Source organism: Mesorhizobium sp. M8A.F.Ca.ET.208.01.1.1, from assembly GCF_004791315.1.
Taxonomy (GTDB): domain Bacteria; phylum Pseudomonadota; class Alphaproteobacteria; order Rhizobiales; family Rhizobiaceae; genus Mesorhizobium.
Map to the genome: position 1 here is coordinate 1 of NZ_SRUT01000008.1, position 113,931 is coordinate 113,931.

Consider the following 113,931-nt stretch of genomic DNA (forward strand, 5'->3'; position numbering starts at 1 on the left):
GCTCATGCTCGAGTTCGACCAGCGGGTTGGACGTGCCGGAAATGTTGCGGGTGCCGCCGGCGCCAGAGCCCATCTTGCCGGCCGCGCTCTGGAACGCGGCGATGACGTCGGCGTGCTGGCCCATGCCAAGATAGTCGTTGGAGCACCAGACGGTGATTTCCTCGGCGCGGCCGTTGGAACGCCAGATGGCGCGCGGAAACTTGCCCGCGATGCGCTCTAGATCGGCGAAGACGCGGTAGCGACGCTCGGCATGGAGCTGGTCGATCGCGTCCTCGAAGAACCGCTGGTAATTCATGTAGGCTTCCCAATTTTGCGCGGGATCATAATCATTGGTGTTTTGGTCGTCCACCGGGCCGATTTGGTCAAAATGCCACGCCCCGGACCTGTTCCTAACGATGGCGGATCGTGGCCTATTCCCAATCCGTGGCACGCTCTTTGGTTCACTTTTGTTTCCGCACGATGCCACATCAAGTGAACGCTGGTTACCTTAGGTTTTAATGGGCAGACGGCGGACTTTCCAGTAAGGCGGTTGTTGAGACAGTTTCCGATAAATCTGGGTAAGCGAGGATTTGGATGGCGGTTTTGGTGACAGGTGGCGCCGGCTATATCGGCAGCCATATGGTCTGGGAATTGCTGGATGCGGGCGAAAGCGTGGTCGTTCTCGACCGCCTTTCCACCGGCTTCGAATGGGCCGTGGCGCCGGAGGCAAAGCTGGTCGTCGGCGATGTCGCCGACAAGGAATTGGTCGGCTCGGTCATCAGGGAGAACAAGGTCGACGCGATCATCCATTTCGCCGGCTCCATCGTGGTGCCGGAATCGGTCGCCGACCCGCTCGCCTACTATGAGAACAACACCTCGAAGACCCGCACGCTGATTGAAACTGCAGTGCGCGAAGGCGTGCCGAACTTCATCTTTTCCTCGACAGCTGCCGTCTATGGCGGCGCCGGCCTGGAACCGGTGCGCGAGGATGCCCGCCTGGCGCCCGAATCGCCTTATGGCCTGTCCAAGCTGATGAGCGAGTGGATGCTGCGCGACGCGGGCCTTGCGCACGACATTCGCTACACGGCGCTGCGCTATTTCAACGTCGCCGGCGCCGACCCGAAGGGCCGCACCGGCCAGTCCACCCCGGGCGCCACCCATCTGATCAAGGTCGCCTGCGAGACCGCGCTCGGCAAGCGTCCCTTCATGCAGGTCTTCGGCACCGATTATCCGACGCCCGACGGCACCTGCATGCGCGACTATATCCATGTCAGCGATCTGGCCGCCGCGCATCGCCTTGCCTTGCAGCGGCTGCGCGCCGGCGGCGCCAGCCTCGTCGCCAATTGCGGCTACAGCCATGGCTATTCGGTGCTCGAAGTGATCGACAGCGTGCGGCGCGCCTACGGGCATGATTTCGAGGTCAGGATGGGCGACCGGCGTCCCGGCGATGCCGCGGCGGTGGTCGCCAATTCCGATCTCGCGCGGTCCGAACTCGGCTGGACCCCGCAGCGCGACGATCTCGACCAGATCGTCAACGACGCGCTGGCCTGGGAGCGCATCCTGACCAGCAAGAATTCCGCACGGGGCTGAGCTCGCTTTCTCCAAGGGCTCGCAAGGCGCGTGGCGACGCGCTATGGAAGCATTCGCGACACGGCGTGGAGGCGCCGTGCCGGGAAGAGCTTTGGGGGATGGCATGAAGATAACGGTGCTTGGAGCCGGCGTCGTCGGTACGGCGGCCGCCTATTACCTGGCCGCCGACGGCCATGAGGTCACCGTGATCGAGCGCCATCCGGCGCCGGCGCGGGGCACCAGCCAGTCGAATGCCGGGCTGGTGTCTCCGGGCGATGCCACCGCCTGGGCCTCGCCGGCGGCACTTAAGACCTTCCTGCGCGGGCTCTACAATCATGATCTCGGCATCAAGGTGCGGTTGCGCTTCGATCCCTATTTCCTCGCCTGGAGTCTGCGCTTCCTGCGCCAGTGCACGGTGGCCCGCCTGCGCGCCAACAGCCGGGTCAAGCTGCGGCTCGCGCTCTATTCGCGCGACTGCATCAACGCCATCTCCAGTGACACCGGCATCCATTATGACGAGCGCAAGAAGGGCATCCTGTATTTCTTCCGCTCGCAGCACAGCCTCGACACTGGCACCGACAATTATCGCTATCTGGCCGAGCATGGCCTGCCGATCGAGATCGTCGGCCGCGATCGGCTGGTCGAACTGGAACCGGGCCTTGCAGGCGTCAAGGAAAAGATCGCCGGCGGCGTCTATTCGCCGATCGACCAGACGGGCGATTCTCGGCAGTTCGTGGAAAATCTGGCCGCCTATGCCGCCGAAAAGCTCGGCGTGAGGTTTCGCTACGGCACCACGGTCGAGGGCTTCGACATCGAGGGCGACCGGGTGCGCGCCGTGATGACCTCGGCCGGACCGGTCACCGGTGACGCCGTCGTCCTATCGATGGGTCCGGAAAGTGGGCTGCTCGGCCGTCGCTACGGCATCGACCTGCCGGTCTATCCCGTGAAAGGTTATACGGCGACGATTCCCCTGGATGACGAGAGCAAGGGCCCGACCATGGGCGGCGCCGACGAGGACCAGCTGATGGCTTATTCGCGGCTTGGCAATCGATTGCGGTTGGCTTCGACCGCAGAATTCACCGGCTTCGACCGCACCCACAAGCCCAGCGACTTTGCCACCATGTTCAGGACCGGCAAGGACCTGTTCCCCGGCGCCTTCGACGAGAAGAAGGCGGAGCTGTGGGCCGGTTTGCGGCCAATGATGCCGAACTCGGTGCCGGTCATCGGCCAGGCGAAATACCGCAACCTTTATCTCGACACAGGCCACGGCCATGTCGGCTGGACCATGGCCTGCGGTTCGGGAAAATTCCTCGCCGACCTCGTTGCCGGCCGCAAGCCGGAGATCGATCCGCAGGGACTGGTCTACAGGGGATAAAATGTCGGGCCCGCAAGTCGCCATCGACCTTGGCCGCACTGAGTGCAACGCGCGCACCATCGTCGAGCGCTGCGCGCTGTCTCATATCAAGGTGTTCGGCGTCACCAAGGGTATGTGCGGCATGCCGCAAGTGGCGCGCGCCATGCCGCGGCGGTGTCGCCGAATCGACGCGGTCAATTTCGTCATGTCGGCCTTCGGCAAGCGGATCCTCTGATCAGCCAACTGCCTCGACCGCCGCCTGCCACGCGCGCGCATACTCCGCCCAGGCCGGATCGGCCGGCGGCTCTTGTGTTTGGCCCTTACCATGCGCGGCTCCCTGATCCGATGCCAGCAGGGCGGCCCCGATGCTGGTGCCCGTCGCGGCTTCCGATGCGATGACCGCACGGCCAGTGCTCGCGGCAAGCATCCGCCTGAACAATTGGTTGCGCGCAAAGGGTCCCTCGACCGTCGTCGGGCCACCGCCGCCGATCAGGTCGAGGCAAGTGGCGGTCATCAGCGCCAGGTAGAAGGAAATGGCGGCAAAGCGCTGGCCGGGAGGGATGGCCTCGCCCTTGCGCCATGCGGCCGCATGGTGCGGAAACGGCCCTGAGCCCTGCTGGGTCGAAGGCAAAAGTAGGGTCTTGCGCGCCAGCACGGCGGCGACGTCGTTGTCGCTCCAGTCCTGCGCCGCGCCTTCGGTCAGCAGCGAGAATTCCCGGCCGCCCATGAAACGCGCCGAGGGCACGGGATCGCCGAGCGCGTTGACGTTGACCAGCGTATCCCTTGCCGGGTCGAGCGCCACTGTCCTGCCGGCGACCGCCATCGATACCACCCAGGTGCCGGTCGAGACCACCGAGAAGGGCGGGGCGTCGGACAGGAGATGCGGCAACAGGGAGGCGTTGGAATCGTGCAGGCCGCAAAAGACAGGCGTTTGAGGATCGAGCCCGGTGCGCTGCGCAAGCACGGGCAGGATCGGGCCAAGGCGGTCCCTGGCCGGCCGCACGGGCGCCATCAGGTCGCGCCAGCCCAGGCGGTCGACCAGCGCTGAAAAATCCGCTGTCCAGGGGTTCCACAGATCGGTGTGGCAGCCGAGCGACGTGACCTCGTTGGCGGCGACGCCGGTCAGACGCAGCGCCCAGTATTGCGGGTACATCAGCATCGCGGCGGCCCTGGCGAACTCCGTCGGGAAACTTTGTTGCTGCCAGAAGAATTGCGCACCGAGATTGAGGCCGAGCGGCAGGCGCGGCGTGCCGGTCTCGGCGAAAGGCGGGCGGATCGCGTCATAGTCCGCCGCGAGTTCATCGGGGCCGTCGAATTCATAGTCGAGAACCGGCAGCACGAGTTCGCCGGGAGCATCGACCAGCACGCCGGTCGCGCCATGGGTGGTGATTGAAATGGCGTCGATGCGCTGTTCGCGGTTGAGGTCGGCAAGGCTGTCGAGGGTGAACGCCCACAGCGCTTCGACATCGTGGTGCGGGTAGGGCGCTTGCCGCAACGGCGCGTTCGCCACGCGGCGCAGCGCCACCTCGCTCAATGTGGCGAGATCGACCAGCGCCACCTTGGCGTTGGTCTTGCCGATATCGATGACGGCGACGTGGCGGATCGCGCTCATTCCATATGGAACATTATTTCCAGCGCAACGGCCACTGGTTCGTTGTCCGGTTTCGTCTCCATGGTGTCGGCCATATGGGCCCACCAGCGCTGCATCACAGGATGCTTCGGCAGATCGGCCATGCCGTGACCATCGCGCCGCCACAGCACGCCGAACAGGATGTTCGTCTCGTCGTCGAGATGGATCGAGTAGTCGGAGATGCCGGCCTGCTTCAGCAACGCGACAAGCGACGGCCAGATTTCATCGTGGCGCTTTTTGTACTCGGCCTTCATGCCGGGTTTGAGCATCATCTTGAATGCGCATTTCTCGGACATCAGGCTAGGCGTCCCCCGCGCAGCCGTCGCCAGACGATCGGCAGGGCGATAACGATGATCAGCAGCAGGCCAATGAAGATCGACATGACGATGCCGGGCACGTTGAGCAGGCCGAGGCCGAAGGTCACCAGCCCCATGATGAAGGCGGCGAGCACGACGCCCAGAATGCTGCCGGCGCCGCCAAGGATGCTGACGCCGCCAAGCACCACCATGGTGATCACCTCGAGTTCATAGCCCTGTGCGATCGACGGTCGCGTCGAGCCGAGCCGCGAGGTGATCAGCACCGAAGCGATGCCCGACATCAGCCCGGTCAGGCAGAACAGGATGAATTTTATGCGGCCGACGCGCACGCCTGAAAACTGTGCCGCGACCGGGTTGTTGCCGATGGCGAAGACACGGCGGCCGAAACTCGTCCGGTGCAACAGGAACCAGTAGACGACGGCAGCGATGAGGAAGAGCACCAGTTCGAACGACACCACCCACCAGACGTAGCCCTGGCCGAAGAAGGCGAAGCTTTCGGGATAGCCCTTGTAGGCCTGGTCGCCGAGGATGATGAAGGCAATGCCGCGAAACAGGCTCATCGTGCCGATGGTGACGACGATGGAAGGCAGACCGAGCCGCGTCACCAGCAGCCCGTTGAAGGCGCCACAGCCGAGGCCGACGACGATGCCGATCAAAACAAGCACTGGCGTGCCGGCGCCGGCCTGCACCGCCATGCCCATCATGGTCGAGGCGAGCGCGATGATGGCGGCCACCGACAGGTCGATCTCGCCAGAGATGATGAGCAATGCCATGGCAAAGGCGATCAGGCCCTTCTCGGTAAAGTTGAAGGTCAGATCGGACAGCGAATAGGGGTCGAGGAAATAGGGCGAGGCGAAACTGTTGATGGCGAATATGGCGATGGCCACCACGACCAGCAGCGCTTCCCAGGAAAAGATCGCCGAAGAGAGCGGCTTGTCGAGCCGGTCGGGAATGTGGCGCGGGGCGGGGGTATCGGTCATGCGGCATGCTCCAGACGCTGGCGCTGCCCGTCGCAAAGAGCGTCCCTTCTCCCCGTCACTATACGGGGAGAAGGTGCCCGAAGGGCGGATGAGGGGCGGCGCCAATGTTCGGAGGTGCTCAACGTATGCGGCGAGTTCCGGCCGAGGCAAATCGGACCGTTGCTATTCGCAACGATCCTGTTTGCACCGTAAGCGCCGCCCCTCATCCGCCTGCCGGCACCTTCTCCCCGTATAGTGACGGGGAGAAGGGAGCACTTCAACGTCCCGCTCATGCCTCCGCCTTCCTCAGAATAATCCGCCCCTTTTGGCGTTCGCCGCGGGCGTTGAGCACCACGGCCAGGATGATGGCGCTGCCCGAAATCGCCATCTGCCAGAAGGGCGAGATGTTGATGACCGGCAGCGCATTGGAGATGATGCCGAGGAACAATGCGCCGAGCACCGCACCCCCGACCGAGCCGATGCCGCCCGCGATCGAGATGCCGCCGATGACGCAGGCGGCGATGATGTTGAGCTCATAGCCGTTGGCGACCTCGACCGACGCGATGACATACCGCGAAATCCAGAGATAGCCGGCGAGGCCACCGATCATGCCGGAGATGCAGAAGACGATGAATTTCGTGCGCCCGACATCGATGCCGGTATAGACCGATGCCGTCGGATTGACGCCGATGGCATAGATCGAGCGGCCGAGCGCGGTACGCGTCATCAAGACGAAGAACAGCGCGATGACCAGGATGGCGATCCAGGACAGCACCGGAATGCCAAGCAAGGCCGCGCGCTGAAAGCCGATGAAATCCGGGCTCATCTTGTCGGCGTTGACCCAGGCGCCGCCCGAAATGACGAAAGTGGCGCCGCGATAGATGGTCAGCGTGCCCAATGTCACCACGATCGAGGGGATGTTCAGCCGCCAAACCAAGAGGCCGTTGATGGCGCCGAGCACCAGCCCGACGGCAAGCGCGATCACGACCAGCAGCGGGATCGGGATCGCCGGATGGGCCGCGTTCAGCATCGCTACCACCATGCCGGTGAAGCACAGGTTGGAGGCCATCGACAGGTCGATCGACCGTGTCAGGATAACGACCATCTGGCCGAGCGCCAGGATCATCAGGATCGAGGTGTCGTTGAACACCTGGCGCAGGTTGCCGGGGTCGGCAAAGCCCGGAAAGCGCATCGAGATCAGTCCGATCAGCACGGCGATGGCCGCCAGCAGCCAGATTTCGCGGTATTTCAGGAAAGCCTTCATGCCGCGATTCCCGCTGCCGTCCGGACCAGCGTCTCGGCGTCCAGTCCCTTATTGTCGTAGACCGCCGCGACCAGGCCCTCGCGCATGACCACGACGCGATCGGACATGCCGAGAATCTCCGGCAGTTCCGACGACACCATGATCACCGAGAGGCCCTGTGCGACGAGCTCGGCCATGAAGCCGTGCACGGCGGCCTTGGAGCCGATGTCGATGCCCTTGGTCGGCTCGTCGAGGATGATGACCTTGGGCGTCGTCGCCAGCCATTTGGCGATGACCACCTTCTGCTGGTTACCGCCCGAGAGGGTACCGACATCCTGGCTGAGCGAAGAGGCGCGCAGGTCCAGCCGCTCGGTGTAGGAGCGGGCAAGCGAAAACTCTTCCGCGAGCCGCAGCATACCGGATTTGGAGGTGCGGGCGAGCGATGGGAGCGAAACATTCTGGAAGATCGGCAGGCCGATCACCACGCCTTGCTTGCCGCGCTCCTCCGGCACGTAGACGATGCCGGCCCCGATCGAATCCGCGGCCGATTTCGGCGCGATTGCCTTGCCTTCCAGCGTGATCGTGCCGCCGGATATGCGGGTGATGCCGGATATCGCCTGCATCACCTCGCTGCGCCCGGCGCCGACAAGGCCATAGAAACCGAGGATTTCGCCCTTGTGCAGCTCGAAGCCGATATTGTTGAACTCAGTTGGATGCGAGAGGCCGGAAACGGAAAGCACCGGCGCGCCGATTTCAGCCTTGCGCTGCGGAAAGATGTGGTCGACCGAACGGCCCACCATCATGCGTACGATCTGGCTCTGGCCGGCATCCTTGATCAGCCCTTCGCCGACCATCTCGCCGTCGCGGAAGACCGTGTAGCGGTCGGCGATGCGGTAGATCTCGTCGAACTTGTGGCTGATGAACAGGATCGCCTTGCCCTGCTCCTTGAGGAACGCGATGAGCAGGAACAGCTCCTCGATCTCCTTCATCGAAAGGGCGGCCGTCGGCTCGTCCATGATGACGATCCCAGAGTCGATCGACATGGCGCGCGCGACGGCGACGAGATGCTTGTTGGCGATGCCGAGATCCCTGAGCCGCGCATCGGCGTCGATATGGCCGGCATGCATGGTGTCGAGCACTTCGCGCGCATTCTTGCGCATCATGCGCCAGTCGATGGTGCCAAAGCGCGTGCGCGGCGCATGGCCGAGAAAAATGTTTTCGGCGACACTGAGATCGTCGAACAGCACGGTTTCTTGATGGATGGCGGTGACGCCAATTCCGAAGGCGGCGTGCGCGCTTGGCAGCGTGACGGCCTGTCCGTCAATGCTGATGGTGCCTGCATCGGGCTGGTAGATGCCGGTCATGATCTTGACCAGCGTCGACTTGCCGGCGCCGTTCTCGCCGATCAGCGCGGTCACCTGACCCGGATAGAGCGACAGGCTGACATTGTGCAGGGCCCGCACGCCGGGAAAGCTTTTTGAAATGCCGGACAGCGTCAGGCGTGGAGCCGAGGCCGGAGGCCGCTCCTTTGTCTCGTTGTGTCGGGCCGTCGTGTCCATATCCGTATCAAGCCCTGAAACTAGGTCCGTTTGAAGTCGCGGCGGGATGTGACTCCCGCCGCGTCAGCTTGAAAAACTCAGTGATCAATAGATCTTGGAGAACTTCTCGATGTTGGACTTGTCGAACTGGAAGGGCGGAGCCATGGCGGCCGAGTTGGTGTCGTCGAGCGTGACCTTGCCGACACGGCCGATCGACAGCGTCGCACCCGGCTTGGCTTCTTCCTTCTTCACCGCCAGGTCATGGGCGAGGTAGACGGCGGAATAGCCGAGGTCGATCGGGTTCCACAGCGCAACCGCCTGGCTGGCGCCGTTGTCGATGAACTTCTTGAACTCCGACGGCAGCGCCAGGCCGGTGACGTTGACCTTGCCGATCAGGTTCTCGTCTGTGACGACCTGGGCGGCGGCAACGACGCCTACTGTGGTCGGCGCGATGATCGCCTTGAGGTTCGGGTAGGACTTCAAGAGGCCCTTGGCCTCGTCGGTGCTCTTGGCCGAGTCGTCATCGCCATAGACGGTGGCGACCAGCTTGATCTTGGGGAACTTCTCCGGCAGCACCTTCTTGGCCGCTTCGATCCAGGAGTTCTGGTTGGTCGCGGTCGAGGAGGCCGACAGGATGGCGACGTCGCCGCCTTCCGGCAGATAGTCGGCGGCGAGCTTGATGATGGTCTCGCCTATCAGGCCGGTGTCGGACGGGTTGAGGTGAAGCTGGCGGCCTTCCTTGGCGACGCCCGAATCCCAGGAGATGACGGTGATGCCGCGCTCCATGGCCTTCTTCAGCACCGGCACCAGGGCGTCGGCGTCATTGGCGGAAATCGCGATGGCGTTGACCTTCTGCGCGATCAGCGAATTGACAACTTCGATCTGCGCCTCGGCGGTCGCCTTGGTCGGGCCGGTGTAGATGATGTCGACGTCGCCGAGTTCCTTGGCGGCCTCTTCGGCGCCCTTGTTGGCGGCATCGAAGAAGCCGTTGCCGAGCGACTTGACCACCAGCGCGATCTTGACGTTTTCCGCGTAGGCGGCATTCACGAACATGGCGGCCGAGAAGGCCGCCGTCACCATCAATTTCTTCAAGATGCTCATCTGATATCCTCCCTTGAGCGTTGCATTCCATCGCCGCTGCGGGCGTGAGTTGGTCTCAGGCCTGCAGTGAAGATTCTTCCTTTGTCGACTTGCGGGCGACGATCAGCGTCACCCCCGCGGTTTCCAGCATCTTGGCTTCGCGGTCCTCGATGCCGTCGTCGGTGATGACGGTGGCGATGCGCGAAAGACCGCACAGGATCAGGCTGGAGCGTTTGCGGAATTTCGAGGAATCGACCAGCACCACCAGTTCGTCGGCCTGGTCGATCAGCTTCTGCTCCGCCTGGATCAGCAGCGGATCGCCTTCCATCAGGCCGAGAGGCCCCAACCCTTGAGCACCCATGAACATGCGGCGCGCGTAGAAATTGCGCGTCACGTCATTGTCGAAGGGCGACAGGATGATGTTCTGCTCGCGGTAGATCGTGCCGCCCGACAGCATCACCGTGTTCTTGGAGTGCTTGAGCAAGTGCTCGGCGATCGGGAACGAATTGGTGAAGATCGGCATGCGGCGGCCGGTCAGGAAATGCACCATCTGGAAGGTGGTGGTGCCGCCATTGATGATGATCGGCTCGCCGTCCTTGCACAGTTCCACGGCCTCGCGGGCGATGGCCCGCTTCTGCGCGGCGTTGAGCGTTTCGTTGACCGAGAAGGGCCGGCCGGCCAGCCCGATGAACTGCGGCGGCGATATCGCCTCGGCGCCGCCGCGCACACGGCGCAGGCGTTTCTGCACATGGAGAGCCGCGATATCGCGCCGGATCGTCGCCTCGGACGACTCCGTCAGGTCGACCATTTCCTGCACCGTCACCACAGGTTTTTCCTGGACGGCGGACAGAATGATCCTGTGGCGCTCTTTTTCGTGCATGGTTCCTCCCTGCCTGGCCATCTAGGCACCCAAAACGAGCAGTGTCAATCATTTCCGATCATATAATTTCATTGTGCAGTGCAATATGATCGATCTTGATCGTTTGTGATTGACAAGTTTGTGTCTTGCGTAGACATTCCCGACAAAATGGACCGCGTTTTTTTGCGTCCCCAGGGAGGATTACCTATGCTCGACAAGCGCTCCGGCTCGCGCCTCGCCAATCTGTGGGATGATGCGAAGGCCAAGGGGATGAGCGATCCCGAGCTTCTGGTCTATCGCTCGAACACGCTCGGCTCCGACAAGCGCGTCACCAACTATGGCGGCGGCAACACCTCTTCGAAGATATGGCAGAAGGATCCGCTCACCGGCCAGGATGTGGAAGTGCTGTGGGTCAAGGGATCGGGCGGCGACAGCGCTTCGATCAAGCTTGATGGCTTCGCCACCCTCTACATGGACAAGCTGCAGGCGCTGAAGGGGCTTTATCGCGGCGTCGAGCACGAGGACGAGATGGTGGGTTATCTTCCCCACTGCACCTTCAACCTCAATCCGCGCGCGGCCTCTATCGACACGCCGCTGCACGCCTACGTACCGAAGCCCTTTGTCGACCACATGCATCCCGATGCCATCATCGCGATTGCCGCAGCGAAGGATTCCAGGGCGCTGACCAAGGAAATCTTCGGCGACGCCATCGGCTGGCTGCCATGGAAGCGTCCCGGCTTCGAACTTGGCCTGTGGCTGGAAAAATTCTGTGTCGAGAACCCTGAAGCCAAGGGCGTCATCCTCGAAAGCCACGGCCTGTTCACCTGGGGCGATACGCCCAAGGCGTGCTACGAGACGACGATATCGGTAATCAACCAGGCGATCGAATGGTTCGAGCGCCGCTCCGAGGGTGTGGCGATCTTCGGCGGCGAAGTGGTCAAGTCGCTCGACGCTTCGGCTCGTCGCGACATCGCTGCGAAACTGATGCCGAAAATCCGTGGCCTGATCTCGGAAAAGAGCCACAAGATTGGCCATTTCGACGATTCGGCCGCCGTGCTCGAATTCGTCAACTCGAAGAATTTGCGCCCGCTGGCTGCACTCGGCACCTCATGCCCGGATCATTTCCTGCGCACCAAGATCCGCCCGCTGGTGATCGAATTCGATCCGGCAAAGCCTGATGTCGATGCCGTCATCGCGCGCCTCGCCGACGACATTGCCGAATATCGCGTCGGCTACCAGGCTTATTACGACAGTTGCAAGCATCCGGATTCACCCGCCATTCGCGATCCCAACGCCGTGGTCTACCTGATGCCCGGCGTAGGCATGTTCACCTTCGCCGGCGACAAGGCGACGGCGCGCATCTCGGGCGAGTTCTACGTCAACGCCATCAACGTCATGCGCGGCGCCTCCACCGTCTCTTCCTATGTCGGCCTGCCCGCGCAGGAGGCTTTCGACATCGAGTACTGGCTGCTGGAGGACCTGAAGCTGCAGCGCATGCCGAAGCCGAAGTCGCTCGCCGGCCAGATCGCGCTGGTCACCGGCGGCGCCGGCGGCATCGGCCGCGCGACGGCCAACCGGCTGCTGCGCGAAGGCGCCTGCGTGGTGCTGGCAGATATCGACGAGGCGGCGCTCGCGGGCGCCAATGAGGAACTGGCCAAGACCTATGGCAAGGATTTCGTCCGCCCGGTGCTGATCAACGTCACTTCGGAAGACCAGGTCGTCGCCGGCTTTGCCGAGACGGCGGTCGAGTTCGGCGGCATCGACATCCTGGTGTCCAACGCAGGGCTAGCCTCCTCGGCGCCGATCGAGGAGACGACGCTGGCGCTGTGGAACAAGAACATGGACATATTGTCGACCGGCTATTTCCTGGTCTCGCGGGAAGCATTCCGGCTGTTCCGGGTACAGAAGATCGGCGGCAATATCGTCTTCGTCGCTTCCAAGAACGGCCTTGCCGCATCGCCCAACGCCTCTGCCTATTGCACCGCCAAGGCCGCCGAGATCCATCTCGCCCGCTGCCTGGCGCTGGAAGGCGCGGAAGCCCAGATCAGGGTCAATGTCGTCAACCCGGACGCCGTGCTGCGCGGCTCGAAGATCTGGACAGGCGAGTGGAAGGAACAGCGCGCCGCCGCCTACAAGATGTCGACCGACGATCTGGAAGAGCACTACCGCTCGCGTTCGATGCTGAAGCGCTCCGTCTTCCCGGAAGACATCGCCGAGGCGATCTATTTCCTGGCCTCCGACATGTCGGCCAAATCGACGGGTAACATCATCAACGTCGACGCCGGCAACGCGCAGAGCTTTACGCGCTGAGCTTCCTTCTCCCCGTTCTACGGGGAGAAGGTGCCCGAAGGGCGGATGAGGGGCGGCGCCAGCCGTGCGAGTACTGGGAGGAACAGCAGTGTCCGAATTGATCATCTCGGCCGACGTCGTCGAAAAAAATAATGCCGCGCGCAAGGCCGACCTCGAGCGTGACTACGCCTCGCTCCGCGAGCGCCTCGACCGCCGCGGCATCGCCATCGATGCCATCAGGGACAAGGTCGAGAAATTCGCGGTCGCGATCCCCTCCTGGGGTGTCGGCACTGGCGGCACCCGCTTTGCCCGCTTTCCCGGTGCCGGCGAGCCGCGCGACATCTTCGACAAGATCGAGGACTGCGCCGTCATCAGCCAACTGACGCAGGCGACCCCGACCGTCTCACTGCACATTCCGTGGGACAAGGCCGATCCGAACCGGCTGAAGCAGGCGGCCTCCCGCTTCGGTCTCGGTTTCGATGCCATGAATTCCAACACCTTCTCGGACGCGAAGGACCAGAAATTCTCCTACAAATTTGGCTCGCTGTCGCATGCCGATGCCGGCGCTCGCCGGCAAGCCGTCGAGCACAATCTCGAATGCATCGAGATCGGCGAGACGCTTGGGTCCAAGGCGCTGACGGTGTGGATCGGCGACGGCTCCAACTTCCCCGGCCAGGTCAATTTCGCCAAGGCCTTCGAGCGCTATCTCGATGCCATGCGGGAGGTCTATGCCGGCCTGCCGGCCGACTGGAAGCTGTTCACCGAACACAAGATGTACGAGCCGGCCTTCTATTCCACGGTCGTCCAGGACTGGGGCACCAACTACATCATCGCCAAGGAGTTGGGCGACAAGGCGTTCTGCCTCGTCGACCTCGGCCATCATGCGCCCAACGTCAACATCGAGATGATCGTGTCGCGGCTGATCCAGTTCAAGAAACTCGGTGGCTTCCACTTCAACGATTCGAAATATGGCGACGATGACCTCGATGCCGGTTCGATCGACCCCTACCGGCTTTTTCTCGTCTTCAACGAACTGGTCGATGCCGAACTATCCGGCGCCGATGGATTCGACCCGGCCCATATGCTCGACCAGAGCCACAACGTCACTGACCCCATCGAAAGCCTGATGCTGTCGGCGGTCGAGGTCCAGCGCGCCTATGCGCAGGCGCTGCTGGTCGACCGCAAGGCGCTCGAAGGCTTCCAGGAGGCCAACGACGCGCTGATGGCGACGCAGACGCTGAAGGCTGCTTATCGCACCGATGTCGAGCCGGTCCTGGCCATGGCGCGGCTGAAGACCGGTGGCGCCATCGATCCGGTCGCCGCCTATCGGGCGGCGGGCTACCGCGCCAAGGTCGCGGCCGAACGGCCTGCAGTCGCAGGTGGTTCCGGCGGTATCGTCTGAGGTCGAGCCACTCCCCCTCATCCGGCCGCTTCGCGGCCAACTTCTCCCCGAGGGGAGAAGAGGTCAGCGCCGGTGCAAGCTCCTCTCCCCTTGGGGAGAGGTCGGATTGCCCGAATTGCCCTTGCAATTCGACTTGGCAATCCGGGTGAGGGGGTCTCTCACGCGCTTATTCAATTGTTATTGGACTAACGCCCCCCGAAGGTCTTTCCTAGGCGTCCCGCTTAGGAGTCCCGCCATGCACCTCACCCGCCGGACGCTCATTGCCGTCAGCCTTTCGATCACCTTCGCCTTCATACCATCCGCCGCCGTCTTCGCCGCCTCGCCGGCACCCGCCAAGGGCGAGAACGGCATGGTCGTCACCGCCCAGCATCTGGCTTCCGAAGTCGGCGTGGAGGTTCTGAAAAAGGGTGGCAATGCCGTCGATGCGGCTGTCGCCGTCGGCTATGCCTTGGCCGTCGTCTATCCCAATGCCGGCAATATCGGCGGCGGCGGCTTCATGACCATCCGCTTCAAGGACGGCAAATCGACCTTCCTCGATTTCCGCGAGCGGGCGCCGCTTGCCGCGACCAAGACCATGTATCTCGACAAGGACGGCAAGCCGGTGAAGGGCGCCAGCCTCGACGGCTATCTCGCGGTCGGCGTGCCGGGTTCCGTGGCCGGTTTCGAGATGGCGCGCGAGAAATACGGCACCTTGTCCAGGCAGGACCTGATGGCGCCGGCGATCGCCTATGCCAAGGACGGGTTCATCCTCAATCAGGGCGATGCGGCTTCATTCGCCGGCAGCGCCGACAGGCTGGCGAAGGACCCGGCGGCCGCCGCCATCTTCCTCAAACCCGAGGGCAAGCCCTATGGCATCGGCGAGAAGCTGGTTCAGCCCGACCTTGCCGCCTCGCTCTCGGCCATTTCCGAGAGAGGTCCCGATGCCTTCTACAAAGGCGCCATCGCCGACGCCATCGTCAAGGCGAGCGGTGCCAAGGGCGGTATCCTGGCCAAGGGTGATTTCGAGCAATATGCGGTGCGCGAGCTGAAGCCCGTCACCTGCTCCTATCGCGGCTATGAGATCATCTCTTCGCCGCCGCCGAGCTCGGGCGGCGTCATCATCTGCGAAATCCTCAACGTGCTGGAGGGCTATCCGCTGTCCTATCTCGGCGCCGGTTCGGCCGAAACGGTGCATGTCATGGTCGAGGCGATGCGCCACGCCTATGTCGACCGCAACTCGGCGCTCGGCGACCCGGATTTCGTCGACAATCCGGTCTCGAAGCTGCTCGACAAGACCTATGCCAAGGACATCCGCGACAAGATCGATCCGTTCCGGGCCGGCGTGTCGCAGGATTTGATGCCGAAGGGCTTCGGCGAATCGAAGGAGACCACGCATTATTCGATCATCGACAAGGACGGCAACGCGGTCGCCGTCACCTACACGCTGAACGGCTCCTTCGGCGCCGGCGTCGTCGCCGACGGCACCGGCATCCTGCTCAACAACGAGATGGACGACTTCACCCAGAAACCCGGCGTGCCCAATCTCTATGGCCTGGTCCAGGGCGAGGCCAACGCTATCCAGCCGAAGAAGACGCCGCTCTCCTCGATGAGCCCGACCGTGGTGGCCAAGGACGGCAAGCCGTTCATGGTCATCGGCAGCCCGGGCGGCTCGCGCATCATCACCATCACGCTGGAGGCGATCGTCAATGTGATCGACCACGGCATGAACATCCAGGAGGCGATCGACGCGCCGCGCATCCATCACCAATGGCTGCCCGACACGGTCTATGTCGAGCCGTTCGGGCTTTCGCCCGATACCGAAAGGCTGCTCGCCGGTATGGGCTATCACCTCGATCTCGCTCACCAGAGCTGGGGCCAGGCGGCGGGCATTCTCGTCGGCGGCAAGAGCCTGGCGGAAATCGAGAAGGGCGGCGGCGCGCGCTACAATGGCGCCATCGACAGCCGCGCGGCGTCGGGCGAAGCGCTTGGATATTGACAGGCCGCAAGCCTGTTCCTTGCCGGACGAGGCCGGATTCCACCCTTCGGGAGCGGCCTCCGCGTCATGGCCCGGCAGGAGCCGTCAGGTCACCAGCGTGATGGTCGATGCAATCAGCATCAAGGCGGCAATGCCGACGAACAGCGCATAGATGCGTGGCCGGTCGAGCAAAAGCGCATTTCCCGATATCCAGGCCGACGTGGCGCCGCCCAGAGCGAAGAGGAAGCCGTTGCGATGGCCGAAAGTCATCGACGCGGCCATCAGCCCGCCGATAATCAGGGCGCCGAACACGATGATCACGGCGACCGCGTATTTCTCGAAGTCGTTGTTGCCGATCCCTGGTCCGATCGCGTTCAAATTCGGCAGGTCGTCCGGATCGAAGGGGTTCGCCGACCCGTATTCGTCTTGACCCATGGATTCTCGCATCACTTGATCTCCGCTGACCGGCAACAAACCATCAACGCCTGCCGAGCGCAACCCGATCGCGCTGTGGCGGATGCGCCCGGCACCGCTCTGGGCCCCTCTCGGGGATGGTTTTGCGGAGCTGTTGCCCGATCGCGTCACCTACCTTCTCGGGTTTGTCGCCTCCGATCCTGCCGGTGACGGTCAACCGCTCGGTACAGGCGGCTTTCGCGCTGCGGCAACCGAATACCGCCCTGGCTGAACACCTGTCTCGGTAAGAACCACCTCGCGCCATCATTGCTGTAAAGGAGGGGCGCTCAGTCGACGATAGGGGATGCCATCGAATCTTGCCGTCACAAAATCGGCGACGGACATCTTGCGCTTGCGTCCGTCGCTGCAGGCGTAAACCGGCCAACCGGCATCGCTGCATTCGCTGGCTGCGCAAATACGCGCCAGGCAGTTACCGATAGTCAACCGGAAGCCGCCCTTGCCGGCGAAGCCTTGCAACAAGCTGCCGTCCGCCGAGCGCCATGTCCGCGCCCGGAATTCCGCCCGCAAAAGCAATGGTTCGAGAGGGATCGCAAGGCTGGTTTCGCCGGCGCGCCCTGCGAACTGCAGACGGAAGCGCGCCATTGCAGTCGCGTACGCGGTCACAAGATCCGATTCGCGAAAATAGGCGATCGGCAGGTTGGAGCGATCAAACAGATGAGACATGCGTTCGCTTGCCTCTACCGGCATCAGCAAGGCAACAAAGACAAGAAAGGCGACGCAAGCTCGCGACATTTTACAGCAGCCATATTGGTCTCGGCCTGCCGGTTTGGCCCCGGTTGCCCCCCAGCAACATCCCGCCAATCGTCGTCCTGCGCAAGCCGCTTGCCGAGGCAGTCCATGAGGCGGCCGAGTGTGCAATTCGCAAAGGCCGCCGCGTTAAAGCGATTGGAAGCGAAGACGGTGACCCGCATCGACGAATTTGCGCGGGCGATGGCGATGTACAGTCGGCGTTCGCGGCAAAGAAGAACAGCTACCGCAGCCAGGGTTCCTTAGCCGAGGCGAGCCGGTGGCAGTTCGAACAGATTGGCGCCGTTCTCCTGGCCCCGCTCGACATAGCCGATGATGCCGAACCATCTGGCGACGTCAGGCCCCTGCAGCCAGCTGCGCGAATGGATCGGAAGGTTGCCGGCCAGCGCCTGGATATGCCTGATATGCCGCTTGCAGAAGCGCACCGTCGAGGCGCGGAAGAAATCCTCCTGCGCGGCAAACAGCGTATCGGCGGCATCGCTGTTTTCGTGCCAGGCAATGATCGCCACGGCCTTGTCGCCCTCAACGAGCGCATGCGCCCGGCCTTCCTTCAAATTCATCATCAGATTGTCGTAGGCGATCTTGCTGTCCTTGCCGGCCGCCACGTACTCGTCCGACATCCGCTTGGACAGGCTATGGAAGACATCCTCGAGATCCCCGAGCGTAGCCGCGCGTGCTCTCATCTCACCTCCTGCAGCCCCGGCAGGGAGTTTGCCCTAGGGATGGTGGGGCGCCAAGCAAATTGAATCCCCCAGGAGCCCGGTGAGAGCAAAGTCGTTCCGTCCATCGATATCCGTGAGTACCCCCCGCCACGCCGAGAAGTGAGCCTGGCCCGATCAATTCCGAGATCCGAGGTTAGAAAACGCTCGGATCAGCAGATTCGCCGCGGCTTTCGCGTGGTGCCGGCGAGTTTCCCGAGCTCACGCCCACAAGTGGCGTCAACTTGGCGGGATGCGTTGGCCCGGCTGCTTCGGCGGCCGGGCCTGTTGTTCCGCGGACCGTGCTGTCACCTATTATGGGACTGCTGGAAGCCGGCCACGTCGTACTGAGATACGCTCTTGGGATTCTTCGAGTTTTGCGGCTGGGTGCCGGCGTAATGTGTTCCGGCATTTCCATCCGGGTTGAAAGCTGAGCCCGGGGCAGAGCTGGCGTGGCCGGGGGTCGCACTTCCTGTTTGAGCAGTTCCGATTTCTTGGCTGGGCTGACCTGTCGTGCCCGTCACCGTGTGAACATTGGTGGCCAAAGCCATGCTGGTGGAACCTATGAACAAGCCTGCCACCATCGGAATGAGGAGATGTCTCATGATCGTTCTCCCAAAAGCATTTGATTTTGGGCGCTCGGGGTCTTGAGAGCGCCCGGCGAACTAAAGTTAGAACGCTCTTCGGACCATCATTCATCCCGACTGTCGCAAACTGTGATCTGTTTGTTTCACCGTGACACGCTTTTGGCGGCTTCGGTCTCCAGGTCCTTTAAGGCATCAGGGAACAAGAGCCTGTGGATCCCAGTTAACTGGATATGCCAGCCAAGATCAAAGAACCACAGCCGAAGCCCGGCCCGCAGCCACCCGTCGATCGGCCAGACAAAGCTCCGTCGGAGCTTGAGCATGTCGATCCGCCACCGCGAGACGTGCGGGAGGCGCCGGCACCAAATCCCAATGGCGACAAGAAAGCCTAAGCGCCGACCCGCGAACGCGCCTGCAACAGGCGCATGCCACACGAGAACGATCAGGTGGTCGCTCTATATAAGAACGTGATTTTCTTTTAAAAAGATGGTGCCCAGAGGCGGATTCGAACCACCGACACGCGGATTTTCAGTCAACGGCTAAGCAGCCAAAATCAAATACTTACAGCGAAAGTTGCGTCAAACCGCACGTCGGAAATCAATCACTTAGCGTCGATTTGTCAAACTTGCCGGTCGGCGGAACGACAGGCCTCTGCCATCAGTCGAACGCCGCGATAGACATTGCTGCCGCATGGTATCGCGCCAACCTGACCAGCATTGAACACCCCATCATTCCTACCCTGCGCCGCCGGTTCGGTCTGACGCCGTTGCAGGCGGTCGCCGTGATCCGCGAGGCAAAGGTCGCGCTTTGATGGCGAAAGTGCAGTCAACGTCGTGGAGCTGGCGCCACGCGATTATTTCGTCTGGCCTTGAGCCAACGACGCGCCATGTGCTGCTGACGATATCCTGCTTCATGAACGATTTGGGCGGCGGCTGCTATCCGACAACCAAGCAGCTCGAACAGGCGACCGGCCTTTCTGAGCGGTCGGTCTGCACACACATAGCGAAGGCCGAAAGCGCCGGCTGGCTGACCGTCACCAAGCACGGCCTCGCCGGTCGGAAATGGAAAAATCACGAGTATGAGGCGAGGTGGCCAGACGCCGAAGGCACTGAAGCACGTTCAGTGCCTCAGCCGAACGAGGCACTGAAGGACGTTCAGTGCCTTACGCCACGAGGCACTGAACGTCGTTCCAACGAGGCACTGAAGGACGTTCAGTCTAACAGTCCATACACCACTCCAATTGAGAGAGAGCGCGCGCGAGACGGATTTGATCAGGCGCTCAAGCGTTGGCCTGTCGTCGACAGTCCCAAGACCGCGCTGAAGGTGTGGAACAGCCTGTCGCTTTCAGACCGCATCGAGGGCGCCAACGAGATCGAGAGGTTCGTGGCTGTCAACCGATCGGCTGGCCGCAAGCTGATCTGCAGCTTTGCCAAGTATCTCGGCGAGCGAATGTGGAAAGCTCTACCCGAGCGGACACAGCCAAGGGCACCAGTGCCCGACAAGCCGGCAGGACCATCGCCCTTCGAGCGGAAGAATCCGAAGTGGAACCACAAGCCCGGAGTGACGCCATGACGGCCAAGCTGACCGACATGGAGATCGCCAGGGCGTTCGAACGCATCGTCATCGACGTGCGGGAAATCCTGCGCCTCGAGCGATGGCTTGCCGCCCAGTGCGGCGAGCAAGCGACCGGAGAGGACATAGCCGACACGATCCTCAACGTGATGGAGGACGTGAAAGCGGTGACTGATGAAGCGCTCGCGAGGGCGACGCCGTGACTTTTGGCGGGTCCTCCCCAGGCCAAAAACGTATGCGGGGCGGCGTAGCGCGATCCTCCTCCAGTCTGACGTGTTTAGGCGAGCCTAAACATTGCTGCCCTAAACAACACGGCAAGGTTGTCGAGGTCCGGATCGGCGTGACGCGCGGGCCAAAGCCGCAGCCTTGGCGCCACCCATGAACACGCTCGCCACCGCGACCGTCGGCCTGGTCCTCGCCGATCTCGACGAGGCCGAACGCATGGCACTCGCCGGGGTCGACGCCGGATCCTTGCTGGCCTTCGCGAAGGCCCTGTCACCGATGCACAAGCAGCGCGCGGCGCTCGTGGTCCGCGACGGCGCCATCCTGCAGCTCGCCGCTCTGGGTCTTTCTGCCGCCGACATCGAGCGAGAGATGGACCGCTACGCCGGCAACGGATGGCGCCGCGACCGGATCCTCGATGTCTGCCCGCCACGATATGCCGGTCGGCCGCAAGCCTGGCTATGGATGGCGATGAACGCGCATCCGCATCCGCTTTCCCGGCGTCGCATCGCGGAAGTGCTTGAAAAGGTTGAAACCGTGTGGCGGCCAGCCCCCCCTTCGGATCGCCAGCGCTCACGCGCATAGTTCAAATCACAGGCCCAACAACGGAGAAAATTTCATGTCCAAAGACCTGCTCGCCGCCGCCTCGCGCGGAATGAGGGCCGATGCTCACGCCTCCTCGCATGGGTCGATCGTCGCCGACACCGTGCCGATCGCCCGGACACCTGGGAACACCATCGCCGACATGGCGCCGGAGCCGTCGCTTAATGCCGCAATCGGAATGCGCCAGATCGGAACCCCGGCAGATGTCGCCGACCTGCTGCCGCCGCCCGCCAGGGCGAAACTCGTCGCCCTGCGTGAGCAGCTCGATGACCTGCGCCAGGCCGTCTGGGCGCAAGCCGAAGCATGGGAGGAGGCGCGCAAAAACAAAAGTGACGCAAAGTTGCGCGTCCTGATTCTGACCGATCACAATGTCGCGCAGCGGTACGGCAAGGGTCACCGCAGTTACGCCCTCGATCATCCTTCTGTTGTCCAGGCTGAGGCCACGTTTGCCAGCGCAAGCGAACGCTTCGCGCGCATCACTGAAAAACGGGATTCCCGCGCTTTCCGATCGCACGAACTGGCCAGGCTGATCGATGCCGTCGAGGGTTACATCGCCCGCGCGGTGCATTCTCACTCGAGGCTCGAGCTGTTCACCGGCGGCGGCAAGTTCGAACGGAAGCCGGCGGCCAGCATAGACGCAAGCCGCAAGGCGATCGCCACTTTGCGGGCCGACAGGCAGGAGGTGCGGACTGCGCCGCTGCCTTCTTCCAAGGTCAAAGAGCGAATCCGGGCCGAGGTCGAGGAGCTGGCAGAGAAGGGCCGCCCGAACGTGTTCAACGCGATCGAGTACGGCGAGGCAATCGGCTGGCCGGCCCTGACAATGCCCGTCTCGACCGCCGGATTGCTCGTGACGTCAGACGACGCCGCCGCGCGGCGTCTCATCGGTGCTGCCAATGCCGCCGGCCCGGATGCGCTGTCGCTGCTTGCCTGGCTTCATCGCGACGCCCTGCTGGCCGCGCTCGACAAGGAGGTCGACAGCCTCGCCGACGACAGCGTAGCGCTCGATGACGACACCAGGGCCAAGAAGCTGGCACAGATCGCCGCCGCGCTGCTCGACGAGGAGCGCACCGAAGTCATGATGGTCGAGAAGACCAGAGGCGATGTTGCCTTCAGGCCCGATACCGATCCGCGCGCGCTGCTCGGCATTGTCGGGCCGGATCCGGAATAAAGATTTCGGGCGAAACATGGGCGCCCGGCTCAAACACACCAGCAAGACGGAGTTTGAAATGACGGTCCCCGCAACTTTTCCGCCGCATTGGCGCGCCGCGATCGAGAGCGGCGAGGCCCGATTTGCCGACCGCGCCGATATTTTCGCGTTCTTCAAAGCGGTCGACGACCCCGCCACTTGGTCCGCATTCACCGCCGAGGAGCGGCAGAGCACGTTTTCCATCAATGGCCAATATGAGGATGATCGCATGGTCTATCTACACAACGCCGCCGCACTCAAGGCCGGCCGCCGCCTCATCGGCAATTCGATCGCAAGGACCGCGCCGACACTCGCCGAGTTGCGTCCCGAGATCGAGGCCATCAACGCCGAAATCGAGGAAGGACGCCGCCGCAGACATGAAGGCCCCAAGGCCTCGTCATCGTGGGCAGGCGTGATCGAGCACATCAACGCCGCGTTCGACCGCGCGACGGGCAATGCACGCCGCAACGGAGAGGCTGGCGGCGGCTGATCTTTCCGAATTTGCGAGGGATTCTGATGGTCAAGCGGCAGATCAAAAAACGGAAGGCGGGATGCGGCCTCGCGAAACCTTTCTTCATCCGCACAATCCCGCCATTGTCGTGCATCGGGGCACTCAGCCCTGATCCCCTCCAACCGCGCCGAGGCATCTCCTGTCGATCGGCCGGTGGAGGGCAACTTCCTTTGCTCGCCTTTGCCCTGGCCTGCGGCGTCGTCATCGCGGTGACGTTGCTGTGATGCCGCACCTCATCCAGCACCACGCTTTTTCCTAGAAACGATATGGAAAGGCTAAGAATCGAGGTCTGAAAAGATGGCGACGACAATCAAACAACGGATCGAACTCGACGGCGGCAAGGAGCTCAAGCGCGAGCTCGAGGAATTCGGCGCCGCCGGCCGCAAGGCGTTCAAGGACCTGCAGGCTGCAGCCGCCGCGACCAAGGGGCTGTCGCCGGGGTTCTTCAATTCGTTGAAGCAGGCCGAGGTCCAGATCAAATCGCTCGGCGGGTCCTTCGTCGACACCGGAAAGCAGATCCAAGCCGTCGGCAAGACGATGGCGACGGCACTGACGCTGCCGATCGTTGGCGCTGGCGTCGGCATCCTCAAGCAGGCCGGCGATTTCCAGAAGGCGATGAACAGCTTCGCCGTCAACGCCGGCGTGGCTGGACAGGCTCTTGGCGATGCTGAGAAGAAGGCACAGGAACTCGGACAGGCATCGGTCTTCTCGTCGACTGAAGCTGCGCAGGGCATGACTGAGTTGGCGAAGGTTGGCCTCGACTACAAAACCATCATGGAAGGTGCCGCCAAGGCGACAGTCGACCTCGCCGCCGCCAACGACACCAGCCTTGCTCCGGCCGCAGGCGTCATCGGCGACGTCATCAACCAGTTTAAGCTGAGCGCCGCGCAGCTCCCAGGCATTGTCGATTCCATCACCGGCGCGACGATCGAGTCCAAATTGAGCTTTGATGACTACGCCGCCGCCATCGGCCAGGCCGGCGGCGCGGCCGGAGCGCTGGGCGTCAGTTTCCAGGATTTCAACGCGGTGCTGGCGGCGACGGCTTCGTCGTTCTCTTCCGGTTCGGATGCCGGCACATCGTTCAAGACCTTCCTGACCCGGCTTGTGCCTCAGTCCAAGCAGGCTGCGGCTGCCATGGAGAAGCTAGGGCTGAAGTTCTTCGATGCGAATGGCAAAGCCCTGACCATGTCGCAGACCGCCCAGGTGTTGCAGGACAAGCTCGGCAAGCTGTCACAGGAAAATCTGACCGATAACGTACAGACGATATTTGGCACCGACGCCATGCGCACCGCCATCGCGCTGATGAAGCTGGGCGGCAAGGGCATCGATGAGATGCTGGCCAAGTTGAAGAACACCGATTCGGCCGAGATTGCCGCGACGCGCGTGAAAGGCTTGGTCGGTGAACTCGACCAGTTCAATAGCGCGGTAGAGAACCTTTCGATCGCTATCGGCAAGTCTGGCTTCCTTGATTTCGTGACCAACGTTGTCATTAAGCTGACCGACTGGACGCAGGCGCTGGCGACGCTGAGCCCTGACGTCTTGCAGTTCGGCACCGTCATCACCGGCGTCGGGGCGTCGATCGGCCCACTGCTGTTCGGTCTCGGGCTGATGACGCGTGCATTCGGCGTGACCCTTCAGGGCGTCGCCTCACTGGTTGCGGGCTTTCGGCTGCTCAGTGGCGCGCTGCTCTTTCTCGGCGCGAACCCCATCATCGCCGCGCTTGCGCTGGTTGGCGCCACGATCGCCATCTGGGCGACGCGGACCGGCGAGGCCACCATTGCGCTTCGCGTCCATGAAGACCTTATCGGCAAGGTAGGCAGCGCCTATGAACAGGCCGGCCGCAAGGTCGCCGAAATGTCGCAACAGGTCAAAGACGCCGCGCTTATCCAGGCGCGCCTATCGCAGGACGCCGCCAACAAGGGGTTGAGCAGCGCAATCGACGATGCGATCAATTCGATCGAGCAGTTCGACGGGCTCTTGCCGCACGCCGCCGATCAGCTTTTCGAAGTCTTCAAGCAGTTCCAGGGGACGAAGGATGTCGAGGCCTTTCGCGCGGAAGTCGCGAAGATCGGCGCGGCAAATCCGGAACTTGGCAAGCTCGCACAGCAATTCCTCGATATCAGCGAGAACGCGCACAAGCTGACGCAGGACAGCCAGGAGAGCGCGAATTTCATCGGGCTTCTGACCGGCAAGCTCACCGACTCCGAGTTCGCGGCCAAACAGGCTGCACTTGGAATTGCCGGCTACAGCGCCGACAGCAAAGCGGCCGCCGCGGGCGTCAAGGAATTCGGCGCCGCGACCGACGAAGCGAAGACCAAGGTCGAAGGCCTGTCGCATACGATCACCGTGTTTCGCGGCGGCGGTGCCGGCGGCCAGCTTTCGAAAGAAGTCTTCAACGTGGTGAACGGTGTCGCCACCAGCGCCGAGCAGTCGAAAAAGGCGCTCGACGACGTCGGCGCCAGCGCCAAAACGGCCGGCGACAAGGTCAAGGCCGTCGCCGACGATATAGCCAGTCACATCCGAACCGTTCCCGATTCGCTGACCACCAACTCCGTCACGCCGGCCGTCGATGGTATCGTCGCCGACATCCAGCGCATCAAGCCTGCGGCCGATGAAGCGGCGCTTGGCCTCAATACAGCATTCAATCCGGCCGACGACACTGGCGGCGGTCTCAATTCGGCGGTTGCGACAGCTGTCGATGGCGTCATTTCGGAAGTGCAGAAACTACCCGGCGCTGCGTCAGAGGCCGTCGGTGGCCTCAACAGTGCGCTTGCCGAGATCGACACCAGCGGCGCGCAGCAGGCCGCCGCGGCGGTTGCCGACCCATTCAAGGCGCTGCCGTCGATCTTCTCCGGCATCTTCTCCGGCCTTGGCGCACTCATCCAGGGAGGCTTCGGCAACCTGACCTCGGTCATCCGCAGCCTTGCCGGCCAGATCCGCTCGGAGATCAGCTCGATCATCGCGGCCCTGCAGCAGGCCGTCGCCGAGGCCCAAAGGCTGCGGTCGCAGGCGTCGTCGAGTTCATCGTCGTCCGGCGGCGGTTCGCGCGGCGGCTTTGCCACCGGCGGCTACATCGCCAGCGGTCCCGGTACGCCGACCAGCGACAGCATCCCGATCATGGCTTCCGTCAGGGAATTCATCATGCAGGCCAAGGCCACTGCCTATTATGGCCCTGGCTTCATGCACGCGCTTAACCAGATGAAGATCCCGCGCGATTTCTTCAGGGCGATCCGGGGCTTCCGTTTCGGCGGTGCCGTCGACGGTTTCAACAGGTCGATGTCTGTGCAGCGGTTCGCCGGCGGTGGGCTTGTTTCACCCTTACTGGCGTCATCCGGTGCCAGCGGCAACCACCGCACGCCTATCATCCTGCAGCTGCCGGGCGGGGAGCAGATCGATGATCTGACGATCGGGGATATCGCGCTCAACCGACTGCAGCGGTTCTTGCAACGCGAGGCGACTGCGAGCAACGGCCGGAGGCCCCGCTGATGACCTTTCCCCATCCCGAGCTCGGCGCGTTCGAAGGCGAAAACGGCAAGTGGTGCAACCACTACACCCAGCAGTTCTTGAACAGGGTGACGATGCCCGAGATGGCAGCGCAAGGATGCGATGCGCACAAGGTCTTCGCGCATCTCACGGGCGCGCTCGTCTGCGCCATCGGCGACGCCGGCGGCCGGCACGAGCACCAAATTTCAGACCAGATGATCGACCTGTTCCGCGATGCGCTGCGACGTGCCGAACGCGGCGAGTTCAACCTTTCGTTCCCATCAAGCCGGCCGCCGCCGCGTCTGACGCCGTTGACCGGTGGCAGGAAAGACGACCCAGAGCCGGCTTAAAGATCATGACCACGATGTCGAAGGCCGCCTTTGCACGACATATCAACGTCACGCGTGGTCGCGTCAGCCAATACCTTGCGGAAGGCACGATCGGGCGTGACGCGCTCCAAGGCGAGGGCCGCAACGCCAAGGTCATCGTCGCCAAGGCGATCGAGCAGATCCGGCAGCGCCGCGACATCGGCCAGGCGCTCGGCAATGGCCTCTCGACGCGGCTGGACCTGGTCGAGCAGGAAGAGGCGGCGGACGATGTCGGCCGGCCGCCGAAGCCGACGACGGTCGACGACGAGATCAAGCAGGAACGCCTGCAGTCGGAACGCCGTCGCAACCGCGTCGCCGCGCTGGAAGAGGAGGCGCAGCTCGGCCGCCTGGTCGACGCGGCAACGGTTCGGGCCGAGATGACGAAGCTGGCGCAGGCCGTCGACGACGAGAACGCAGGCATGCTTGCCGACTTCGCCACGTCGATCGCCGCGCAGTTCGGTTTGCCGCAGCGCGACGTGCTGCACCTCCTGCGCCGGATCCGCGCCGACAAGAAAGCCGCCGCGGCCGACCGCGCCCGGCGCCGCGCAGAGAGTCTGCCGGAACGCGTCTCGACGATCGTCGAATCGAAAGGAGAAGCCTGATGTTGCTACCAGATATGCTTTCAGGAGGTTCGGTTCGCGGCCGGGCCGTAGTGGTTGGCGGGAATGCTGGCGTCACCGATGGCGGCTTCGTCGACGAGCCTGTCGCCAGTACCACGGCATCGGGCAACACCACGCTCAAGGGCAAGACCAGGACAGGCGCATTCGGCAAGGTGGTCTATCCCCTGGCCAACATCGCCGCCGGCCGGCAATACACGTTTCGTTATGTCACGCATTTCTCGCAGCTGGCCCAGCAGGGCAAGCTCGCCATGGTCGGCCTCGGGCTGAAGACCAACAACGACTTCCACATCGTCGGCCTGCGCGGCGACGGCTCGACCGGGCTGCACAAATACCAGGTCAACGGCACGCCGCCGAACGGCTGGAACGCGCAGACCGGCCACACCACATCGGATGGCGGTGCATCGGCCAACGGCACGCAGGCCGGGCCGAACTACATCAGGCTCGTCGTCTCGGCCGACGGCGCGACATACAAGTTCCAGACCAGCCCGGACGGCGTTACCTATACCGACGAATACACCGGCCAGACGCCGACGCCCTTCTCCAACGTCTCCGGCGTCACCACCTTCGGCCTGGCGCTGTGGTTCAACAATGCCGATGCCGGGCCGTTCTCGATCGACATCGACCAGTTTGCCGATGCGGCGGCGCCAAGCGGAATAGCCAAAACATGGCTTGGATTCACCGGGCAATCAGGTACGGCGAGCAGCTTCACCTTCAATTCGGTAGACATCGGAGCAGCGGACTCAAACCGTGTGCTGGCAATATGCTGTTGTGGGGGCGATTTTGCCAGTGGCGCGGCCAGCGTCACTGGAGTGACAGTAAACGGAATAGCGCAGACTTCCCTCTTTTCGATCGGAAGCCGAGGCGCAACCGGAATCGCGTTGGTTGAAGTGCCTGCCGGGACGAGCGCCACGATCATTGTAACCTTTGGCGGCAGTCAGGCGCGGTGCGACATCGGCGTGTATAGACTGGTCGGCTATTCCGCTACCCTCTTCGGCACCGCCGATGCGGTTGCTGCGAATAGTAGCGCGACGCTCTCGATGTCAATTAACGTTGTGGCAAACGGAGCCCTCATTGGATTTGTAAACCAGGCAAACAGTCCCACGATAGATTGGACCGGCATCACTGAGGATGACCAAGTGCTATCTGGGTTCTATCATTCTGTTGCTTCACAAGATGGTTTAGCGGCCGAAACCGGGCGAACGATAACAGAGGCTGCGGGAGGCTCTCGTCTCGCGCACCCACACGTCATTTCGTTGCAACCACGATGATGAAGGGGATTCACAGCGGAATCAGCCCGCGCTATGGTGGCGCCCATGGAAACCGCCCTGGACGAACTTGTGCGCCTCCTGAAAGCCCCGCAGCCCAGCCTGCGAGACCGCTACGGCCTTTTCGTCCTGAAGTTCGCCGGCAACCTCGCCACCGGCGTGGCTATCGGCCTCGGCATCGGTGTCGGCCTGGCGCTCGCCGGCTGAAAACTATTCCAGACGGGAAGACTTTTCCGCAACTCCTGTTTCAGTGCCGGTCACGGAAGCAAGTTTCCGGTCTGGAATTTTGCTCGAAACATTCCATGCGAGAATGTTTTTCCCCCGGGAGGGGAATTGATTATTGGGGCGAATAAGCGGAACGTGTCCGTGGGCGTAGAATCCCGGACCGTGATATCTCCGAAATGACCCTTGGCGGGGTCGCGCTTCCCTTGGCGGGGAAGCTCGGATGAAAAATGTTCCGCATTGGAACATTTATTGGACGTGCTTGGCGGCACGGCTCCAGACCCGACCTATATGGCCGGGGGGCGCCGTTCTGTCCAGAGGGGAAACCCTTAAAAGCGTCGCGCCAGTCTCACGGCTGGTTTCTACCCCCCGGCTTTCGGTCCGCTACCGATGTGGAAAACCGTTCCGAACGGGAACGCTTTCCGCCGGCCGTAGAAAGCCGGTCCCAACCGTGAGAGAGACTCCATGTCGAATATCAAGGCAGCGGCGGCCGAAGGCCAGCCCAAGCACAGTTTCGTGACATTGATCTCGGAGTGGCTGAAGGCTCCGCCTCATCTTCAGCAGCGCGTCCTCGACCAGGCGCGGCGATTTGCCGAGGAAAACCAGCTCAAAGTTGAGAAAGTAGAAACCACGTCGGCCAGCGCCGGAGGATGTCCCCAAAAAGCAGGGCGGCATGGTCTCGTCGCTGGAACGCGATGCCATATGATCTCATCGGCGGAAGGAGGCAAACTCATGGAGAGCGTTATGAATCAGCACGTCAACCGCCGTTCCATCATCGGTGCCTCGGCAGGTCTTGCGGCGATCGCTATGCCTACTGCCGTCGCGGTCGCGGCCGATGGCGGGCCTTCAAATATGCAGACCCGCCAAGCTGGCGGCGTGGCTGTCGAGCTGCAGGCATTGCAGAAAGCGTTCAACGTCGAACTTCGTACGTTCAACAAGCACCGGAAGGTTTTCAACGCTGCCGAGCAGCGGTTTTTTGCGATGTGTCCGGCTCAACCGAAACGGAAATCGTTGGGAGATCTCGACCGCGTTGCCAAGGACGAGGCTTGGGACGCTGCCTATGAGGTGGCGCGACACAAGAGCGGTTTTGCTGCTGTCGACAAAGCGTACGGGGATCAGTTCAGGCGAACTGATCGGGCGGCCGGCAGAATCCTGCGCTTCAAAGCAGTGTCGTTGGAAGACATCCAGATCAAGCTCGACGTGCATCGCAAGTGGGTATTCGATGAAGGCGACAAGATCATGCAGGTCTTGGGCCGCGATATCCGCCGGGTCACCAAGGCGCAGCGCTCAAATGTTTCACGGGGAACTGCTGCTGTAACAGCCTGATTTAACGGTGGCTAAGCTCGCCACCTTTGGCAATGTCACACGGTGGTGCGGTCCGCCTCGGGCGACAGTCGGGTCTGCAAATTTGCTGACCCGGCTTCCACGGCGGAATTTTTGGTAAAAACTGCCATTGACGACTCGCGATAATGTCGGATATTTTGGCAGAGTTTACCAAAAGGGGTGATTTGATGCGCTCTCGCGAACTCCAGCAATTCCTCGCGTCCATCACAGGCCGGCCGTTAAGCGAAATTGATCAGCGCTGTCGTCCCCTCAGGGAAGCGCTGAAAATATCATCCGGCCCACGCGGGCAATCCGCGCCGCACATGACCATTGCCGAGGGCATGTTTCATATTCTCACGCTCGTTTCCCGCCGGCCTGCTGATGCGTTCGTGGTCGCCGACCTTCTGTTTTCGAAATGCTTGCTAGTCAGACACCCAGAGCACCCCGGATTGTCGGAAGCATTTCTCGGCAGGTCCAGGTCGCTTGCTACTTTTATGGTCGTTGCGATGAACAAGGGCTTTGAAACGGCTGGATTTGCGATCAAGAGGTTCGAGCTTCAGGAGGACGGCACCGCCGCCTGGATGACTTTCGACCGGCGATGCCTTTGCGACGTGCGTTTCTTTTTTACCAGCTCTGAACAACTCCAGAATCTGCCCGACGATGAAGCCGAACGCGTCTTTCGCTCGGTTGATTCGTTGGCTTCCGGAAATCGTTTTGTTATCGGCGCCGACCACCTCAAAGCCATTGGCAAGCGAATTTTGATGGACAGTCCAATGACGCCTGAAGGCGACCATCAGCTTGGAGATCTGGTCGTGGCCACATCCGACGACAAAAAATACGATGGCGGCTTAGCGTAAATGTCCAGCGCAACCCTCAATATCAAGGTTTCGCCGCGGCGCATGCTCGACGCGCGCGAGGCGGCCGACTATTGCGGGATCGTGCCGAAGCGCTTTCCGGCAGAATGCAACGTCACGCCGGTTTCGATGCCGAACGGGCAGCGGCGTTACGATATGCGCGATCTCGACACTTGGCTCGATAGCCTGAAATCCGGCGATGCGTCGAGCGATGACGACCTGGTCGGAAAGCTCGGCTGATGGCGATCGTCCGCGTCAAGGGCTTCAAGATCTGGCGCGACCGCAAACCGCCGTTCAAATGGCGCTGCCAGCATCGCAAGACCGGCGCCATGGTCGACGTGGCCAAGTTTCCGCTCGGCGGCATCACCTTCTTTGCCGAATGTGCACGCATCGTCGCCCTGGTCGACAAGGCCGATAGCCCGAAGCCGGGCACGCTCGGGCAGCTCATCGCGCGCTATCGTGGCAGCCCGTACTTCACCGATCTTGCTGCGCGCACCCGCGACGATTATCAGAAATGCTTCGATTACCTTCAGCCGATCGCCGACACGATGCTCGACCGCTTCACGCCGCCGCTCGTCGTGAGGATCCGCGACAAGGCGGCGGTCCAGCACGGCCGGCGATTCGGCAACTATGTCCGGACCGTCATGGCGCTCTTGTTCGCCTGGGGCGTCGAGCGCGGCTATCTCAAGATCAATCCAGCGGCCAAGATCAAGGGCATTCGCCGGCCGCGCGGCGTGCCGGAAGCAAACCGGCCGTGGGCCGATGCCGAGCGCGATGCCGTCGAGGCCGCGCTGCCGGCGCACATGGCCCTGGCGGTGTCGCTGATGATGTATTGCGGGCTGGACCCGCAGGACGCGCTGAAAATCCCTCCCACGGCAATTTCAGGCGGCATGATCGATGCCCGTCGCGGCAAGACCGGCGAGCCGGTGTGGTATCCGCTGCCGGCGCCCGTCCTGGCGGTGCTTGCGGCGGCACCGAAGCATGACGCCATCACGCTCTGCGCCAACAGCTTCGGCCGGCCCTGGACTGTCTCCGGCTTCCGCGCCTCGTGGCGGCCGATTCGGAAGGGACTGGAAAAGGCCGGCACCATTCAGCCAGGCCTGACGCTCAAGGGCCTTCGTCATACCGTCGCAACCATTCTCGCAGAGATGGGCTACGACGAACGCACCATAGCCGACATGCTCGGACAGAAGACGATCGAGATGGCGCGGCACTATTCTAAGCGCGCCAACAAGGCCCGGAAAATGACTGCGGTGGTCTCGAGTTTCGACGCCGAAGTGAACAGGCGGCGAACGAAAACTGTCAAACCCGCCTGAGAAAAACGTCAAACTCAGAAGGCCAACGCGATGAGACGCGCCGAAAAGCTGAACGGAAACAATCGGGTAGAATGGTGCCCAGAGGCGGATTCGAACCACCGACACGCGGATTTTCAGTCCGCTGCTCTACCAACTGAGCTATCTGGGCCTGCTCCGGCTAACGAAAAGTCGTGTTCCGGATTTCATGAAGGCACCGTGGGCGCCCCTTGAAAGCGCGTGGGTTATAGCACGGGAATTCGGCCTGTCCAGCGCCCAGGTGTGGATTTCCCGCAGGAAAAGAAATGCCGCCCGATGGGCCGGTTTGCATGCCGTGCGCCCGCCTATCTGGCGCCTGCCAGGCCTTTGCGGAAGTCGGATGGGGTCATGCCGGCCAGCTTGCGGAAGGATTTGTTGAAGGCGCTGAGCGAGCCGAAGCCGGAGTCCATGGCGACGCGCAGCACGTTGGCGTCCTGGTGCATCAACAGTGCCTGCGCATAGCTCAGCCGCAACAGGTTGACATATTCGTTGAGCGTCATGCCGGTCGATTTCTTGAACAGGCTCATGGCGTATTTGGGGTGGATGTCGGCGGCCGCCGCTATGTTCACGCAATCGATGTCGTAGAGGAAATTCTCGGCGATGAAATCGCACATGCGCCCGACATTGCGCGACGATTGCTGGTCGAAGGGGTTGCCCGCTTCCTGTCCGGCGGTGTTTACCGGCACCAGCCGGTAGGGCTCGAACCTTACCCGTTCCAGCCGCAGCAGAAGTTCGTTGACGGCATGCTCGGCCTTGGCCGGATCGCCCGAGCGGGCATAGCGGTTCCAGCGGGCGAAATTGTCGTTGTCGGATTGATCGGTGGCGCTGGTCACCAGCGTCGCACCCGTCATCAGCCGGTGGCGTATGTCCGCGGGCAGGTGCAGCCGAAAGAAATGCACCAGCGGCAGATGCGCGCCGGCATAGACGGCGTCGTCGCTCAAATCGTCCATCTGGTGCGGCAGGCCACCCCAGAACAGGCACATCTCGCCGGCCGAAAGCGATATTTCGTGCTCGTTCATGCGGTAGTGGACGGAGCCGCGGACGATGAAATTCACCTCGACCTGGGCATGCCAATGCGGCTTCAGCATCACCAGGGGGCTGGTGTGGAACATCTGCAGCAGCAACGGCAGGCCTTCCACGCTGCTGGCACCAGGCTGGTAAAACGGCCGTTCGGGCATCTTACTTTCCGCCAATTTCGTATTCCCTTTGTCGGGGACAGGCCCTTGCCGGTGCCTAGTCTAGCCAGGCTCGCAGAGAGAGCAAATGAAATGGGAGGATTTCAATGCGCATCACACTGTCCTGCGCCGTGCTCGCGCTTGCCTTGGGCTCAGCCCCGGCCTTCGCGCAATCCGGCGAAATCACGATCTGGAGCTGGAATGTCGCCGCCTCGTCGCTGAAGGCAACGGTTGCCGGTTTCAACAAGCTGCATCCCGACATCAAGGTCACCGTCCAGGATCTCGGCAACCAGCCGACCTATGACAAGTCGATCGCCGGATGCGCGGCCGGCGGCGTTGGCCTGCCCGACGTCGTCACCATCGAGAACGGCGAGGCCGAGAATTACTGGAGCCAGTTCCCCGACTGTTTCGTCGACCTGCACACGCTGGGCTACACAGCCGAGGACCAGAAGAAATTCCCCGATTTCAAGCGCACCGAACTCGAAGTCGGCGACAAGGCCTATGCCATGCCGTGGGATTCCGGTCCGGTCGCCGCCTTCTATCGTCGCGACTTCTACGAGAAGGCCGGCGTCGATCCGGCATCGATCAAGACCTGGGACGATTTCATCGCCGCCGGCAAGAAGATCCAGGCCGCCAATCCGGGCGTCTCGATGACCAATGCCGATTTCAACGGCGACAGTGAATTCTTCCGCATGATCGCCAACGAACAGGGCTGCGCCTATTTCGCCGAGGACGGCCAGTCGATCACGGTCAACCAGCCCAAATGCGTCGACGCCATGACCAAGCTCAAGGAGATGAAGGACGCCGGCATCGTCTCGTCTGCCGACTGGGGCACCAAGATCACCAACAACACCGCCGGAACCGTCGCCACCCAGGTCTATGGCGGCTGGTACGAGGGCACCATCCGCACCGAATCGGCGGGCGAAAACGGCAAATGGGGCGTCTATCTGATGCCGAGCCTGACCGCGGACGGCCCGCGCGCCGCCAATCTCGGTGGCTCCTCGCTCGCCATCACCTCGGCGTCGAAGAACAAGGAAGCTGCCTACGAGTATTTGAAATACACCCTCGGCACCAATGAAGGCCAGATCACCATGCTGAAGGAGTTCGGCCTCGTCCCCTCGCTGGTCTCGGCGCTGAACGACCCCTATGTCGGCCAGGGCCTGCCCTACTGGGGTGGCCAGGCGGTGTGGAAGGATATTCTCGGCACCTTGCCCAAGGTTGTTCCGAGCCGCGGCACCCAGTTCCAGAGCGATGCGGAGATCATCGTGCGCGCGGTACAGACCAAATATCTCGCCGGCGGCTATCCCGACGCCAAGGCGGCACTCGACGATGCCGCCAGCCAGATCGCCTCGGCGACCGGGCTGCCGGTCAAGTCCTGAGGTGCTGACAGCTTTCAAGTCCTGAGGTGCTGACAGCTTCCTTCTCCCCGTCACTATACGGGGAGAAGGTGCCGGCAGGCGGATGAGGGGCGGCGCCTACTTCGGCAATTGCTGCCTCACAAACCGGAAAAACAGAAAGGAGGAGGAGAAAAGATGCGCAACCGCAATGCGACGGCCTATCGCTTTCTCACGCCCTATCTCCTGATCTTCGCCATCTTCTGGGTGTGGCCGATCATCTCCTCTTTCCTGATCTCGTTCCAGGCGACGCGCACCGTGCCCTGGCGCTTCGCGCCCGGCTTCAACTGGGGCCGGCTGATCGGCGACCCCGCCTTCTTCAACGCGCTGAAGAATACGCTGCTCATCCTGGTCATCCAGGTTCCGGTGATGATCGCGCTGGCCATGGTGATGGCGGTGCTTCTGAATTCGCCGCTGCTCAAGGCGCGCGGCCTCTACCGCTTCGCCTTCTTCGCCCCGGTGGTGGTCGGCGAGGTCGCCTATTCCGCTGTGTTCCGGCTGATGTTCAGCCTCGATTTCGGCATCGTCAACAAGCTCCTGAACAGCATCGGCCTGCCCAAGGTCGACTGGTTCTCCAACGTCACGCCGGCCATGGCGCTGATCATGATCGCGGTCACCTGGCGCTGGGCCGGCTACAACGCCATCATCCTGCTGGCCGGCATGCAATCCATTCCCGAGGATGTCTATGAGGCGGCGACGCTCGACCGGGTGAGCAAGCTCAAGCAATTCTTCCACATCACCCTGCCGCTGTTGAAGCCGGTCATCGTCTTCTGCGCCGTGCTGTCGATCATCGGCACCATGCAATTGTTCACCGAGCCGTTCCTGATCACCGAGCGCGGCGGGCCGGGCGGCGGCACCGAGACGCTCGGCCTGCTGCTTTACCGCCAGGGCTTCCGCTCGCTCAATTTCGGCTATGCCTCGGCCGTCGCCTACACCATGGCGGGGCTGGCGATCGCCATCACGCTGGTGCAGCTGTGGCTGACGAGGGAACCGAAATGAGCTCGCTCTCATCGGCAAGACTGAAACGAAGCATCGCGCTGCACCTCTTCCTGACGCCGCTGGCGCTGATCTGGCTGTTTCCGCTGTGGATGATGGTGGTGTTCTCGACCATGCCCGACAATGGCATCTTCAGCCCCGGCATCGAACTGTTGCCGCACGGCAATTTCATCGACAATTTCAACAATCTGCAGCATGACACCGACTTCGTCGGCGCCATCATCATCTCCGTTTGCGTGGCGGTGACCTATACCGTCCTGTCGGTGCTTTTGACCTCGATGGCCGGCTGGGCGCTGGCCCGCTACCAGTTCTTCGGCAAAAGCGTGGTCGTCGCCATCATCCTGGGCACCATCACGCTGCCCTATGCGGTGGTGCTGATCCCGCAATTCATCATGGTGGCGCGCGACTTCAAGCTCGCCAACACGTGGGTGGCGCTGATCGTGCCGCCGCTGTTCAATTCGCTTGGCGTGCTGTTCATGCGCCAGAGTTTTTCCATGATGCCCGATGACCTGTTCGATGCCGCCCGCGTCGAGGGCGTCAAGGAGTGGCGCATCTTCGTCTTCATCGCTTTGCCGTTGGCGCGGCCGATGCTGGCCGCGCTCTGCATCATCCTGTTCCTCGCCTCCTGGAACAATTATCTGTGGCCGCTGCTCATCAACAGCCAGCCGGGTTCGATGACAGCACCCGTGGCGCTCGGCACGCTGATCGGCCTGACCAAAGTCTCGTGGGGCGGCATCATGGCGGGCGCGGTGATGCTGACCGTGCCGATGCTCGTCGTCTTCGTGCTCCTGCAGCGTCATTTCATCGCCGGCATTGCCGCCGGCGCGGTCAAATAGGGAGCAGAATGGCAACCGTCACGCTCACAAACGTCGCCAAGCGCTTCGGCGCCTTCGAGGTCGTCCACGGCGCCAACATCGACATCGCCGATGGCGAGTTCGTCGTCTTCGTCGGCCCGTCAGGCTGCGGCAAGTCCACGCTGCTCAGGATGATCGCCGGGCTCGAGGACATCAGCGGCGGCGAGATCGCCATCGGCGGCAAGGTGGTCAACGATGTCGAGCCGGCCGATCGCGGCATCGCCATGGTCTTCCAGTCCTACGCGCTCTATCCGCATATGAGCGTCGAACAGAACCTCTCCTTCGGGCTGCGCATGACCGGCAACCCCAAGGCCGACACCGAGCGGCGGGTGAAGCGCGCGGCCGAGATCCTGCGCATCAGCGAATTGATGGACCGCCGCCCAAAGAAACTCTCCGGCGGCCAGCGCCAGCGCGTCGCCATCGGCCGCGCCATCGTGCGCGAGCCGCAAGTGTTCCTGTTCGACGAGCCGCTCTCCAATCTCGACGCCGAACTGCGCGTCCAGATGCGGGTCGAGATCTCAAGGCTGCACAAGGAACTCGGCGCCACCATGGTCTATGTCACCCACGACCAGACCGAAGCGATGACGCTCGCCGACCGGATCGTCGTGCTGCGCGGCGGGCATGTCGAGCAGATCGGCCGGCCGCTCGATCTCTATGACAATCCTGACAATATTTTCGTGGCCGGCTTTGTCGGTTCGCCGAAGATGAACTTCATCAAGGCCCACATTGTCGGGCGTGATGCAAAAGGCGTCGTGGTCGAGCTGGCGGGCGAGGAGAAAACCCGCATCACGCAGCCCCTGAAGGTTGCCGCGCCTGAACCTGGGAGCAAGGTCATCGTCGGCGTGCGGCCCGAACATTTTGGCAGCGCCGGTGAAGGCGATGCCGACCTCACCGCCGCCATCGACGTGGTCGAGCACCTCGGCGGCACGAGCTTCCTTTACGCCAGGACGACCCATGGCGAGGACGTGGTGATCCAGCGCGACGCGGCAAGGGTCCCCGAGACATCGGAGGTCACCGTTTCCATCCGCAAATCCTACCTGTTCGATGAAAAGGGGCTGCGGCTGCGCTGACTGGCCGCCCCTTTCCAAGCCCGCAAGGAGAATGACATGACTGAATCAACGCCCATTCGCTGGGGCATCCTCGGGCCGGGGGGCATTGCCAAGGCCTTTGCCGGCGGCGTCGCCGGGTCGCGCACAGGGACACTGGTCGCCATCGGCGCCCGCAACCCCGGCAAGCCGGGCCTGGCCGAGAGCTTCCCTGGCGCCCGCATCCTCGAAGGCTATGAAGCGCTGCTTGCCGATCCGGAAATCGACGCCATCTACATCGCGGTACCGCATCCCGGACACGCGCAATGGGCGATCAGGGCCGCGGAAGCCGGAAAGCACGTGCTGTGCGAAAAGCCGCTCGCGCTGACCGCCTTCGAGGCCGACGCCATGATGCATGCGGCGCGTAAAGCCGGCACCTTCCTCGGCGAGGCCTTCATGTACCGGCTGCACCCGCAGACGCTGCAACTGGTGGACCTGGTCAAGTCGGGCGCCATCGGCGAGATCCGGATGATCAAGTCGAGCTTCGGCTTTGCCATGCCTGATTTCATGCCGGGGCATCGGCTCTATGCCAACGATCTTGCCGGCGGCGGCATCCTCGATGTCGGCGGCTATCCCGTCTCGATGGTGCGCCTCATTGCCGGCGCCGCCGCGGGAGAGCCATTCGCCGAACCCGACAAGGTCGCCGGCACCGCCCATCTTGGTCAATCCGGCGTCGACGAATGGGCCTCCGCTGTCCTGCATTTTCCAGGCGGTATCGTCGCGGAAGTTTCCTGCAGCATCTCGCTCAACCAGGACAATGTGCTGCGTATCTTCGGCACAAAGGGGCGTATTGAGGTTCCCGACTTCTGGTTCGCCGGCGGCGACCGCGATGTCGGCCTCGGCCGGATCGACGTGATCGGCGCCGACGGTACGCGCGAGACCATCAGCGTCAACGAGAAGCGCCACGTCTATTCCTTCGAGGTCGATGCCGCCGGCGAGGCGATCCGCGCCGGGCGGCAGGAATTCGCCTGGCCGGGCATGGGCTGGGCCGACAGCCTCGGCACCTTGCGCGTGCTCGACAGATGGCGTGCGGCCGTGGGACTGGAATATGAGATCGAGAAGGCCTCGCTGCGCACCAACACCATCTCAGGCCGGCCCTTGCGTTCGGGCGGCACGGCGATCGGCAAGCGCACCATTCCGGGCGTGGCGAAGCCGGCTTCGGTGGTGGCGCTCGGCTTTGAGGATTTCCGCAGCTTCTCCTCCGGGTCGATCCTGCTCGACGCCTTCTTCGAGGCCGGCGGCAATCTGTTCGACACCGGCTATGTCTATGGCGGCGGCTACACCGAGACGTTGCTCGGCCAATGGCTGAGAAGCCGTGGCGTGCGCGAGCAATCGGTCGTTATCGCCAAGGGCGCGCATTCGCCGCTCTGCTATCCCGACGTGATCGGCAAGCAGCTAGCCCAGTCGCTCGACCGTCTGCAGACCGACCATGTCGATATCTATTTCATGCATCGCGACAATCCGGACGTGCCGGTCGGCGAGTTCGTCGACGCGATGGATCGCGAGGTCAAGGCCGGCCGCATCCGGGGACCGTTCGGCGGCTCGAACTGGACGATGCAGCGCATGGACGAGGCGATTGCCTATGCCGAGCGCACCGGCAAGCAGAAGCCCGGCGCGCTTTCCAACAATTTCTCGCTGGCCGAAATGCTGGAGCCGATCTGGGCCGGCTGCATCACCTCCTCTACCGATGACTGGAAGGCCTGGCTGACATCCAGGCAGATGCCGAACTTCGCCTGGTCGAGCCAGGGGCGCGGCTTCTTCACCGACCGCGCCGGGCGCGACAGGCTGGAGAGCGAGGAACTGGTACGGGTCTGGTACTCCGAGCGAAATTTCGGTCGTCGCGACCGCGCGATCGAACTCGCCGCCCGGCTGCGCAAGAGCCCAATCCACATTGCGCTGGCCTATGTGCTCAATCAGCCTTTCCCGTCGGTTCCGTTGATCGGGCCGCGCACGCTGGGCGAACTGGACGACAGCCTGCGGGCGCTGGACATCGCGCTTTCGCCCGCCCAACGCGAGTGGCTGGACGGCGGCAGCCTGCACGCGGCCTGATGGAACAAGGCTCGAAGCGGCGTCAGATCTCGTCGTCCGACAGCCTGGCGCCGCGCCTGGCCGGGGTTTGCAGGCTGGCATACATGCCGGTGGTGCGGAACTGGCTGGGCGTCGTCCCGTAGAGCCGGCGGAAGACCTTCGAAAAATAGTTCGCATCCTCGAAACCGCACAGGATGGCCACTTCCTTCACGGGCAGGAAGTCCGCTTTCGTCAAAAGCTTCGCCGCCCGTTGCAGCCGCTGCTGCAGCACGAACTCGGCGGGTGGCAGGCCTTCGCTCTCGGCGAAGCAGCGCGAGAAATGAGCCCGGCTGAGCCCGCTGATCTGGACGAGGTCCGCCACCGGCAGGGCTTTGTCGAGATTGGCATTGATGTGATCGATGACCGGCTGCATGGCGCTCTGTTTTTCGGCAAAGGCGTGCGAGCCGAACACATCGTCATAGAGCGCCATCGCCGCCTCGTAGGCGATGGCCGAAGCAGCACCTGGGGAAGCGGCCCCCTTGATGAGGCGAAGGCTGCAATCGGCAAGATGGTCGATCGTCGCCGGCTGCAGCCGAAAGACCGGTCCCGACACGTCGAGGATCGATTTGTGGACGCGCAACGCCTCCTCGCCGTTCATCGAGATCCAGAAATATTCCCAGCGCTCGTCCTTGGCCAGCCAGTAGCGGTGGTTGTGCGGCACCAGCACCAGCAGCGTGTCGTTCGTCTGCAGGCGGTAGTCGCGGTTCTCGTAGCGCAGCCGGCCGGTGCCGCTGATCGTGTGCTGCAGCACGGTGAACGGTGTCTGGCCGCGCTTGCGCCCATCCCAGTCATAGGTCACGTCCTCGCGTAACTCATAGCCTGTGCTCGTCGGCATGGCATGCAGGCGCTGGCGGCCGCGCGGCAGCGAGACCGTCCGCATCGATTGTCCGTTGGCGATCAAATCACGCAGCACAAAATTACCCCTGAAAGCATAATCCTTCTCTGGCCGTGACCGCGAATAAGCGCATAATCCCGCCTCGAAGAACGCGAACAACCCGCGATCGAGGAGCGGGCGGGAGGAAAGAAAGCCGGATTCCGGCTTGAATGGCATGCACACCAAGGCGTGTGGCCATTTTCCTCCCTTGCTGCTCCTTGCCTAGCATTCGATTGGATCGAGGTGAAGGTGATGAGTTTCAAAATCGCTATTATCGGCGCCGGCAGCGTCGGTTTCACCAAGAAGCTGTTCACCGACATTCTGTGCGTGCCGGAATTCAAGGACATTGAATTCGCCCTGACCGACGTCAGCGAGCACAATCTGGGGATGATCAAGGCGATCCTCGACAGGATCGTCGAGGCGAACGGATTGCCGACCAGGGTGACCGCGACAACAGACCGCCGCAAGGCAATCGAGGGCGCGCGCTATATCATCAGCTGCGTGCGGGTCGGCGGCCTCGAAGCTTATGCCGATGACATCCGCATTCCCCTGAAATACGGCATCGACCAGTGCGTCGGCGACACGATCTGCGCCGGCGGCATCCTCTACGGCCAGCGCAACATTCCGGTGATCCTGGATTTCTGCCGGGATATTCGCGAGGTTGCCGAGACGAACGCGAAATTCCTCAACTACGCCAACCCGATGGCGATGAACACCTGGGCGGCGATCGAATACGGCAAGGTCGACACGGTTGGGCTCTGCCACGGCGTCCAGCACGGCGCCGAACAGATCGCCGAGGTGCTGGGCGCGAAATCGCCTGGGGAACTCGACTATGTCTGTTCCGGCATCAACCACCAGACCTGGTTCATCGAGCTCAGGCTAAACGGGCGTGAAATCGGCAAGGACGAACTGGTCGCCGCCTTCGAGGCGCACCCGGTCTATTCCCGGCAGGAAAAGCTGCGCATCGATGTGCTGAAGCGCTTCGGCGTCTATTCCACCGAAAGCAACGGACATCTCTCCGAATATCTGCCCTGGTACCGCAAGCGTCCCGACGAGATCACCCGCTGGATCGACATGTCGGACTGGATCCACGGCGAGACCGGCGGCTACCTCCGTTATTCCACGGAAACCCGCAACTGGTTCGAGACCGAATATCCGCAGTTCCTCGAAGCGGCGTCGAAGCCGATCGATCCGCAAAAGCGCTCCAACGAGCATGCCAGCCACATATTGGAGGCGCTGGAGACCAACCGCGTCTATCGTGGCCACTTCAACGTCAAGAACGACGGCGTGATCACCAATCTGCCACGCGACGCCATCATCGAGTCGCCCGGCTTCGTCGACCGCTTCGGCATCAACATGGCCGCCGGCATCACGCTGCCGGAAGCCTGTGCCGCCACTTGCATGGCCTCGATCAACGTCCAGCGCATGTCGGTCCATGCCGCCATATCTGGCGACATCGATCTTCTGAAGCTTGCCGTGCTGCACGATCCGCTGGTCGGCGCCGTGTCGACGCCCGAGGAGGTTTGGCAGATGGTCGACGAAATGGTCGTCGCCCAGGCGCAATGGCTGCCGCAATATGCCCATGCGGTTCCGGCGGCCAAGGAGCGACTGTCGAAATCCGCGGTCAAGACCCGCGAATGGGCGGGTGCCGCGCGACGAAGCGTGCGCTCGATCGAGGAATTGCGCGCCGAAAAGGCCGCGCTGAAACAGGCCGGCTGAAAACCGGGCGCGCCAGTGGATCCAGGGAGGCAGGTCCACCGCAGTCAGGCGTGCCGGAGCAATTCCAGGAGAAGGGTGAATCTCCGTCCGGAATTGCGTCGAGGCCTAACAGGACGAGCAGCAGCAGACGTCTGAACACGAGGGAGGAGACCATGAGGAACCTACGCAGCATTGGCATTGCCGCTGGACTGGCGCTGAGCGTCTCCGTTCCGGCGCTCAGCGCTTTCGCTTCCGAACCGACCGTGCCGCCGGTCCCGGCGACGTTTCCGGCCGAGGGCAAGATCAAATACGTGGCGCGCGACTCCGTCCTGGAGTTCAAGGCGCTGCCCGAGTATCACGAGCCCGGCTGGGTCACGGAAAAATACGTCAAGATCGGCAAGCTGCCGCCGGTGAAAGACCGGCTGCCGAAAGAGCCGCTGGTCTTCAAGACCGCCAACATGCCGGACGGTATCGGCGTCTACGGCGATACGATGCGCCATGTCATCGGCGGCCGGCCGGAAGGCTGGAACTACGGCGCCGGCCAGACCCAGGGCTGGGGCGGCATCGACATCGGCCTTTCCGAGTGCCTGACGCGCACCGCGCCGCTGTTCCAGGTCGAGGCGAAGGACACCGAGCCGCTGCCCAACCTCGCCAAAAGCTGGGACTGGTCGGCCGATGGTCACAAGCTGACCATGCATCTCGTCGAAGGCGCCAAATGGTCCGACGGCGTGCCATTCAACGCCGACGACGTCATGTTCTACTGGGACGACGAGGTCATGGATCCCAACGTCTCGCCGCTCAATGGCGCCACCCAGGAAACCTTCGGCGTCGGCACGACGCTCAAGAAGATCGACGACTACACCGTCGAGTGGACCTTCAAGGACGCCTTCCCGAAGCAGCACCTCTACGCAATGGCCTATGGCACGTTCTGCCCCGGTCCCGCGCACATCTTGAAGCCGCAGCACCCGAAATATTCGAAGAACACCTACGACCAGTTCAAGAACGCCTTCCCGCCGGAATATATGAACATGCCTGTCATGGGCGCCTGGGTGCCGGTCGAATATCGGGCCGACGACATCATCGTCATGCGGCGCAATCCCTACTATTGGAAGGTGGACGAGAAGGGCAACCAGCTGCCCTATCTCAACGAGCTGCATTATAAACTGTCGACCTGGGCCGACCGCGACGTTCAGGCGGTCGCCGGCGCAGGCGATTTCTCCAATCTCGAGCAGCCGGAAAATTTCGTTGCCTCCCTGAAGCGCGCGGCCGAGCCGAATGCGCCGGCGCGTCTGGCCTTCGGCCCACGGCTGATCGGCTACAATCTGCGCCTGAACTTTTCCGCCAATGGCTGGGGCAACCCCGATGAGCGCGGCCAAGCGATCCGCGAACTGAACCGCAACGAGGATTTCCGCAAGGCCGTCACCATGGCGCTTGACCGCAAGGCGCTGGGCGATTCCCTCGTCAAGGGGCCGTTCACCGCGATCTATCCAGGCGGCCTCTCCTCCGGCACCAGCTTCTACGACCGCAAATCCACCGTCTACTATCCTTTCGACCTCGAGGGCGCCAAGGCCGAACTCGCCAAGGCCGGTCTGAAGGACACAGACGGCGACGGCTTCGTCAACTTTCCAGCCGGCACCGCCGGCGGCAAGAACGTCGAAATCGTGATGCTGGTCAACAACGACTACACGACCGACAAGAGCCTCGCCGAAGGCGTGGTGGCGCAGATGGAGAAGCTTGGCCTCCGGATCGTGCTCAACGGGCTTAACGGCACGCAGCGCGATGCCACCCAATATTCAGGCCGCTTCGACTGGCTGATCCGGCGCAATGAGCAGGAGCTGACCTCCGTGGTGCAGAACACCGTGCAGCTCGCTCCAGTCGGCCCCAAGACCAGCTGGGATCATCGCGCGCCGGAAAGCGGCGAGGTCGATCTGATGCCTTTCGAGAAGGACCTCGTCGACATCGTCAACAAATTCGTCTCGTCGGCGGATAACAACCAGCGCGCCAGTCTGATGCGGGACTTCCAGAAGATCTCGACCGAGCACGTCTACAATATCGGCCTGACGGAATATCCCGGCGCCTTGATCGTCAACAAGCGCTTCTCGAACATTCCGCAGGGCACGCCGATCTTCATGTTCAACTGGGCCGAGGATTCGATCATCCGCGAACGGGTCTTCGTCGCGGCCGACAAGCAGGCGAAATATGAATTGTTCCCGGAAGAGCTTCCCGGCAAGCCTGGAGACAAGGGTCCGATGTAAGATTAAAGGCCCGATGTAAGTTTACCTCCCTGACTGAGAGAAACTCGGCCGCGCCGCTGGCGCGGCCGGGACAAACCAACCCTCCGAGCGCCCCTCCAGGGGAGCGTCCGGCGAGATGAGGAAGCGGACCGTCGATGTTGCGATTCCTGCTCACGCGCATAGCGTCGGCAATACCGGTTCTCGCTATTCTGAGCCTCGTCACCTTTGCCATCATCCAGGCGCCGCCTGGCGACTACGCCGATTACATTCGCTCGCAGCTGATCAACCAGGGCGGGGCCCCCTTCGCCGAGGCCGACGCTCAAGCCCAGGCCTATCGCGTCGAACACGGCCTCGATAAGCCGCTGCCCGTCCAGTATCTCAACTGGATCGGCGGCATCGTCACCCGCGGCGATTTCGGCTACAGCCTCTATTACAACAAGCCGGTGGCCGAGGTCGTCGGCGAGCGCCTGCCGCGCACGCTGCTGCTGGCGCTGGTCTGCCATCTGCTCGCCTCGGTGCTGGGCATCACCTTCGGCATATGGGCGGCGACCCGGCAATACACCTGGATCGACTCGACGCTTTCGGCCATCTCTTTCCTCGGTATGACGGTGCCGCGCTTCCTGATGGCGCTGATCATCGTCTATCTCCTCGTCTTCCAGTTCAACGTCTCGGAGATCGGCTCATTCTTCTCGCCGCAATATGGCGGCGCGCCATGGTCGTGGGCCAAGTTCGTCGACCTGGTCAAGCATGTCTGGCCGGTGGTGGCGATCGCCACCTTCGGCGGCCTCGCCTACAATATGCGCGTCATGCGCGGCAATCTGCTCGACACGCTCAACGCGCAATATGTCGAGACAGCCAAGGCCAAGGGCCTGACCGGCAGCGCCGTCGTCATGCGCCACGCCGTGCCCAACGCACTGCACCCGCTGGTCATGTATCAGGGCGTGGTGCTGCCCTATATGCTGACCGGCGAGATCGAGACGGCGATCATCTTCGCGCTGCCGACCGTCGGTCCGGCGATCGTCGGCTCGATGGCGGTCGGCGATGTCTATGTCACCGCCACCTTCATGATGGTGCTGTCGGCGACGCTGATCGTCGGCAACATCATCGCCGACATGCTGCTGGTCCTGCTTGATCCGCGCGTGCGCCAGTTCGGGGAGGGCTAGATGCTGGCGCGCGACCCTTCACCACCACCCTTGCCGGCCGAGCGAGCCACAGTGGCACCCGCGCGCGGCAATGAGAGCTACATGGCGCTTGTCTGGCGCCGGCTGAAGCGCTCCTGGACCGGTATGGCCGGACTTTGGCTGGTCGTGCTGCTCCTGGTCATGGCCGTTTTCGCCGAATTCCTGGCGCCGATGGATCCGAAGGCGACCGATGTCGGCTTCGCCCCGCCGCAGCTGCCTTCCTTCCACGACAAGGACGGCAATTTCGTCGCGCGGCCGAGGGTCTATGCGCTGGCCGATTCGGCCGATCTCGATCCGGTCACCTTTCAGCCCATCGTCGGTCCCGACTACGACCACCCAAGGCTGCTTGGCTTCTTCGTAGAGGGCGCGCCTTACAGGCTCTTCGGGCTGATCCCGGCGAACCGGCATTTCTTTGCCTCGACGGACGGCCAGCCGGTGCATTTCCTCGGCACCGATAAATTCGGCCGCGATGTGCTGTCGCGCGCCATCCACGGCTCGCGCGTTTCGCTGATGATCGCGCTGACGGTCGTCTTCATCATCACCGTCATCGGCACCACAGTCGGCATGGTGTCAGGCTATTTCGGTGGCCGGTTCGATGTCTGGATGCAGCGCTTCGTCGAGCTGGTGCTGGCCTTCCCGCAACTGCCGCTCTATCTCGCGTTGACGACGCTGATCCCCGTTACCGCGCCGACCAATGTGTTCCTCGCCTTCGTCATCATCGTCATGTCGGCGCTGGGCTGGGCACAGATGTCGCGTGAGGTGCGCGGCAAGACACTGGCGCTGGCGCGCATCGAATATGTGCGCGCCGCCATGGCGGTCGGGGCCACCGACCAGCGCATCATCCTGCAGCACATCTTCCCCAATGTGATGAGCCATGTGATCGTCGCCGTGACGCTGGCGATCCCGACGGTGGTGCTGCTGGAATCCTTCCTCGGTTTCCTCGGCTTCGCCGTCAAGCCGCCGCTGATCTCCTGGGGCCTGATGCTGCAGGACACCGCGACCTATTCGGTCATCGGCACCTATCCCTGGATCCTGTCACCGGTCGGTTTCGTGCTCGTCACCGTGTTCGCCTTCAACGCGCTGGGCGACGGCCTGCGCGACGCCGTCGATCCGTATTGAGGGGACCGGGATGACCATCGTACTCGCCGAGCCCTTCGCACCAGCCTTCCGCCTCGACCATGATGGGCGCCAGGGAGAGCCCGTCATCGACGCCCGCAACATCGAGGTCGCCTTCAAGGTCGAACACGGCGTGGTCGAAGCGGTCAAGGACATCTCGTTCCAGCTCTATCGCGGCGAGACGATCGCGATCGTCGGCGAATCCGGTTCCGGCAAGTCGGTGACGGCGCGCACCGTCATGGGCCTGCTGTCGCGGCGGGCCACCGTGTCGCCGAAATCGAGCATCTGTTACGACGGACAGGACATCCTGAAATTCCCCGAGAGCGCCCGGCGCAAGCTGCGCGGCAACCGCATCTCGATGATCTTCCAGGAGCCGATGAGCTCGCTCAACCCGATCTATACGGTCGGCAGCCAGATCGTCGAGGCGATCAGGGTGCATCGCAAGGTGAGCCGCAAGCAAGCCTGGGCGCGGGCGCTCGAACTTTTGCGGCATGTGCAGATCCCCGAACCCGAAGCGCGGCTCAAGCAATATCCCCACCAGCTCTCGGGCGGGCAGCGCCAGCGCGTGATGATCGCCATGGCGCTCGCCAACAATCCCGACGTGCTGATCGCCGACGAGCCGACGACCGCGCTCGACGTCACGGTGCAGGCCCAAATCCTCAACCTGATCCGCAATCTGCAGAAAGAGCTGCGGATGGCGGTGATCCTGATCACCCATGATCTCACCGTGGTGCGCAAGTTTTCCGACTATGTCTATGTGATGCAGCATGGCGAAATGTGCGAGCACAACGTCACCGAACGGCTGTTCGCCGATCCGCGGCATCCCTACACCCAGCGGCTGCTTGCCTCCGAGCCAAGGGGACGCCCGCAACCGTTGCCGGAGGGCTCAGGCACCATCCTCGAGGCGGATGGCGTGCGCGTCTGCTTCATGCTGCGCCATGGCACGTTTCTCAAACCGGACTGGCGTGAACTGGTCGCGGTCGACGATCTCGATCTCAAGCTTTGCCGCCACGAGACGCTGGGACTGGTCGGCGAATCCGGTTCCGGCAAGACCACCTTCGGCCAGGCGTTGCTGCGGCTGACCGACGCCAAACGCGGCGAGATCCGTTTCGACGGCCAGCCGATCCATGGCCTGTCGCGGACGCAGATGCGGCCGCTGCGCTCGCGCATGCAGATCGTCTTCCAGGACCCGTTCTCCTCGCTCAACCCGCGCATGACGATCGGCCAGATCATCGAGGAAGGGCTGATCGTCAACAGCATCGGCGCGACGCGGCGCGAGCGGGTCGAGCGGGTGCGCGAGGCGCTGGTCAGCGCCGGCATGCCGGGCGATATCCTGTCGCGGTTTCCGCATGAATTCTCCGGTGGCCAGCGCCAGCGTATCGCGATTGCGCGGGCCATCGCGCTCGAACCCGAATTCATCCTGCTCGACGAGCCGACATCGGCGCTCGACCTGTCCGTCCAGGCGCAGATCATCGATCTCTTGCGCAAGTTGCAGGACGAGCGCGGCTTGAGCTACCTGTTCATCTCGCACGACCTGAAGGTGGTGCGCGCGCTGTGCCACCGCGTCATCGTCATGCAGCACGGCAAGATCGTCGAGCAGGGACCCGTCGACGAGGTCCTCACCAATCCCAAGACCGCCTACACCGAACGGCTCGTCAGGGCCGCTTTCGACGTGGCCTGAACACATGCCGGAGGTTAACGTGGCAAGACATCCCAGGATCACTTTCATCGGCGCCGGTTCGACGGTGTTCATGAAGAACATCGTCGGCGACGTGCTGCAGCGGCCGGCGCTTTCGGGCGCCACGATCGCGCTGATGGACATCAACCCGCAGCGGCTGGAAGAAAGCGCGGTCGTCGTCAACAAGCTGATCGCCACGCTTGGCGTCAAGGCGAAGGCCGAGACCTGCACGGACCAGCGCAAGGCGCTGGCGGGCGCCGATTTCGTCGTCGTCGCCTTCCAGATCGGCGGCTATGAGCCCTGCACCGTCACCGATTTCGAGGTGCCGAAGACGTACGGCCTGCGCCAGACCATCGCTGATACGCTCGGCGTTGGCGGCATCATGCGCGGCCTCAGGACCGTGCCGCATCTGTGGAAGATCTGCGAGGACATGCTCGCCGTCTGCCCGCGGGCGATCATGCTGCAATATGTCAACCCGATGGCGATCAACACCTGGGCGATATCGGAGAAATATCCCGAGATCCGGCAGGTCGGATTGTGCCACTCGGTGCAAGGCACGGCGATGGAGCTGGCGCACGACCTCGACCTTCCCTACAACGAGATTCGTTACCGCTCGGCCGGTATCAACCACATGGCCTTCTATCTGAAGTTCGAGCATCGCCAGCCGGACGGATCCTACCGCGATCTTTATCCCGACCTGGTGCGCGCCTATCGCGAGGGCCGCGCGCCGAAGCCCGGCTGGAACCCGCGCTGCCCCAACAAGGTACGCTACGAGATGCTGACCCGGCTCGGCTATTTCGTCACCGAAAGCTCGGAGCATTTCGCCGAATACACGCCCTATTTCATCAAGGACGGCCGCCCCGATCTGATCGAGAAATACGGCATTCCGCTCGATGAATATCCCAAGCGCTGCGTCGAGCAGATCGAGCGCTGGAAGGACCAGGCGCAGGCCTACCGCTCGGCCCAGCGCATCGAGGTCGAGGAGTCCAGGGAGTATGCCTCCTCGATCATGAATTCAGTCTGGACCGGCGAGCCGTCGGTGATCTACGGCAATGTCCGCAACAATGGCTGCATCACCTCGCTGCCCCGCGATTGCGCCGCCGAAGTGCCGTGCCTGGTCGACGCGTCCGGCATTCAGCCGACCTATATAGGCGACCTGCCGCCACAACTGACGGCGCTGATCCGTACCAACATCAATGTCCAGGAACTGACGGTGCGGGCGCTGATGACGGAAAACCGCGAACACATCTACCACGCGGCGATGATGGATCCGCACACGGCGGCCGAACTCGACCTCGACCAGATCTGGTCGCTGGTCGATGATCTCTTGGCCGCCCACGGCGACTGGCTGCCGGCCTGGGCGCGGACAAGCCGCAAGACCCACGCGGCCTGAGCAGGGCAACTCCGGGAAGACCTCACCGGCGGCGCTTGTACAGACGTTCCCTGCGCATGTGATCAACCGCCACTGCGCAGATAAGGATCGCGCCGATGATGATGCTGTTGTATTGGGGCGGCACGCTGGCAACGATGAGGGCGTTATCGATCGCCGATAGCAAGAGGGCCCCGACCGCAACGCCGGTGATTGTGCCCAAGCCTCCGAGCAAGCTTATACCCCCTATGAGCACGGCCGTGACGACCGAGAGTGTGACCGAGGGTCCGCCGGCGGCAACTTGGCCACTTCCAACGCGCGCAGCGTAGATGACACCGGCAAGGCCGGCGGTGGCGCCGGCGGTGACGTAGAGGATCGTATCGAGCCTGTTGACCTTGAGGCCGTTGGCGATCGCGGCCTTGCGATTGCCACCCAGCGCGCGTGTCTCGACACCGAACGGCGTCTGCTCGAGCAGGAACCAGAAAAGCAGTCCCAGCGCGATGGCATAGAGAACGATGTAGGGGACGCCGAGCACGGCTCCCTGACCCAGGGCCTGAAACGTTTCGGGCAGCGGGACAATGTCTTCTCCGCCAGTGAATTGGACACATAGCCCGCCGACGATGAAGAATGTGCCGAGCGTCGCTATGATCGGAGGCACGTGCAGCCGCTCGATGATCACGCTGTTGACGTATCCGACGGCGGCACCAGCCGCCACGCCCGCCAGGACGGCGAGCGGCCAGGGCGCTCCCCACACCAACAACCACGCGCAGATGATGCCGCCAAGCGTAAAGACGGCGCCCACGGAGAAATCGAGCCCGCCTCCGATCATGAGCAGTGAAGCGCCGCAGCCCATGACGAAATAGATCACCGCCGCGCGGGCGATGTCGGTGAGATTTGCCGGGTTGAGGAATGCGGGGTTGCGAAGCGTGGCAACGATCCCAACCGCCAGGATGACCGCCAGCAATGTCGTTTCCTGACGCAACATCAATTCCGAAAGGACCCCTTGAGAGGCTGTCGAAGATTGGTGTTCTGCCTGTTCGCTGGCCACGGTCTGGTTCCCTCGTTCAGGCAAAAGTTGGATCGGAACTGGCAGTGTCGCCCTGGATCGCACCTGTAATCAGTCCGATGATTTCATCACGGCTGGTATCCTTGGTGCGTCGCGTCGCGACCGAGCGCCCCAGCCGCATGACAGTGATGCTGTCGCTGTTGCGGAACACGAAATCCATGTCGTGGCTGATGCAGATGACGGCTTTCCCCTGCTGCCGGAGTTCGCCGAGGATTTCTCCCACATGGGCCGTCTCCCGGACTCCCAGTGCCGCAGTCGGCTCGTCGAGAAGCATGATCGGAAGATCCATCCGAACCGCACGGGCTATGGCGACGATTTGACGTTCGCCACCAGAAAGGAGCCCGATCTGCGTGCGGACCGAGCCGACCCTTATCTTCAGGTCGTCCAGCACCTTGGCGGCTTCCGTCTCCATGCGGCGACGGTCCAGCCGGAAGCGCCCCCTGCGCGGAATGGCTCCCAAAGCCATGTTCGTGGCGATGTCCAGGCATTCGACAAGGGCGAGGTCCTGATGAACAACCGAGATGCCGAGGTGATGGGCCGCCGACGCGTCCCGTATCTCAACCGACTTTCCGCCCAGTCGCAGTTGCCCCTGATCCGGACGGAAAATCCCGCACATGATCTTGAGCGTGGTCGACTTGCCCGCGCCATTGTCGCCGACAATGGCATGGATTTCGGCCACCCCGGCGGTGATATCGACATTCGACAACGCCTTGACGTTGCCGAACGACTTGCCCACCCCGCGCATCTCCAGCGCGGGTGCCGGAATGTCCGGCTGGGCGATTGCCATCACTGCCATCCCTTGGCGAGATACGCCTTGTAGTCGCTCGCGTCGAACATGCGCACGCCAACATCGATCTGCGGCTGAACCGCCTCGCCGCGAGCGATGGCCGCGACGGAATCGACCATTTTGGAACCCGCCGTGCAGAGATCCTGCAGCATCAACTTGTAGACGGTGCCGTCGGCAAGTCCTTGCTCGCCCCCACCTGCCGTCCCGTTGGCGACGAATACGACCTTGCCGGTCAGGCCTTTTGACTTGATGGCAGCGGTCCCGCCCTGCGTGGCGGTTCCCATATGCGAGGCGATGACGTTGACCTCGGGATGCGCCGTCAAAAGGGCATTGGCCTGGTCAAGCGCCTTGCTGGCATCGTCGTTGGTGTAGACCACAGCGGACACGGTGACGTTCTGGGTCTTCGCGGCCGCCGCGGTGAACCCGTCGACGAAGGCTTTGGCCGCGCCGCTTGGTCCCTGCGCCATCAGCCCGACATGCTGCGGCCCCTCGCGCTTTGCTATCGCTTCGACAAAGATTTCGCCGACCCGTGTGAAGTTCGCACCGATGTTCACGTTCGAACCGGATTCCGTTCCGGAAGCACCATAGAACGTGCCGACCATGATGCCGGCCTTCCCCGCCTGCTGGAGCACGGGAACAAATCCCGCCGTCGCCGGAAAAGTCAGTATCGCTCCCGCCTTGTTGGCGATGCCCTGCTGAATTTGCTGGATCATGACGGTGGCATCGAGATTGCCGGTGGTCGGACCGGATTCGGTCGTGGGAATGTTCAGCTCCTTCGCCCGATTGGCGACGCAGTCGCCGATCAGCCGCCACGCCGGATATTTGGGCAGCGGGTTGACGAAAAGGATCGAGGAAAGGTCCGCCGCTCCAGCAGCCGCTGGTCCGAAGGCGGTGAAGGCACTCAATGTGCATGCCAGCGCTATGCGCGACAACCGCAGACTATTGGTTCGCATGAAATCCTCCCATTGACGCTTGCAGTCACGGCTCGCCAGCGTTCGAGGACGTTATGCAACAAACAATGACGGGTGTCAATAATAAGTCATAATGACTTACTAATTGTTCGCCTATTCGAACAGGGCCATGTCGATGGCTTGCGCCATGGCCCTGTAGCCTGCGTCGCTCGGGTGGATGTGATCGCCGCAATCATAGGCTGGGAGAAGCTTGGTTGGCCGGCCGGGATCGCGAACGGCGGCATCAAAGTCGACAAAGCCGTAAACGCCCTCGGCCTTTCGGATCCATGCATTGACGGCGCCGCGAACCTTCTCTTTCTCGGGCGTGTAGAAATCGCCGACCGGCGATTCCGATGTTGTTCCTTCGAATGGGGTCAGGGTCCCCAGTATGACGCGAATGCCGGCAGTCTCGGCGCGCACGGCAAGCTGCCGGATCGCCGATATGATTTGTTTTGCCGTTACGGCCTCATCGGCGCCCGCAAGCGCGGTGTTGGGCCAGCCTATGTCGTTGACGCCCTCCAGAATGATGAGATGCGACACCCTGGGCAGGCTGAGCACATCGCGGTCGAACCGCTCCAAAGCCTTCGTGCCGCGGCGATTGCTCAGAAGCCGGTTGCCGCCGATACCAAGATTGAGCACGGCCAGGTCCTGCGTCGCGGTGCCGGCGCTGAGCCGCTCGCTCAGAATGTCCGGCCACCGCCTGTCGCCGTCTATCTGCGAGCCGTAGCCGTCGGTGATGGAGTCGCCGAAGCAGGCAATCGCGCGCGATCCTTCCTTTGCGTCGACATAGATGGCTGAAGCGAAGTAGCGGCTGGTGGTGGTTTGCTGAAGCGGCAGGAGTTCGGAGGCGGCGAAATTCCCCGGTATGGATATGAATGCCGTCTGCTGCGCCTCGTAATGATGGGTTTCCACCGGAAGATGGCCGCTCACATAGAAACTCAAGGCAAGCCGGGACAGCGCGGGCGTTGCCAGTTCCACGGGATCGCTGAACAGTGGAGCGCCCGGCGCAATCGAGGCGGTCGCCTCGCCGCCAAAGGTGAGGGGGCGGCTTGTCAGGGGCTGGATGGCTCCGTCCTCGCCCGCAAGTGCGACGTGCGCCGCGTTGATGACGATCGGTGCGCTGCCGAACTCGTTCGACACCCGTATCCTTAACCGCCGGCCTCCGACGCTGATGCGGGCAATCTCGCGAACCGTCTGGTTGTAGAACCCTGGGATCACCATGTCGGCGGCCCAGACATTCATAGGGCTGGCAGTCCATGTTGCGATCCAGTCGCCGCGTATCATCTTCGCTTTCCTCGTCTTTGGTCCATGTCAGCTACTTTCAGGTCGCAGACCAAGTCAATAGGTAATTTCGATTGACTTATTTACCCTCCTCCTGCAAATCCTTGCCAAGGGTCGTATCTGCGTCCGCCAACACCAAGGTCGGCGGGCGCGTCCTTATTGGGGTATCACTGTGACCGGACGTATAGGTGGCGCAAGCTCTGCCCGAACGAGCCCGAACGGTATTTATTCAGGTTACAGGGGCGCGAACCAGGTCGGCCTCCGCGCGTCGAATGAACGTCTTGCCCTGTCGCTGATCAGGATACACGGTCAACTGTCCAAAGCTCAGATCGCCGAGATCACCGGGCTCACCAAGCAGACCGCGTCCGTCATCGTCCGCTCCCTCGAGGCGGAAGGACTGTTGGTGGCGGGAAGGCCCATCAAAGGCAAGGTCGGACAGCCATCGGTCCCGATGTCGATCAATCCCGAGGGAGCGCTGTTTCTAGGCCTGCGGCTGGGGCTGCGCCATGCGGACATCGCACTGGTCGATTTTGTCGGCGGGGTCCTGGAGCAGCGAAGGCTGTCGTACGGCGCGGGCGAAATGGGTGAAATAGCACGCATCGCATATACAGCGATTGCCGAGATGCGCTCGCGCCTGACCTCAGCCCAGCACGCGAGGCTGGAGGACATCGGCATAGCGGTAGCTTCGGATATTCTTGCGGCGGTTGCCAACGGCAAGGGCACGGACGGTCCGGAGAGCGCGTGGGCCGAGTTTGAGGACCTGGCCCTGCAGATGGGCAAGGAAACACATCTATCGATCTATCTCGACCGGGATGCGGTGGCGGCATGCAGCGCGGAACTGGCCTATGGGCTGGCCGGAGGCGCGCCCGACTTCCTCTATATCTTCATAGGGCATTCGCTTGACGGAGGCATTGTCCAACATGGTCGGCTCGGCTTCTCGCGCCGCGATGCAAGGCCTGGGATCGGACGTATCCTGGTGCCATCTGCGACCGGCGGCGTGGCACCGCTCGGCACATCGGTTTCGGTTGACGATGTCGGCCTGGCGCCAGGGTCTCGCGCCCCTGACCCGCAACTCAGGAAATGGATTGAGGCAACCTCGTCCAGCATATCGCTGGCGGTCCATTCGGCGTCGGCGCTTGCCACATTCAGGGGCATCGTTCTGGACGGCCTCATGCCGCAATGGGTGAGAGCCGAGCTGGTGAGGGAGATCAGGGAAAAGCTCACGGCCATCGGCGCCAGCGATCTTGCGTCTCTCTTCGTCAGGGAGGGCACGTCGGACCGGCAGGCAGCCGGCCTTGGGGCGGCCTGCATTCCCCTCCTCGACAGATTCTTTTTGCAGTCGGACTCCAATGGCCCTGCGGGCTCGCCAGAAGCCTGATCGAAAGTCTGGCCCGCGCTGATGGCCTGGCCTTATTTTGGCTCGTCGGCGTCGGGTTCTTCCTCGTCGTCGCGGGCCGAGATGACATAGGCACCCTTCAGCCAGCGGTTGAGGTCGATGTCCTTGCAACGCTTCGAGCAGAACGGATAGGTCTCGCGCGCCGACGGCTTGCCGCATTCGGGGCACGGGCGCTTGGGCCGCAGCGGCGTGACTTTGTCGTCCAGGCTCATGGTCGCGCGGAGGACCAGTTTTGATGGGTCTTGAAACCTTCGCCCGACAGCAGCGCCGCCGTCTCATAGAGCGGCAGGCCGACGATGTTGGTGTAGGAGCCGACGAGCTTGACGACGAAGGAGCCGGCGAGGCCCTGCACGGCATAGCCGCCGGCCTTGCCGCGCCATTCGCCCGAGGCGACATAGGCGTCGATCTCCTCGCGCGGCAGCCGCTTGAAACGCACCCGCGTCTCGACCAGCCGCTGGCGCAATTTGCCGCCCGGCGTGATCAGGCAGATGCCTGAATAGACCCGGTGAGAACGACCGGACAAGAGCCCGAGGCAGTTGGCGGCATCGTCCAGCGTTTCGGCCTTGGGCAGGATGCGCCGCCCGACGGCAACAACCGTGTCGGCGGCCAGCACGAAGCTCGGCGCATAGTCGGTCTCGGTCTTCAGCGACGCGAACGCCTTCTCGGCCTTTTCCTTCGACAAGCGCTTGGCCAGCGAGCGCGGATGCTCGGCACGCAGCGGCGTTTCGTCGATATCGGCTGGCAGGATACGGTCAGGCTCGATGCCGGCCTGCTGCAAGAGTTCGATGCGGCGCGGCGAACCCGAGGCAAGCACCAGCTTCTGCAAAATGCTCATCGCGCTCGGGTCTTGATCTTACTTGAAACGGTAGGTGATGCGGCCCTTGGTCAGGTCGTAGGGTGTCATTTCGACCAGAACCTTGTCGCCGGTCAGCACGCGGATGCGGTTCTTGCGCATGCGGCCGGCCGTATGGGCGATGATCTCGTGTTCGTTTTCGAGCTTCACCCTGAACATCGCGTTGGGCAACAATTCCGTGACGATACCCGGAAACTCGAGGACTTCTTCCTTCGGCATTCGATACCTTTGCTTGGATGGCAGTTTCGGCGCTAGAGCATGATGCCGAGAAGTGTGAAGCGGTTTTCGGATCATGCTCTACTTCCGACTCTGGCCGGAATTTCGGCGGAACGTATATGATAATCGTTCGCTTGTGAACACGCTTAATCCGTCGCGTTTTTTGCTCCTGGAAGCAAAAAACGTCGGCCTATGCGCAACTTCAGCCGCTCGCGGACGTCGCGATAGCTAGCCATGATGTGTTCGCGCGTGCCGCCGGCGTCGGTGGGGTCCGGCGTCGGCCAGTATTCCACCTCGACGGCAAGCGAGCGGGTGAGTTCGAGCGCGGCATGGTGCGCCTCCGGCGCCAGTGTGACGATCAGGTCGAAATAGTCATCCTCCAGATCCTCCAGCGTCCGTGGATGACGTTCGCCAAGCGTCAGGCCGTCCTCGGCAAGCACGGCATCGACGAACGGGTCTCGCTCGCCGGCGCGCACACCGGCCGAGGCGACGAAAATGGTGGGGGGCAGCATCCGGCGCGCCAGCTGCTCGGCCATCGGCGAGCGCACGGCATTCATGCCGCACAGGAACAGGACCGAGCGGGGCAGGGCGCCGGGGGCCAGGGTCAGCCCCGCCAGTGCAGCACGCAGACCAGCGTGAACAGCCGTCGCGCCGTGTCGAAGTCGATGTCGATCTTGCCGGAGAGCCGATCCATCAGCGTCTGCGAGCCCTCATTGTGCAGGCCACGGCGGCCCATGTCGATCGCCTCGATATGGCTCGGCGTCGAGGAGCGGATGGCGTCGTAATAGCTCTCGCAGATCATGTAGTAGTCCTTGACGATGCGCCTGAGCGGCGTCAGCGACAGGATGTGGGTGACGACGGCGGCGCCGTCCTCGCGCGCCACGGCAAAGACCAGGCGGGACTCGGCCAGCGACAGCTTCAGCCGGTAAGGACCCGTGCCGCTGTCGTTGACGGGCTGAAAACGGTTCTCCTCGATCAGGTCGAAGATCGCCACCGCCCGCTCATGCTCGACATCGGGCGTCGAACGGCCGATCGATTCATCGAGTTCGACATCGATCAGTTTTGCGCGGGTTTGACCGGAGCCCGTCATGCCGGCCTACATGTTCAGCCGGATAGTGACGGAGCGGCCATGCGCGTCGAGCCCCTCCGCCCGCGCGAGTGCGATCGCCGCCGGTGCCAGCATGCGCAACTGTTCCGGCCCGAGTTTCAGGACCGAGGTGCGCTTGACGAAGTCGAGGACCGACAGGCCCGACGAGAAGCGCGCCGAGCGCGCCGTCGGCAGCACATGGTTGGAGCCGCCGACATAGTCGCCGATGGCTTCCGGCGTGTGGCGGCCGAGGAAGACGGCACCGGCATTGCGCATCTTCGCGAGGAAGCCTTCGGCATCGTCGATGGCCAGTTCGACATGCTCGGCCGCGATGCGGTCGACCAGCGGCAGCGACGCTTCGATCGTCGGAACCAGGATGACGGCGCCGAAATCGCGCCAGCTCTGCGCCGCCGTATCGCCGCGCGAGAGGCTTTGCAACTGACGCTCGACCGCCCGTTCGACCGCCTCGCCGAACGCCGGATCGTCGGTGATCAGGATCGACTGCGCCGACACATCATGTTCGGCCTGGGCAAGCAGGTCCGCCGCGATCCACTCCGGATCATTGCCGCCGTCGGCCACGACAAGCACTTCCGACGGCCCCGCGATCATGTCGATGCCGACGGTGCCAAACACCCGCCGCTTGGCCGCGGCGACATAGGCATTGCCGGGGCCGACGATCTTGGCCACCGGCTTGATCGTCTGCGTGCCATAGGCAAGTGCGGCGATCGCCTGCGCGCCGCCGACGCGGTAGATTTCGGAGACGCCTGATATATCCGCCGCCACCAGCACCAGCGGGTTGACGACACCGTGCGGTGCCGGCACGACCATGACGATGCGCTCGACGCCTGCTACCTTGGCCGGCACGGCGTTCATCAGCACCGAACTCGGATAGCTTGCCGTGCCGCCCGGCACATAGAGTCCGACCGCCTCGATCGCGGTCCAGCGCGAGCCGAGCTCGACGCCGGCGGCATCCGTGTAGCGTTCGTCCTGCGGCTTTTGCCGCTGGTGATGGGACCGGATGCGGTCACGTGCGAATTTCAGCGCCTCGACCGTGGCCGGATCGGCCTCGGCATAGGCGCCGGCGATGTCTTCCGCCGAGACGGCAATGCCTAGCGCGGCGAGGTCGCCTCCGCCGAATTTCTGCGTGTAGTCGATCAGTGCCGTGTCGCCCTCGGCGCGCACGCGCGCGATGATGTCGCGCACTACGGCGTCGACATCGGCCGATACCTCGCGCTTGGTCATGAGGAAGGCGGCGAAACGCTGCTCGAAATCGGCGTCGGACTGGCGAAGCGTGATGGCCATTGTATGCTCAAGCCCTGTGGATGGGGCGCGACGTGGCTTCCCACGCACCGCCGATATCGGCAAGGCGGGCCTCGATGCATTCGACGTCGAGCATGATGGTACCGCCACCCGAGAAGATCAGTTCGACGATGCCGGCCGGCTTGCTGATCTCGATGAAGCTGATCGCCAGCAGGGAGAGGATTTCGGCCGGCTTGTCGCGGGCAATGCCGTTGGTCTTGGCGCCCAGCACCCGGTCGAAATGCAGCACCGCCTGCCGCCGCTCATTGTGCTGGCGAAACAGGCCGGATTTGGCCTCCCACACGAAACGGTTCATGGTCAGCACGAACCGTTTGGCCTTGGGCAAGAATTCGAGGTCCGAGACCTTCATCACGGCGTCCTGGAGATGGGCCGAGACGATGCCCAGATCCTGATCGTCGAGCGCAATGAGTTTTAAGGCCATGCGGATTTCACACCCAGAGGTTGGCAATCAGCCTTTCTGTTAGGCGGTCTTTCCGATCGGTGCAACCGCGACAGGAATACCGCCAGAGGCATTTGCCGCAGGTTTTGCGCACCCCTCATCGTCCCTGCCGGGCACTTCTTCCCGTATGGTGACGGGAGAAGGAACGCTTTGCAGATGATTTCGCCAAGCGACCGCGGATCGTCAGGCAGAAATCCGCTCGATCACCGCGCCGCAATTGGAAAGCTTTTCCTCCAGCCGCTCGAAGCCGCGATCGAGATGGTAGACGCGGTTGACCGTGGTCTCGCCTTCGGCGGCCAGACCGGCGATGACCAGCGAGACCGAAGCGCGAAGATCGGTCGCCATGACCGGCGCGCCCTTCAGCTTCGCCACGCCGTCGACGATCGCCGTCTGGCCCGAAAGCGTGATGTGGGCGCCGAGCCGCGCCAGTTCCTGGACGTGCATGAAGCGGTTTTCGAAGATCGTCTCGGTGATGCGCGACTTGCCCTTGGCCATGGTCATCAGGCCCATGAACTGTGCCTGCAGATCGGTCGGGAAGGCCGGGAAGGGCGCCGTCGTCACGTCGACCGGCGAAATCCCGGCGCCATTGCGCTTCACGCGGATGCCGGAATTGGTCTGCGTGATCTCCGCGCCCGTCTGCGAAATCACGTCGAGCGCGGTCTGCAGCAGCTCCGGCCGTGCGCCTTCCAGCACGACGTCGCCGCCGGTCATCGCCACGGCCATGGCATAGGTGCCGGTCTCGATGCGGTCGGGGATGACGCGCACGCGCGCCCCCGACAGCGCTTCGACGCCGTCGATGGTGATGGTCGGCGTGCCGGCGCCGGAAATCCTGGCGCCCATGGCGTTGAGGCATTCGGCGAGATTGACGATCTCGGGCTCGCAGGCGGCGTTTTCCAGCACCGTCTCGCCCTTGGCGAGCGATGCCGCCATCATCAGCACGTGGGTGGCGCCGACCGAGACCTTGGGGAAGACGTAACGGTTGCCGACGAGGCGGCCATTGCGGGTCTTGGCGATGACATAGCCGGTGTCGACATCGATATCGGCGCCCAGCGCCTGCAGGCCTTCGAGGAACAGGTCGACCGGGCGCGTGCCGATGGCGCAGCCGCCGGGCAGCGACACCTTGGCCTCGCCCATCCGGGCCAGCAGCGGCCCGATCACCCAGAACGAGGCGCGCATCTTGGACACCAGCTCGTAAGGAGCTGTCGTGTCGACGATGTTGCGGGCGGAAAAGTTGATGGTGCGCGAATAGCCCTCATTCTGCTTCTCGCGGCGGCCATTGACCGAATAGTCGACGCCATGATTGCCGAGGATGCGGATCAGTTGCTCGACATCGGCCAGATGCGGCACGTTTTCGAGTGTCAGCGTGTCGTCGGTCAGAAGCGAGGCGATCATCAGCGGCAGGGCGGCGTTTTTCGCGCCCGAGATCGGAATGCTTCCGGCAAGCTTGTTGCCGCCGACGATTCTGATGCGATCCATTGGAGAATGTCCCTCTCGGCCAGAAAAGGCCGGTTCAATCGTTTGAGTGTCGGCCCGTCTAGACCATTGGCCGGTATGGTTCAAGAAATAGGATTTCGCCCACCCCGGTCCAAGAGTGGCCGATTTGAGTTAATCTTTCTGCATTTCCTTTGCCGCGCCAAGCCCGTCGGGCCGCTGGTCGGCCTCCCCGGCGCGCCGCTTGTCGGCGTCGCCACTCCGGCGCGAGCGCGACTGCACCTTGCGCTTCTGCAGATTGGCGCGCAACTGCTCGGCGAGCCGGTCCTTGCGGGTCGTTCCGCTGCTTTTCGGTGGATTTGTCGTGTCGTTCATCGTCCTGCCCCGGCTGGCAGCCAGCCAACCCCCATTCAGGGTAGCCAACATTGTGGCACCGCCATGTCATAGAAAGCTATCCGGCAAAGGCTTTCACAGAAGCGTTGTTCTTGGCCTTGCGCTTGCCGGTTCGATATGGCAGAAGCCCCGCCATCAGCGGCTGCGGTAGCTCAGTGGTAGAGCACTCCCTTGGTAAGGGAGAGGTCGAGAGTTCAATCCTCTCTCGCAGCACCAGCCTATCCCGTTGATTGGGAACACCTATAAGCTTGACATTGTCAGCACCGCGAAGGCGATCAAAACCAGCGTCGCCACGAGCTTTAAATCAGGCTCGATCCTTCTTGAACTCGAATAGCTCGATAACGTTGCCAGAGGGATCTTCGAGCAAGATGGCGCGGCCGGCACCGCCGTCGCTGATCTTGCCGCGGAATCTTGCGTCAGTGCGGCGCAACCGCTCGATGAGGACATCGATCTCGGTCGTAATGATCATAAATCGGTTCCACCCGCCCGGCTTTGGATCGCCGCCCGCCTGACCACCGCTCCCCGCACCTGGAGCGCTGAGATACAGCGTCAAGTCGTCGCGCAACAGCGCGGCGAACTTGCCCGGATTGTGCGTGTCGATCTTGAAATCGAGATTGTCTCGATAGAACGCGACCGCCTTGTCGACGTTCGAAACGATGTACCGGACGGATGCCATTCAACTTCTCCTCTCTTCCAGCTACAACGGCCAACTTGCATGAAAGGTTTCCTGTCGGTCGGCCTGCCTGTGTTGGCGCGTTCAGCCGGAAGACAACGTGGCTTTCCCCAAAGGCGGGGGGCGGCAACCTCCAGTCGAAAAGCCGCATGACACGATTCGTTAACCAAGATGCTGTTCTTCGACATGACGTGTTGTGGAATGGCTGGCCTGTCCGCCTGGTCAAGTCTGGCCTGTCCGCCTGGTCAGCAGCGTCGGGAAGGGTGCTGGAAAGAAGGCTCCGCCTCCGGCGAGGACGTCAAATCGCCCGAAACAGGAACGATGTGCAAGGCATGAACGTGATTGAAAGCCAACAGAACGCGCCCGGCGGTTTCCGCTTCTGGACCCGGTTGCAGGCTTTCATGGCCGCTTTCTTTTGCATGTGCATCACCGATGCGTTCGCCGAAACGCGCGCCCTGCGAATTCAGCATCTCCATACGGGCGAGAAGGCCGAGATCGTCTTCAAGCGCGACGGGCGTTACGATCAGGCGGGCCTGAAGAAGATCAACTTCATGCTGCGCGACTGGCGCCGCAACGAGCCGACCAGGATGGATCCGCGTCTGCTCGACCTGGTCTGGCAGGCTTATCGCGCCAGCGGCTCGACCAGCTATATCCATGTGGTCAGCGCCTATCGCTCGCCGGCGACCAACGCCATGCTGCGCGGCCGTTCGAAAGGGGTGGCCCGCGAAAGCCAGCACATGGTTGGCCGCGCCATGGATTTCTTCCTGCCGGATGTGCCGCTGAAGAAGCTGCGCGACATCGGCCTGAAGATGCAGGGCGGCGGCGTCGGCTATTATCCGACTTCCGGTTCGCCCTTCATCCACATGGACGTCGGCAATGTGCGGCATTGGCCGGGCATCAGCCGCCAGGAACTGGCCAGGGTCTTCCCCAACGGCAATACGCTCCATGTGCCGAGCGACGGCAAGCCGCTGCCCGGCTACGATCAAGCGTTTGCCGCCTACAAATCGCGCAAGGCCGCCGGCACGCCCAACATCGAACTGGCAAGCGCCGACGGCGGCCAACGCAGGCCGGCGCGTGGCCTGCTGGCGTCGCTGTTAGGTGGGCGCGGCACGGACGATGCCGACGATGCCGCGGAAGTGGCGCCTGCGCCACGCAAGCCGGCGAAGCCGGTTGAGCCCAAGACGGCCGGTGACCCCAAGACGGCCGATGAACCGAAGATGGCCGGACAGGGCATCGCTATCGTGGCGCCGGAGGCAGCCCAGCGGGCGGACATTCAGATGGTTTCCCCGGAAGAAACGCCCGCGAAGACGCCCGAAGCGATCGTCATGGCGATGGCGCCCGGCACGGTGCCGGTACCCGCTTTCGCACCGCGCACCGGGCTCGCTGCCAGCATTCCAACCCCGCAAACCGTGCCGCTCGGCGTAGCCAGCGCATCTCCGGCGCGGGCTGAACCGGCGGCCGGCGCCGAAACTGCCTCGGGCAAGGCTGGCGCCGCTCTCGCGATTGCCGGTCCGAACATGGTGGCGCTCAACATCCCTGTCCCGACATGGCGGCCCGAAGGCCGGACGGGGCCTGCGCGACAGCCGGAGGCGGCCAAACCCGCCGATGCAATCGGCGCCTTGCTCGCCACGCATCACGCCGATGACAATCTCGATCCGCTGGCTGGCCAGCCGATTGCGGTCCCGGCGTCGAAACCCGAAGATCGTGCCAGGACAAGCCCCAAGGCCGACCGTGTCCAGCCACGTCTCGACCCCAAGGGCACCGCCGTCATTGTACCCGCGGCATTGACCGGCCGTCCGCGTGAAAGCGGTCGCGGCAGCGCAGGAGCCGGCTCGATGGCGGCGCCCGTCATTGCCGCCAATTTCATCCGCACGGCGCCGGAGCAGGTTTATCTCGATGGATTCCAGCCACGAGGAAAGACGTCCGATCACCGCCGCTTCACCGGCTCCGCGGTGAAATTCCTGCCCATCGCCAGCTTCAGATAGGTCGACTCTGCAAGCCTGTAAGATATTATCCAAATTTGACAATCAGGCATGAAATTGTAAGATAATCGTCTTTCCCCGGCGAGAGGCGATGACCATGTCGATCCGCGAAGAACTGGCCAACGCCACCTTGGCGTTCACGTCGGCGGAAGAAAAGATCGTTCAGGTCCTGCTTGCCGATTATCCGATGTCGGGGTTGGGAACAGCGACCCGGCTGGCGCGTCGCGCCGGCGTCAGCGACCCGAGCGTGACGCGGCTGATGACCAAGCTCGGCTATGTCGGCTTTGCCGATTTCCAGGCCCGGTTGCTCACGGAAGTGGAATCCCGGCTGCATTCGCCGCTGCTGATGATGGAGGCCAAGCGTCCGGGCGGCTCCAGCGAAGGCACGGCACTGGCCTATTTCCATTCGGTTTCCGACAGTCTGGAGCGTACGCGCACGGCGGTGCCCCTGCAGGCCTATACGCGCGCCGTCAACCTGCTGCTCGAGACCAAGGGCCAGGTCGTGCTGCTGGGCGGCCGTTTCAGCCGCCATATCGCCTCCATGCTTGCCGGTTACCTTCTGCAGTTCCGCTCCGGCGTGCGCGACATCGGTTCGTTGAGCCCCGCCGATTTCGACCTGTTGATCGACCTTGGCAAGCGCGACCTTCTCGTCGTGTTCGACTACCGGCGCTACCAGTCGGACGTGGTGAGTTTTGCACAGCAGGCGAAAGAACGCGGCGTCTCCGTCCTGCTGTTCACCGATGTGTGGCTGTCGCCGATCGCTGACGTAGCCGACCTGACCATGGTCGCGGCGATCGACGCCAACTCGCCCTTCGACACGCTGGCGACCGCCGTCGCGCAGATGGAAACCGTTTTTGCCCATGCGTTGGAAGGCCATGGCGCCGGGGTACGCAAGCGCATCGAGGACATCGAGAAGATCCGCAGCGCCAATGCCGTTACCCTCGATGCCTGCCTGTCGCCCTTCGACACCGAAACCACCAAACCAAGAACCCCGAGGAAATAGCGTCGAAGCGCCCGGCGCGGCGATGCGAGGAAGGAACAATCATGGCCGATATCCAGACCATCATCGATGCCGCGCAGGCTGAAATCGAGGCCGACCGCGACTGGCTGATCGGTCTGGTCCGCGACATGGTCCGCATCCCTTCGGTCAATCCCAAATTCGAAGCCAATCGGGCGATCAATCGCGAGGCGGACGTCCAGGCGCTCTTGGAGCCGATCTTGAAGCACGATGGCTTCAAGACCGAACAATGGGACGCCTTGCCCGGCCGGCCAAATCTGGTCGGCGAATGGGCTGGAAGCGAAGACCGCAGCCTGATCCTGTGCGGGCACATCGATGTCGTGCCGGTCGGCGAGATGAAGGACTGGTCGGTCGATCCGTTCGGCGGTGAGATCACTGACGGCCGGCTCTATGGCCGGGGCGCGGTCGACATGAAGGGCGGCGTCGCGGCTTGCGTCGCCGCCGCGCACGCGATCCGCAAGGCAGGCATCACGCTGCAGGGGCGGCTGGCGATCCACTCCGTCGTCGACGAGGAGGCCGGCGGCTTCGGCGCCATGGATGCGGTGAAGAAGGGCAAGCTCGCCAAGGCGGTGCTGGTCGCCGAGCCGACCTGGGGCGATGTCCTGCCGGTCGAGGGCGGGCTTGAGTGGGCGCGGGTGACGATCCGTGGCCGCAACGCGCATTCGGCGCTGCGCTACAACGAAATCTATCCGCAGAGGCACGACAAGGGCCGGCTGAAGCCGGGCGTCAACGCGATCGAGATCGCGGCGCGGTTCATCGCCGCCGTCCGCCAATATGAGTTGGACCGGACACGGGCGAAATCTCATCCGCTGCTGCCGGTCGGCATGAACACGATCAACATCGGTGTCATGCATGGCGGAACGGGCCTTGGCGAACATGGCCTGCCGACGGTGATGACCAATCCGGCCATCATTCCCGATGTCGCGGTGCTCGACCTCGACATGAAATTCCTGCCGGACGAAAACTCGTCGGAATACCGCCGCGACTTCGAGGAGTTCGTCCATCATTTCGCCGAGGCCGACGCCTGGCTGCGCGACAACCCGCCGACCATCCAATGGGAGCTCGGCGGGCTGCATTTCCCGCCCATGAACACCCCGGTCGACCATCCGCTGGTGACGTCGCTGATGAAACGCAAGGCCGCTATCGGCAAGACGCCGAAGGCAAGCGGCTTTGTCGCCGTGTGCGATGCCGCGCATTATGCCGGCGCCGGCGTCGACGGCGTCATCTTCGGCCCGTCGGGCGACGGCTTCCATGGCGCCAACGAATATGTCGAGGTGGAATCGGTTGTCGAGACCGCCAAGGTTATCGCCGCTTCGGTGATCGACTGGTGCGGCGTGCGCTGAGCGGAGCTAACTTTTCGGGCGGTCAGGCCGGGCGCTTGACCCGCCCGGCGACCGCACCCCATGCCGACCTGATCATGCCGGCCAGTCCGCTGGGATAGGCCAGCATGACGCCGATGATCAGCACCGCCGTGATGATCGGGCGCCATGCCCCGAAATCGGCCATCCACTCGGCGAAGATCGTCAGCACGAAGGAGGCGACGACGGCACCATAGATGGTGCTGGTGCCGCCCAGCAGCACCATCGACAGGATGATGGTCGCCAGGCTCATGCCGAACACGTCGATCGAGGCATTGCGTTGGTAGGCGGCGTAGAAGGCGCCGGCAATGCCGGTGAAGAAGGCGCTTGCCGCCAGCGTCAGCATGCGCTGGCGAACGATCGAGACGCCTCGGCTGATGGCATATTCCTCATTGTCGCGCAACGCCACGATGCTGGCGCCGGCGCGCGAGCGCACGAACACGCGCAGAAACAGCGTGCTCGCCACCAGCAGCGCCAGCGCGATGTAGAAATAGGCGAATTTGGCGTCGCGGACCATGTTGTGGTCGAACCAGTAGAGGCCGGGGATACGCACGATCCCTTGCGTGCCACCGGTGATGTCGGACTGGCTGAGGATCACCTGCATGACCAATTGCGCGAAGCCGAAGGTGACCAGGATGATATAGATGCCCTTCAGGCGCAGGATCGGGATTGTCACCACGATCGCGGCAAGCGTGGCGATGATGCCGCTGGCAAGAAGCGCGATCCACGGGTCGAACCCGGCCAGCTTGGTGAGCAGGCTGTAGGCGTAGACGCCAATGCCGAACAGCGCCAGATGGCCGAAATTGAAGACGCCGCCATAGCCGAGGCTGAGGTCCCAGTTCGACGCCACGATGGCGTAGATGAAGGCCATGATCAGGATGTGGCGGGCATAGGTGTCGCCGAAGACCAGCGGCAACAGTGCCAGCAGTGCGAAGCCTAGTACGAAGCCGACGGCTTCGTGCTTCCACGGCGTGCGGCCGGGTGCGATCGGGGTTGCCGCAGCTGTACGGATCTGGGTGATCGGCGAAGTCGTGTCGGTCATGCGAGGCCTCGCGAGCGGCTGGCGAAAATGCCTTCGGGGCGCACCATCAGGGTCAGGATCAGCACGCCGAACAGCATCGCCGGCGTCCAGTAGAGGCCGAAATAATAGCTGCAGGCGGCCTCGAAGAAGCCGATCAGATAGGCGGCGAAGATCGGTCCCGATATGCTCGATATGCCGCCGAACACGACGACGATCAGCGCCTTGAGCAGCGGGTCCGAGCCCATCACCGGCGACATGAAACGATAACCGCCCATGAAGATGCCGGCGAGCCCCGCCAGCGATGCGGCGATGGCGAAGGCGAGCCCATAGAGCGCGGTGACGTTCAGCCCGACCAGATGGCTGGCATCCTCGTTCTGCGCCACCGCACGCAACGCCAATCCGAGCCGCGTGCGGTTGAGGAACATCCACAGTGCCGCCAGGATCAGCGGCGTGATGACGATGATGGCGATCTGGTGGAGCGAAACGCCGACGCCGCCGATGGTGGCGTTGCCGTCGATCAGCGCCGGGATCTGCTTGGAGCGCGGCCCCCAGATGGTGAGCGCTCCGTTCTCGATCAGCGATCCGGCGGCAAGCGTGGTGATGACGACGACCAGCACGATGTTGGGCCGGCCGATCAGCGGCCGCACGACGCTCGCCTGCAGGATCCAGCCGACACCGGCCATGACGACGACAGCGATTGGAAAGGCCACTGCCGCCGGCAGCCCGAACTCGACCAGCTGCCAGGCGATATAGGCGCCCAGCATCATGAACACGCCATGGCTGAAGTTGAACACGCCGATCGTCGTCCAGACCAAAGCCAGCCCGACCGCCATCATGGCGTAGAGCGAGCCCTGGAACAGGCCGCCGAACAGGATTTCCGCCAATGCGCTCATTCGACGTTCCTAGTGTCCGAAATACATCGACATGATCTCGCCGTGGTCGAGGCTTTCGCCCGGCTTGATCTTGGTCGCCACCGCGCCATGGTTGACGAGGTAGAGTTGCTGCGTCAGCTCCAGCAGGAATTCGATGTCCTGCTCGACGACGATGAGCGGCACGCCGCCGCGCGAAATGTCCATGACGGAGGCGCAGAGCTCGTCCTTGATCTTGGGCGCCAGCCCAAGCGTCGGCTCGTCGAGGATCAGCAGGCGTGGATGGCTCATCAGCGCCGTGCCGATCGACACCATCTGGCGCTCGCCGCCGGACAGCGTGCGCACGCGCTGGCGCCAGCGTTCCGCCAGTTTCGGGAACAGCCTGATCACCTTCTCGCGGTTCTCCGCTCATGTGGGCGGGCACGCGGCGAATAGGCGCCCAGCTTCATGCAGTCGGCGATGGAGAGGTCGGGAAACAGCCGGTTGCCTTGCGGCACGTGGATCAGGCCGGTGCCGACGATGGCGCGGGCGCTGAGGCCTGATATGTCTTGCCCGTCGAACAGGATGCGGCCGCTCTTCGGCCGCAGGAGACCGGAGATGGCGCGCAGCAGCGTCGTCTTGCCATGGCCGTTCGGGCCGAACAGGCCGACATTGCCGAAGCGGCCGGCCTCCATCGAAATGTCGTGCAGCACGGTGACGCGGCCATAGCCGGCGGTGACGCCTTCGACGGTGAGGATGGGATTCACGCCACCGCCCTCCGGGTTCCGAGATAGGCTTCGATGACGCGCTGGTCCGCAATCACGCTCTCCGGTTCACCGGCGGCGAGCACGCGACCATTGTTGAGCACCAGAAGGTGCCGCGACAGGCTCATCAGGAAGGTCAGCACGTGCTCGATCAGGAGAATGGTGATGCCGCGCTCGGCGGTGCGGCGGATCAGCCCGATCGACGTCTCGATCTCGGGCTTGGTCAGGCTCGACGCCGGCTCGTCGAGCAGAAGCATGCGGGGCTTCATGGCGATGGCGGTGGCAAGCATCAGGCATTTGCGTTCGAAGACGGAAAGCTCGCCGGCCAGCCGCCCGAAGGACGCAGGCCCCAGCCCAACGAATTCCAATGCCTCGGCCGCCGCGTCTCGGGCGGCGGCCGCCGCTTTCTCCTGCCGGCCGTAGCTGGCGCCGATCAACGCGTTCTCGAATACGGTCAGCCCGTCGAAGCTGGTCTCGCGCTGAAAGGTGCGGGCAAGGCCAAGGCGCGCGATGGCATGTCCAGGCTTGCCATTGATCGCGGTCCCGTCAAAACGGATGTGGCCCCTGTCCGGCCCGAACGGGATGCCGGTGATGATGTTGAACAGCGTGCTCTTGCCGCTGCCGTTCGGACCGGCGATGCCAAAAATTTCGCCGGCCTCGACCTTGAACGACACGCCGTCGACGGCCTTCAGCGAACCGAAGGCCTTCGACACGTCGTCCAGTTCAAGCAGAGCCATGCCTCACTGCATCCAGGGCTGCGGCTTGAAGGCGCCGGTGGCGTATTTTTCCGGCGAGATCAGCGTGCGTTGGCCGTCCCAGATCTGGAAGAAGGTGATCGGGATATAGTCGTCGCCCTGCGTCGCGAGATGCGTGGCGGGATCAAATTTCAGCCGGCCTTCAGCGACTTGCTTGTCGGTCTCCGACAGCGCCTTCATGATCGCCGCATGGTCGGATGCGCCGCCGACCTTCTTGACCGCGTCGAAATAGACATTGGTCATTTCATAGAGGCCGACACCATAGGTGCCGCTTTCGACGCCGTATTTGGCCTTGAATTTGGCCGCTACCTCGTCGGCGCGCGGGTTCTTCGGCGTCGTCAGGGCACCGCCCAGAAGATTGTAGATGACACCGTTCGACTTCTTGCCCGTGAGTTCGACGAACTCCGGAACGCTCGGCGCATATTGCAGGAAGACCAGGCTCTTGGTCGGCTGCTCGAGGAACTGGTTCAGGAAGGACGCCGAATTGCCCGGCAGATAGTCGGTGTTGATGACGACGTCGGGAACGTTCTCGCGCACCTTGGCCAGGATCGGGCGCCAGTCGGTCACTTCGCCGAACGGCACGATCTCGTCGACCGTGATGGTCCAGCCCTTCTCCTTGAAGGTCTTCTTCATGCCTTCGGAGATGGTCTTCGAATAGGCATTGTCGGAGGAGATGATGGCGACCTTCTTGGTCGGCAAGGTGATCTTGCCGTCGGCCGCGAGCTTCTCGACGAACAGGGTGACGTCGGTATTGTAGGCGTCGAAGGATGGCGTCAGGGACCAGCAGCACATGTATTTGTCGGGGCTCGGCGCGATGATGTCCCTGGTCTGCTGAGAGTTGGCCGCCAGCATGTAGGGCATCTCCGCCTCCGCCATGTTGTCGATCTCGAAATTCGTCAGGCTGGCGTAGCCGGTGAGCATGAATTGCACGCCGGGATCGCCAAGCAGGCGTTCGACCGCGCTGGTGACGTTGCCGGCGGACTGATCCTTGACGTCGCCGACCACCAGTTCGAACGTGTTGCCGGCAACGCCGCCGGCGGCATTCGCCTCATCGATCGCCATCTGCACGCCGCGTTGGAATTCCTGGCCGTCCGCCGCGGCAGGGCCGGTGATCGGCGCCAGCAGGCCGATCTTGACGACATCGGCGAAGGCCGGTGCGCTCGCCGTGGCAAACGCTGCGATTAGCGCTGTGCTCATCAGCATATGGCGGATTCTGTTGCCTGCGGATTTGGATTTCATCGTGCCGTTCCCTGTTTTCCTCCCGTTCATCGGGAGTTGGATAATTGACAATCTACGCATAATTGTTCTTATTTGAAAAGGATTTTTCAACGGCATGAGACCGGGAAAATGTTATGGCAGGGCTAGGGGAGGTGGCGGCGCTTTGTTGTGCAACTGCCTCGAAACAGGGCAATTTCAGACGGAGCCAAAGATGACGATCTCGCAGAACACCCTTGAAACCAGCCACGGCAGGATCGCCGTTCGCGAGACCGACGGCAAAGGCACCGCCGTGCTGCTGATCCACGGCAATTCGTCTTCCGGCGCGGTCTTCCGCAACCAGCTCGAGAGCCCGCTCGGCGAACGCTACCACCTCATCGCTCCCGATCTGCCTGGGCACGGCGCGTCCGGCGATGCCATCGATCCGGACCGCTCCTACAGCATGGAGGGCTACGCCGACGCGATGACCGAAGTGCTCGGCCTGCTCGGTGTCGGCAAGGCCATCGTCTTCGGCTGGTCGCTCGGCGGCCATATCGGGCTGGAGATGATCGACCGGTATCCTGGCCTGCTCGGCCTGATGATAACGGGCACCCCGCCGGTGTCGCCCGAGGAAGTCGGCAACGGCTTCAAGCCGAGCCCGCATATGCACCTTGCCGGACAGGAGGTCTTCACCGCCGCCGACGTCGAGGCTTACGCGCGCAGCACCTGCGGCGAACCGTTCGAGCCGTTCCTCATCGACACGGTCGCGCGCACCGACGGGCGGGCGCGACGCCTGATGTTCGAGAAATTCGCCGCCGGCACCGGCCGCAACCAGCGCGAGATCGTCGCCGGCAAGACACCGCCGATCGCCGTTCTGAACGGCATCGACGAGCCTTTCGTCAACACCGATTTCGTCGCGGCGGTCAAGTTTTCCAACCTGTGGGAAGGCAAGGCGCATTTGCTCGACAAATCGGGCCATGCGCCGTTCTGGGATTCGCCCGACCGCTTCAACCCTGTCTTCGCCCGTTTCCTGGCGAGCGTCGATCAGGCATAAGTCGTCGGGATCCTGGGGAGGCAATGACTCGGCCCTGGTGTCAGAGGGCACGAAACCGACTTCGGTTTCGAAGTGATGGCGCAAGCAATGCCAATGTGCAATGTGTCGACGTTTGCGCCGGTGGCTCGCCTGTGATCCAAGGCGCACTGGATGCGGGGCACCCTGCAGTTGGAGCGCTGAATGACCCTAATCACACGCCGCAGGCTTTTGAAAACCGCCGCCATCGCTGGCGCGAGCGGTGTCGGGCTTGCCGCGGTCGGCAGGATTGGCGGCTGGGCCGCGGCCACGCCCGAGCCGGTGGTGCTGCGGACGGCAAAAATCCAGGCGAAGCTTATGGATGTCGGCCCGACCAGGGATGTGCTGACCTATGGCAACGCCGAAATGCCGCCGGTGCTGAGGATGAAGAAGGGCGAGCCCTTCGCCGCGCGTCTGATAAACGCCATCGACGATCCGACGACCATCCACTGGCACGGCATTCGCCTGCCGAACAAGATGGATGGCGTGCCCTTCCTGGTGCAGCCTTACGTCTACACCGGCGATCATTTCGACTACGCCTTTACCCCGCCCGATGCCGGCACCTTCTGGTATCACCCGCATTGCAATACGCTGGAGCAGATGGGGCGCGGCCTGACTGGCGTGATCGTGGTCGAAAACCCGAACGATCCGAAATTCGACGCCGAATTTGTCCTCAATCTGCGCGATTGGCGCCTTGGCGACGACGGCCAGTTCATCGACCAGTTCCGGCCGCGCGATGCGGCGAGAACCGGCACCTACGGCACGGTGCGCACCGCCAACTGGCTCGACCAGCCGCAATATGACGCGCCGGCCGGCGGGTTGGTGCGGCTGCGCGTTGCAATCACCGATGTCACCCGAATCTACGCCTTTCGCGTCGACGGCGCCGACGCTGATGTCATCGCGCTGGACGGCAACCCGGTGCCGCGGCGTTTTGCACCCGATGCCCTGCTGATCGGACCCGGTCAGCGTCTGGAACTCGCTGTCCGCATGCCCGACGACGAGGGCGCGCTCGTGACCTTGCGGGACGTCAGGGGCACCAAGCCGAAAGCCCTGGCAACGCTGCGCGCGGTTGGAACCTCCCTCAAACGTGACAGCCGCGATCTCGCACCGCTGGGGGTCAATCCGGTGGCCGAGGTCGATCTCACCGCTGCCCGGCATATTTCGCTGACGCTCAGCGCCACGGCGGAGAACGTCCCGAGCGACGGCATATGCGGCTCGCTCGGCTACAGCTTCTGGGCGATCAACAAAGTGCCGTGGCCGGGCGATACATCCGATCCAACCGCGCCTTTGGCCGAATTGAAGCTCGGCGGGAGCTACGTCATCGACATGGAGAACCTTACGCCGCAATCGCATCCGATGCATCTGCACGGTATGAGCTTCAAGGTGCTGTCGTCGTCGACGCGCCCGGTTCAGCCGCTGATTTCCGACACCTACCTCATCCAGCCCAATGAGAAGGTGAGCCTTGGCTTCGTCGCCGACAATCCCGGGGACTGGCTGCTGCATTGCCACATCATCGAGCACCAGAAATCAGGCATGACCAGCTACCTCAGAGTGGTCTGAGGCTATATCGACAAGGCCGCGCCGTCCGCGACCTACTTGCGCAGTTGCGCCTCGATCTCGTCGAGCACCTTGTCCTTGCCGATGCCGGTGAGGAAGGCGAGGCCCTTGATGACCGGCTTGGTCACCGAAGCCGATATCGGCGTGGTGGCGACGATGAAGTCGACGCTGTCGGCCAGCCCCGGGACTTCGGTCGCCTTGGCCTGCTGCGCGTTGAAGGTAAGCCCGCGCTTCTTCATCGCCTCGGTCACGGCGACGTTGACCGCCGTCGAGGTGGCGATGCCGGTGCCGCAGGCAAAGAGAATGGTTTTCTGTTTGGACATTTGCTGCTCCTCCTTGGTTATCAGCCGAGCACGGCACGCACGTCGTCGAGGTTGCTGGCCGACCTCAAGCCGTCCAATGCCTGCGGGTTCTGGATGGTCTCCATGACGGATTGCAGCGCTTCAATCTGCTTATCCCTGTCATTGATGGCAAGCAGGAAGACGAAGCCGACCGGCAAGTTCTCGTCGGGATCTTCCATGTTGGCGAAGGTCACCGGTTTTCTCAGCGTGCCCATTGCGATGCCGGGCTTCAGCACATGCTCGGGATCGGTGTGCGGCACCGCGACATTGTCGGCGCGCTCCAGCGGCAGCCCTGTCGGGATGGTCATTTCGCGGCGCACGACCGCGTCGGCATAGGAGCTTTTGACATAGCCAAGCGCCTCGAGCCGCCCGGCGAGGATGCGGATGATCTCCTCATTGGTCGAGGCATCGGATCCGAGCACGATCGCCTCGGGATCCAGAAGCTGCATGAGGCCGTCGGACATGTCTTGCTCCGTCGATGAATCGTGCGCCCGGGGAGGGCGCACGATCGTTTCAGATTGAAGCCGCCAAGGCTCAGGCGGTGTGTTCGGCCGGCTCGTCCTCGGCGCCTGCCGCCCGCTCCCAGCCGAGCGTATTGCGCCGGTAGAGCACGAACAGCGCTGCGATGGTCACCGCGATGATGATGATGCCGATAAGGCCAAGCCCCTGGATCGCCTCGATGATCACGTAGGGCACCCACAGGAAGCCGTCGACCACCGAGGTGATCTGCAGCGCATCCGCCGGCAGCTTGAAGCCCGATGCGACGGCCGCACTGGTGAACAGCGGCGCCAGCGCGTTGGCGACATAGAAGCCGATCGCCAGGGTCACCGTGCCGATCACCACCATGCGGAACACATTGCCTTTGACCAGCGGCGCGGTCATGGCGACGATGAACGGGATGACCGCCAGGTCGGCGAACAGGATGACGCGGTTGCCCGGCAGGATCACCGACAGGATGATCGCGATCGGCACCAGGATCAGCGACGACGAGATCGCCGCGGGATGGCCGATCAGGATCGCCGAATCGAGGCCGACCAGAAGCTCGCGGTCGCCGGTGCGCTTGCGCACGAATTCCTGCGCCGCGTCGGAAACCGGAAGCAGGCCTTCCATCAGGATCTTCACCATGCGCGGCAGAAGCAGCATCACCGCGGCCAGCGTCATGCCGGTGCCCAGCACCTTGGCCAGGACCACACTGAGATCGCCCGCATTGTAGAAGGCGATGGCGCCGAGCACGAGGCCGATGATGAGGCCGAGCACGACCGGTTCGCCGAACACGCCGAAGCGGCGCTCGATGGTTTCGGTGTTGATGTTGATGCGGTTGATGCCGGGAATACGGTCCATGATCCAGTTCAGGATGATGGCGATCGGCAGGATCTGCGCCGAGGCGAGATGCGGCACCGAAATGCCGGGAACGCCGTAGAACTGCTGCACCGCGCGCGCCGACCAGTCGGCGAAAAGCAGCGAAAGCGCCGCGACGAGCGCCGCGATCGCAATGCCGTAGGCCAGATTGTCGGTGGCGGCCACGACAAGCGAGCCGACGAAGGCAAAGTGCCAGAAATTCCAGACGTCGACATTGAGCGTGCGCGTCATGCGCGTCAGCAACAGCACGATGTTGACCAGGATGCCGACCGGGATGACCCAAAGCCCGACCGATGAGCCGAAGGCGATCGCAGCCGCCGAGGGCCAGCCGACATCGATAATGTCGCGATGGATGCCGGTGTTGGTGACGATGGCCTTGGCCACGTCGCCGATCGACGTGAACATCAGGCCAAGCACGAGGTTGATACCGATGAAGGCGACGCCGATGGTGACGGCGGCGCGAAAGGCCTTGCTGACCTTGGCGCCCAAAACCACGGCGATGATGAAAATGACGATCGGCAGCAGGATTGTCGCGCCGAGCGTGTCGATGGCCCCCTTGAGGCCAGCGAGTAGAGTATCCATTCTTCCTCCCCTGGAGCCACGGGCTCTGCCCGAGGATGCTCCGTTGTCTCGTCCACGCCTTTGCCGCCTTGGCGCAAAGGCCTCCCCAAATCTAACGAGAGGCGAAATGCTCGTCCGAGCGGTGTTTCGGAGTGAACATTTGCCTTTGTTAGCAAACGAATGTTTTATTGTGGCTGTTCACGACAATGTCAATTGGCAACCCTTTGGGCCAATAATTCGCGGCGAATGCGCCGTTTCCCGGCGATTCCATTGGAAATCGCCGGCCGCGAGCGGTTTTATTGGCACAGCGGACCCGTCCCTGCTAATCCGGCCTCGAATCAAGAAGCTGTGGACATCCCTGCATGACCAATGTCGCCTTGACGGGACTTGCCAGCGATCTCGCCAGACGCGCCGCCGAGGGCCGCCCCGTGCGCATCGGCGTCATCGGCTCCGGCGAAATGGGCACGGACCTGGTCACGCAAGGCATGCTGATGCCGGCATTGCGGTCTGCGCCGTCTCGACCCGGCGCCCGCACACCGCGCGCGATGCCATCCGCATCGCCTATGGCGACGAGGCGGCCCGACGACTATCGCGACGAAGCGATCCGCCGCAACATGAACCCGCGCATGCTGGTCGAGTTCGTCGACGGCTCCAAGACCATGGTCGAGATGTGCGCCATCGCCAACGCCACCGGGCTGGTGCGATGGCGGTTGAAGCCGACACCGCATCGAAAGTCACTGCTGCGATCGAGGCGGGAAAAATAGCCATCACCTCGAACGAGATGCTGGTCACCAATCCACTGATCGACGTCGCCATCGACGCGACCGGCAAGCCGGGCGTGCCCGACGTGCCCGGCATGCATGGTCCCAAGGCCGACCGCGACGACCTCGTCAAGGTGCTGATCCCGCGCGAGGACGGTGGCCTCCTGCTGAAGAAGGGCGTCGTCGACTACACCATCGGCAAGGGTGTGGCGCCCGGCGTCTTCGTCATCGTCGAGGCGACGCATCCGCGCATCATCGAACGCATGGACGACCTGCATATCGGCCACGGCCCTTATTACAGCCTGTTCCGGCCTTACCATTTGACGTCGCTCGAAGTGCCGCTCACCGCCGCCCGCATCGTGCTGTTCGGCAAACCGGACATGGTGCCGCTGCCGCGGCCGGTTGCCGAGGTCTGCGCCGTTGCCAAGCGCGATCTCGCCGTCGGCGAGACCTTCGATGCGATCGGCGAAACTTGCTATCGCTCCTGGACGATGACCGTTCGCGAAGCCCGCGCTCAGCGCGCCGTCCCGGTCGGCCTGCTCGAGGGCGGCAAGGTGCTGAAACCAGTCAGGAAAGGTGATCTGCTGACGGCCGACAATGCCGCGCCCGACCAGACGACCAGGCTGTTTGCGCTGCGCCGTCTGCAGGACGAAATGCTGTACGGAAGCTAGCCTCGCATTGCCGGGAAAGCGGTAACCGCAACTTCGTCATCCTGGGGCGAAGCAAGGAGCGTAGCGACGCGGCGCAGACCCCAGGATCCATGCCGTGAATTAGAGGCGTTGCAGCGGTGGCAGAATTTTGCTCCGCTGCGCCCTTCCATTGAGCTCCCGGCATGGATCCTAGGGTCTCCGCGACGGAGCTTCGCTCCTGCTTCGCCCTAGGATGACGACGTTAGGAACTACCGCTCAGGCTTCTATTCTGTCAAAATCATAGCGTCGAGGACCCAGATGAAACTCTACATCAGAAATCCGCGCGCACGCGAATTGGCGAGACGGCTTGCAGACTTGCGCAATACGTCGATGGCCAAGGCGGTCTTCAAAGCGCTTGAATCCGAACTGCAGCGAAAGCAACTCTCGCTCGCCAAAAGGCTTGCCATCATAGCTCACGATCTTAGAGCCAAGGCAGGAGCGGGTGGCCGAACTATGGATAAGGACGAGATCAGCGACATGTGGGGATATTCCTGACACACCCCGAGCTGTCCCCACTTATTTCCCCAGTTCGATCGACCTTAGCCGCGCCGCTTCCACCGCGTCGGTGAGCAACTTGGTCAGCCGGTCCTCGCCCATCAGCACGCCAAGCGCGGCCGCCGTCGTGCCGTTGGGGCTGGTCGCCTGCTGGCGCAGCACACCCGGGTCCTCACTGCTTTCCGCTGCAAGCGACGCGGCGCCGTAGACGGTCTGCATGGCAAGCAGCCTGGCGGTCGCCGCCGGCAAGCCGGCCTTCTCGGCGGCCACGGTCAGCGCTTCTATGAAATGGAAGATGTAGGCCGGACCCGATCCGGACACGGCGGTCACCGCATCCATCAGGCTCTCGTCATCGATGGTAGCCACTTCGCCGCTGGCCGAAAGCAGGTCGGCGACGAAACGCCTGGCGTCGTCGGAAACCAGGGGATTGGAAAACACCACCATCATGCCCTTGCCGATGGCAGCCGGCGTGTTGGGCATGCAGCGCACGATCGGCGCGCGGTTGCCGAGGATTTGCTCGAAGGTGGCCGACGGCGTTCCGGCGGCAATGCTGACGAAAGTGGTGCGGCCGTCGCCGAAGCGCTTGTAGGCGGCGGTGACGTCACGGATCACCTGCGGCTTCACCGCGATGATGACGAGTTCAGGCACGGCATTCGTCGGAATGGCTTCGGCTTCCGCCGCGGTGCCGCAGCCGAGTGCGGCGGCCCGATTGCGCAGGTCCGCGTTGGGCTCGACCACGAAAACCGCTGAGGGTGCGAGCTTGCCGGACTTCAGCCAGCCCGAGAGCATGGCGTAACCCATATTGCCGCAGCCGGCGAGAACAAGCCTGATCGTCATCGAGAGCCCTCCGAGGAAAGGCCATGACATAGACGCTCGCGGATCGGTGGGGAAGCCCTCTCAGGACCGCTGGACGGGCGTGCGCACCGCGATCGGCCGCAGCGACACTTGCCTGAGACCCAGCACGCCGAGCACGAAGAACAGCCAGACCGGATCGCCGCGATGAAAGAAGAAGCTCTCGAGGAAGGCGTTGAGCGCGGTGAACAGCACCACCATCATGAAGAAGTCGCCGAGAAAGATGTTTTCCTTGCGCTGCGGAATGCGCATGTAGTCGCGCAGCGGTGCGATGAGGAAAGTGTAGACCGCCACGCAAAGGGCAGGGATGCCCATCAGCACGGCAATGTCGAGATAGCCGTCATGGCCGTGCACGATGGTCCTGATGTCCCAGGGGCGATCGAAGGGCTGGTCCTGGTTGAACAGCAGCGGCGTGCCCCAGAAGCTCTCATAGCCGTAGCCGGTCCACGGCTTCTTCGCCAGCATCGAGCCGGCGAACTCCCACAATGTGGTGCGGCCGGTGTAGGTCATGTCGGGAAAATAGATCGCCGCCAGATGTTTGATCGGCGGCAGGAAGACGATGCCCAGCGTGCCGACCGCCGTGGCGATTATCGCCAGCGCAAACAGGATCGGCGTGCCGAGCCGCATGCCTATCAGGCTCGGAAACATCACGATCAGGATCGAGAACGGCACCAGCCCGGCGGTGGTCTTGGAGCCGGTGTGCAGCATGAAGATCATCGCCGCGCAGAAGATGCCAGCGCCCCACCAGCGCTGACCGCGCCGATAGAGATAAAGGCCGGCGAAACTGAAGCAGGCCATGATCGGTCCGGCGATGTTCTTGTGGGTGAACACGCCGCGCCACAGGCCGGCATGTTCGGGCTCTTGCGAGTCGGCCGTGTGCATCGCCTCGTGTGGAAAGACGATGAGGCCGAGATAGGATAGGCCCATCACCGCGACGGCGGTGAAGATGATGACCCTGGAGAAAGACTCGGCGTCACGGGGCAGCGCCAGGATCGTTGCCATCGTCAGGATGCCGATCATGGTGAAGGACGCCGCGCGCATCGCCGAGGGCGGATCGGTTGCCAGCACCACCGACAGGAAGAAGAAGCCCAGCATCAGAATCCAGGATGGGCTGAGCAGCGAGCGCACGACGCGCGGGTCGGCGAAGGCCATCAAGGCAAAGACCGAAACCGCGCCGAGTGAGCCGAAGCCGAGCTGATTGACGATGTCGCCGCCTTCGCCGGTGAGTTCGGCGCCGGCCGGCTGGAACGGGCGGAAGGACACCATGATGACGGTGAACAGCAGCGCCGCGATCGCGGTCGCCACGCCCTCGCGCGTGAACGCGGCGCCGAGCGGCGCGCGCTCAGTTTTTCTCAGGCTGGCGGTATTGCTCATTGGCATATCCGAATTCGGCCAGCACGCGGCCGAGCGCCACATGGACGGGGTAGATGGCGATCGCCGGCGATCCGGTGCGCGCCAGCCGCATCATGCCGCGAAGCGGCGAGACGGCAAGGAGCGCCAGGCTCTTGGCGAACACTTTGGCACCTGCGAAGGGCGTGCCGGCGCGCTTCTTCTTTTCCACCAGCGTCGAGATGACACCGTTGCGCAGGCTGCGGGCACGGATCCAGTCGGTCTGGACGCGCCGGGCCGGAACGGTCTCCCGCACCTTGGCCTCGGCGCACCAGCCCAGCACGAAGCCCCTTTGCGCCGACCGGCTGAGAAAGTCGGAGTCGCCGCCGCCCATGAAATTGAATCTGAGATCGAGGAAAGGCGGCCCCATCGCTGTCAGCACGTTACGCCCGATCAGAAGATTGCCGGACGAATAGAGTGCGGGCACCCGTCCCGTCTCCCGGTAGGGAGGCGCGAAGACAGGATGCTCGGCCCATGTCGCGTGGGCAGGATCGGCAAAGACGGGCACCTGCGGCCCGCCAACGATATCGGCCCCGAGCGTTTCGGCCGCGCGGCACATCCGCTCCAGCCATTGCGGATCGGCAATCTCGTCATCGTCGATGACCAGCAGATGCCTGAAGTTCGGGAAATGCAGGATCGCCGTCTGCCAGCCGGCATTATAGGCGCTGCAATTGCCGCGTTCATGCGCGATGATGACCATGCCCGGTATCTCGCCGCACTCGAACAGCGGCAGCGCGGCCTTGGCACCGTCACGCGCCTCGGCCTCGTTCTCCATAACGATGACCGCAAAGCGCCTGCCGGTTTGCTGCTGGCGCAGCGACGCCAGCGTCTCCAGCAGCTGTTCGGGCCGCTTGAAAGTCGGCAAGGTGACGATCGCTTCGACGGCCTCCGCGTCGAGCCGGGGAGACCGTCCCGCGATCGATACCGAACCGTCCGATGGCAAAGGGATCATCCGTATCCAGCCGCGTCTTGAGTCGCGTTCTGGTAGCACCACGATGATAAGGTTTCGTTAATCACCTTGCACGGAGAGGCCCGCCAGGCATGGGCTTTGGGGCGTTGACCGTGCTCGTTTAATCAAGGGTTCACCGCGCTTTGCTACCGGCTACACCACAGGATAGTGAGATGCATCTGCTGTTCGCCACATCGATCGTGCCCGACGGTGCTCTCGCCTCGGGCTACGAGATCGCCAACGCCGCGATCATCGCCGCCTTGCGGCGCGCCGGCGCGCGCGTGACGGTCATCGGCTTCACCTGGCCCGGGAAAGCCGCGATAGATCCCGAAAACACGGTGGTGCTTGGTGCGATCGACGTGCGCACCGAAAGTGCTTCGCCGCTGCAAAAACTCTCCTGGGTCGGCAAGGCAATATTTTCGGGCCTCACCTTCGCGTCGGTCAAGTTGCGTGCGGTGTCCGACCACGACGTTCAGGCCGCGATCGAACGCGCCGGTCCATTCGATGGTTATGTGCTGAATTCCGTGCAGTTCGCCGGTGCTTTCGAAAAGCTCTTCGAAGGCCGGCCTTCGATCTTCGTCGCCCACAATGTCGAGCATCTCTCGGCCCGCGAGAATGCCGCTGCCGCCGGCGGCATTTTCCAGCGTCTGCTGTTCCGGCGCGAGGCAAGGCTGCTCAAGCTCGTCGAAGAGCGTCTCTGCCGCCGCGCGCGCTTCGTCTTCACGCTGGCCGAGGAGGATCGCGTGGCGCTCGGTGTCGCCTCGGATGACCGTTCGGCGGTGCTGCCGCTGGTAACCGGCGACACGGCGCCGGTCCGGAAAGGCCGGCGCCCGATCGAGTACGACGCGGCCCTGATCGGCACCTGGACCTGGCAGCCAAACCGCATCGGCCTCGACTGGTTCCTGGGCAAGGTGGTGCCGCACCTGCGGCCTGGTTTCCGCATCCGCATCGCGGGCCACATGCCTTCCGGCGTCACCTCGACGCATCCGGGCGTCCAATTCGTCGGCCGCGTTCCGGATGCCCGGGCTTTCGTCTGTGGCGCGGCCGTCATCCCGCTGATCAGCACCGCGGGCAGCGGCGTACAGTTGAAGACCATCGAGACCTTCGAGCTTGGCCTGCCCTCGGTCGCCACCAGCCGTTCGCTGCGCGGCATCGACCACCGCCCGGCCAATTGCGTGGTCACCGACGATCCGGCCGGCTTCGCCCAGGCCCTGGAGGCTGCCGCGGCCGATATCGACGATGTCGATGGCACCACCTTCCATCGCCGGCAGGTCAAGGCGCTCGACGCCGCGGTTCGTGTCGGTCTCGAAAAAATCGGCGCCGTCCGGCGGGAGGTGCTTGCATGAACATGCACGCCACCCGCGCCGCGTTCGGGCTCGACAGTCTGAAAATGATCCTCGGCATCCCGGTGCTCGCCATCCGCTGGAACGATGCGATCGCCCTGCTCAATCGCCTGCTTGCCGAGAAGCGCTTCACCAAGGTCAGCTTCCTCAATGCTCACAATGCCAACATCGCCTATACCGACCCGGTCTTCGCCGAGGCGCTCGACGATTTCCTCATCCTGCCGGATGGCATCGGCGTCGATCTCGCCGCGAAGCTTCTCTACGGCGCGGCATTTCCCGACAATCTCAACGGCACCGATTTCGTGCCCGCATTCCTGCAGGCTTCCAAGCGGCCGCTGACCGTGGGGCTGCTCGGTGCGACGCGTGTCAACGCCGAGGCGGCGTCGCTGAAGCTGGCGGCGCTTGCCGTGCAGCACAGCTTCGTGGTCGTTCACGATGGCTATTTCTCCGCCGCGCAGGAGCCGGAGATCATCGGTCGGATCGCAAAATTGCGACCTGACATGCTGCTCGTCGCGATGGGCGTGCCGCGCCAGGAGCTGTGGATTGAACGCCACATCGACGAACGTCATTGCACGCTGCCCGTCGCGGTCGGCGCGCTGCTCGATTTCCTGAGCGGCTCGGTGCCGCGCGCCCCGCTATGGATGCGCCGCCTGAGGCTGGAATGGCTGTTCCGGCTGGCGGTCGAGCCCGGCCGGCTCTGGCGCCGCTACGTGGTCGGCAACCCCCTGTTCCTCTGGCGGGTCGTCAAGCAGAAATGGTCGCGCGGCGCCGAGGCCGCCGCAGATGCTCCCGGAGAGTTTCGTTGAACAAGCGCTTCGTCCCAGACCCGCTGGTCGGCCCGGGCCTGTTGCCGAAGACGCCGACGGCGGCGCTGGTGACGGCAAGCTACGCCCCGGATTTCGAGCGCTGCCGCCTGCTGTGCGAAACGCTTGACCGCCATGTCTCGGGTGCCGCGCACCACTATATTCTGGTCGAACATCGCGACCTCGCGCTTTTCCGTCAGTTGGCGACCAGCCGCCGCTCGATCGTCGATGAGCGGGATCTCCTGCCGCGCTGGCTGCGCGCCTTCGACGATCCGTTCAGCCTGTTTCGCCGGCGTGTCTGGCTCAGCATGAAGACCCAGCCGCTGCGCGGCTGGCACGTGCAGCAACTGCGCCGTATCGCCATATCGGCGCACGCCAGGGAAGACGTGCTGATCTTCTGCGATTCCGACGTCGCTTTCCTGAAGGCGTTCGATTGCGGTGTCTTCTGGCGCGATGGCAGCGCGCGCCTGTTCCGCCGCGATGGCGTGCTCGCCGATGACGGCCATGACGAGCATCGCGTGTGGTCGCGCAATGCCGGCGCCGCACTCGGCATCGACCGGTCCCAGGCGTCGGTCCATGATTATATCTCGACGTTGATCGCTTGGCGCCGTGACACGGTGCTGGCCATGTGCGGCCGGATCGAAAAGGTCCATGGTCGCGACTGGGTCGAGGTCATCGGCTCGGCGCGCAAATTCTCCGAATGCATGATCTACGGCCGCTATGTCGATGATCTGCTGGACGGAGCCGGCCATTTCCACGGTTCGGAGGAATTCTGCCGTGTCCACTGGACGGGCGAGGCGTTGTCGGACGATGAGTTTCGCCGCTTCGTCGCCAGCATGGCGCCGGAGCAGGTAGCGATCGGCATGCAGTCCTTTATCGGCACGGATATCGGCCGCATCCGCCGCCTGATCGGGCTTGATCGCTGACTTGTCCTAGATTGCCTTCGCCGGTCGGCGCAGCGCCGAATAGGTCAGCAGCATCGACGCGAGATAGAGCAGCAGGAAGACGATGTTGAGCGACAGCACCAGATCAGATGTCTCGGTAATGGTGGTCAGCACATAGGTCAGCAGCAGCGCCTTGAGGGCGGCGAGCAGGCCCAGATTGAGCGCCCGCACCAGCGTCTGGCCGCGCGCGAACAGAAGCTCGGCCTGGTATTCGACCAGATTGCGCAGTCCCGGCACGCAGATCGCCAGCGCCACCAGGGGCGCGGCCTCGGAGACATTCCTGCCGAGCGCGTTGGGGAAGAAATGCAGCACGATGCCGAGCGCCGCCAGCGCCAGCGTCGAGACCGCGAACACACCGCCCTCGATGCCGCTCTTGACCGCCAGCCGTGAGAGGAGTTCGGGCGCGCGCATCATGCGCTGCACGAGCATCATCGAGAAGGTGCGGATGGGAATGGCCGTCAGGTCGACCAGGCGCATGATGATGGCATAGATGCCGGCCAGATGCGGTCCGCCGATCGCCAGCACCAGCAGCTTGTCGAACTCCATCTGCAGGTAGAACAGCACCTCCGCGCCGGCCACATAGATGGAATCGGCGAGCCGCCGCAGATAGAGCTCGACGCGCAGCCGCAGCCTCTGGCGCGGATAAAACCACCCAAACGCGAGCAGCAGCGAGGCGGCGTTGGCGCCGATGTAGAACCACGACCACACCCAGATGCCGTGCTGTGCCGAGACCATGAATAACACCGCACCAAGCGCCCGCAGTGCCGTGGCCAGGATCGCCAGTATGGCGGCGCGGCCGAATTTGCCCAGCCCGTTGTTGACGATCAGCGCCACTTCCACCGGTCGCCACAGCAGCGCCTCGGCGAAGACGATCGCCGTGAACACCGACAGCGGCACGGTGCCGGCGAAGAAGGTCAGGTAGACGCCGAACGAGGCGGCGGCCAAAAGCGGCAGCGAGGCGGCGCCGAGCACCAGGAAGCCGGCGGTGAAGGTGCCGATCAGATTGGGCCGGATGGTAGCGGTGCGATAGAGCGCCGAAATGAACCCGAAGGCGAGGATTCGCGACAGCATGACGCCGGCCGCCGAGGCAGTGGCGAACATGCCGAATTCGGCGATCGAGAGCGTATTGGCGAGTGCGATGAAATAAGCGAGTGAAAACACCAGTCGCCCGCCGGCACCGCTGATCGCCGAGAAATAGTCGCGCACCAGCCCGCGTCGTTCGGCCATGAAGGTGCCGATCCGCGCGAAGGTCCGCCTTTGCGGTATGTCGCTCGCCTCAGTCATAGGTCAAGGAAATGCATAGGCCGGAAAGTTTAACGTGCCGTTCTGAAGCTTTCGGTTGTGTTAAAAGTTCTTGCAATCATGACGTGAATTCCTGCCACCGTCTTCCGGAAATTAACCTTTTGTTTCCTATGCCTGTTTAGCGTGGCTTAACGAATGGCCGACCGCCGCTCCCAAGCGGCCAAGAGTAAAGCTCCACGATAATGGTCGACAGCGAAAACCGTGAGGACTGGAAGCGCGAGCGCTCCTTGCTGGCGCTTGGCGAGGCCGTGCGTGGCGAGGACGACGCTTCGCTGGTGTCGATAGGAGATCGCGCGAATCCTTCATGGCGCGAGGATGCCGCCACGCGCCATCGCCTGGCCCGTTCCCGGCGCGAGACCAAGGCGAGCCCGCCGCCGCTTGCCGTCGGTGACGCCGCGCCGTTCTCTCTTGACGGGGAGCAGCCGTTTGAAGCCGACGACGCCTGGCGTTCCCGGGCGGAGACCGGCGCCGGCGATCTGCCACCCGACATGCCGCGCGTACGGCCGGCGCCGGAAGAACCTTCAGGGACGGCTCGCACTCGTGATGCAATCGGATCCCGCGCCACGGACGGAGCCGATACGTCCTCCGACGGCGGTGCGGACGGTCAGCAATGGAAGCCACTGATCGATCCGATGCTGGTCGTTCGCGGCGTCGCCAGGTCGAAGCTGCTGATCGTTGCGACCACGATACTGGGCGCCGGCCTCGGCATTGCCATCGCTCTGTCGATGCCGAAGAAATACGAAGCCACGACCGAACTGATCATCGAGCCGGGCGACCTGAAGCTCTCCGACCGCGATCTCACGCAACCGGTAGGCCAGCCCGATGCCGCGTTGGCCGTCGTCGAAACCCGGATCAAGATGCTCACCTCGGGCACCGTTCTCGATCAGGTCGTCAAGAATCTCAATCTCGTCAACGATCCGGAGTTCAACGGCCAGGGTGCCGGCGGCCTTGGCGTGATGTCGCTTATCCGCTCGGTTGTGTCACGCCACGATGGGCCCGGCGGTGTCGACGAGGTTCGCCGCCAGGCGCTGGCCGTTGGCAATCTGGCCAAGAGCCTGTCGGTCGAACGCACTGGCAAGACTTTTGTCATCTCCGTCAGCGCTGTAACCCAGAACGGCGAGAAGTCGGCGCTCATCGCCAATACGACGAGGACCGTTTTTCAGCAGGAGGCCGCCAAATACCAGTCCGACATGGCCGGACGCGCGACGAACGAATTGACGTCCAAGCTCGACGATCTGCGCAAGGGGGTCGAGGCGGCCGAGCGCAAGGTCGAGGATTTCAGGGCCACGCATGGTCTCGTCGACGCGCAAGGCCATCTGATCAGCGACGATCAGATGCTGAAGCTCAACGAGCAGCTCTCCGTCGCCCGCGCCCGCACGCTGGAACTCAATGCCCGGGCGGCGTCGGCGCGTTCGCTGGACGTCAATTCCGTTCTGACCGGCACTTTGCCGGAAGAAATCAACTCCAACACCATGAGCGATCTGCGCTCGCAATATGCGACGCTGAAGCAGGAGGCCGATCGCGCCGCGGTTCGGCTGGGGCCGCGCCATCCCGAGCTCCAGGCTCTCGACGCCCAGGTTGCCGGCGCGCGCGAGCGCATTGCCAATGAACTGCGCCGCATCGCCTCTTCGCTGCAGGTCGATCTGAAGCGCGCGGTCCAGCTCGAACAGGACCTCGCGTCTCGGCTGGCTCAGGCCAAGGTCCAAAGCGGCGACGTCAACAGCGACTTGGTTGCCCTGCGGGAATTGGAGCGTGAGGCCACCGCCAAGCGTTCCGTCTACGAGCAATATCTTCTGCGCGCCAAGGAGACCGGTGAACAGACGGGCATCAACACGACCAACATCAACGTGATCACCTCCGCACAAGCCCCACTTGAGCCAAATGGACCCTCGCGGGCCTTGGTGGCATTGGCCGGGCTGCTGCTTGGCTTTGCCGCGGGTGTCGGTTTGGGCGCCTTGCGCGGGACCTATGACAGCCTGCGCGAGACGGCAAGCTCGCGCTCACGCCGCGAGCGCAAGCCGAACGAGCGCAAGCTGGACGAACGCAAGCTGGATGAACAGAGGGCACCTCTTGAGGCGCAGGCATTCCGGGCGGAGCCTCCGCCCGCTCCGCCAATGCCGACAGCGCCTGTACCGCCGCCTCCCGCGGCACCGCAGCCCGCCACGAGGACCGAAGCCGCTCCCGCCGAAGGCTCCGGGAGGATCGGCGCACTCATGTCGAGACTGCGCAAGGCCATGTCCCGCAAACCCTCGGCCGAAGCTGACGACAACATCTCCAGCGAGTTCGCCCTACCCGCCTTTGCCGACAACGGACGGCCGGCCAACGCTTCGACATTCCCTGGCTATCCGGAGCCCGGTTTCGGGCCTCGGCAGGCGGCCGGCCTGGATTATTCGCAGTCACCTTTCCAGCCAGGCGCCGAGGCCGGGTATGGGCGGCAAATGGCGTCGCCCTCGCGCTCGCCCCTGATGTCGCAACAGGCAATTTATCCGGCTCCGCCCTTGCCGTCCTCTCCCTATGCGCAGCCGATGGGCTATCCCCTGGCGCAGCCCCGGTCACAAGCGGGTTATCCCTATACGCAACCCACCGCGGGACCCTATGCGGCGCAAATGTCGTACCCGCCGCCCGCTCCCGCGCAACCACCGGCCCATCCAGCCGCCCCGCATGCGAGGCCGATCCCGGTCGAGGAAAGTGGCGAACAATCATCGGTGGAAGAGATTCGCGCCAGCCTGCGCGAATTCCGCGAGGCGGTCCGCGAACTCACGGAAAACCGCACCCGGCGCCGCTACTTCTGAGCCACCGGATAGGTTGTGGAGGCCGAACAAAACCGTGCCGGTTTCACGTAAACGGCATGGAACGGCGCTTTGACGGGATTGCGAACTTGAATTTTCGTGACAATGCCGCGCTGCAGATTGCCTGCGCCGTTGCCTTGTGTTTTCCGAAGGCAGCGTTGAGCGGAACGATATTGAGGGTGGTCCATGGCCGAAGTGATTGACGGAAAGAGCGTTGCCGAAGACGTGGTGCGATCGGTCAAGGCGCTGACCGCCGAGTTGGTCGCCAAGGGCAAGGCCAAGCCGGGTCTCGCCGTGGTCATCGTCGGCGAGGATCCGGCCAGCCAGGTCTATGTCGCTTCCAAATCCCGCACCGCCAAGGAATGCGGCTTTCATTCGCTCCAGCACACGCTGCCGGCCGAGACGTCCGAGGCGGCACTGCTCGAGCTCATCGCCGAACTCAACGCCGACCCGGCCATCAACGGCATCCTGGTCCAGCTGCCGCTTCCCGCCCATGTCGATGCCGGCAAGATCATCCAGGCCATTGCGCCGCAAAAGGATGTCGACGGGTTCCATTTCATCAATGTCGGCAAGCTCGGCACCGGCGAACTGGACACCGCCTTCGTTCCCTGCACGCCCGCCGGCTCGATGCTCCTGATCGAGCGCGTGCGCGGCAAGGACCTGTCCGGCCTCACCGCCGTCGTCGTCGGCCGCTCCAACATCGTCGGCAAGCCGATGGCCAATCTGCTGCTTGCCGCCAACTGCACCGTCACCATCGCTCACAGCCGCACCAAGGACCTGCCGGCGCTTGCCCGCACGGCCGACATCCTTGTCGCTGCGGTCGGCCGGCCGGAAATGATCAGGGGTGATTGGGTCAAGCCCGGCGCCACCGTCATCGATGTCGGCATCAACCGCATTCCCGCCCCCGAGAAAGGCGAGGGCAAGTCGCGTCTCGTCGGCGATGTCGCCTATGCCGAAGCGGCCAAGGCGGCGGGCGCGATTACCCCGGTCCCCGGCGGTGTCGGTCCGATGACCATTGCCATGCTGATGGCCAATACGTTAGCTTCGGCCTACCTTGCGGCCGGATTGAAGCGGCCTTCCTTCTGAGCCCGGGTTGACCCTGAAAGCCGCAGCTTTGCCGAATCCCACTATTTCCCCGGAACGGCCGGTCACGAGCGATCCCGTTCAAGGTGGCCGGCAGTTCGCCTTCCTGCTGGTCGACAAGTTTTCCATGTTCTCGCTGGCGGCCGCGATCGACACGTTCCGGTCGGCGAACCGCCTGCTTGGACGCGATTTCTACGGCTGGACGACGGTCTCCGCCGATGGCGATCCGGTGATGGCCTCCAACGGTCTGCCGCTCAAGATCGACTACGCCGTCGCCGACCTGCCGCCGGTTGATATTCTTTTCGTTTCGGTCGGCCTGACGACGGAATTTCCGGGCAAGAGCAAGGTTCTGGCGGCCTTGCGCAGCTGGGGCCGGCGCGGCAACGCGCTTGGCGCCTTGTCGGTCGGGTCCTACCTGCTGGCCGAGGCCGGCCAGCTCGAAGGCTATCGCTGCACCATCCATTGGGAAAACCGCGCCGGCTTTGTCGAGCGCTTTCCCGATATCAACTGCACGGGCAATGTCTTCGAGATCGACCGCAAGCGCTACACCTGCGCCGGCGGCACCACCTCTATCGACCTGATGCTGGAGATCGTGCGTGGCGATTTCGGCTCCAACCTCGCCAATGGCGTCGCCAACCAGTTCCAGCACGAGCGCATCCGCTCCGCCGGAGACCGCCAGCGCGTCGGGCCGGAGCGTGACCTGACGGGCAAGTCGGAGAAGCTCAGGCGCATCGTCGAACTGATGGCCGACCATCTCGACGAACCGCTGTCGGCGGTACAGCTCGCCAAGTCGGCGGGCCTTTCGGTGCGCCAGGTGGAACGGCTGTTCCTGCGCCATCTCAACGTCACGCCCGGGCGCTACTATATGCGGCTGCGGCTGGAGCGGGCGCGTGAATTGCTGCGTCAGACCAACATGCCGATCCTCGACGTGGCGATCGCGACCGGCTTCACCTCGCATTCCTATTTTGCCCAGAGCTATCGGCTGCAATTTGGCCGCCCGCCCTCGGAAGAGCGCCGCACGACATACTGAGTGATTTGCTTGGTCGGGCATGCCGGCGCCATGCCTGCGGGCTTGTGTCCCGACGCCCCGTCAAATAGCTTTCACGTGCCGACGAGGGGGCTAACTCAGGAGATTTCGATGGCGGGACTTGCACGGAGCGTCGCTGCGGCGATCCTCCTTTTGTCGATGACGACATTCGGCTTTGCCGCCAACAAGGTCATCATCATCCTCGACGCGTCGGGATCGATGTGGGCGCAGATCGATGGCAAGCCCAAGCTGGAAATCGCCCGTGAATCACTGAGGACCGTGCTTCAATCGGTTCCCGCAGACGACGAGATCGGCTTTATGGCCTATGGCCATCGCGAGAAGGGCAGCTGCGACGACATCCAGCTCATCGTGCCGCCTCAGGCTGGCTCGGCAAGCGCCATCTCGGCAGCCGCCGACAGTATGAAATTCCTCGGCAAGACGCCGCTGACGGCAGCCGTCAAGCAGGCGGCCGAAGCGCTGAAATACACCGAGGACAAGGCGACGGTCGTCCTCATCACCGATGGGCTCGAAACCTGCGGCGGCGACCCCTGTGCGCTTGGCAAGGAACTCGAAGCCTCCGGCGTCGATTTCACCGCCGACGTCGTCGGCTTCGGCCTGACCGCCGATGAAGGCAAGCAGATTGCCTGCCTCGCCGACAACACCGGCGGCAAATACATCCAGGCTTCCGACGAGAAGGCGCTGCAGGAAGCGCTGGTCGAGACCGTCGCGGCGCCGGCACCGGCGCCCGAGCCGGCACCGGCCCCCGCTCCGGCACCAGCGCCGGAGCCGGCCAAGCCCGATTTCAATTTCATGCCGACCGTGGTGTTGGCCGAGGGCGGCGATCCCGTCACCGACGGCAATGCCTGGGAAGTTTACAAGGCCAAATCGGACGGTACGCGCGGCGACAACATCACCACCGAATACGGCGAGTACAAAGCCAATCTGGAACCCGGCGACTACGTCATCGTCGCGCGCGACGGCGAGGCCAAGGCGGAGCAGAAGATCAAGATCGAGGCGGGCCAGGTCTACAAGCCGCTGTTCACCTTGAATGCCGGCACGCTCATCCTGCATCCGCGTCCCAGCCAAGGTGCCGATGTGGCCAGTGGGGCGGCTGTCGTGATCGCCTATCCGGGGGCCGACAACCCCCCGACCTATTATGGAGACACGAAAGCAGTGTTGCCGGCCGGCGACCAGAAAGTGACCGCCACGATCGGACAGGGCGCGGTCACCGAAACGATTCCGCTCGCTGCCGGCCGGGTGATAGACAAGGACATTATCGTCGGCGTCGGCCATGTCGTTGCCAACGCCTATTATGCGGCCGGTGGCGACAAGGCCGATGGTTCAGGCGTCGGCTTCAAGGTGCTCAAGGCCAAGAAGAAGATCGATGGCACCCGCGACGAGGTCACGTATGCCTATGGCCCCGACAGCAAGTTCGATTTGCCGCCCGACGACTATGTGTTGATCGCGACGGTCGACCTCGCCGTCGTGGAACAGCCTTTCAGCGTCAAGGTCGGCGAGTTCCAGGATCTCAAGGTCGCCATGAATGCCGGCGTGCTGGCAATCACGGCTCCCGGCACCTCCAAGATCGAGATTTTCGAGACGAAGAAGGACATCAATGGCAATCGCAAGTCGATCGGCTACGCCTATGACGAGAAGTATCAGGCGGCGATAGCGGCGGGCGATTACGCGGTGGTCTCGGAGAAGCCGGACAACAGCAAGAAGGAAGGCACCGTGACCGTGAAGGCTGGAGAGCGGGTTGAACTGACGGTGCAATAAGGATTGCGATTTCGACCGGCAAAAAGGGCGGCCGCGAGCCGCCCTTTTTCATGCCGCACAGATTGCCTCAGGCGGTTCCGAAGGCGCTGGCGCCGTGGTCGGCGCGGCCCACCAATTGGCGGAAACCAGCGAAAAGCTCGCGGCCGAAACCGAATTCATTGCCGATCAGGTCGGCCTCGGCCGTGCGGCGCAGCGCGAATTCGGTCCCTGGCACCAGCACTTCCAGCGTGCCGGCATCGGCGTCGAGGCGGATGATGTCGCCGTCATGGATCCGCGCGATCGGCCCGTCCTCGACCGCTTCCGGCGTCACATGGATCGCCGCCGGCACCTTGCCGGAAGCGCCCGACATGCGCCCGTCGGTGACCAGCGCGACACGCTGGCCGCGATCCTGCAGGATGCCGAGCACGGTGGTCAGCTTGTGCAGTTCCGGCATGCCGTTGGCCTTCGGTCCCTGGAAGCGGATGACGGCGATGAAATCACCGGTGAGCGTGCCGGCCTTGAAGGCGTCGTTCAGCCCCTGCTGGCTGTCGAACACCTTGGCCGGCGCCTCGATGAGACGTCGCTCCGGCTTGACGGCCGAAGTCTTGATGACTGCGTGGCCGAGATTGCCCGACAGCACTTTCAAGCCGCCGGTCGGCTGGAACGCCTTGTTGAACGGCGCCAGCACCTTCTCGTCGCCGCTGGCACGCGGTGACGCCTCGCGCACCACGCTGCCGTCGGCGCCGAGCTTTGCCTCGACCGCATATGGCCGCAGGCCTTCGCCCCACACCGTCTGCACATCCTCGTGCAGAACGCCTTCGTCGAGCAGCTCGCGGATCAGGAAGCCGAGCCCGCCCGCGGCATGGAAATGGTTCACGTCGGCCAGCCCGTTCGGATAGACCCGTGCCAGCAGCGGCACTGCCTCCGAAAGATCGGAAATATCCTGCCAGGTCAGCGCGATGCCGGCGGCCGCCGCCATGGCGATCAGGTGGATGGTGTGGTTGGTGGACCCGCCGGTGGCGTGCAGGCCGACGACGCCGTTGACGAACGAGCGTTCGTCGATCATCCGCCCGACAGGCGTATAGGCATTGCCAAGCGCGGTGATCGCCAGCGCCCGCTTCGTCGCCTCGCGGGTCAAGGCATCGCGCAACGGCGTGCCTGGATTGACGAAGGACGCACCCGGCGTGTGCAGGCCCATGATCTCCATCAGCATCTGGTTGGAATTGGCCGTGCCGTAGAAGGTGCAGGTGCCCGGCCCATGGTACGATTTGGACTCGGCTTCCAGCAGTTCGGCCCGTCCTGCCTTGCCCTCGGCATAGAGCTGGCGGACCTTGGCCTTCTCATCGTTGGGCAGGCCTGTCGTCATCGGGCCGGCCGGAATGAAAACCGCCGGCAGATGGCCGAAGGTGAGCGCGGCGATCACCAGTCCCGGCACGATCTTGTCACACACGCCGAGATAGACGGCGGCGTCGAACATGTTGTGCGACAAGCCGATCGCGGCCGCCATGGCGATCACGTCGCGCGAGAACAGCGACAGCTCCATGCCCGGCTGGCCTTGTGTCACGCCATCGCACATCGCCGGCACGCCGCCGGCGACCTGGGCGATGCCACCGGCTTCGCGCGCGGCCTCCTTGATCAGGGCGGGGAAGCTCTCGAAGGGCTGATGCGCCGACAGCATGTCGTTGTAGGAGGTGATGATGCCGAGATTGGGCACCTTGTCGGTGCCCAGCGCCAGCTTTTCCGAGGGGCTGCACACCGCAAAGCCGTGGGCGAGGTTGCCGCAGGACAGCACCGACCGGTTGGCGGTCTGGTTCGACGCTTCGGCGATTCGGCTGAGGTAGCGTTCGCGGCTCGGTTTGGAGCGCTGGCGAATCCGCTCGGTGATGGCTTCGATGTCGCGTCTTGCGGTCATGGCATCAGGTCCTTTCAGGCGAGGTCCCGGAAACATCCTCCCGCCGTTGCCGGGACCACTTGTAAACTTGAAGTCAGGGCGCCCAGAAAACCTCCACGGGCCTGGGCGATGCGTCGAGCACGGCGCGGATCGGCTTGCGCGGTCCGGGCGCGACAGCGTTGTCGAAGGCGATGCGCTTCTCCTCGCCCTCTATGTGCAAGGCGAGGAAACCCGCATCGATGATGCGGGCGAGCGTCAGGGTCAGCCGCGGCTCACCAGCGCTTTTGGCATGGACCGGCAGGATCATCCTGTCGGACGCCGGGTCGAGCAGCTTCGGCAGATCGTCGGCGTCGGGAAAGAACGAGGCGGTGTGGCCGTCCGGTCCCATGCCGAGCACCACGACATCGAGCGGCCAGGGCAGGGATCGCAATGCCGCATCATCGGAAGCCGCGGCATCCTCGATGCCGGCCGCCTCGTGGTAGAGCGGAACGAAACGGGCCGCCCTGGCCGCGTTCTGCAGCAGGTTTGCGGCAACCAGTCCGGCATTGGATCGCGGCGAGGAGGCCGGCACGAAGCGTTCGTCGACCAGCGTCACGATCACCTTGTCCCAGGCGATCGGCGCCGTGGAGAGCGCGGCAAAGAACTTTGCCGGCGTCGTGCCGCCGGAGACAGCGAGCACCGCCGTGCCGCGCCCGGCGATCGCCTTGGTGAGGCGATCGGCCACCTTCGCAGCCAGCGCCGAGGCCAGTTGCGGACGGTCGGGAAAGGCATTCCAGTTGTAGCTGGCGCTGTTCAATTGCTCTCGTGCCATGTCCGCCCGTCACGTTCGATCAGCGCTATCGAGGCCGACGGCCCCCATGTGCCTGCCGTATAGCCCTGTGCTTCCTGCTTGGCGCCTTCCCAGGCATTCTGGATCGGGTCGATCCACTTCCAGGCGGCTTCCACCTCGTCGCGACGCATGAACAGCGTCTGGTTGCCGCGGATGACATCCATGATCAGTCGTTCATAGGCGTCGGGCGCGCGGCCGTCGAAAGACTGCGCGAAGCTCATGTCGAGCGAGATCTGGCGCAGCCGCATGCCGCCCGGGCCAGGATCCTTGATCATGATGAACTGCTTGACGCCTTCGTCCGGCTGCAGCCGGATGACCAACTGGTTGGCGAAGATCGGTCCTGCGCCGCTGTCGCCGAAGATCGAATGCGGGATCGGCTTGAACTCGATGACGATTTCCGAAACCCGGGTCGCCAGCCGCTTTCCGGTCCTGAGATAGAAGGGAACGCCGGCCCAGCGCCAGGTCCCGATCTCGGCCTTGATGGCGACGAAGGTCTCGGTGTTGCTGTCCTTGCCGAGTTCCTCGACATAACCTTTCACCGGTCCGCCGGCCGACGCACCGGCACGATACTGACCACGCACGGTGTGCTTGGGCGCCTCGTTGCCGTTGATGCGCTTCAGCGCCCGCAACACCTTCAGCTTCTCGTCGCGCACGGCGTCGGCGTCCATCGACGACGGCGCCTCCATGGCGACGAGGCAAAGCAGCTGCAGCATGTGGTTCTGCACCATGTCGCGCAGCGCACCGGCCTTGTCGTAATAGGTGACGCGATCTTCCAGGCCGACGGTCTCGGCGACGGTGATCTGCACGTGGTCGATATGGGCGGAATTCCACAGCGGCTCGTAGAGCGCATTGGCAAAGCGCAGCGCCATCAGGTTCTGCACCGTCTCCTTGCCGAGATAGTGGTCGATGCGGAAGATCTGGCTTTCGTGGAAGTCGTCGCCGACGAGATCGTTGAGCGCCTGCGCCGAGGTCAGGTCGCGGCCGATCGGCTTCTCCAGCACGATGCGTGAGTTCGGCGTGATCAGATTGTGCTCTTTGAGCTTGTGCGAGATATCGCCGAACAGCGCCGGCGCCACGGCCAGGTAGAAGGCGCGGATGTGGTCGCTTTCGCCGATCGCCTTTTTCAGCTTGTCGAAGCCGGCGCCGCTCGTCGCATCGGCCGGGACGTAGGAAAGCCGTGCCAGGAAGGTCTTCAACTCCTTGGCATCGATATCGGCCGGCTTGACGTGGTCCGAAATGGCCTGCTTGGCGAAGGCCCGGAACTCCTCGTCGCTCATCTTCGAGCGCGACGTGCCGATGATGCGCGTCGGCTCCGAGAATTGATGGTCGCGCTGGCGGTAGTAGAGCGATGGCAGCAGCTTGCGCTCCGACAGGTCGCCGGTACCACCGAAGATGATGAAGTCGAAAGGGTCGACGGGGATGATCTGGCTGGTCATGGTCTGTCCGCTTTGACGCCGGTCGCGAGTACGTGGCTGATATATTCTAATCGATTTAAATTTTCCAGTGCCATGGTGTCACATCGAGGACCAATCGCTGGATATTGATTGGATCCACCTGTGCGCTTGACACTGGCGCCGCCGCGAGGCTTGTCGTGAACGAAGACTCCGGAAGCTTTCGCAGTTGCAGCATAGAACGTGAATGTGACGAAAGCTAAGGGAGAAATCGGCGCTGTATCCTGTCGCGGAACCGGCCGGGCTGTCAGCCCTTTCGTGCAAGCCGCGCGATGAACCCAAGGAGCGGTAGACGCATGCGTCTGGAAAACAAGGTCGCCATTATAACCGGTGCGGCATCGGGCTTCGGCGAAGGCATGGCCAAGCGCTTTGCGCAAGAGGGCGCCAGGGTCGTCGTTGCCGATCTCAACGCCAAGGGCGCGGAACGCGTCGCCGGCGAGATCGGCGACGCGGCGATCTGGACGCAGACCGATGTTTCGTTGCGCTCCGAGTTTGACGAGATGATCTATGCGGCCAAAAGCGCCTTCGGCCGCATCGACATCATGGTCAACAATGCCGGGTTCACCCACCGCAATGGCGACATGCTCAAGGTCGACGAGGAGACGTTCGATCTGATCACATCAGTCAACATGAAGGCGATCTATCACGCCGCCCTTGCCGTCGTGCCGATCATGGAGCGGCAGGGCGGCGGCGTCATCCTGACCACGGCGTCCACCGCGGGCCTGCGGCCACGGCCCGGCCTCACATGGTACAATGCCTCGAAGGGCTGGGCGATCACCGCCACAAAATCGATGGCAGTGGAACTCGCGCCCAAAAACATCCGCGTCAACTGCCTCTGCCCGGTCGCCGGAGAAACCGGCATGCTGGAGAAATTCATGGGCGCCGATACGCCCGAAATCCGCGAGACATTCCGCGCCTCGATCCCGCTCGGCCGGCTCTCGACCCCACTCGATATCGCCAATGCGGCGCTATGGCTGGCCTCGGACGAGGCCGCCTTCATCACCGGCGTGGCGCTGGAGGTCGATGGCGGGCGCTGCATCTGAATGCGGCGATCGTCGGATATTACGCGTCGGGCTTGACGTAGCTCTTGTACACCCAGCCGTGCTTGCCGTTGTAGACGATCTCGCACCACTGCTTGCAGCCCATCAGTTGCACTGAAGTCCGGGCAGGCACCGTGCCCATGGAGGCTGCGCCCTTCTTCGGAGCACTGCGCATGGTGACAGTCCTGAGAATACGGCCGCTGCCCGCCGCAGCCACCTTGCGCGGCTTCGCCTTGGCTGCGTCATCTTCGCCTTGTGCATTTGCAGGTTTTTGTTCCGGTACTTGCGGCTGCGTCTGCGGAATGCCGGCGGTCTGCGCGCCATCGGGATTGCTGCTTGTCGCAGGCGGGCTCGGCGCTGCGACCTTGGCAAGCTCGTCGGTGGCATCGGTATCGGTAGACGATTGGGCGAATGCCGCTGTTTTGTCAGGCAACGGCTCGGGCTGCTTGGCTATCTGGCTGGGGGCAGCCGCTTGATCGGGATCAGCTGCCGCGGCGGCAGCCTTTGGCTGTGCCCCGGTCCAGCGGGGATCATTGGCCGCAAGCGCTTGTATGTTGCCCGCCGCCGCTGCCATGATCGGTGACACCTGGCTGGACTTGCGCTCCGCCTGCGGTGTCACGGCAGCTGCGGTGACCGTAGTCCCCGAAGGGGAAACTTTCGTCGTCTTCACTGGAATGGCCGGAATGCTCTGCTCGGGGCTGGCGGCCGCTTGCCTCTCGCTGGTCGGCAATGCCAGCCAGAGTGCAACCGCGGCAACGCCAAGCAGTGCGGCGGTACCGACCGCGGCAATGACCAGGTGCGAGTTCGAACGGACACCCTGCCAGAATGACGGGCGCATGTCATAGCCGAACTGCATGGCAAAGCGCCGACGTTCCGGAGCACCGAAACTGAAGGGCTCTCTCACTCTTGCCACCTCCATAAGCGGGCCGGTGTTCTTTCGATCAAATCTCGCAAATCGTGCGTTCGATCAGCATCGGTCCCAAAACGCGGGCAGGCCCGCAACAATCCCCGAACAATCGCCCAGATGCGGACCTTTCGTCCGCGATTGTGGCATCAGTACGCCATTACCGAGGATTCTGCGCCTTCGCCGGCAATTCCGCAATGTGTCGCCCGGGCAACAAATGTTACATGGATATTACAATATTACATGAGATCGTGATCGCATCAGATGACGGCGATCCGATCCCTGCCTGAAGCACGTCGCCTCGAACCGGACTTATAACAACGCACTTTAGATCTGTTTTGATGCTCGTCGTTCGTCCTGGGCGAGGGCACTTTTGCGCGACGCATTAAATCCTGTCGCGCAGCGCGAACCAGTTGAGCGCCAGGAAAAGCAGCGGCGCTCGGAACCGGCGGCCGCCAGGAAAGGGCGGAATTTTCAAGTCCTCGATCAGCTTCAGCCGGTCGCGGTTACCTGTGACGGTTTCGGCATAGAGTTTGCCGAAGAAGTTGGACAGCATCACGCCGTGACCCGAATAGCCGCCGGCCGAGATCACATTAGGCATCACTTCGCGCACGAACGGCTTTCTCGGCACCGTGATGCCGACATAACCGCCCCAGCCATGGGTGATCTCGACATCGCTCAGCGCCGGATAGAGCTCTGCGATCTGACGGCGAATATGGATGTGGATATCCTTTGGATCGTTGACGCCATAGACCTCGCGTCCGCCGAACAGCAGCCGGCCATCCCGGGATTTGCGGAAATAGCGCACGACGAAACGGGAATCGTCGACCGATTCGCCCCCTGGCAGCACTTTCGAATCCGACCCCAGCGGCACGGTCGCGCCGATGAAGGATCCTATCGGCATGATGTGCGCGGCACTCACCGGCTCGAGCGTTCCGCCATAGGCATTGACCGCGATCAGGCATTTCTCCGCCGAGATCGTCCCTCTCGGTGTGGAGACTCTGACCTTGCCGCCGGCGGAGATGATGCCGGTTGATGGCGTCCCTTCGAACAGGTGCGCGCCGGCTTGTGCCGCTACCCGCGCCGTGCCGATCACCAGTTTCATCGGATGGATATGGCCGGTGCCGGTGTCGCGCGTGCCGCCGAAATAGGCGCTCGAACCCAGCCGCTCCGCGGTCTCCTTCGCATCCATGAATGAGATGTGCGGGTAGGAGAAACGGCCGGCCATGATTTCGGCATGCGCCTTGTAGTCGTCGACATAGCGCGGCCTGTGCGCAACCGAAAGCTGACCCGGTATGTAGTCGATATCGATCTGGTTGATGGCGGCGAATTCGAGCAGGTGGGCTTTGGCCTCTTCGGCAAGATCGAACAGCGCCTTGGCGCGGGAAAGGCCATATTCGGCCTCGAGATCCTCCGCCCAGGCGCGTTGGCCGGTGCCGAGCTGGCCGCCATTGCGCCCGGAAGCGCCGTCGCCGAAGCGATGCGCCTCGATCAGCACCACGTCCGCTCCGGCCTTGGCCAAATGAATCGCTGCCGACAGGCCGGTAAAGCCGCCACCGATGATGACGACATCGCAGGTCCGGTCGCCATCGAGCACCGGATATTCAGGCCGTGGGCCGGCCGTGTCCTCATACCAGGAGCGGCCAGGAGAAATTGGGGATTGATAGTTCATGACTGGTCAGACGTTGAGCAACAAATACTCCCTCTCCCACGGACTGATCACTTCCATGAACGTTTCGAATTCCGCACGTTTGATCGCCGCATAGGTGGCGGCGAAGGACTTGCCCAGCAACGCGCAGAGTTCCTCGTCGCCTTCGAACAGGTCGACCGCTTCGAGCAGGCTGCGCGGCAGGTCGATCTCGTCGGCGTTGGCGGTCGTCAGCACCGGCGGCTCGGCCTTGATCTTCCTAGTGATGCCGATCAGCCCGCAGGCGAGCGAGGCTGCAAGTGCCAGGTAGGGATTGGCGTCGGAGGACGGAATACGGTTCTCGACGCGCCGCGCCGCGGGGTCCGAACGCGGCACGCGGAACGCCGTGGTGCGGTTGTCGTAGCCCCATTTGTTGTTTACGGGAGCCGATGCCGCCTGCGTCAGCCGCCGGTAGGAATTGACGTAGGGCGCGAACATCACCAACGCGTTCGGCACGTGCTTCTGCATGCCGCCGATGAAATGGAAAAAATCCTCGGTTTCGGAACCATCCTCGGCCGAAAAGATGTTCCTGCCCGTCTTCTTGTCGATGATCGATTGGTGGATATGCATGGCCGAGCCCGGTTGGCCCTGGATCGGCTTGGCCATGAAGGTCGCGTAGATCTCGTGCTTGAGAGCCGCCTCACGGATGGTGCGCTTGAACATGAACACCTGGTCGGCAAGTTCGACCGGGTCGCCATGGCGCAGATTGATCTCGAGCTGGCCGGCGCCCTCTTCGTGGATGAGCGTGTCGATCTCCAGCCCCTGGCTTTCGGAGAAATGGTAGATGTCGTCGATCAGTTCGTCGAACTCGTTGACGCCGGCGATCGAATAGCCGGCGCCGCCGCCGATCGCGCGCCCGGAGCGGCCGACGGGCGGGGTCAACGGATAGTCCGGGTCTGGATTCTTGCGCACGAGGTAGAACTCGATCTCGGGCGCGACGACCGGCTTCAACCCAAGTCTGTCGTAGGCGGCAATGACGCGCTTCAGCACATTGCGCGGCGTGAACTCGACCGAGCGACCATCCTGGTGGACGAGGTCGCAGATGACGGCCGCCGTGGGGTCTTCTTCCCATGGCACCACTGTCAGCGTCGACAGGTCCGGCATCAGCTTGAGGTCGCCGTCGTCTTCCGGATAGTGGAAGCCGTTGCCGTCCTCTGGATAGCCGCCGGAAATCGTCGTCATGAAGACGGCCGAGGGCAGCGCCAGTGAGGTGTTGGAGGTGAATTTCTTCGACGGCATCATCTTGCCGCGCGCCACGCCGGCCTGATCAGGCGTGATGCATTCGATATCCTCGATGCCGCGCCATTCCAGCCAATCGCTGACTTCCTTCCAGTTCTTCACACCACGCAGGTTTTTCACAAAGGCAGGCGTGCGCGCCCGTCCTCCGCGGCTCGACGGACGGACTTCCTTTTTTGCAGGCGGCATCATTCACCAGATTGGGTTGCGGATTTCGGAGTATAGCCGTGCCGCGTGATGGAAGGGAAGGGGAGCCGCCGCCGGCAATTGCCGGTGCAGGTTGAAAACCGCCTGCCGGTCGGCTTAGGTTTGGCGCCTTCCCGCAATCGAGAAGCCGGCGATGCGAACCAGCAGCGAACTGACCACGATCGGCTTTGATGCCGACGACACGCTTTGGCAGAACGAACAATTCTTCCGCACGACAGAAAAGCGCTTTGCCGCCATGCTGGCCGATCATGGCGAGGAAAAGCAGATATCGGCGCGGCTGTTGGAGGCCGAGAGGCGCAACCTTGCGATCTATGGTTTCGGGATCAAGGGATTTACGCTCTCGATGATCGAAACGGCGATCGAGGTCACCGACGGGCGCGTACCGGCTTCGGTCATAGCGGAGATTCTGGACGCCGGGCGCGAGATGCTGCGCCATCCGATCGAGCCGTTGCCGCATGCACGCGAGACGGTCGAGAAACTCGCCGGCACCTTCCGCCTCGTCCTGATCACCAAGGGCGATCTGTTTGATCAGGAGCGCAAGCTGGTCGGCTCCGGTCTGGGCGACCTGTTCGACGCCGTCGAGATCGTCAGCGACAAGACCGCCGCGACTTATGCGCGCCTTTTCAACCGCCATGGCGATGGTCCGGCAAGGAGCATGATGGTCGGCAATTCGCTGAAGTCGGACGTGGTGCCCGCCATCGAGGCCGGCGGCTGGGGTGTCCATGTGCCACACGAACTGACCTGGGTGCTCGAACACGTCGAGGCGCCAGTTGCCGAGCCGCGTTTCCGCCAGATATCGGATCTCGGCCAATTGCCGGAACTGATAGAAAGCATCGCGAAGCCGGGCTGATCGCGACTTCGATTATTTGCTTTTTGCATAATTCCGGAGGGAAAAACCGCTGCACGACTTTCCCGCAATTGCCTCAGCGGCTGATCAGACGATCGATCACCGGTTGCAGCCGTTCGGGCGTGATCGGCTTGGCCACCACCGCATCGATGATATTCGCCAGGCCAAGGCTCTCCGGCGTGCCGTTCTTGGTTGAAAGCAGGATCACGGGAGGAAGCGATTTGCCCGAGGCCCGGCGCAATTTTTCGATGCCGGGCATCAGGTTGTCGCAATCCTTGTTGTCGGGGCCGCCGTCGAGCACAATCGCGCCCGGCACTAGCGTCCGCAAGGTTTTCGCTGCGATATCAGGCGATTCCGAGATTGGTCTGAGTCCGGATCGCTCGACGATCTTCGATACCACGACCCGGTTGATCGGCGACTTCCCGACGACAAGCACCCGGGAGAGATCGTGAATCGTCTCGGTACTTGAATCCCGGGTCACCAGATTCACATGTTTTGCGGTCTCGCCGTCTCGTTTCACGGGGCACCCAAGTCGGCCAAGAAGTTCGCCCCTATTTCAATGCAGAGTTGAATCTGGGCGACAATTGGCGTGAGATCGGACCCTATGTCAAGTTGAAATAAAAGAACCGGATGGCACTCTCCACAACAGTGGATTCAAGCAACAGTACTGTACTGCTCTGTCCATGGCTTGGTTACGTAAAAATAAAATTCACCTGCGCATACATTGCGCAGGTGAAGGGTCGCCTGGACCATTTCCGATCAGCTGTGGCTCTGCTGCGTGACGATCACCGGGATCAGCAGATCGCCCCAATTGCCGTCGCCGCCATGGTGCCTTGCAGAGCGCACGAGCTCCACCGAGACGCCCGCCTCGACGGCCTTCATCACCGACTGGTTCAGCCTGTGCAGATCGTTGGCCAGCATGCGGATCGTCGCCTGCTGGTCGACGCTCATCGTGGTCGATTGCTCTTCCGCCCGTTCCTTGACACGGCTTATCGATGCCATTGGTCTTCTCCTATGTCCTTGCCCTCTCGGGCGTTCCTCTGTTGGTCGTCTTTTTGCGAACTCACTCCGCTGCCGGCTTGAACTGCGCGTGCTCGGTCGATTCATGCATGGCGGTGGTCGATGACCGGCCCCCGGTGATCGCCATCGACACGGCGTCGAAATAGCCGGTGCCGACCTCCCGCTGGTGCTTGGTCGCGGTATAGCCATTGGCTTCCGCGGCGAATTCCGCTTCCTGCAACTCGGAATAGGCCGCCATCTGCCGCGCCTTGTAGCCGCGGGCGAGTTCGAACATGCCGTAGTTGAGCTGGTGGAAGCCGGCCAGCGTGATGAACTGGAACTTGTAGCCCATGGCGCCCAGTTCCCGCTGGAACTTGGCGATCGTGGCGTCGTCGAGATTCTTCTTCCAGTTGAACGACGGCGAGCAATTATAGGCGAGCAGCTTGCCCGGATGGTGCCTGCGCACACCCTCGGCGAATTTCTTGGCCTGCGCCAGGTCGGGTTTCGAGGTCTCGCACCAGATCAGGTCGGCGTGGGGCGCGTAAGCAATGGCCCGTGCGATGCAAGGCTCGATGCCGTTCCTGACCTGGTAGAAGCCTTCCACCGTGCGGCCGGCATCATAGTCGACGAAGGGCTGGTCGCGCTCATCGATATCGGAGGTGAGCAGCTTTGCCGCCTCCGCGTCGGTGCGTGCCACGACCAGTGTGGGTGTGCCCATCACGTCGGCCGCGAGCCGCGCCGCGTTGAGGTTGCGGATGTGCGCCGCGGTCGGGATCAGCACCTTGCCGCCGAGATGGCCGCACTTCTTCTCCGACGCCAGCTGGTCCTCATAGTGGACGCCGGCGGCGCCCGCCTCGATGAATGCCTTCATGATCTCGAAGGCATTGAGCGGACCGCCGAAGCCGGCTTCGGCGTCGGCAACGATCGGCGCGAACCAGGTCTCGACAGAAAGCCCCTTGCCCTCGGCGGTCTCGATCTGGTCGGCGCGCTGCAGCGTGCGGTTGATGCGCTTGACCAGTTCGGGCGCCGCATTGGCCGGATAGAGCGACTGGTCGGGATACATCGCCGAGGCAGTGTTCGCGTCGGCGGCAACCTGCCAGCCCGATAGATAGATTGCCTTCAGCCCGGCACGCACCTGCTGCATCGCCTGGTTGCCGGACATGGCGCCCAATGCGTTGACGAAGTCGTCCTCGTGGATGAGTTTCCACAGCCGGTTGGCCCCCATTTCGGCAAGGCTCTGCCTGATCTGCACCGAACCGCGCAGCCGCTTCACGTCCTCCGGCGAATAAGGGCGTTCAATGCCGTCGAAGCGACCTTCAGGCGCCGAGGGAACGAGGTTGTAAAAATCAGTCATTGGTCACTCCGGAGGGTTCTGTATGATGTCTGCGCGCCAATTTGTTGGGGCGCTTCTATGTGACTGAATTTACATTTCGGCGCGAGATGAGCCAGAAAAATTAGGAAAACCGGTCGGATATAAGAGAAAATCTGTGTTGTGTTTGACAGGAAGGCACTGTAAATTTGTCAATCCTGTAAAGGAAAGCGGCTTTGGGATTGCGGCGGATGTCGTGTAAATCTTGTCAAGGATAGTCGATGGCTGATCAGAAGATTTTCGCCGGGCCGCGTATTCGCCGCATCCGCAGCGCCAAAGGCCTGACCCAGACGGCGATGGCCGAGGGGCTCGGCATCTCGCCGTCCTACCTCAATCTGATCGAGCGCAACCAGCGGCCGCTGACGGTGCAACTGATCCTGAAGCTGGCCTCCGTCTACAAGGTCGATCCGCATGAGCTGCAGGGCGAGGCGAGGGGCTCGGTCGCTGCCCTGAAGGAGGTGTTCTCCGATCCGTTGCTTGTCGGCGAACTGCCGGGAGACCAGGAACTGATCGAGCTTGCCGAGGCGGCGCCCAATGCCTCCGCCGCGGTGATAAAACTGTTCCGCGCCTATCGCGAGCAGGCCGAGCGGCTGTCCGACCTCAACGAGCTTCTGGCGCGCGAAGGGCGGGCGACCGCGCTCTCCGGCGCCCGCCTGCCGATCGACGAGGTGCACGAGATTTTCGAGCGGCGACCAAACCATTTTTCCTCGCTGGAGGAAGAGGCCGAGGCGTTCACCTCGGTGCTCGATCCCGGCGACGACCTGTCTGGCGCCTTGAAGGCATGGCTGAAGCGCGAATACGGCATCGTGGTCAAGGTTCTGCCGGTCGCCACCATGCCGAACTGGCGCCGTCGCTACGACCGCCATTCGCAGCGCCTGTTCCTTTCCGAGCGCCTGTCGCCTTTCGACCAGTTGCGTGAAGTCGCGATGGAGGCCTGCCTGATCCGCATGACGGTCGCGGTCGCCGGCGAGATTCAGGCGCTGAGACTGGCCACGGACGAGGCGCGCCGCCTTGCCCGCTTCGAACTCGGCCGCTATGCCGCCCATGCGCTGATGATGCCCTATCAGCCCTTTCACGCGGCGGCTATTCGCTCGCGTTACGACATCGACGTCCTGCGCTCGCGCTTTGGCGTTTCCTTCGAGCAGGCGGCAAACCGGCTGACCATGCTGCAGCGGCCAGGGGCTTCTGGCGTGCCCTTCTTCATGCTGGAGGTCGACAATGCCGGAAACCGCTTTCGCAAGGCCGGCAGCCAGGGCTTTCCGCAAAGCCGGTTTGGCGGCGGCTGTCCCAAGCTGCCCGTGCATGTCGCCTTCACCCAGCCCGGCCAGATCTTCGTCGAGGCGGTGGAAATGCCCGACGGCGCCGAGTTCCTATGCATGGCCCGCACCCTGGAGGGGCCGCAAGGAGCGTTCTCCGAACGCCCGCGCCGCACGGCACTGCTGCTCGGCTGCGACATCGGCTTTCGCGACGACATGGTCTATGGTGCGGCCCTGCCCGGCACGGCAGTCGGTGCAAAGGTAGGGGCGGGCATCGCGTCGACGCCAGTCGGCCCGGCCTGCCGGCTTTGCGAGCGTGTCGGCTGCCTGGCGCGCGCAGAGCCGCCGGTGACCAGACCGCTCGGCCTCGACGAGATGGTGACCGGCCTGAGCGCGTTCGATTTCCAGTAACGCTGCAGCAAAGGTGCCACAATCGTCGCCGGTCTCTGGATCACCCGCGGCCCAAGTCTTTGCGTTACGCGAACAGAGCAGTTTTTTGTCGCCCCTTGCGCATCGTCCCGTCCACAAAAGCTCGACAGTCGCGCCATGACAGACACAGCATCATCGCCCGGCCTTGCTACCTCGACAGTCTCGCCGCGCGAGGAACGCGTCGGCATGCTGCTGGTCTTCCTGTCGGCGCTGATGTGGAGTTTCGGCGGCACCATCGCCCGCTTCATCAGCGTTGGCGACAGCTGGACGGTTATCTTCTGGCGCTCCGTCTGGGCTGCCGCCTTCCTGCTCTGCTTCATGGCCTGGCGTGACGGCTGGCGCGGCATGGTGAAGTCGTTCCGGGACATGGGCCTGCCGGGCATTGCGGTGGGATTCTGCTTCGCCATTGCGTCGACCTCGTTCGTCGTGGCGCTTGCCTATACCACAGTCGCCAATATCCTCCTGATGCAGGCTGGCGTGCCGCTCCTGGCGGCCCTGTTTGCCTGGGCGCTGTTTCGCGAAAGAGTAACCGTCGCAACCTGGATGGCGATTGCCGCCGTCATCGCCGGCGTCGCCATCATGGTGTCTGAATCTCTGGACGGCTCCGTCTCGCCCATAGGCGACGGACTGGCGCTGCTGATCGCATTCATGTTCTCGACCGCCACCGTCATCACCCGGCGCTTCTCCAGCGTGCGCATGACGCCGGCGACCTGTCTCGGCACGATCCTGGCCGCGGGCTTCGCTGCCTCGCAGGCCTCGACCTTCACGGTATCGGCCGGCGACATGGGCTTTCTCTTCGTCTTTGGTGTGGTCAATCTCGGCCTTGGCCTTGCTTTCTTCGCCACCGGCGCGCGCCTGATCCCGGCGGCGATCGCGGCACTGCTCGGCACGTTCGAGCCGATCCTGGGGCCGATATGGGTCTGGCTCATCCATTCCGAGGTGCCGTCCGGGCGCACCATCATAGGCGGCGCGGTGGTGGTCACGGCGCTGCTTGTCCATATCGGGCTCGAATTCAAACGCCAGGCGCGGCCGCAGCGGGCTGGGGTCACCGGAGTGCCTTCGCCTAATTGATGCCGGCGCCGAAGCTTTGCCCATTGACAATGTCGCTGCCGCCCGGGCAGGCTGGGACTACGGCAACAACAAGACAGGCGTATCTTGCCAAGTCTCCCCGGCGGCTCGATCGAGACCGGACCACATTCTTGTATCTCTGTCCGCGCGGCGGCGAAAGCTTCTGACGGCACCGCAATTCCTTCCCGCCCCGAACAACCTGGTGGCCGCGGGCGGCGTGCCGGTTGGCGCTTGTCGGCCCCCGGAAAGCTCAATAGTCTGAAGCAAATGCCCGGCCGCGCGAGCATGTCGCGACGCGCCGGCAATGGAACACTCACCAAAGGAGAATAGCATGATCCGCAAAGCGCTCTGGCTTTCGGCAACCTCGGTATTTCTGGCGCTTTCGATGCCAGCCGGTCACGCCGCGGACCGCGTCGTCAACGTCTTCAACTGGTCGGACTATATCGACAGTTCGATCATCGATGATTTCACCAAGAAGACCGGCATCAAGGTCGTTTACGACACCTTCGATTCCAACGAAATCCTCGAAACCAAGCTGCTCGCCGGCGGCAGCGGCTACGACGTCGTCGTGCCGAGCGGCAGTTTCCTCGCCCGCCAAATCCAGGCCGGCGTGTTCCAGAAGCTCGACAAGTCTAAGCTGCCGAACCTCTCCAACATGTGGGATACGGTCACGGAGCGCACCGCCAAATACGACCCCGGCAACGAATACTCGGTCAATTACATGTGGGGCACGGTCGGCATCGGTTACAACACCAAGAAAGTGCAGGCAGCGCTCGGCACCGACAAGATCGACAGCTGGGATACCTTCTTCAATCCGGACAGCCTGGCCAAGTTGAAGGATTGCGGTGTCTATGTGCTGGATTCTCCGTCCGACATCATTCCAGCGGCGCTGAAGTATCTCGGTCTGGACCCCAACAGCACCTCGCCTGACGATATCGCCAAGGCCGAGGAAGCTCTTCTCAAGATCCGTCCCTACATCAGGAAGTTCCACTCGTCCGAATACATCAACGCGCTTGCCAATGGCGACATCTGCCTGGCGGTCGGCTGGTCGGGTGATGTGTTCCAGGCTCGCAACCGCGCGATCGAGGCCAAGCAAGGCGTGGAAATCGGCTATTCCGTGCCGAAGGAAGGCGCCCAGATGTGGTTCGATCAGATGGCGATCCCCGCCGATGCGCCGCATGTCGCCGAGGCGCTCGAATTCATCAACTACATGATGACGCCGGAAGTGATCGCCAAATCGTCGAACTATGTCCTTTATGCCAACGGCAACAAGGCATCGCAGCAATTCGTCGACAAGGCGCTGCTCGACGATCCTTCGGTTTATCCGGACGCCGCGACCTTGCAGAAGCTCTATACCATCCAGCCTTACGATCCCAAGACCCAACGCATCGTCACGCGCAGCTGGACCAAGATCGTCACCGGCCAGTAGGGAATCCGACGCGACCCCGGCAGCCAACTGCCGGGGTCGTTTTCTGTTTTTGGGGAATATAAAAACACGGAGTGGGATATGAAATCGCTTGGCAGCATCCGCAGGGACTTCGCGCCATGGAACGACCCGAACGCCAAGCCATATATCCAGTTTGACAACGTCACCAAGAAGTTCGGTGACTTCACCGCCGTCAACAATCTGTCGCTGACCATTTTCGAGCGCGAGTTCTTCGCCCTGCTTGGCGCCTCGGGTTGCGGAAAGTCGACGCTGCTCAGGATGCTTGCCGGCTTCGAGGAACCGACGGCCGGCCGCATCCTGCTCGATGGCCAGGATCTGCGCGGCATTCCGCCTTATCGCCGGCCGGTCAACATGATGTTCCAGTCCTATGCCCTGTTCCCGCATATGACGGTGGAGAAGAATATCGCCTTCGGCCTCAAGCAGGAAGGCATGGCCAAGCCCGATATCGAAAAGCGCGTCGCCGACATGCTGAAGCTGGTCAAGCTCGAGCGGTTCGCCAAGCGCAAGCCCCATCAGCTCTCCGGCGGCCAGCGCCAGCGCGTCGCGCTTGCTCGCTCGGTCGCCAAGCGACCTAAGGTGCTGCTGCTCGACGAGCCGCTCGGCGCGCTCGACAAGAAACTGCGCGAGGAAACCCAGTTCGAACTGATGGATCTGCAGCAGGAGCTTGGTCTCACCTTCGTCGTCGTCACCCATGACCAGGAAGAGGCGATGACGATGGCCGACCGCATCGCCATCATGGACAAGGGCGAGGTGATGCAGGTGGCGACGCCGCCGGAAGTCTACGAAGCCCCGACGTCGCGCTTCGTCGCCCATTTCGTCGGCAACGTGAACATGTTCGAGGGCAAGGTTGCCGAACAGTCGGCCAACACGACGCGCATCACAGGTCCAAGCGGGGCCCAGATCGTCGTCGAGAATGGTGGCGCGAATGCAAAGGCCGATGCCAATATCGTCTTCGCCATCAGGCCGGAGAAGATCAGGGTCTCGTCGAAGAAGCCGGCCGATGCCGTCAACGCGCTGGAGGGCGAGGTTTACGACATCGCCTATCTCGGCGACATGACGGTCTATCACGTCAGGCTGGACGACGGGCAGATCGTGCGGGCAAGCGCGCTGAACGCGGCCCGTGTGACCGAGGACCCGCTGACCTGGAACGACCGTGCCTGGGTGTCCTTCCGGCCCGACGCCGGCGTCGTGCTGGCGCGGTAGGGGGGCGGTCATGTCCAATGTCGCCGTCGCCGATGCCGCCGCGCCATCGACTGCCGCCGAGCCGTTCCTGATACGGCTGGGTGCCGGCTTCGTCAGCCGGCTCGTCATCATCGTTCCCTATCTCTGGCTGTTGTTCTTCTTTCTCGTCCCCTTCATCATCGTCTTCAAGATCTCGCTGTCGCAGACGGCTATCGCCATGCCGCCCTATACGCCGGTGCTCGATTTCAGCGACGGCGTTTCCGGCTTCTTCGCCGGCTTTCGCGACCTCAACTTCGACAACTATGCCTGGCTGACGCAGGACGCACTCTACTTCAGGGCCTACCTCACCAGCGTCGTCATCGCTGCCGTCTCGACGGTGTTGACCTTGCTGGTTGGCTATCCCATCGCCTATGGCATGGCGCGCGCTCCGGCCACGATCCGCCCGACATTGCTGATGCTGGTCATCCTGCCGTTCTGGACCTCGTTCCTGATCCGCGTCTATGCCTGGATCGGGATCCTGAAGCCCGAGGGCCTGCTCAACCAGCTGCTCCTGGCGCTGCGCATCATCGACCAGCCGCTGGTGATCCTCAACACCTATACGGCAATCTTCATCGGCATCGTTTATTCCTACCTGCCGTTCATGGTGCTACCGCTTTATTCGTCGCTGGAAAAAATGGACTATTCCTTGATCGAGGCAGCCAAGGACCTCGGCTGCCCGCCGACAGCTGCCTTCTGGAAGATCACCTTCCCGCTGTCGCTGCCGGGCGTCATTGCCGGCTGCCTGCTGGTGTTCATCCCGGCCGTCGGCGAGTTCGTCATCCCCGACCTGCTCGGCGGCTCACAGACGCTGATGATCGGCAAGACGCTGTGGAACGAGTTCTTCGCCAATCGTGACTGGCCGGTGTCGTCGGCCGTTGCCGTCATCCTGCTATTGCTGCTGATCGTACCGATCGTGTTGTTCCAGCATGCCCAGGCCCGCGCGCAGGAGCAGGACAAATGAACACCACCTGGAGCCGCTTCAACATCACCTCGATCACGCTTGGTTTTGCCTTTCTCTATTTGCCGATCGTGCTGCTCGTCGTCTTCTCCTTCAACGAGTCCAAGCTCGTCACCGTCTGGGGCGGCTTCTCGACCAAATGGTACGTGTCGCTGTTCCACAATCAGGGCCTTATGGACGCCGCATGGGTGACCATCCGCGTCGGTCTGATTTCAGCGACCGTGGCCACGGTTCTCGGCACCATGGGCGCCTTGGCGCTGACCCGCTACACACGCTTCCGGGGCAGGGTCCTGTTCTCGGGCATGATCTTCGCACCATTGGTCATGCCTGATGTCATTACCGGCCTGTCGCTGCTCCTGCTGTTTGTCGCCATCGGCATGGATCGCGGCATGACGACCGTGATCCTCGCGCATATCACCTTCACAATGTGCTTTGTCGCGGTCGTCGTGCAGTCGCGGCTTGTCAGCTTCGATCGTTCGCTGGAGGAAGCCGCCATGGATCTTGGCGCGCCGCCGGTGAAGACCTTCTTCCAGATCACGCTGCCGGTCATCCTGCCGGCGATCGTGTCCGGCTGGATGCTGGCCTTCACGCTGTCACTGGACGACCTGGTCATCGCCAGCTTTGCTTCGGGCCCTGGCGCCACCACGCTGCCGATGAAGATCTACAGCCAGGTCCGTCTCGGCGTGACGCCGGAGATCAATGCCGCCTGCACCATCCTGATCGCGATCGTCACGGTTGGCGTGATCATCGCTTCGGTCGCCAACAAGCGACGCGAGGTGCAGCGGCAGCTTGACGAGCGGGCCGCGCAACGCGGGTAGAGCAATTCCAGGAAAAGTGCCTAGCGGTTTTCCCGGGAGAAGCGCGTAGCGCTTCCCCTTGGGAATTGCATAGAAACAAGAAGTTAGAGCGGATCGGCGATTCTATCAAACGCTGAACCTCTCTAGGAGCGGCGCTTCAGGAGCAATGCCTTATTCGCCCGAAACCCCACGGCTGATGGGTGAAATGAACGGCGTGCTCCACGTTCCGCCGACGAAAAACGACGACTGGTTGGGGCCTTGCTGGCCAGTTTTTTGCGTTGCAGGCTGATCCGGCTGGATAACACCGCCCGACAGTGCCAGTCCGCGTCCTGCGTAGGATGCGATGCCGGAAAGCCAGATCTTGTATTTCGCCGAATTGGCCTCTGCCTTGTCGAGTCTCGCCACACCTCTCGAAATGGTTGCCTTCACTTCGGCGCCATCGATGGGCAGCGTCCCGTCCGAGACATCGTCGAGCGCGAAGAAGCCGCCTTGTTCGGTATGCTTGAGAAACGCCGGCAGGTTGAACTTGCTGAGCGCGCCAGGGCCGAAGGTCGCCGAGACCGAGCCGTCGGCGTTTTCGAAGATCGAATCCCAGGTCCTTCCCGGTCCCTTGAGGATGACCGAAACGGTGCCCGTGCCAACCGGCACCAGCCGGGTCATCCCGGCCGCGGTACCGAACGCGCCGCCATCGACGTCGGAGGCCAGTAGCCGGATCTCGACCTGGGTGCCTTCGGGTTTGCGGTCGAAGCGAAGGCTGGTCTGGACGTTGCCGCCAAAAGCCGAGGCGTCGGAGATATCGAAGACGGAAAGACCGTCCTTGACCTGGGCGGTGGCCGCGACATCGGCAAGCTGGATGCTTCCCGCCGTGGCATGGGCCGCCGACAACCTGAGATCGAGGTTGACCCGGTCGGCGAAACTCGTGTCGACCTGGCCCGGCTCGGCGCTGGTCGCCGGTCCCAGTGGCGTGAAGGCGGACAGGAACGACCTGAGGTCGAGCGTGTCGAAGGCAAGCGTGCCCGAAATCACCGGCTGCGTCTCGCCGAGCGACACGTCCAGCGCGCCCATGCCCGGGTTATTGTCCAGCGCCAGCGCCGTGTTCTCGAATTTGATGCGGCCGGCCGACGCAGTGACCTTGCTCGAAATGCTGACCGAGCCGATTGCCGCGCTCGGCGCGATGCCGGCCTGCGACCATTCCAGCACGCGGCGCAGCGATGGGGCCGCGAATTTCACCTGGCCGTCGAAATAGGCGTTTTCGGACATGCTGGCGGTGCCGTCGAAGGAGAAGGTGGCGGGCGCTGCCTTGAAGGACAGGGTGAGCGGCGCCGTGCCCCCGGCAAACAGCACCAGCGGTCTCGGCGAGGCGGCATCCACCGTCACGCTTTCGCCGCGCCAGATCCCGGTCGCGGACAGTGTCGCATTGCTGTTCATCGCCGCCCAGGTGGCCTGGCCGCTAAGACTGCTCAGGATCTCCACATCCTTGCCGTTGACGGACGCCACCATGCGGCCATCCCTGAACTCGACGGTGCCGAAAGTGTCGGCTGGCAGCTTGTCGAGATCGGGCTTGGCGGGGTCGGCATTGACCACGCCGCGAGCCGCGTCGATGGAGCGCGCGATGCGCCCGCCCGTCGGCGCCGTGGGCAGGAACAGGCCATCCGCCGTGCGCTGCACCCGGATTGTCGGCCGCACCAGCCGTGCCGTGGAAAACGCCACATCGCCCTGCAATGCCGCCATGGCCGAGAGGTCAACCTCGACCCTTTCGGCTTCGACGACCGGCGGGGCATCGCCGTCGGTCCACTTCGACAGTGTCACATCGGTCAGGATCGCGCGGAATTTCGGCCAGACCTCGATGCGCGGCGACCCTTCGATGGCAACTCGAAAGCCGCTCCAGGCGCTTAACTCCCACGCGATGCGGTCACGCACGATCCGCGTCGAGGCGATCAGCGGCAGGGCCGCGACCACCAGCGCGATGACGATGGCGGCAACGCCGATCGCCCACACTCCGCGGCGGATCAAGGATGATGGCATATAGCCCCGTATGCTTCCATTCCGATAAAAACCGATCGTCCGACGGGTGTAACCCTGTCGTCACTACGACTTAGGGCTGACGCATTTCAAGTCTTTATGGCCCAGCGATGGCATTTGCGCACACCTGGGCGCATCGGCCCAACAAAATCTTGCTCTGCTGCGCTGCGATATGCATAAGCGATGGCGACCGTGGGAGGATCGATCATGGCTGGCGAAGTACCGCTCTGGACCCCGACGCAAGACCAGATTGATGCCTCCCCCTTGACCGCCTTCATGAAGGCCGCGGCAACGACTACCGGCAGTCCGTTCTCGTCCTATACCGATCTTCATCGCTGGTCGGTCGAGAACCGGGAGGCGTTCTGGGATCTCGTCTGGGATTTCTGCGGACTTGAAGGCGACAAGGGCGAGCGACT

General features: G+C 63.1%; 107 protein-coding genes, 2 tRNA genes and 3 pseudogenes (1 of these 112 only partly in view). 60 read left to right on the plus strand and 52 right to left on the minus strand.

Going from position 1 to position 113,931, the window contains the following annotated elements:
- Positions 1–295: pseudogene (locus EN851_RS27020) on the minus strand (5-aminolevulinate synthase); the annotation flags it as partial.
- A 278-nt stretch (positions 296–573) separates the two neighbouring features.
- Here EN851_RS27020 and galE point away from each other — a divergent pair.
- From galE to EN851_RS27035, 3 genes are all read left to right on the plus strand, one after another.
- Positions 574–1,569 carry a UDP-glucose 4-epimerase GalE gene (galE, locus tag EN851_RS27025; RefSeq protein ID WP_127276972.1) on the plus strand — a complete coding sequence of 332 codons (996 nt, stop codon included), beginning with the start codon at positions 574–576 and terminating at the stop codon, positions 1,567–1,569.
- Positions 1,570–1,672: 103 nt separating this feature from the next.
- Complete coding sequence (locus EN851_RS27030) at positions 1,673–2,923, plus strand: D-amino acid dehydrogenase (RefSeq protein WP_135930357.1); 1,251 nt, start codon at positions 1,673–1,675, stop codon at positions 2,921–2,923.
- A 1-nt stretch (position 2,924) separates the two neighbouring features.
- Positions 2,925–3,137 carry a hypothetical protein gene (locus EN851_RS27035; protein WP_210234942.1) on the plus strand — a complete coding sequence of 71 codons (213 nt, stop codon included), beginning with the start codon at positions 2,925–2,927 and terminating at the stop codon, positions 3,135–3,137.
- Here EN851_RS27035 and EN851_RS27040 read toward each other — a convergent pair whose 3' ends face one another.
- The 7 genes from EN851_RS27040 to EN851_RS27070 form a co-directional block, all read right to left on the minus strand.
- A complete protein-coding gene (locus EN851_RS27040) occupies positions 3,138–4,514 on the minus strand; it encodes an FGGY-family carbohydrate kinase (RefSeq protein WP_135930358.1) in 1,377 nt (458 codons plus the stop codon).
- Positions 4,511–4,828 carry an L-rhamnose mutarotase gene (rhaM, locus tag EN851_RS27045; RefSeq protein WP_135930359.1) on the minus strand — a complete coding sequence of 106 codons (318 nt, stop codon included), beginning with the start codon at positions 4,826–4,828 and terminating at the stop codon, positions 4,511–4,513. The genes EN851_RS27040 and rhaM overlap by 4 nt, the downstream gene beginning before the upstream one ends.
- On the minus strand, positions 4,828–5,829 hold the full coding sequence (locus EN851_RS27050) for an ABC transporter permease (RefSeq protein WP_135916984.1): 1,002 nt from the start codon (positions 5,827–5,829) through the stop codon (positions 4,828–4,830). Before EN851_RS27050 ends, rhaM begins: the two co-directional genes overlap by 1 nt.
- A 268-nt stretch (positions 5,830–6,097) precedes the next feature.
- Positions 6,098–7,072, minus strand: coding sequence for an ABC transporter permease (locus tag EN851_RS27055; protein WP_127276982.1), 975 nt, complete (start codon positions 7,070–7,072; stop codon positions 6,098–6,100).
- Positions 7,069–8,610 carry a sugar ABC transporter ATP-binding protein gene (locus EN851_RS27060; RefSeq protein ID WP_135930360.1) on the minus strand — a complete coding sequence of 514 codons (1,542 nt, stop codon included), beginning with the start codon at positions 8,608–8,610 and terminating at the stop codon, positions 7,069–7,071. The genes EN851_RS27055 and EN851_RS27060 overlap by 4 nt, the downstream gene beginning before the upstream one ends.
- A gap of 84 nt (positions 8,611–8,694) precedes the next feature.
- Positions 8,695–9,690, minus strand: a complete 996-nt coding sequence (rhaS, locus tag EN851_RS27065; RefSeq protein WP_127276986.1) for a rhamnose ABC transporter substrate-binding protein — start codon at positions 9,688–9,690, stop codon at positions 8,695–8,697.
- A 55-nt stretch (positions 9,691–9,745) separates the two neighbouring features.
- Positions 9,746–10,549, minus strand: coding sequence for a DeoR/GlpR family DNA-binding transcription regulator (locus EN851_RS27070; RefSeq protein ID WP_027145694.1), 804 nt, complete (start codon positions 10,547–10,549; stop codon positions 9,746–9,748).
- A gap of 186 nt (positions 10,550–10,735) precedes the next feature.
- On the opposite strand from EN851_RS27070, the gene EN851_RS27075 reads away from it, so the two are divergent.
- The 3 genes from EN851_RS27075 (at position 10,736) to ggt (ending at position 16,194) form a co-directional block, all read left to right on the plus strand.
- Positions 10,736–12,838, plus strand: a complete 2,103-nt coding sequence (locus EN851_RS27075) for a bifunctional rhamnulose-1-phosphate aldolase/short-chain dehydrogenase (protein WP_127276988.1) — start codon at positions 10,736–10,738, stop codon at positions 12,836–12,838.
- A gap of 88 nt (positions 12,839–12,926) precedes the next feature.
- Entirely contained in the window at positions 12,927–14,219 is a 1,293-nt protein-coding gene (gene rhaI / locus EN851_RS27080) for an L-rhamnose catabolism isomerase (RefSeq protein ID WP_135930361.1), read from the plus strand.
- Between the two features lie 235 nt (positions 14,220–14,454).
- Complete coding sequence (gene ggt / locus EN851_RS27085; protein ID WP_135930362.1) at positions 14,455–16,194, plus strand: gamma-glutamyltransferase; 1,740 nt, start codon at positions 14,455–14,457, stop codon at positions 16,192–16,194.
- A gap of 84 nt (positions 16,195–16,278) precedes the next feature.
- On the opposite strand, the gene EN851_RS27090 is transcribed toward ggt, so the two are convergent.
- The 4 genes from EN851_RS27090 to EN851_RS27105 form a co-directional block, all read right to left on the minus strand.
- Positions 16,279–16,620 carry a hypothetical protein gene (locus EN851_RS27090; protein WP_015319229.1) on the minus strand — a complete coding sequence of 114 codons (342 nt, stop codon included), beginning with the start codon at positions 16,618–16,620 and terminating at the stop codon, positions 16,279–16,281.
- 270 nt (positions 16,621–16,890) lie between these two features.
- Positions 16,891–17,379 (minus strand): hypothetical protein, encoded by a 489-nt coding sequence (locus EN851_RS27095; protein WP_245520816.1) that lies wholly within the window; start codon positions 17,377–17,379, stop codon positions 16,891–16,893.
- A 257-nt stretch (positions 17,380–17,636) separates the two neighbouring features.
- Positions 17,637–18,077, minus strand: a complete 441-nt coding sequence (locus EN851_RS27100) for a hypothetical protein (RefSeq protein ID WP_135930363.1) — start codon at positions 18,075–18,077, stop codon at positions 17,637–17,639.
- 323 nt (positions 18,078–18,400) lie between these two features.
- Positions 18,401–18,697: an adenylate cyclase gene (locus EN851_RS27105; protein WP_210212440.1), complete on the minus strand. Its 297-nt coding sequence runs from the start codon at positions 18,695–18,697 to the stop codon at positions 18,401–18,403.
- Positions 18,698–19,301: 604 nt separating this feature from the next.
- Here EN851_RS27105 and EN851_RS27110 point away from each other — a divergent pair.
- From EN851_RS27110 to EN851_RS27180, 16 genes are all read left to right on the plus strand, one after another.
- A complete protein-coding gene (locus EN851_RS27110) occupies positions 19,302–19,487 on the plus strand; it encodes a hypothetical protein (RefSeq protein WP_135930364.1) in 186 nt (61 codons plus the stop codon).
- The gene (locus EN851_RS27115) at positions 19,487–20,248 is read left to right on the plus strand and encodes a helix-turn-helix domain-containing protein (RefSeq protein WP_135930365.1); all 762 of its coding nucleotides are present in this window, start codon (positions 19,487–19,489) and stop codon (positions 20,246–20,248) included. Before EN851_RS27110 ends, EN851_RS27115 begins: the two co-directional genes overlap by 1 nt.
- Positions 20,245–20,451, plus strand: coding sequence for a hypothetical protein (locus EN851_RS27120; RefSeq protein WP_135930366.1), 207 nt, complete (start codon positions 20,245–20,247; stop codon positions 20,449–20,451). The genes EN851_RS27115 and EN851_RS27120 overlap by 4 nt, the downstream gene beginning before the upstream one ends.
- A gap of 175 nt (positions 20,452–20,626) precedes the next feature.
- Positions 20,627–21,055 (plus strand): hypothetical protein, encoded by a 429-nt coding sequence (locus tag EN851_RS27125; RefSeq protein ID WP_135930367.1) that lies wholly within the window; start codon positions 20,627–20,629, stop codon positions 21,053–21,055.
- A gap of 34 nt (positions 21,056–21,089) precedes the next feature.
- Positions 21,090–22,241, plus strand: a complete 1,152-nt coding sequence (locus tag EN851_RS27130; RefSeq protein ID WP_135930368.1) for a hypothetical protein — start codon at positions 21,090–21,092, stop codon at positions 22,239–22,241.
- A gap of 16 nt (positions 22,242–22,257) precedes the next feature.
- The gene (locus EN851_RS27135) at positions 22,258–22,749 is read left to right on the plus strand and encodes a hypothetical protein (RefSeq protein ID WP_135930369.1); all 492 of its coding nucleotides are present in this window, start codon (positions 22,258–22,260) and stop codon (positions 22,747–22,749) included.
- A gap of 26 nt (positions 22,750–22,775) precedes the next feature.
- Entirely contained in the window at positions 22,776–22,994 is a 219-nt protein-coding gene (locus EN851_RS27140) for a hypothetical protein (RefSeq protein ID WP_135930370.1), read from the plus strand.
- Between the two features lie 73 nt (positions 22,995–23,067).
- The gene (locus tag EN851_RS27145; protein ID WP_135930371.1) at positions 23,068–26,256 is read left to right on the plus strand and encodes a phage tail tape measure protein; all 3,189 of its coding nucleotides are present in this window, start codon (positions 23,068–23,070) and stop codon (positions 26,254–26,256) included.
- Positions 26,256–26,603 (plus strand): hypothetical protein, encoded by a 348-nt coding sequence (locus EN851_RS27150; RefSeq protein ID WP_135930372.1) that lies wholly within the window; start codon positions 26,256–26,258, stop codon positions 26,601–26,603. Before EN851_RS27145 ends, EN851_RS27150 begins: the two co-directional genes overlap by 1 nt.
- A gap of 5 nt (positions 26,604–26,608) precedes the next feature.
- Positions 26,609–27,223 carry a hypothetical protein gene (locus EN851_RS27155; protein ID WP_135930373.1) on the plus strand — a complete coding sequence of 205 codons (615 nt, stop codon included), beginning with the start codon at positions 26,609–26,611 and terminating at the stop codon, positions 27,221–27,223.
- Complete coding sequence (locus EN851_RS27160; protein WP_135930374.1) at positions 27,223–28,509, plus strand: hypothetical protein; 1,287 nt, start codon at positions 27,223–27,225, stop codon at positions 28,507–28,509. The genes EN851_RS27155 and EN851_RS27160 overlap by 1 nt, the downstream gene beginning before the upstream one ends.
- Before the next feature lie 45 nt (positions 28,510–28,554).
- Positions 28,555–28,713 (plus strand): hypothetical protein, encoded by a 159-nt coding sequence (locus tag EN851_RS36495; RefSeq protein WP_189343533.1) that lies wholly within the window; start codon positions 28,555–28,557, stop codon positions 28,711–28,713.
- 480 nt (positions 28,714–29,193) lie between these two features.
- Positions 29,194–30,054, plus strand: coding sequence for a hypothetical protein (locus EN851_RS27165; RefSeq protein WP_135930375.1), 861 nt, complete (start codon positions 29,194–29,196; stop codon positions 30,052–30,054).
- 143 nt (positions 30,055–30,197) lie between these two features.
- Positions 30,198–30,908 (plus strand): hypothetical protein, encoded by a 711-nt coding sequence (locus EN851_RS27170; protein WP_135930376.1) that lies wholly within the window; start codon positions 30,198–30,200, stop codon positions 30,906–30,908.
- Positions 30,909–31,145: a hypothetical protein gene (locus EN851_RS27175; RefSeq protein ID WP_245511977.1), complete on the plus strand. Its 237-nt coding sequence runs from the start codon at positions 30,909–30,911 to the stop codon at positions 31,143–31,145. It begins immediately after the preceding gene.
- Positions 31,145–32,221, plus strand: coding sequence for a tyrosine-type recombinase/integrase (locus EN851_RS27180; RefSeq protein ID WP_135930377.1), 1,077 nt, complete (start codon positions 31,145–31,147; stop codon positions 32,219–32,221). The genes EN851_RS27175 and EN851_RS27180 overlap by 1 nt, the downstream gene beginning before the upstream one ends.
- 72 nt (positions 32,222–32,293) lie before the next feature.
- On the opposite strand, the gene EN851_RS27185 is transcribed toward EN851_RS27180, so the two are convergent.
- Positions 32,294–32,369 (minus strand) — tRNA-Phe (locus tag EN851_RS27185).
- A 172-nt stretch (positions 32,370–32,541) separates the two neighbouring features.
- The gene (locus tag EN851_RS27190) at positions 32,542–33,414 is read right to left on the minus strand and encodes a helix-turn-helix domain-containing protein (RefSeq protein WP_127276325.1); all 873 of its coding nucleotides are present in this window, start codon (positions 33,412–33,414) and stop codon (positions 32,542–32,544) included.
- Between the two features lie 104 nt (positions 33,415–33,518).
- On the opposite strand from EN851_RS27190, the gene EN851_RS27195 reads away from it, so the two are divergent.
- The 5 genes from EN851_RS27195 to EN851_RS27215 all read left to right on the plus strand — a co-directional run bounded on the left by EN851_RS27195 (position 33,519) and on the right by EN851_RS27215 (position 39,789).
- Positions 33,519–34,790, plus strand: a complete 1,272-nt coding sequence (locus tag EN851_RS27195) for an ABC transporter substrate-binding protein (RefSeq protein WP_127276327.1) — start codon at positions 33,519–33,521, stop codon at positions 34,788–34,790.
- Between the two features lie 153 nt (positions 34,791–34,943).
- Entirely contained in the window at positions 34,944–35,804 is an 861-nt protein-coding gene (locus EN851_RS27200) for a sugar ABC transporter permease (RefSeq protein WP_127870823.1), read from the plus strand.
- Complete coding sequence (locus EN851_RS27205; protein ID WP_127870824.1) at positions 35,801–36,637, plus strand: carbohydrate ABC transporter permease; 837 nt, start codon at positions 35,801–35,803, stop codon at positions 36,635–36,637. Before EN851_RS27200 ends, EN851_RS27205 begins: the two co-directional genes overlap by 4 nt.
- Before the next feature lie 8 nt (positions 36,638–36,645).
- On the plus strand, positions 36,646–37,725 hold the full coding sequence (ugpC, locus tag EN851_RS27210) for a sn-glycerol-3-phosphate ABC transporter ATP-binding protein UgpC (RefSeq protein WP_127870825.1): 1,080 nt from the start codon (positions 36,646–36,648) through the stop codon (positions 37,723–37,725).
- Between the two features lie 36 nt (positions 37,726–37,761).
- Positions 37,762–39,789: an aldo/keto reductase gene (locus EN851_RS27215; protein WP_127870826.1), complete on the plus strand. Its 2,028-nt coding sequence runs from the start codon at positions 37,762–37,764 to the stop codon at positions 39,787–39,789.
- A 22-nt stretch (positions 39,790–39,811) separates the two neighbouring features.
- Here the strand turns inward: EN851_RS27215 and EN851_RS27220 are convergent, their stop codons facing one another.
- On the minus strand, positions 39,812–40,867 hold the full coding sequence (locus EN851_RS27220) for an AraC family transcriptional regulator (RefSeq protein ID WP_348630735.1): 1,056 nt from the start codon (positions 40,865–40,867) through the stop codon (positions 39,812–39,814).
- A gap of 66 nt (positions 40,868–40,933) precedes the next feature.
- On the opposite strand from EN851_RS27220, the gene EN851_RS27225 reads away from it, so the two are divergent.
- The 6 genes from EN851_RS27225 to EN851_RS27250 all read left to right on the plus strand — a co-directional run bounded on the left by EN851_RS27225 (position 40,934) and on the right by EN851_RS27250 (position 49,981).
- Positions 40,934–42,400, plus strand: a complete 1,467-nt coding sequence (locus EN851_RS27225) for an alpha-glucosidase/alpha-galactosidase (protein WP_127276824.1) — start codon at positions 40,934–40,936, stop codon at positions 42,398–42,400.
- Positions 42,401–42,552: 152 nt separating this feature from the next.
- Entirely contained in the window at positions 42,553–44,634 is a 2,082-nt protein-coding gene (locus EN851_RS27230) for an ABC transporter substrate-binding protein (protein WP_135930378.1), read from the plus strand.
- Between the two features lie 134 nt (positions 44,635–44,768).
- Entirely contained in the window at positions 44,769–45,776 is a 1,008-nt protein-coding gene (locus EN851_RS27235) for an ABC transporter permease (RefSeq protein ID WP_135930379.1), read from the plus strand.
- Positions 45,777–46,913, plus strand: a complete 1,137-nt coding sequence (locus EN851_RS27240; protein ID WP_127276818.1) for an ABC transporter permease — start codon at positions 45,777–45,779, stop codon at positions 46,911–46,913.
- Positions 46,914–46,923: 10 nt separating this feature from the next.
- Complete coding sequence (locus tag EN851_RS27245; protein WP_135930380.1) at positions 46,924–48,591, plus strand: ABC transporter ATP-binding protein; 1,668 nt, start codon at positions 46,924–46,926, stop codon at positions 48,589–48,591.
- Between the two features lie 19 nt (positions 48,592–48,610).
- The gene (locus tag EN851_RS27250) at positions 48,611–49,981 is read left to right on the plus strand and encodes an alpha-glucosidase/alpha-galactosidase (RefSeq protein WP_135930381.1); all 1,371 of its coding nucleotides are present in this window, start codon (positions 48,611–48,613) and stop codon (positions 49,979–49,981) included.
- A 22-nt stretch (positions 49,982–50,003) separates the two neighbouring features.
- Here EN851_RS27250 and EN851_RS27255 read toward each other — a convergent pair whose 3' ends face one another.
- The 4 genes from EN851_RS27255 to EN851_RS27270 form a co-directional block, all read right to left on the minus strand.
- Positions 50,004–51,005 carry an ABC transporter permease gene (locus tag EN851_RS27255; RefSeq protein ID WP_135930382.1) on the minus strand — a complete coding sequence of 334 codons (1,002 nt, stop codon included), beginning with the start codon at positions 51,003–51,005 and terminating at the stop codon, positions 50,004–50,006.
- A 16-nt stretch (positions 51,006–51,021) separates the two neighbouring features.
- Entirely contained in the window at positions 51,022–51,810 is a 789-nt protein-coding gene (locus EN851_RS27260) for an ATP-binding cassette domain-containing protein (protein ID WP_210212409.1), read from the minus strand.
- Positions 51,810–52,763: a sugar ABC transporter substrate-binding protein gene (locus EN851_RS27265; RefSeq protein ID WP_127276810.1), complete on the minus strand. Its 954-nt coding sequence runs from the start codon at positions 52,761–52,763 to the stop codon at positions 51,810–51,812. The genes EN851_RS27260 and EN851_RS27265 overlap by 1 nt, the downstream gene beginning before the upstream one ends.
- 111 nt (positions 52,764–52,874) lie before the next feature.
- Complete coding sequence (locus tag EN851_RS27270; RefSeq protein ID WP_135930383.1) at positions 52,875–54,044, minus strand: SGNH/GDSL hydrolase family protein; 1,170 nt, start codon at positions 54,042–54,044, stop codon at positions 52,875–52,877.
- Between the two features lie 169 nt (positions 54,045–54,213).
- On the opposite strand from EN851_RS27270, the gene EN851_RS27275 reads away from it, so the two are divergent.
- Positions 54,214–55,419 carry an ROK family transcriptional regulator gene (locus EN851_RS27275; protein ID WP_127870832.1) on the plus strand — a complete coding sequence of 402 codons (1,206 nt, stop codon included), beginning with the start codon at positions 54,214–54,216 and terminating at the stop codon, positions 55,417–55,419.
- A gap of 32 nt (positions 55,420–55,451) precedes the next feature.
- On the opposite strand, the gene yacG is transcribed toward EN851_RS27275, so the two are convergent.
- The 9 genes from yacG to EN851_RS27320 form a co-directional block, all read right to left on the minus strand.
- On the minus strand, positions 55,452–55,649 hold the full coding sequence (gene yacG, locus EN851_RS27280; RefSeq protein ID WP_127870833.1) for a DNA gyrase inhibitor YacG: 198 nt from the start codon (positions 55,647–55,649) through the stop codon (positions 55,452–55,454).
- The gene (locus EN851_RS27285; protein ID WP_135881027.1) at positions 55,646–56,272 is read right to left on the minus strand and encodes a Maf-like protein; all 627 of its coding nucleotides are present in this window, start codon (positions 56,270–56,272) and stop codon (positions 55,646–55,648) included. The genes yacG and EN851_RS27285 overlap by 4 nt, the downstream gene beginning before the upstream one ends.
- An 18-nt stretch (positions 56,273–56,290) precedes the next feature.
- Positions 56,291–56,509, minus strand: coding sequence for a translation initiation factor IF-1 (infA, locus tag EN851_RS27290; RefSeq protein ID WP_006329283.1), 219 nt, complete (start codon positions 56,507–56,509; stop codon positions 56,291–56,293).
- A gap of 143 nt (positions 56,510–56,652) precedes the next feature.
- On the minus strand, positions 56,653–57,123 hold the full coding sequence (locus tag EN851_RS27295; RefSeq protein ID WP_135881026.1) for a low molecular weight phosphatase family protein: 471 nt from the start codon (positions 57,121–57,123) through the stop codon (positions 56,653–56,655).
- Entirely contained in the window at positions 57,111–57,596 is a 486-nt protein-coding gene (locus EN851_RS27300; protein ID WP_135881025.1) for a UPF0262 family protein, read from the minus strand. The genes EN851_RS27295 and EN851_RS27300 overlap by 13 nt, the downstream gene beginning before the upstream one ends.
- A 6-nt stretch (positions 57,597–57,602) precedes the next feature.
- Positions 57,603–58,895 carry a histidinol dehydrogenase gene (hisD, locus tag EN851_RS27305; RefSeq protein ID WP_135930384.1) on the minus strand — a complete coding sequence of 431 codons (1,293 nt, stop codon included), beginning with the start codon at positions 58,893–58,895 and terminating at the stop codon, positions 57,603–57,605.
- A gap of 7 nt (positions 58,896–58,902) precedes the next feature.
- Complete coding sequence (locus EN851_RS27310) at positions 58,903–59,334, minus strand: DUF2948 family protein (protein WP_135916967.1); 432 nt, start codon at positions 59,332–59,334, stop codon at positions 58,903–58,905.
- A 201-nt stretch (positions 59,335–59,535) separates the two neighbouring features.
- A complete protein-coding gene (murA, locus tag EN851_RS27315; RefSeq protein ID WP_015316269.1) occupies positions 59,536–60,828 on the minus strand; it encodes a UDP-N-acetylglucosamine 1-carboxyvinyltransferase in 1,293 nt (430 codons plus the stop codon).
- Between the two features lie 129 nt (positions 60,829–60,957).
- Positions 60,958–61,158 carry a hypothetical protein gene (locus tag EN851_RS27320; RefSeq protein WP_135930385.1) on the minus strand — a complete coding sequence of 67 codons (201 nt, stop codon included), beginning with the start codon at positions 61,156–61,158 and terminating at the stop codon, positions 60,958–60,960.
- A gap of 159 nt (positions 61,159–61,317) precedes the next feature.
- On the opposite strand from EN851_RS27320, the gene EN851_RS27325 reads away from it, so the two are divergent.
- Positions 61,318–61,392 (plus strand) — tRNA-Thr (locus EN851_RS27325).
- 88 nt (positions 61,393–61,480) lie between these two features.
- Here EN851_RS27325 and EN851_RS27330 read toward each other — a convergent pair.
- Positions 61,481–61,852 carry a VOC family protein gene (locus EN851_RS27330; protein ID WP_135930386.1) on the minus strand — a complete coding sequence of 124 codons (372 nt, stop codon included), beginning with the start codon at positions 61,850–61,852 and terminating at the stop codon, positions 61,481–61,483.
- Between the two features lie 329 nt (positions 61,853–62,181).
- Here EN851_RS27330 and EN851_RS27335 point away from each other — a divergent pair, with 329 nt between their 5' ends.
- The 3 genes from EN851_RS27335 to EN851_RS27345 all read left to right on the plus strand — a co-directional run bounded on the left by EN851_RS27335 (position 62,182) and on the right by EN851_RS27345 (position 66,192).
- Entirely contained in the window at positions 62,182–63,834 is a 1,653-nt protein-coding gene (locus EN851_RS27335; protein ID WP_135930387.1) for a DUF882 domain-containing protein, read from the plus strand.
- 94 nt (positions 63,835–63,928) lie between these two features.
- Entirely contained in the window at positions 63,929–64,834 is a 906-nt protein-coding gene (locus EN851_RS27340) for a MurR/RpiR family transcriptional regulator (protein WP_135930388.1), read from the plus strand.
- A 41-nt stretch (positions 64,835–64,875) separates the two neighbouring features.
- A complete protein-coding gene (locus tag EN851_RS27345) occupies positions 64,876–66,192 on the plus strand; it encodes an ArgE/DapE family deacylase (RefSeq protein WP_135861935.1) in 1,317 nt (438 codons plus the stop codon).
- A gap of 22 nt (positions 66,193–66,214) precedes the next feature.
- Here EN851_RS27345 and EN851_RS27350 read toward each other — a convergent pair whose 3' ends face one another.
- From EN851_RS27350 to EN851_RS27370, 6 genes are read right to left on the minus strand one after another with little or no spacing between them, the layout of a single operon-like run.
- Positions 66,215–67,249, minus strand: coding sequence for a branched-chain amino acid ABC transporter permease (locus EN851_RS27350; RefSeq protein WP_135861933.1), 1,035 nt, complete (start codon positions 67,247–67,249; stop codon positions 66,215–66,217).
- Positions 67,246–68,121 (minus strand): branched-chain amino acid ABC transporter permease, encoded by an 876-nt coding sequence (locus EN851_RS27355; RefSeq protein WP_135861931.1) that lies wholly within the window; start codon positions 68,119–68,121, stop codon positions 67,246–67,248. The genes EN851_RS27350 and EN851_RS27355 overlap by 4 nt, the downstream gene beginning before the upstream one ends.
- 9 nt (positions 68,122–68,130) lie before the next feature.
- Entirely contained in the window at positions 68,131–68,487 is a 357-nt protein-coding gene (locus EN851_RS37740) for an ATP-binding cassette domain-containing protein (protein WP_281041101.1), read from the minus strand.
- Positions 68,484–68,843, minus strand: coding sequence for an ATP-binding cassette domain-containing protein (locus EN851_RS37745; RefSeq protein ID WP_281041102.1), 360 nt, complete (start codon positions 68,841–68,843; stop codon positions 68,484–68,486). The genes EN851_RS37740 and EN851_RS37745 overlap by 4 nt, the downstream gene beginning before the upstream one ends.
- The gene (locus EN851_RS27365; RefSeq protein WP_135861928.1) at positions 68,840–69,577 is read right to left on the minus strand and encodes an ABC transporter ATP-binding protein; all 738 of its coding nucleotides are present in this window, start codon (positions 69,575–69,577) and stop codon (positions 68,840–68,842) included. Before EN851_RS27365 ends, EN851_RS37745 begins: the two co-directional genes overlap by 4 nt.
- A 3-nt stretch (positions 69,578–69,580) precedes the next feature.
- Complete coding sequence (locus EN851_RS27370; protein WP_135930389.1) at positions 69,581–70,834, minus strand: ABC transporter substrate-binding protein; 1,254 nt, start codon at positions 70,832–70,834, stop codon at positions 69,581–69,583.
- Positions 70,835–71,024: 190 nt separating this feature from the next.
- Here EN851_RS27370 and EN851_RS27375 point away from each other — a divergent pair, with 190 nt between their 5' ends.
- Positions 71,025–71,843 (plus strand): alpha/beta hydrolase, encoded by an 819-nt coding sequence (locus EN851_RS27375; protein WP_135881018.1) that lies wholly within the window; start codon positions 71,025–71,027, stop codon positions 71,841–71,843.
- A 180-nt stretch (positions 71,844–72,023) separates the two neighbouring features.
- Complete coding sequence (locus tag EN851_RS27380) at positions 72,024–73,418, plus strand: multicopper oxidase family protein (RefSeq protein WP_135930390.1); 1,395 nt, start codon at positions 72,024–72,026, stop codon at positions 73,416–73,418.
- Between the two features lie 32 nt (positions 73,419–73,450).
- Here the strand turns inward: EN851_RS27380 and EN851_RS27385 are convergent, their stop codons facing one another.
- The 3 genes from EN851_RS27385 to EN851_RS27395 all read right to left on the minus strand — a co-directional run bounded on the left by EN851_RS27385 (position 73,451) and on the right by EN851_RS27395 (position 75,697).
- A complete protein-coding gene (locus EN851_RS27385) occupies positions 73,451–73,738 on the minus strand; it encodes a PTS sugar transporter subunit IIB (RefSeq protein ID WP_127278918.1) in 288 nt (95 codons plus the stop codon).
- Positions 73,739–73,758: 20 nt separating this feature from the next.
- A complete protein-coding gene (locus tag EN851_RS27390; protein WP_135930391.1) occupies positions 73,759–74,220 on the minus strand; it encodes a PTS sugar transporter subunit IIA in 462 nt (153 codons plus the stop codon).
- A 70-nt stretch (positions 74,221–74,290) separates the two neighbouring features.
- Positions 74,291–75,697, minus strand: coding sequence for a PTS transporter subunit IIC (locus EN851_RS27395; protein WP_135930392.1), 1,407 nt, complete (start codon positions 75,695–75,697; stop codon positions 74,291–74,293).
- Between the two features lie 341 nt (positions 75,698–76,038).
- Between EN851_RS27395 and EN851_RS37750 the strand changes: the two are divergent.
- From EN851_RS37750 to EN851_RS27410, 4 genes and pseudogenes are all read left to right on the plus strand, one after another.
- Positions 76,039–76,253, plus strand: a pseudogene (locus tag EN851_RS37750) (homoserine dehydrogenase); the annotation flags it as partial.
- Between the two features lie 37 nt (positions 76,254–76,290).
- Positions 76,291–76,440, plus strand: a complete 150-nt coding sequence (locus EN851_RS37895) for a hypothetical protein (RefSeq protein WP_348630736.1) — start codon at positions 76,291–76,293, stop codon at positions 76,438–76,440.
- Positions 76,377–77,108 (plus strand): annotated as a pseudogene (locus EN851_RS27405) (hypothetical protein); the annotation flags it as partial. The gene EN851_RS37895 and the pseudogene EN851_RS27405, both read left to right, overlap by 64 nt.
- 276 nt (positions 77,109–77,384) lie before the next feature.
- Complete coding sequence (locus EN851_RS27410) at positions 77,385–77,621, plus strand: type II toxin-antitoxin system VapB family antitoxin (RefSeq protein ID WP_127278914.1); 237 nt, start codon at positions 77,385–77,387, stop codon at positions 77,619–77,621.
- Positions 77,622–77,642: 21 nt separating this feature from the next.
- Here the strand turns inward: EN851_RS27410 and proC are convergent, their stop codons facing one another.
- The 3 genes from proC to EN851_RS27425 are packed head-to-tail and all read right to left on the minus strand — an operon-like array spanning position 77,643 to position 80,814.
- Positions 77,643–78,458: a pyrroline-5-carboxylate reductase gene (proC, locus tag EN851_RS27415; protein WP_135930393.1), complete on the minus strand. Its 816-nt coding sequence runs from the start codon at positions 78,456–78,458 to the stop codon at positions 77,643–77,645.
- Between the two features lie 60 nt (positions 78,459–78,518).
- Positions 78,519–79,847 carry an O-antigen ligase gene (locus EN851_RS27420; protein ID WP_135930394.1) on the minus strand — a complete coding sequence of 443 codons (1,329 nt, stop codon included), beginning with the start codon at positions 79,845–79,847 and terminating at the stop codon, positions 78,519–78,521.
- On the minus strand, positions 79,816–80,814 hold the full coding sequence (locus EN851_RS27425) for a glycosyltransferase (RefSeq protein ID WP_135930395.1): 999 nt from the start codon (positions 80,812–80,814) through the stop codon (positions 79,816–79,818). The genes EN851_RS27420 and EN851_RS27425 overlap by 32 nt, the downstream gene beginning before the upstream one ends.
- A gap of 170 nt (positions 80,815–80,984) precedes the next feature.
- On the opposite strand from EN851_RS27425, the gene EN851_RS27430 reads away from it, so the two are divergent.
- The 3 genes from EN851_RS27430 to EN851_RS27440 are packed head-to-tail and all read left to right on the plus strand — an operon-like array spanning position 80,985 to position 83,883.
- Positions 80,985–82,157 (plus strand): glycosyltransferase family 4 protein, encoded by a 1,173-nt coding sequence (locus EN851_RS27430; RefSeq protein WP_135930396.1) that lies wholly within the window; start codon positions 80,985–80,987, stop codon positions 82,155–82,157.
- Complete coding sequence (locus EN851_RS27435) at positions 82,154–82,960, plus strand: WecB/TagA/CpsF family glycosyltransferase (protein ID WP_127870845.1); 807 nt, start codon at positions 82,154–82,156, stop codon at positions 82,958–82,960. The genes EN851_RS27430 and EN851_RS27435 overlap by 4 nt, the downstream gene beginning before the upstream one ends.
- Positions 82,957–83,883 (plus strand): DUF6492 family protein, encoded by a 927-nt coding sequence (locus EN851_RS27440; protein ID WP_135930397.1) that lies wholly within the window; start codon positions 82,957–82,959, stop codon positions 83,881–83,883. The genes EN851_RS27435 and EN851_RS27440 overlap by 4 nt, the downstream gene beginning before the upstream one ends.
- A 6-nt stretch (positions 83,884–83,889) precedes the next feature.
- Here the strand turns inward: EN851_RS27440 and EN851_RS27445 are convergent, their stop codons facing one another.
- Positions 83,890–85,185 carry a lipopolysaccharide biosynthesis protein gene (locus EN851_RS27445; RefSeq protein WP_127275896.1) on the minus strand — a complete coding sequence of 432 codons (1,296 nt, stop codon included), beginning with the start codon at positions 85,183–85,185 and terminating at the stop codon, positions 83,890–83,892.
- Positions 85,186–85,385: 200 nt separating this feature from the next.
- Between EN851_RS27445 and EN851_RS27450 the strand changes: the two genes are divergently transcribed.
- From EN851_RS27450 to EN851_RS27465, 4 genes are all read left to right on the plus strand, one after another.
- Positions 85,386–87,995 (plus strand): GumC family protein, encoded by a 2,610-nt coding sequence (locus tag EN851_RS27450; protein ID WP_135930398.1) that lies wholly within the window; start codon positions 85,386–85,388, stop codon positions 87,993–87,995.
- 183 nt (positions 87,996–88,178) lie between these two features.
- A complete protein-coding gene (folD, locus tag EN851_RS27455) occupies positions 88,179–89,078 on the plus strand; it encodes a bifunctional methylenetetrahydrofolate dehydrogenase/methenyltetrahydrofolate cyclohydrolase FolD (protein WP_135930399.1) in 900 nt (299 codons plus the stop codon).
- A gap of 28 nt (positions 89,079–89,106) precedes the next feature.
- Positions 89,107–90,105: a GlxA family transcriptional regulator gene (locus EN851_RS27460; RefSeq protein ID WP_135920564.1), complete on the plus strand. Its 999-nt coding sequence runs from the start codon at positions 89,107–89,109 to the stop codon at positions 90,103–90,105.
- 108 nt (positions 90,106–90,213) lie between these two features.
- A complete protein-coding gene (locus tag EN851_RS27465; RefSeq protein ID WP_135930400.1) occupies positions 90,214–91,878 on the plus strand; it encodes a VWA domain-containing protein in 1,665 nt (554 codons plus the stop codon).
- A 67-nt stretch (positions 91,879–91,945) separates the two neighbouring features.
- On the opposite strand, the gene edd is transcribed toward EN851_RS27465, so the two are convergent.
- From edd to zwf, 3 genes are all read right to left on the minus strand, one after another.
- Entirely contained in the window at positions 91,946–93,769 is a 1,824-nt protein-coding gene (edd, locus tag EN851_RS27470) for a phosphogluconate dehydratase (RefSeq protein ID WP_135916956.1), read from the minus strand.
- 73 nt (positions 93,770–93,842) lie between these two features.
- On the minus strand, positions 93,843–94,559 hold the full coding sequence (gene pgl / locus EN851_RS27475) for a 6-phosphogluconolactonase (protein ID WP_135930401.1): 717 nt from the start codon (positions 94,557–94,559) through the stop codon (positions 93,843–93,845).
- Positions 94,541–96,013, minus strand: a complete 1,473-nt coding sequence (gene zwf / locus EN851_RS27480) for a glucose-6-phosphate dehydrogenase (RefSeq protein WP_135930402.1) — start codon at positions 96,011–96,013, stop codon at positions 94,541–94,543. Before zwf ends, pgl begins: the two co-directional genes overlap by 19 nt.
- 311 nt (positions 96,014–96,324) lie before the next feature.
- Here zwf and EN851_RS27485 point away from each other — a divergent pair, with 311 nt between their 5' ends.
- Positions 96,325–97,071 carry an SDR family oxidoreductase gene (locus tag EN851_RS27485; protein WP_135930403.1) on the plus strand — a complete coding sequence of 249 codons (747 nt, stop codon included), beginning with the start codon at positions 96,325–96,327 and terminating at the stop codon, positions 97,069–97,071.
- 19 nt (positions 97,072–97,090) lie between these two features.
- Here EN851_RS27485 and EN851_RS27490 read toward each other — a convergent pair whose 3' ends face one another.
- The 3 genes from EN851_RS27490 to EN851_RS27500 all read right to left on the minus strand — a co-directional run bounded on the left by EN851_RS27490 (position 97,091) and on the right by EN851_RS27500 (position 101,087).
- Entirely contained in the window at positions 97,091–97,972 is an 882-nt protein-coding gene (locus EN851_RS27490; RefSeq protein ID WP_135930404.1) for an SH3 domain-containing protein, read from the minus strand.
- A 385-nt stretch (positions 97,973–98,357) separates the two neighbouring features.
- Positions 98,358–99,644, minus strand: coding sequence for an FAD-binding oxidoreductase (locus EN851_RS27495; RefSeq protein WP_135930405.1), 1,287 nt, complete (start codon positions 99,642–99,644; stop codon positions 98,358–98,360).
- Between the two features lie 6 nt (positions 99,645–99,650).
- Positions 99,651–101,087, minus strand: a complete 1,437-nt coding sequence (locus EN851_RS27500; protein ID WP_167531254.1) for a glutamine synthetase family protein — start codon at positions 101,085–101,087, stop codon at positions 99,651–99,653.
- A gap of 148 nt (positions 101,088–101,235) precedes the next feature.
- Here EN851_RS27500 and EN851_RS27505 point away from each other — a divergent pair, with 148 nt between their 5' ends.
- Positions 101,236–101,952 (plus strand): HAD family hydrolase, encoded by a 717-nt coding sequence (locus EN851_RS27505; protein ID WP_127870856.1) that lies wholly within the window; start codon positions 101,236–101,238, stop codon positions 101,950–101,952.
- 73 nt (positions 101,953–102,025) lie between these two features.
- Here the strand turns inward: EN851_RS27505 and EN851_RS27510 are convergent, their stop codons facing one another.
- The 3 genes from EN851_RS27510 to aceA form a co-directional block, all read right to left on the minus strand.
- On the minus strand, positions 102,026–102,469 hold the full coding sequence (locus EN851_RS27510; protein WP_135880998.1) for a response regulator: 444 nt from the start codon (positions 102,467–102,469) through the stop codon (positions 102,026–102,028).
- 239 nt (positions 102,470–102,708) lie between these two features.
- On the minus strand, positions 102,709–102,951 hold the full coding sequence (locus tag EN851_RS27515) for a hypothetical protein (protein WP_023766759.1): 243 nt from the start codon (positions 102,949–102,951) through the stop codon (positions 102,709–102,711).
- Between the two features lie 61 nt (positions 102,952–103,012).
- Entirely contained in the window at positions 103,013–104,302 is a 1,290-nt protein-coding gene (aceA, locus tag EN851_RS27520; RefSeq protein ID WP_135930406.1) for an isocitrate lyase, read from the minus strand.
- Between the two features lie 236 nt (positions 104,303–104,538).
- Between aceA and EN851_RS27525 the strand changes: the two genes are divergently transcribed.
- The 6 genes from EN851_RS27525 to EN851_RS27550 all read left to right on the plus strand — a co-directional run bounded on the left by EN851_RS27525 (position 104,539) and on the right by EN851_RS27550 (position 111,514).
- Positions 104,539–105,984, plus strand: a complete 1,446-nt coding sequence (locus EN851_RS27525; RefSeq protein ID WP_135930407.1) for an XRE family transcriptional regulator — start codon at positions 104,539–104,541, stop codon at positions 105,982–105,984.
- A 135-nt stretch (positions 105,985–106,119) separates the two neighbouring features.
- Positions 106,120–107,073, plus strand: a complete 954-nt coding sequence (locus tag EN851_RS27530) for a DMT family transporter (RefSeq protein WP_127277028.1) — start codon at positions 106,120–106,122, stop codon at positions 107,071–107,073.
- Between the two features lie 328 nt (positions 107,074–107,401).
- On the plus strand, positions 107,402–108,499 hold the full coding sequence (locus tag EN851_RS27535; RefSeq protein WP_135880997.1) for a polyamine ABC transporter substrate-binding protein: 1,098 nt from the start codon (positions 107,402–107,404) through the stop codon (positions 108,497–108,499).
- 78 nt (positions 108,500–108,577) lie between these two features.
- Positions 108,578–109,720: an ABC transporter ATP-binding protein gene (locus EN851_RS27540; protein WP_127277032.1), complete on the plus strand. Its 1,143-nt coding sequence runs from the start codon at positions 108,578–108,580 to the stop codon at positions 109,718–109,720.
- A 10-nt stretch (positions 109,721–109,730) separates the two neighbouring features.
- Complete coding sequence (locus tag EN851_RS27545; protein WP_127870860.1) at positions 109,731–110,699, plus strand: ABC transporter permease subunit; 969 nt, start codon at positions 109,731–109,733, stop codon at positions 110,697–110,699.
- Positions 110,696–111,514 carry an ABC transporter permease subunit gene (locus EN851_RS27550; protein WP_127277034.1) on the plus strand — a complete coding sequence of 273 codons (819 nt, stop codon included), beginning with the start codon at positions 110,696–110,698 and terminating at the stop codon, positions 111,512–111,514. The genes EN851_RS27545 and EN851_RS27550 overlap by 4 nt, the downstream gene beginning before the upstream one ends.
- A gap of 150 nt (positions 111,515–111,664) precedes the next feature.
- On the opposite strand, the gene EN851_RS27555 is transcribed toward EN851_RS27550, so the two are convergent.
- Positions 111,665–113,518 carry an AsmA family protein gene (locus EN851_RS27555; protein ID WP_127277036.1) on the minus strand — a complete coding sequence of 618 codons (1,854 nt, stop codon included), beginning with the start codon at positions 113,516–113,518 and terminating at the stop codon, positions 111,665–111,667.
- Positions 113,519–113,722: 204 nt separating this feature from the next.
- Here EN851_RS27555 and EN851_RS27560 point away from each other — a divergent pair, with 204 nt between their 5' ends.
- Positions 113,723–113,931, plus strand: the beginning of a protein-coding gene (locus tag EN851_RS27560) for an acetoacetate--CoA ligase (protein ID WP_127277038.1). It continues 1,750 nt past the right edge of the window; the window shows 209 of its 1,959 coding nt (coding positions 1–209); it begins with the start codon at positions 113,723–113,725; its stop codon lies off the right edge, out of view.

Excerpts from the sequence above, each read along its gene's own strand:
- galE (WP_127276972.1), top strand. The coding sequence starts at position 574 with ATGGCGGTTTTGGTGACAGGTGGCGCCGGCTATATCGGCAGCCATATG.
- EN851_RS27030 (WP_135930357.1), top strand. The coding sequence starts at position 1,673 with ATGAAGATAACGGTGCTTGGAGCCGGCGTCGTCGGTACGGCGGCCGCC.
- EN851_RS27035 (WP_210234942.1), top strand. The coding sequence starts at position 2,925 with ATGTCGGGCCCGCAAGTCGCCATCGACCTTGGCCGCACTGAGTGCAAC.
- EN851_RS27040 (WP_135930358.1), bottom strand. The coding sequence starts at position 4,514 with ATGAGCGCGATCCGCCACGTCGCCGTCATCGATATCGGCAAGACCAAC.
- rhaM (WP_135930359.1), bottom strand. The coding sequence starts at position 4,828 with ATGTCCGAGAAATGCGCATTCAAGATGATGCTCAAACCCGGCATGAAG.
- EN851_RS27050 (WP_135916984.1), bottom strand. The coding sequence starts at position 5,829 with ATGACCGATACCCCCGCCCCGCGCCACATTCCCGACCGGCTCGACAAG.
- EN851_RS27055 (WP_127276982.1), bottom strand. The coding sequence starts at position 7,072 with ATGAAGGCTTTCCTGAAATACCGCGAAATCTGGCTGCTGGCGGCCATC.
- EN851_RS27060 (WP_135930360.1), bottom strand. The coding sequence starts at position 8,610 with ATGGACACGACGGCCCGACACAACGAGACAAAGGAGCGGCCTCCGGCC.
- rhaS (WP_127276986.1), bottom strand. The coding sequence starts at position 9,690 with ATGAGCATCTTGAAGAAATTGATGGTGACGGCGGCCTTCTCGGCCGCC.
- EN851_RS27070 (WP_027145694.1), bottom strand. The coding sequence starts at position 10,549 with ATGCACGAAAAAGAGCGCCACAGGATCATTCTGTCCGCCGTCCAGGAA.
- EN851_RS27075 (WP_127276988.1), top strand. The coding sequence starts at position 10,736 with ATGCTCGACAAGCGCTCCGGCTCGCGCCTCGCCAATCTGTGGGATGAT.
- ggt (WP_135930362.1), top strand. The coding sequence starts at position 14,455 with ATGCACCTCACCCGCCGGACGCTCATTGCCGTCAGCCTTTCGATCACC.
- EN851_RS27090 (WP_015319229.1), bottom strand. The coding sequence starts at position 16,620 with ATGCGAGAATCCATGGGTCAAGACGAATACGGGTCGGCGAACCCCTTC.
- EN851_RS27095 (WP_245520816.1), bottom strand. The coding sequence starts at position 17,379 with ATGTCGCGAGCTTGCGTCGCCTTTCTTGTCTTTGTTGCCTTGCTGATG.
- EN851_RS27100 (WP_135930363.1), bottom strand. The coding sequence starts at position 18,077 with ATGAGAGCACGCGCGGCTACGCTCGGGGATCTCGAGGATGTCTTCCAT.
- EN851_RS27105 (WP_210212440.1), bottom strand. The coding sequence starts at position 18,697 with ATGAGACATCTCCTCATTCCGATGGTGGCAGGCTTGTTCATAGGTTCC.
- EN851_RS27115 (WP_135930365.1), top strand. The coding sequence starts at position 19,487 with ATGGCGAAAGTGCAGTCAACGTCGTGGAGCTGGCGCCACGCGATTATT.
- EN851_RS27120 (WP_135930366.1), top strand. The coding sequence starts at position 20,245 with ATGACGGCCAAGCTGACCGACATGGAGATCGCCAGGGCGTTCGAACGC.
- EN851_RS27125 (WP_135930367.1), top strand. The coding sequence starts at position 20,627 with ATGAACACGCTCGCCACCGCGACCGTCGGCCTGGTCCTCGCCGATCTC.
- EN851_RS27130 (WP_135930368.1), top strand. The coding sequence starts at position 21,090 with ATGTCCAAAGACCTGCTCGCCGCCGCCTCGCGCGGAATGAGGGCCGAT.
- EN851_RS27135 (WP_135930369.1), top strand. The coding sequence starts at position 22,258 with ATGGGCGCCCGGCTCAAACACACCAGCAAGACGGAGTTTGAAATGACG.
- EN851_RS27140 (WP_135930370.1), top strand. The coding sequence starts at position 22,776 with ATGGTCAAGCGGCAGATCAAAAAACGGAAGGCGGGATGCGGCCTCGCG.
- EN851_RS27145 (WP_135930371.1), top strand. The coding sequence starts at position 23,068 with ATGGCGACGACAATCAAACAACGGATCGAACTCGACGGCGGCAAGGAG.
- EN851_RS27150 (WP_135930372.1), top strand. The coding sequence starts at position 26,256 with ATGACCTTTCCCCATCCCGAGCTCGGCGCGTTCGAAGGCGAAAACGGC.
- EN851_RS27155 (WP_135930373.1), top strand. The coding sequence starts at position 26,609 with ATGACCACGATGTCGAAGGCCGCCTTTGCACGACATATCAACGTCACG.
- EN851_RS27160 (WP_135930374.1), top strand. The coding sequence starts at position 27,223 with ATGTTGCTACCAGATATGCTTTCAGGAGGTTCGGTTCGCGGCCGGGCC.
- EN851_RS36495 (WP_189343533.1), top strand. The coding sequence starts at position 28,555 with ATGGAAACCGCCCTGGACGAACTTGTGCGCCTCCTGAAAGCCCCGCAG.
- EN851_RS27165 (WP_135930375.1), top strand. The coding sequence starts at position 29,194 with ATGTCGAATATCAAGGCAGCGGCGGCCGAAGGCCAGCCCAAGCACAGT.
- EN851_RS27170 (WP_135930376.1), top strand. The coding sequence starts at position 30,198 with ATGTCGGATATTTTGGCAGAGTTTACCAAAAGGGGTGATTTGATGCGC.
- EN851_RS27175 (WP_245511977.1), top strand. The coding sequence starts at position 30,909 with ATGTCCAGCGCAACCCTCAATATCAAGGTTTCGCCGCGGCGCATGCTC.
- EN851_RS27180 (WP_135930377.1), top strand. The coding sequence starts at position 31,145 with ATGGCGATCGTCCGCGTCAAGGGCTTCAAGATCTGGCGCGACCGCAAA.
- EN851_RS27190 (WP_127276325.1), bottom strand. The coding sequence starts at position 33,414 with ATGCCCGAACGGCCGTTTTACCAGCCTGGTGCCAGCAGCGTGGAAGGC.
- EN851_RS27195 (WP_127276327.1), top strand. The coding sequence starts at position 33,519 with ATGCGCATCACACTGTCCTGCGCCGTGCTCGCGCTTGCCTTGGGCTCA.
- EN851_RS27200 (WP_127870823.1), top strand. The coding sequence starts at position 34,944 with ATGCGCAACCGCAATGCGACGGCCTATCGCTTTCTCACGCCCTATCTC.
- EN851_RS27205 (WP_127870824.1), top strand. The coding sequence starts at position 35,801 with ATGAGCTCGCTCTCATCGGCAAGACTGAAACGAAGCATCGCGCTGCAC.
- ugpC (WP_127870825.1), top strand. The coding sequence starts at position 36,646 with ATGGCAACCGTCACGCTCACAAACGTCGCCAAGCGCTTCGGCGCCTTC.
- EN851_RS27215 (WP_127870826.1), top strand. The coding sequence starts at position 37,762 with ATGACTGAATCAACGCCCATTCGCTGGGGCATCCTCGGGCCGGGGGGC.
- EN851_RS27225 (WP_127276824.1), top strand. The coding sequence starts at position 40,934 with ATGAGTTTCAAAATCGCTATTATCGGCGCCGGCAGCGTCGGTTTCACC.
- EN851_RS27230 (WP_135930378.1), top strand. The coding sequence starts at position 42,553 with ATGAGGAACCTACGCAGCATTGGCATTGCCGCTGGACTGGCGCTGAGC.
- EN851_RS27235 (WP_135930379.1), top strand. The coding sequence starts at position 44,769 with ATGTTGCGATTCCTGCTCACGCGCATAGCGTCGGCAATACCGGTTCTC.
- EN851_RS27240 (WP_127276818.1), top strand. The coding sequence starts at position 45,777 with ATGCTGGCGCGCGACCCTTCACCACCACCCTTGCCGGCCGAGCGAGCC.
- EN851_RS27245 (WP_135930380.1), top strand. The coding sequence starts at position 46,924 with ATGACCATCGTACTCGCCGAGCCCTTCGCACCAGCCTTCCGCCTCGAC.
- EN851_RS27260 (WP_210212409.1), bottom strand. The coding sequence starts at position 51,810 with ATGGCAATCGCCCAGCCGGACATTCCGGCACCCGCGCTGGAGATGCGC.
- EN851_RS27265 (WP_127276810.1), bottom strand. The coding sequence starts at position 52,763 with ATGCGAACCAATAGTCTGCGGTTGTCGCGCATAGCGCTGGCATGCACA.
- EN851_RS27270 (WP_135930383.1), bottom strand. The coding sequence starts at position 54,044 with ATGATACGCGGCGACTGGATCGCAACATGGACTGCCAGCCCTATGAAT.
- yacG (WP_127870833.1), bottom strand. The coding sequence starts at position 55,649 with ATGAGCCTGGACGACAAAGTCACGCCGCTGCGGCCCAAGCGCCCGTGC.
- EN851_RS27285 (WP_135881027.1), bottom strand. The coding sequence starts at position 56,272 with ATGAGCATTTTGCAGAAGCTGGTGCTTGCCTCGGGTTCGCCGCGCCGC.
- infA (WP_006329283.1), bottom strand. The coding sequence starts at position 56,509 with ATGCCGAAGGAAGAAGTCCTCGAGTTTCCGGGTATCGTCACGGAATTG.
- EN851_RS27300 (WP_135881025.1), bottom strand. The coding sequence starts at position 57,596 with ATGACGGGCTCCGGTCAAACCCGCGCAAAACTGATCGATGTCGAACTC.
- hisD (WP_135930384.1), bottom strand. The coding sequence starts at position 58,895 with ATGGCCATCACGCTTCGCCAGTCCGACGCCGATTTCGAGCAGCGTTTC.
- EN851_RS27310 (WP_135916967.1), bottom strand. The coding sequence starts at position 59,334 with ATGGCCTTAAAACTCATTGCGCTCGACGATCAGGATCTGGGCATCGTC.
- murA (WP_015316269.1), bottom strand. The coding sequence starts at position 60,828 with ATGGATCGCATCAGAATCGTCGGCGGCAACAAGCTTGCCGGAAGCATT.
- EN851_RS27320 (WP_135930385.1), bottom strand. The coding sequence starts at position 61,158 with ATGAACGACACGACAAATCCACCGAAAAGCAGCGGAACGACCCGCAAG.
- EN851_RS27330 (WP_135930386.1), bottom strand. The coding sequence starts at position 61,852 with ATGGCATCCGTCCGGTACATCGTTTCGAACGTCGACAAGGCGGTCGCG.
- EN851_RS27335 (WP_135930387.1), top strand. The coding sequence starts at position 62,182 with ATGAACGTGATTGAAAGCCAACAGAACGCGCCCGGCGGTTTCCGCTTC.
- EN851_RS27340 (WP_135930388.1), top strand. The coding sequence starts at position 63,929 with ATGTCGATCCGCGAAGAACTGGCCAACGCCACCTTGGCGTTCACGTCG.
- EN851_RS27345 (WP_135861935.1), top strand. The coding sequence starts at position 64,876 with ATGGCCGATATCCAGACCATCATCGATGCCGCGCAGGCTGAAATCGAG.
- EN851_RS27350 (WP_135861933.1), bottom strand. The coding sequence starts at position 67,249 with ATGACCGACACGACTTCGCCGATCACCCAGATCCGTACAGCTGCGGCA.
- EN851_RS27355 (WP_135861931.1), bottom strand. The coding sequence starts at position 68,121 with ATGAGCGCATTGGCGGAAATCCTGTTCGGCGGCCTGTTCCAGGGCTCG.
- EN851_RS27365 (WP_135861928.1), bottom strand. The coding sequence starts at position 69,577 with ATGGCTCTGCTTGAACTGGACGACGTGTCGAAGGCCTTCGGTTCGCTG.
- EN851_RS27370 (WP_135930389.1), bottom strand. The coding sequence starts at position 70,834 with ATGAAATCCAAATCCGCAGGCAACAGAATCCGCCATATGCTGATGAGC.
- EN851_RS27375 (WP_135881018.1), top strand. The coding sequence starts at position 71,025 with ATGACGATCTCGCAGAACACCCTTGAAACCAGCCACGGCAGGATCGCC.
- EN851_RS27380 (WP_135930390.1), top strand. The coding sequence starts at position 72,024 with ATGACCCTAATCACACGCCGCAGGCTTTTGAAAACCGCCGCCATCGCT.
- EN851_RS27385 (WP_127278918.1), bottom strand. The coding sequence starts at position 73,738 with ATGTCCAAACAGAAAACCATTCTCTTTGCCTGCGGCACCGGCATCGCC.
- EN851_RS27390 (WP_135930391.1), bottom strand. The coding sequence starts at position 74,220 with ATGTCCGACGGCCTCATGCAGCTTCTGGATCCCGAGGCGATCGTGCTC.
- EN851_RS27395 (WP_135930392.1), bottom strand. The coding sequence starts at position 75,697 with ATGGATACTCTACTCGCTGGCCTCAAGGGGGCCATCGACACGCTCGGC.
- EN851_RS37895 (WP_348630736.1), top strand. The coding sequence starts at position 76,291 with ATGAACCCGCGCATGCTGGTCGAGTTCGTCGACGGCTCCAAGACCATG.
- EN851_RS27410 (WP_127278914.1), top strand. The coding sequence starts at position 77,385 with ATGAAACTCTACATCAGAAATCCGCGCGCACGCGAATTGGCGAGACGG.
- proC (WP_135930393.1), bottom strand. The coding sequence starts at position 78,458 with ATGACGATCAGGCTTGTTCTCGCCGGCTGCGGCAATATGGGTTACGCC.
- EN851_RS27420 (WP_135930394.1), bottom strand. The coding sequence starts at position 79,847 with ATGAGCAATACCGCCAGCCTGAGAAAAACTGAGCGCGCGCCGCTCGGC.
- EN851_RS27425 (WP_135930395.1), bottom strand. The coding sequence starts at position 80,814 with ATGATCCCTTTGCCATCGGACGGTTCGGTATCGATCGCGGGACGGTCT.
- EN851_RS27430 (WP_135930396.1), top strand. The coding sequence starts at position 80,985 with ATGCATCTGCTGTTCGCCACATCGATCGTGCCCGACGGTGCTCTCGCC.
- EN851_RS27435 (WP_127870845.1), top strand. The coding sequence starts at position 82,154 with ATGAACATGCACGCCACCCGCGCCGCGTTCGGGCTCGACAGTCTGAAA.
- EN851_RS27445 (WP_127275896.1), bottom strand. The coding sequence starts at position 85,185 with ATGACTGAGGCGAGCGACATACCGCAAAGGCGGACCTTCGCGCGGATC.
- EN851_RS27450 (WP_135930398.1), top strand. The coding sequence starts at position 85,386 with ATGGTCGACAGCGAAAACCGTGAGGACTGGAAGCGCGAGCGCTCCTTG.
- folD (WP_135930399.1), top strand. The coding sequence starts at position 88,179 with ATGGCCGAAGTGATTGACGGAAAGAGCGTTGCCGAAGACGTGGTGCGA.
- EN851_RS27465 (WP_135930400.1), top strand. The coding sequence starts at position 90,214 with ATGGCGGGACTTGCACGGAGCGTCGCTGCGGCGATCCTCCTTTTGTCG.
- edd (WP_135916956.1), bottom strand. The coding sequence starts at position 93,769 with ATGACCGCAAGACGCGACATCGAAGCCATCACCGAGCGGATTCGCCAG.
- pgl (WP_135930401.1), bottom strand. The coding sequence starts at position 94,559 with ATGGCACGAGAGCAATTGAACAGCGCCAGCTACAACTGGAATGCCTTT.
- zwf (WP_135930402.1), bottom strand. The coding sequence starts at position 96,013 with ATGACCAGCCAGATCATCCCCGTCGACCCTTTCGACTTCATCATCTTC.
- EN851_RS27485 (WP_135930403.1), top strand. The coding sequence starts at position 96,325 with ATGCGTCTGGAAAACAAGGTCGCCATTATAACCGGTGCGGCATCGGGC.
- EN851_RS27495 (WP_135930405.1), bottom strand. The coding sequence starts at position 99,644 with ATGAACTATCAATCCCCAATTTCTCCTGGCCGCTCCTGGTATGAGGAC.
- EN851_RS27500 (WP_167531254.1), bottom strand. The coding sequence starts at position 101,087 with ATGATGCCGCCTGCAAAAAAGGAAGTCCGTCCGTCGAGCCGCGGAGGA.
- EN851_RS27505 (WP_127870856.1), top strand. The coding sequence starts at position 101,236 with ATGCGAACCAGCAGCGAACTGACCACGATCGGCTTTGATGCCGACGAC.
- EN851_RS27515 (WP_023766759.1), bottom strand. The coding sequence starts at position 102,951 with ATGGCATCGATAAGCCGTGTCAAGGAACGGGCGGAAGAGCAATCGACC.
- aceA (WP_135930406.1), bottom strand. The coding sequence starts at position 104,302 with ATGACTGATTTTTACAACCTCGTTCCCTCGGCGCCTGAAGGTCGCTTC.
- EN851_RS27525 (WP_135930407.1), top strand. The coding sequence starts at position 104,539 with ATGGCTGATCAGAAGATTTTCGCCGGGCCGCGTATTCGCCGCATCCGC.
- EN851_RS27530 (WP_127277028.1), top strand. The coding sequence starts at position 106,120 with ATGACAGACACAGCATCATCGCCCGGCCTTGCTACCTCGACAGTCTCG.
- EN851_RS27535 (WP_135880997.1), top strand. The coding sequence starts at position 107,402 with ATGATCCGCAAAGCGCTCTGGCTTTCGGCAACCTCGGTATTTCTGGCG.
- EN851_RS27540 (WP_127277032.1), top strand. The coding sequence starts at position 108,578 with ATGAAATCGCTTGGCAGCATCCGCAGGGACTTCGCGCCATGGAACGAC.
- EN851_RS27545 (WP_127870860.1), top strand. The coding sequence starts at position 109,731 with ATGTCCAATGTCGCCGTCGCCGATGCCGCCGCGCCATCGACTGCCGCC.
- EN851_RS27550 (WP_127277034.1), top strand. The coding sequence starts at position 110,696 with ATGAACACCACCTGGAGCCGCTTCAACATCACCTCGATCACGCTTGGT.
- EN851_RS27555 (WP_127277036.1), bottom strand. The coding sequence starts at position 113,518 with ATGCCATCATCCTTGATCCGCCGCGGAGTGTGGGCGATCGGCGTTGCC.